This is a genomic window from Butyrivibrio sp. M55, assembly GCF_900116865.1.
Classification (GTDB): domain Bacteria; phylum Bacillota; class Clostridia; order Lachnospirales; family Lachnospiraceae; genus Butyrivibrio.
Window position 1 is genome coordinate 57672 of sequence record NZ_FPCD01000006.1, and the last position, 90444, is coordinate 148115.

71 protein-coding genes and 1 riboswitch (1 of these 72 cut by a window edge) are annotated in these 90444 nt (G+C 41.0%); of the genes, 63 read left to right on the forward strand and 8 right to left on the reverse strand.

From position 1 onward, the window contains the following. On the forward strand, positions 1-1982 hold the 3' portion of the coding sequence (locus BM398_RS08970; RefSeq protein WP_092337381.1) for a glycogen/starch/alpha-glucan phosphorylase. The gene continues 337 nt to the left of window position 1, outside the view; 1982 of the gene's 2319 nt are visible here — the last part of the coding sequence; the start codon falls outside the window, past its left edge; its stop codon occupies positions 1980-1982. An 83-nt stretch (positions 1983-2065) separates the two neighbouring features. On the opposite strand, the gene BM398_RS08975 is transcribed toward BM398_RS08970, so the two are convergent. Then, entirely contained in the window at positions 2066-2395 is a 330-nt protein-coding gene (locus BM398_RS08975; RefSeq protein WP_034462185.1) for a helix-turn-helix domain-containing protein, read from the reverse strand. 417 nt (positions 2396-2812) lie between these two features. On the opposite strand from BM398_RS08975, the gene BM398_RS08980 reads away from it, so the two are divergent. The 10 genes from BM398_RS08980 to BM398_RS09020 all read left to right on the forward strand — a co-directional run bounded on the left by BM398_RS08980 (position 2813) and on the right by BM398_RS09020 (position 14578). Continuing rightward, positions 2813-4447, forward strand: coding sequence for a DUF4832 domain-containing protein (locus BM398_RS08980; protein ID WP_175531894.1), 1635 nt, complete (start codon positions 2813-2815; stop codon positions 4445-4447). Between the two features lie 602 nt (positions 4448-5049). Then, positions 5050-6129, forward strand: a complete 1080-nt coding sequence (locus BM398_RS08985; RefSeq protein WP_092337383.1) for a glycosyltransferase family 4 protein — start codon at positions 5050-5052, stop codon at positions 6127-6129. A gap of 33 nt (positions 6130-6162) precedes the next feature. Beyond that, entirely contained in the window at positions 6163-6894 is a 732-nt protein-coding gene (locus tag BM398_RS08990; protein ID WP_092337384.1) for a glycosyltransferase family 2 protein, read from the forward strand. Between the two features lie 24 nt (positions 6895-6918). Beyond that, positions 6919-10023 carry a WavE lipopolysaccharide synthesis family protein gene (locus BM398_RS08995; RefSeq protein ID WP_092337385.1) on the forward strand — a complete coding sequence of 1035 codons (3105 nt, stop codon included), beginning with the start codon at positions 6919-6921 and terminating at the stop codon, positions 10021-10023. 133 nt (positions 10024-10156) lie between these two features. Next, positions 10157-10951, forward strand: coding sequence for a CPBP family intramembrane glutamic endopeptidase (locus BM398_RS09000; RefSeq protein WP_026667781.1), 795 nt, complete (start codon positions 10157-10159; stop codon positions 10949-10951). Then, the gene (locus BM398_RS09005) at positions 10917-11609 is read left to right on the forward strand and encodes a response regulator transcription factor (RefSeq protein ID WP_092337387.1); all 693 of its coding nucleotides are present in this window, start codon (positions 10917-10919) and stop codon (positions 11607-11609) included. Before BM398_RS09000 ends, BM398_RS09005 begins: the two co-directional genes overlap by 35 nt. Then, positions 11606-12658, forward strand: coding sequence for a HAMP domain-containing sensor histidine kinase (locus tag BM398_RS09010; RefSeq protein ID WP_092337388.1), 1053 nt, complete (start codon positions 11606-11608; stop codon positions 12656-12658). Before BM398_RS09005 ends, BM398_RS09010 begins: the two co-directional genes overlap by 4 nt. An 18-nt stretch (positions 12659-12676) precedes the next feature. Continuing rightward, a complete protein-coding gene (gene nagA / locus BM398_RS09015) occupies positions 12677-13870 on the forward strand; it encodes an N-acetylglucosamine-6-phosphate deacetylase (protein WP_092337389.1) in 1194 nt (397 codons plus the stop codon). Positions 13871-13985: 115 nt separating this feature from the next. Further along, positions 13986-14321, forward strand: a complete 336-nt coding sequence (locus BM398_RS17325; RefSeq protein ID WP_207648072.1) for a hypothetical protein — start codon at positions 13986-13988, stop codon at positions 14319-14321. Between the two features lie 50 nt (positions 14322-14371). Continuing rightward, entirely contained in the window at positions 14372-14578 is a 207-nt protein-coding gene (locus tag BM398_RS09020) for a hypothetical protein (RefSeq protein WP_092337390.1), read from the forward strand. Positions 14579-15033: 455 nt separating this feature from the next. Here the strand turns inward: BM398_RS09020 and BM398_RS09025 are convergent, their stop codons facing one another. Further along, positions 15034-15636 carry a TetR/AcrR family transcriptional regulator gene (locus BM398_RS09025; RefSeq protein WP_092337391.1) on the reverse strand — a complete coding sequence of 201 codons (603 nt, stop codon included), beginning with the start codon at positions 15634-15636 and terminating at the stop codon, positions 15034-15036. A 337-nt stretch (positions 15637-15973) separates the two neighbouring features. Here BM398_RS09025 and BM398_RS09030 point away from each other — a divergent pair, with 337 nt between their 5' ends. The 33 genes from BM398_RS09030 (at position 15974) to BM398_RS09180 (ending at position 64875) form a co-directional block, all read left to right on the forward strand. Beyond that, positions 15974-18082 carry an efflux RND transporter permease subunit gene (locus tag BM398_RS09030; protein WP_034469012.1) on the forward strand — a complete coding sequence of 703 codons (2109 nt, stop codon included), beginning with the start codon at positions 15974-15976 and terminating at the stop codon, positions 18080-18082. A 10-nt stretch (positions 18083-18092) separates the two neighbouring features. Then, a complete protein-coding gene (locus tag BM398_RS09035) occupies positions 18093-21062 on the forward strand; it encodes a hypothetical protein (RefSeq protein ID WP_092337392.1) in 2970 nt (989 codons plus the stop codon). Positions 21063-21739: 677 nt separating this feature from the next. Further along, on the forward strand, positions 21740-23170 hold the full coding sequence (locus BM398_RS09040; protein ID WP_092337393.1) for a hypothetical protein: 1431 nt from the start codon (positions 21740-21742) through the stop codon (positions 23168-23170). Positions 23171-23354: 184 nt separating this feature from the next. Continuing rightward, the gene (locus BM398_RS09045; RefSeq protein ID WP_092337394.1) at positions 23355-24125 is read left to right on the forward strand and encodes a hypothetical protein; all 771 of its coding nucleotides are present in this window, start codon (positions 23355-23357) and stop codon (positions 24123-24125) included. A 153-nt stretch (positions 24126-24278) separates the two neighbouring features. Continuing rightward, positions 24279-24506, forward strand: a complete 228-nt coding sequence (locus BM398_RS09050) for a hypothetical protein (protein WP_092337395.1) — start codon at positions 24279-24281, stop codon at positions 24504-24506. A gap of 75 nt (positions 24507-24581) precedes the next feature. Further along, positions 24582-26315, forward strand: a complete 1734-nt coding sequence (locus BM398_RS09055) for a hypothetical protein (protein WP_139233802.1) — start codon at positions 24582-24584, stop codon at positions 26313-26315. A 210-nt stretch (positions 26316-26525) separates the two neighbouring features. Then, complete coding sequence (locus tag BM398_RS09060; RefSeq protein ID WP_026654056.1) at positions 26526-27554, forward strand: glycoside hydrolase family 5 protein; 1029 nt, start codon at positions 26526-26528, stop codon at positions 27552-27554. A gap of 69 nt (positions 27555-27623) precedes the next feature. Beyond that, a complete protein-coding gene (locus tag BM398_RS09065; protein ID WP_092337397.1) occupies positions 27624-28706 on the forward strand; it encodes an ABC transporter substrate-binding protein in 1083 nt (360 codons plus the stop codon). A 3-nt stretch (positions 28707-28709) separates the two neighbouring features. Further along, the gene (locus BM398_RS09070; protein ID WP_092337398.1) at positions 28710-29735 is read left to right on the forward strand and encodes a FecCD family ABC transporter permease; all 1026 of its coding nucleotides are present in this window, start codon (positions 28710-28712) and stop codon (positions 29733-29735) included. 3 nt (positions 29736-29738) lie between these two features. Continuing rightward, on the forward strand, positions 29739-30509 hold the full coding sequence (locus BM398_RS09075; protein ID WP_026654059.1) for an ABC transporter ATP-binding protein: 771 nt from the start codon (positions 29739-29741) through the stop codon (positions 30507-30509). Positions 30510-30619: 110 nt separating this feature from the next. Next, a complete protein-coding gene (locus BM398_RS09080; protein ID WP_092337399.1) occupies positions 30620-31705 on the forward strand; it encodes a hypothetical protein in 1086 nt (361 codons plus the stop codon). Next, on the forward strand, positions 31702-33870 hold the full coding sequence (locus tag BM398_RS09085) for an ATP-dependent helicase (protein WP_092337400.1): 2169 nt from the start codon (positions 31702-31704) through the stop codon (positions 33868-33870). The genes BM398_RS09080 and BM398_RS09085 overlap by 4 nt, the downstream gene beginning before the upstream one ends. Continuing rightward, complete coding sequence (locus BM398_RS09090; protein ID WP_092337401.1) at positions 33848-34657, forward strand: hypothetical protein; 810 nt, start codon at positions 33848-33850, stop codon at positions 34655-34657. The genes BM398_RS09085 and BM398_RS09090 overlap by 23 nt, the downstream gene beginning before the upstream one ends. Continuing rightward, positions 34654-36372 (forward strand): hypothetical protein, encoded by a 1719-nt coding sequence (locus BM398_RS09095; RefSeq protein ID WP_092337402.1) that lies wholly within the window; start codon positions 34654-34656, stop codon positions 36370-36372. Before BM398_RS09090 ends, BM398_RS09095 begins: the two co-directional genes overlap by 4 nt. Positions 36373-36395: 23 nt before the next feature. Next, positions 36396-36557, forward strand: coding sequence for a hypothetical protein (locus tag BM398_RS17135; RefSeq protein ID WP_175531895.1), 162 nt, complete (start codon positions 36396-36398; stop codon positions 36555-36557). Next, positions 36554-38437, forward strand: coding sequence for a WD40 repeat domain-containing protein (locus BM398_RS09100; protein WP_092337403.1), 1884 nt, complete (start codon positions 36554-36556; stop codon positions 38435-38437). The genes BM398_RS17135 and BM398_RS09100 overlap by 4 nt, the downstream gene beginning before the upstream one ends. A gap of 28 nt (positions 38438-38465) precedes the next feature. Further along, positions 38466-40544 carry an ATP-dependent helicase gene (locus BM398_RS09105; protein ID WP_175531896.1) on the forward strand — a complete coding sequence of 693 codons (2079 nt, stop codon included), beginning with the start codon at positions 38466-38468 and terminating at the stop codon, positions 40542-40544. 144 nt (positions 40545-40688) lie between these two features. Beyond that, entirely contained in the window at positions 40689-42005 is a 1317-nt protein-coding gene (locus BM398_RS09110; RefSeq protein WP_175531897.1) for a hypothetical protein, read from the forward strand. Positions 42006-42091: 86 nt separating this feature from the next. Next, the gene (locus tag BM398_RS09115; protein ID WP_092337405.1) at positions 42092-43801 is read left to right on the forward strand and encodes a hypothetical protein; all 1710 of its coding nucleotides are present in this window, start codon (positions 42092-42094) and stop codon (positions 43799-43801) included. 51 nt (positions 43802-43852) lie between these two features. Beyond that, a complete protein-coding gene (locus BM398_RS09120) occupies positions 43853-44611 on the forward strand; it encodes a hypothetical protein (protein WP_092337406.1) in 759 nt (252 codons plus the stop codon). After that, positions 44608-46149: a hypothetical protein gene (locus BM398_RS09125; RefSeq protein ID WP_092337407.1), complete on the forward strand. Its 1542-nt coding sequence runs from the start codon at positions 44608-44610 to the stop codon at positions 46147-46149. The genes BM398_RS09120 and BM398_RS09125 overlap by 4 nt, the downstream gene beginning before the upstream one ends. Positions 46150-46175: 26 nt before the next feature. Beyond that, positions 46176-46337, forward strand: a complete 162-nt coding sequence (locus tag BM398_RS17140) for a hypothetical protein (protein ID WP_175531898.1) — start codon at positions 46176-46178, stop codon at positions 46335-46337. Positions 46338-46538: 201 nt separating this feature from the next. After that, entirely contained in the window at positions 46539-47618 is a 1080-nt protein-coding gene (locus BM398_RS09130) for an FtsW/RodA/SpoVE family cell cycle protein (protein WP_175531899.1), read from the forward strand. A gap of 50 nt (positions 47619-47668) precedes the next feature. Continuing rightward, positions 47669-47754: riboswitch (ZMP/ZTP riboswitch) on the forward strand. A gap of 40 nt (positions 47755-47794) precedes the next feature. Further along, positions 47795-48502, forward strand: a complete 708-nt coding sequence (locus BM398_RS09135; RefSeq protein ID WP_242949792.1) for an IMP cyclohydrolase — start codon at positions 47795-47797, stop codon at positions 48500-48502. Positions 48503-48549: 47 nt separating this feature from the next. After that, a complete protein-coding gene (locus BM398_RS09140) occupies positions 48550-49728 on the forward strand; it encodes a phosphoribosylaminoimidazolecarboxamide formyltransferase (protein WP_092337410.1) in 1179 nt (392 codons plus the stop codon). 262 nt (positions 49729-49990) lie between these two features. Then, the gene (locus BM398_RS09145) at positions 49991-51244 is read left to right on the forward strand and encodes an ATP-binding protein (RefSeq protein WP_092337411.1); all 1254 of its coding nucleotides are present in this window, start codon (positions 49991-49993) and stop codon (positions 51242-51244) included. Further along, complete coding sequence (gene pdxR / locus BM398_RS09150; RefSeq protein ID WP_242949793.1) at positions 51234-52664, forward strand: MocR-like pyridoxine biosynthesis transcription factor PdxR; 1431 nt, start codon at positions 51234-51236, stop codon at positions 52662-52664. Before BM398_RS09145 ends, pdxR begins: the two co-directional genes overlap by 11 nt. A gap of 63 nt (positions 52665-52727) precedes the next feature. Continuing rightward, on the forward strand, positions 52728-53291 hold the full coding sequence (locus BM398_RS09155; RefSeq protein WP_092337412.1) for a TIGR01440 family protein: 564 nt from the start codon (positions 52728-52730) through the stop codon (positions 53289-53291). A gap of 147 nt (positions 53292-53438) precedes the next feature. Further along, positions 53439-55595 (forward strand): bifunctional diguanylate cyclase/phosphodiesterase, encoded by a 2157-nt coding sequence (locus BM398_RS09160; RefSeq protein WP_092337413.1) that lies wholly within the window; start codon positions 53439-53441, stop codon positions 55593-55595. Positions 55596-55637: 42 nt separating this feature from the next. Continuing rightward, the gene (locus tag BM398_RS09165; protein WP_092337414.1) at positions 55638-59180 is read left to right on the forward strand and encodes a PD-(D/E)XK nuclease family protein; all 3543 of its coding nucleotides are present in this window, start codon (positions 55638-55640) and stop codon (positions 59178-59180) included. Beyond that, the gene (gene addA, locus BM398_RS09170; RefSeq protein WP_092337415.1) at positions 59170-62856 is read left to right on the forward strand and encodes a helicase-exonuclease AddAB subunit AddA; all 3687 of its coding nucleotides are present in this window, start codon (positions 59170-59172) and stop codon (positions 62854-62856) included. Before BM398_RS09165 ends, addA begins: the two co-directional genes overlap by 11 nt. 28 nt (positions 62857-62884) lie before the next feature. Continuing rightward, positions 62885-64270: a glycoside hydrolase family 53 protein gene (locus tag BM398_RS09175; protein WP_092337416.1), complete on the forward strand. Its 1386-nt coding sequence runs from the start codon at positions 62885-62887 to the stop codon at positions 64268-64270. A gap of 98 nt (positions 64271-64368) precedes the next feature. After that, positions 64369-64875, forward strand: a complete 507-nt coding sequence (locus BM398_RS09180; protein WP_092337417.1) for a YgjV family protein — start codon at positions 64369-64371, stop codon at positions 64873-64875. Between the two features lie 41 nt (positions 64876-64916). On the opposite strand, the gene BM398_RS09185 is transcribed toward BM398_RS09180, so the two are convergent. From BM398_RS09185 to BM398_RS09200, 4 genes are all read right to left on the reverse strand, one after another. After that, positions 64917-65561, reverse strand: coding sequence for a potassium channel family protein (locus tag BM398_RS09185; protein ID WP_242949794.1), 645 nt, complete (start codon positions 65559-65561; stop codon positions 64917-64919). A 14-nt stretch (positions 65562-65575) separates the two neighbouring features. Further along, positions 65576-66901, reverse strand: coding sequence for a TrkH family potassium uptake protein (locus tag BM398_RS09190; RefSeq protein WP_330390573.1), 1326 nt, complete (start codon positions 66899-66901; stop codon positions 65576-65578). A gap of 143 nt (positions 66902-67044) precedes the next feature. Further along, positions 67045-68055, reverse strand: a complete 1011-nt coding sequence (gene asnA, locus BM398_RS09195; RefSeq protein ID WP_092337419.1) for an aspartate--ammonia ligase — start codon at positions 68053-68055, stop codon at positions 67045-67047. A 133-nt stretch (positions 68056-68188) separates the two neighbouring features. Further along, the gene (locus BM398_RS09200; RefSeq protein WP_092337420.1) at positions 68189-68782 is read right to left on the reverse strand and encodes an LURP-one-related/scramblase family protein; all 594 of its coding nucleotides are present in this window, start codon (positions 68780-68782) and stop codon (positions 68189-68191) included. A gap of 191 nt (positions 68783-68973) precedes the next feature. On the opposite strand from BM398_RS09200, the gene BM398_RS09205 reads away from it, so the two are divergent. The 5 genes from BM398_RS09205 (at position 68974) to hflX (ending at position 72470) form a co-directional block, all read left to right on the forward strand. Continuing rightward, a complete protein-coding gene (locus BM398_RS09205; protein ID WP_092337421.1) occupies positions 68974-69393 on the forward strand; it encodes a GNAT family N-acetyltransferase in 420 nt (139 codons plus the stop codon). Positions 69394-69488: 95 nt separating this feature from the next. Continuing rightward, positions 69489-70028: a flavodoxin family protein gene (locus BM398_RS09210; protein ID WP_092337422.1), complete on the forward strand. Its 540-nt coding sequence runs from the start codon at positions 69489-69491 to the stop codon at positions 70026-70028. Between the two features lie 36 nt (positions 70029-70064). Then, positions 70065-70544 carry a GNAT family N-acetyltransferase gene (locus tag BM398_RS09215; RefSeq protein WP_092337423.1) on the forward strand — a complete coding sequence of 160 codons (480 nt, stop codon included), beginning with the start codon at positions 70065-70067 and terminating at the stop codon, positions 70542-70544. Positions 70545-70595: 51 nt separating this feature from the next. After that, positions 70596-71135, forward strand: a complete 540-nt coding sequence (locus tag BM398_RS09220) for a phosphoglycerate mutase family protein (RefSeq protein ID WP_242949796.1) — start codon at positions 70596-70598, stop codon at positions 71133-71135. A 3-nt stretch (positions 71136-71138) separates the two neighbouring features. Next, positions 71139-72470 carry a GTPase HflX gene (hflX, locus tag BM398_RS09225; protein ID WP_092337425.1) on the forward strand — a complete coding sequence of 444 codons (1332 nt, stop codon included), beginning with the start codon at positions 71139-71141 and terminating at the stop codon, positions 72468-72470. Between the two features lies 1 nt (position 72471). Here the strand turns inward: hflX and thiT are convergent, their stop codons facing one another. Beyond that, a complete protein-coding gene (thiT, locus tag BM398_RS09230; protein WP_092337426.1) occupies positions 72472-73173 on the reverse strand; it encodes an energy-coupled thiamine transporter ThiT in 702 nt (233 codons plus the stop codon). Between the two features lie 317 nt (positions 73174-73490). On the opposite strand from thiT, the gene BM398_RS09235 reads away from it, so the two are divergent. The 13 genes from BM398_RS09235 to BM398_RS09295 all read left to right on the forward strand — a co-directional run bounded on the left by BM398_RS09235 (position 73491) and on the right by BM398_RS09295 (position 89469). Next, positions 73491-73700, forward strand: coding sequence for an HPr family phosphocarrier protein (locus BM398_RS09235; protein WP_242827252.1), 210 nt, complete (start codon positions 73491-73493; stop codon positions 73698-73700). A 153-nt stretch (positions 73701-73853) separates the two neighbouring features. After that, positions 73854-76319 carry an ATP-dependent DNA helicase gene (locus BM398_RS09240; RefSeq protein ID WP_092337427.1) on the forward strand — a complete coding sequence of 822 codons (2466 nt, stop codon included), beginning with the start codon at positions 73854-73856 and terminating at the stop codon, positions 76317-76319. Positions 76320-76770: 451 nt separating this feature from the next. Next, positions 76771-78405, forward strand: coding sequence for a GGDEF domain-containing protein (locus tag BM398_RS09245; RefSeq protein WP_092337428.1), 1635 nt, complete (start codon positions 76771-76773; stop codon positions 78403-78405). A 31-nt stretch (positions 78406-78436) separates the two neighbouring features. Next, a complete protein-coding gene (locus tag BM398_RS09250) occupies positions 78437-80236 on the forward strand; it encodes a cache domain-containing sensor histidine kinase (RefSeq protein WP_092337429.1) in 1800 nt (599 codons plus the stop codon). A 49-nt stretch (positions 80237-80285) separates the two neighbouring features. Continuing rightward, positions 80286-81875: a response regulator transcription factor gene (locus BM398_RS09255; RefSeq protein ID WP_139233804.1), complete on the forward strand. Its 1590-nt coding sequence runs from the start codon at positions 80286-80288 to the stop codon at positions 81873-81875. A gap of 26 nt (positions 81876-81901) precedes the next feature. Further along, positions 81902-82510: an ECF transporter S component gene (locus tag BM398_RS09260; RefSeq protein ID WP_092337431.1), complete on the forward strand. Its 609-nt coding sequence runs from the start codon at positions 81902-81904 to the stop codon at positions 82508-82510. 144 nt (positions 82511-82654) lie between these two features. After that, a complete protein-coding gene (locus BM398_RS09265; protein ID WP_092337432.1) occupies positions 82655-83104 on the forward strand; it encodes a hypothetical protein in 450 nt (149 codons plus the stop codon). An 82-nt stretch (positions 83105-83186) separates the two neighbouring features. Beyond that, entirely contained in the window at positions 83187-84386 is a 1200-nt protein-coding gene (locus BM398_RS09270) for a sugar ABC transporter substrate-binding protein (protein ID WP_026654091.1), read from the forward strand. Between the two features lie 138 nt (positions 84387-84524). After that, positions 84525-85472, forward strand: coding sequence for an ABC transporter permease (locus tag BM398_RS09275; RefSeq protein WP_092337433.1), 948 nt, complete (start codon positions 84525-84527; stop codon positions 85470-85472). An 11-nt stretch (positions 85473-85483) separates the two neighbouring features. Then, positions 85484-86980 carry a sugar ABC transporter ATP-binding protein gene (locus tag BM398_RS09280; RefSeq protein WP_026668450.1) on the forward strand — a complete coding sequence of 499 codons (1497 nt, stop codon included), beginning with the start codon at positions 85484-85486 and terminating at the stop codon, positions 86978-86980. A 12-nt stretch (positions 86981-86992) separates the two neighbouring features. Next, positions 86993-87946, forward strand: a complete 954-nt coding sequence (locus BM398_RS09285; protein ID WP_242949795.1) for an ABC transporter permease — start codon at positions 86993-86995, stop codon at positions 87944-87946. 728 nt (positions 87947-88674) lie between these two features. Next, entirely contained in the window at positions 88675-89220 is a 546-nt protein-coding gene (locus BM398_RS09290) for a prolyl-tRNA synthetase associated domain-containing protein (protein WP_026654094.1), read from the forward strand. 66 nt (positions 89221-89286) lie between these two features. Next, complete coding sequence (locus tag BM398_RS09295; RefSeq protein ID WP_026654096.1) at positions 89287-89469, forward strand: hypothetical protein; 183 nt, start codon at positions 89287-89289, stop codon at positions 89467-89469. 41 nt (positions 89470-89510) lie between these two features. Here BM398_RS09295 and BM398_RS09300 read toward each other — a convergent pair whose 3' ends face one another. Then, complete coding sequence (locus BM398_RS09300) at positions 89511-89702, reverse strand: antitoxin (RefSeq protein ID WP_026654097.1); 192 nt, start codon at positions 89700-89702, stop codon at positions 89511-89513. A gap of 409 nt (positions 89703-90111) precedes the next feature. On the opposite strand from BM398_RS09300, the gene BM398_RS09305 reads away from it, so the two are divergent. Continuing rightward, positions 90112-90444 (forward strand): hypothetical protein (locus BM398_RS09305; protein ID WP_175531900.1); only part of this gene is annotated, 333 nt, incomplete at its 3' end.

Genomic DNA, 90444 nt, shown 5'->3' on the forward strand with positions numbered 1-90444 from the left:
TTGGAAACGGCGGTCTTGGTAGACTTGCCGCTTGTTTCCTTGATTCTATAGCAACTCTCGGACTTGCAGGTGAGGGAATCGGACTCAACTATCATTTTGGCCTTTTTAAGCAGGTGTTCAAGGATAATCTCCAGGTTGAAGAGAAGAACGACTGGATAGAGAAGAACAGCTGGCTTGAGAAGACTGATACGACTTTTGATATATTTTTTGGAAAAAAGAAAGTTGTATCACGCCTTTATAACATGAATATTGTCGGATACAGATCCGGTGTCAACAAGCTTCGTCTGTTTGACATCGAGTCTGTTGATGAAGGTCTTGTAAAAGAAGGCATTACTTTCGATAAAACAAAGACCAAGAATAATCTTACTCTTTTCTTATATCCGGATGATTCGGATGAGGCCGGAAACCTCCTTAGGATATATCAGGAGTACTTCCTCGTATCTAACGCTGCGCATCTGATTCTTAGAGAGCAGAAGGAGCGTCAGTACGATCTGCACGAGCTTCACAATCATGCTGTAATTCAGATCAATGATACGCATCCCACAATGATAATTCCTGAGCTTGTCAGGATACTTGTTGAGGAGAAGGCGTTTAATATCGATGAGGCGATAAGTGTTGTGAGCAAGACATGTGCTTATACAAATCACACTATTCTTGCAGAGGCGCTTGAAACATGGCCTCTTGAGTATCTTGAAAAAGTAGTTCCACAGCTTGTTCCGTATATCAAGGAACTCGATAAGAGAATCAGAGCTAAGTATAAGAGCTCTAAGGTTCAGATCATTGATAAAGAAAAGAAAGTTCACATGGCGTTTATCGACATCCATTACGGATTCTCGGTGAACGGTGTTGCGGCTATACATACAGAGATACTTAAAAACAGCGAACTTAAAGATTTCTATAAGATTTATCCCGATAAATTTAATAACAAGACAAACGGAATAACTTTCAGAAGATGGCTATTTTCATGTAACAGCCGGCTGACCGATCTTATTTCGGATGTTGTGGGAGACGGCTTTAAAAAGGATGCGACAAAACTTGAGAAGCTCCTTGAATATAAGGATGACCAGACGACTCTCGAAAAGCTTGATGAGATAAAGATGCTCAAGAAAAAAGAACTTGTTGCATATATCAAAGAGCACGAAAACATCGAGATCGATCCGGAATCGATTTTTGACATTCAGGTAAAGAGGCTGCATGAGTACAAGAGGCAGCAGATGAATGCTCTTTATATAATTCACAAGTATCTTGAGATAAAGGGCGGAAAAAAGCCTAAGAGACCAATCACATTTATATTCGGTGCAAAGGCAGCTCCTGCTTATGTTATTGCAAAAGATATTATTCATCTCATTCTTGTGCTTCAGGAAATAATAAATAACGACAAAGATGTAAATAAATACATGAAAGTCGTTATGGCTCAGAACTACAATGTGTCATATGCCGAGAAGCTTATTCCCGCCTGTGACGTTTCTGAGCAGATATCGCTTGCTTCAAAAGAAGCTTCGGGAACCGGCAATATGAAATTTATGCTAAACGGAGCCGTGACACTTGGAACGGATGACGGAGCAAATGTCGAGATTCACGAGCTTGTCGGAGATGATAACATATTTATATTTGGCGCGAGCGCTGACGAAGTCATCAAACATTACAAGAAAGCCGATTATGTATCAAAGGATTATTACAAGAAGAGTCCCGTGATAAAAGAGGCGGTTGATTTTATTGTCAGCAGGAAATGTTTGAAAGTGGGACATAAAGAGAATCTTGAGAGGCTCTATAATGAGCTCTTAAATAAAGACTGGTTCATGACTCTTCTCGACCTTGAAAGCTATATCAAGAAGAAGGACGAGATATTTGAGGCATATGAAGACAGAGACAGATGGAGACAGATGATGCTTGTAAATATTGCAAAAGCGGGATTCTTCTCATCTGACAGAACAATAGAAGAGTATAACAGAGACATCTGGAAATGTCGGTTTAACAAGTGATTACATTCAAAAAGGTCTGCGTATTGAAACGCAGACCTTTTTAATCCCCATAATCCTCCAAAAAGCGCTACTTTTGGAGTGACTTAATTAGCTACCATATATTCAATGACTGACGAGATGTGAGATAGTTTGTCGTCATCCAGATGACACAGGTTATCTACCGCACTGCTTAACTTTTTGGGAAAAGAAGTTTGGTAATTAAAATAATCATTTGGTGTGATACCAAGATAATCGCAGATCAAGAAGAAATTTTTCATTGAAGGAAGCGATCTGCCATTTTCTATACAATTGATGTAACCGGCGTTCTGTCCTATAGAAAGGCTCATGTCTCGAGCCGAAACTCCCTTTTGCATTCTTAATTTTGAAAGACGGATTCCAAAATTATTATTATATACTTCACATACTGATTTCATTGCAACCCCTCCTTTTATGGCGTTTTCTCTTAATTATATCGAAGTATAAACGTAACAAACATGTAACATTATATATACATCATAACAGATACGACAAAAAATTGCACCATATTTGAGTAAAAACAATATAAATTTTTTTTCCTTAAACGATATAGGTGTGAATAAAACGCGATAACTGTGCGGAAAGCAAACATTAATAATACACAAAAAAATATGAAAATATTTGTTAAAGTGATTGTTGCATTTAGGAGCGTAGTCTTATATAATTCATTGGTATGAAGCATTAAAACATATGTTATGTTGGGAAATCACACATAGTTGTTTAGATAAACATGGTTTATTAAGAAAGTTACACAGACATTAATTGTGGTTCTTTAGATGAATGACTGTGCGGAAAGAACAAAAAAGGGGATGATTATGATTAAGAGTAAGACTAGACTAATGAGTTTGATTCTGACATTCGGTATGGTAATCGGTACTATCGGTGCAGGATCGTTAGACGTTAAAGCTGAATCACTTGGATCAACAATCCGCCTCGAGGATACAGGGGCAGAACTTGCCGATAACATCGAAAGAGGCAGATGCCCTTATACATGGGTTAAGGTTGACAGTTCTTCATGTCCTGTACTTAATCCCAAGGGTGGAATGTACAGTATCATGTATGATCTCAGATACTTCTCAAGTGGAAACAGTTTCTCAAAGGATGGATATAACAGTTCAAACGGATGTGGCGGAAATAAGAATCTGACTGAACATCCGAATTTCCTTAAAGCATTTGAGAGCACACTTTCAAATGCAAGAAAGAACGGAACATCACTTGTACTTAGATTCTCTTATGCAAGTGACAAGACGGTAGGAAATGAGCCCGGTTTGACAAAAGACGGTGACTCAACGGTGTATCACAACACAGAGCTTATCCGTCAGCACATTAAGCAGCTCAGCGAAGTCATCAACAGAAACAAAGATGTAGTTCTTGCTGTTGAGTGCGGAATGTTCGGACCTTGGGGTGAGATGCATTCATCAATGTATGATATTGATAAATGTAACAACTATGATCCTCAGTTCTCAAATGCGATCATAGACAGATGGCTTAATAAGCTCGATCCCAGTATCAAGGTACTTGTAAGAGCACCCAAGCATCTTATGGGATATTACGGATATGCAAATGACGCAGCAGGATTTAATGCAGCGGTTGCAAACGGAAGCCTTAAGCTCAATCAAAGGCTTGGAATGTATAACGACGGATATCTCGGAACATCTACCGATTACGGAACATTCGGTGAAGAAAACGAATGGCCTTATATCACTCGTGATAAGGGCATAGATATGCTTGAAAAGCTCACAGAGGTTCCTTACGGCGGTGAGTGCGCATATGTTGACCGCGATACATTAAAGTCACATGGCTCACCTATCTATGACGGTTCCAAGTTTATGTCAGAGCTTTACAGAACACACCTTTCATACCTCCACAATATCAACAGTGAGGATGAGGTACTTATAAGTGAACTTAACCATGTTGATGTATCCAAGTCAGATCTTGTTAAGGGACTTGATGCATCAGATGTTGCACCATACATTGACCACTCATACAGAAAATTCATGCGTGATCACATGGGATACAGAATTCTTGTAAAAGAGTCAAAGCTTTCTTCTGAGGTAAGCAAGGACGGCACATTTACAATGAGCGGTTCAATGAAGAACCTTGGCTTTGGTAACTTCCTTACAAAGAAGTATACGGAAGTAATCATTAAGAACGGTGACAAGACATATGTGGCAAGCGTTGATTCATTTAACGCAAACGACCTTACATCTCTTGCTACCAAGAACTATAAGTGGACTTTCTCTGTTCCTTCAGACATCGCTTCCGGAAATTGGGATGTTTACATTAGGATCAGAAATAACAGAAATACACAAGAGGCTTCCGCAAAGACAGGTATTCGCTTTGCTAACCCTGACTGCTTCAATGACGGTATCCGTGCCAATAAGATCGGTACTATCAAGGTTTCAGGCGGAAATAGCAAGGGTGGTTCTGAATTCAAAGAGGTCCGTTAACAATTAGTTTTTCATAGAATTCCGGGGAAGCATGCGCTACCTCGGAATTTTTTTGGAAAAAATCTCAAAGAAATGTTCATAAACGTTAAAACAAATGTTGCAAATGTGAAGCAAATTGTATATAATTTAATTATAGAAAAAGCCAACAATCCAGTAAAACTGAATAATTGCATATATTTGCTCACAGGTGTACGAATTTTGTAAAAAGTTACACAAACATTAAGAATAACAGCTTATAAAAGAAAGAGTATCAGAGTGCTTCACAGAAGGAAAGAGAGAAAAAATTTTTGCACTTGTAATGTGGTATTTCAAATATAGAGTGAAAAAACTTGGGGGGAACGAGTTTTTTATACCTCGACGGACACGACTGGGCAAGCAGAAGTGTTTCGCACCGTAAGAAATTATTTGGACGATCCATTAACCTTATGGTTATTAAAACAATGAAGCCTGTGAAAGCAAAACATTTGAGAACTAACTAATTGTATAAGCTCAATACCACATGTACAGCTTACGGTGCGGATCTTGCCAAGTCATAATTTTACTTAACATTTTTCGTGATGAAAGATGATAAATATAAAACAATCTGAAAAGGTGATATATAGATGAAAGTTGGAATAGATGCACATATGCTCGGATGCGCGAGCGAGGATGAGAGCTTTTATAGGGGAATATTGGATGCTCTCAAGCCTGACAAGGGGGACGTGTATTATCTTTTTGTCGAAAAAGATGCCGATATATCAAGGTACATGAAGAAGTTTAAAGTTGTACCTTTTAGAAGTAATAACGCTTTTACAAGAAATTTTTTTGAATTAACAAGTTTTTGTTATAAATACGATCTGGATGTTCTTCACACTCTGCACTACGTGCCTTTTAACAGTCCGTGTCCTGTGGTGTGTACCATAAATGACATTTCTTTTGAACATGAAAAGAATAAGAACAATGTTAATAAGGTTGAGTATCTGAAGAACAAGCTTATGATCCCGTTTTGCGCAAAGCATGCGGATAAAGTGGTAACCGTCTCGAATATCAGCAGACGTGACATTGCGAATACATATGATGTTTCGCAGAAAAAGATTGAAGTTGTAGGCAATGCGGTTTCATCCGAGTTCAGGATTATGGACGACGATGAACTCGATGAGCTTGATGTAAGGGGAAAGTATGACATCGGATATTCACCGTTTTTGTTGTGTGTCGGTGATACCCAGTCAGAAAAAAACATCTTAAGACTCATAGACGCTTATATTATGTATAAAGACAGGTGGGATACGAATATCCGCCTTGTGATCGTCGGTAAGAATGATCTTTATGACGATCTTTACGAAGAATTTGAGGAGTATGAAGACGAGATTATTTTCGCAGGATGCAAAAACAGACTTGATCTTGCGGCTCTTATAAACGAGTCGGAAGGTTATATTTGTCCGGCATTTGTAGAAGGTGCGGGGGTATCGCCTATTGAGGCGCTTAATTGCGGAAGACCGATAGCTGTGGCTGATATGCCTCATGCGCATGAAGAACTCGGCAACAGAGCAATTTATTTTGACCCTTATGATGAAGAGGATATCTATGAGGGTATTTGCAGACTTGTCGATGATCCGATCGAAGCTGAGATTCCCGAAAGTTCATGGGAGGACAGCAGCAGACGCATGAAAAAGATATATCGTGACGCAGCAACGGAGATGTGAAACTAACGATTTTAACTTACAAAGGAAGAACCAATGCTTAATATAGTAATACCCATGGTCGGTGGCAGTAACAGATATGCGGAGTCTTTTTACGAAACTCCCAAGCCACTTGCCGATATATTCGGTCATCCGGTGATCGAATATGTGACTCAGAATATCAGACCTAAGTGTGAGCATAGATTTATTTATGTTTGCCAGGAAGATCACATCGAACGATTCGAGCTTGACAGGATTCTAAGAGAAATAACACCCGACTGCGAGATTATATCTACCGATGCAACTACCGAAGGAGATGCCTGCACGGTGCTCCTTGCGGAGGAATTTATAGATAATGATGATGAACTTATGATTGCAGGCTGTGCGCAGGTTATTGATACGAATATAGATGCGTATCTCGATGAAATGAGAGACTATGACGGTCTTATCATGACAACGCCGGCCAATCAACCCAAGTGGAGCTATGTCAAATATGATGAAAACGGACAGGTGACACTCGTCAGGGAAAAAGAGGATATGTCAAACGAAGCAATCGTTGGAATCTTTAATTTTAAGAAGGGTTCTGACTTTGTGAAATATGCATACAGGATGATAGTCAATGATGTGAGAGAGAACAATGAATTTGGCGTTGCTCCTGTATATAACGAAATGATAAATGACGGAAAGAGGATCAGTTTCTGCAACGTTGGGGCAGATATGCATGGATTCGGGGGGAATGAAGGCATGAGTGCCTGCATGCAGCTTGATCTGTGTACAGATTTCTTTTGAGTTAACCAATGATTGGTAGGGGACATGGGATTAGTTGATAATAAAGAGATTACAGTTATTGTACAGGGAGACGTAGATGGGGAAAAAACGCCGATATGCCTGCAGAGCATAAGGCGTGCGCTCCCGGGAGCATTTATTATATTATCTACATGGGAAGGAACCGATGTAGAAGGTCTTGAATATGATGAAGTTGTTTATAGCGAAGATCCGGGCGGATTTGATGAATTCAATGTGCCGTTTTCGCCTAAGAACAACATCAACAGACAGATTGTGTCGACTTATCACGGTCTTTTGAAAGCAAAGACTGTCTATGCGCTGAAGTTACGAACGGACTTCTATCTGTGCGACGATGGATTCAAAGATTATTTTAATATATACAACAGAGAATGTACCGAATACAAGATTTTTGAGCACAAGGTGATATGCTGCGAGCTCTATTCGAGAAATCCACGGTACATTTTTTCAGATATGAAAAGAGCTTACCATCCTTCGGATATTTTCTTTTTTGGATATACGAAAGATCTGGTGAGGCTTTTTGATGTTCCGTTATTTTCCAAAGAAGACGAAGAATACATGATGTGGAAGTATTATCCGAATAATTCCATATCAACATTCAGGTACGATGCGGAGTCGTATCTGTGGATGAATCTTGTAAATAAAGGCATAAGTTTCAAAGCACCCGATGACCTAGAGAAATACACTAGGGAAGATATAGACAGGTGCGAAGCGACTTTTGCGGCAAATCTGATAATCCTAAGTAACGACGATATCGGACTTAAGACGCTTTCTAACAGTATCTACAGGAAAGAGGTTGTGCCGCAGAACTGCTATACCCACGAGGACTGGGAGAAGCTCTATGCTTTCTATTGTTGCAACGATGCAAAGGAGTACATCAAGTACTTATTGCTTATTTTTGTAAAAAATCTTTCATTTCTGCCGGGATATTTTTTTAAGAATCTGCTCTTTAACGGAATTAAAAAAGTCATGCCGAAGGGCTTTAAATCTTTTTTGCACCCTGCATACAACAGGCTTAAGGGCTTTCTTAACAGGATTGGAAAAAGAAAATTCGATAAGATGTACGCTGTCGACTATTACAACGAGATCATAGACAGCAGGGATATAGGCGTTGTCGTTCAGGGAATGGTGAGAGATACGACCGGTGAGACGGTTAAGAGCATAAGAAAGCACCTTCCGCATGCACAGGTTATTCTGTCAATCTTCGAGGGCGAGAGCGCAAATGGCATTGATGCGGATATCGTAGTAATGAGTAAGGACCCCGGTACATGCGGCTTTATCAGGAAATATCCGCATGAGCAGAGGAACAACGTAAACAGGGAAATTGTTTCGAGCCGCGCGGGAATTGAGGCATGCACGAGAAAGTATTGCATTAAGATGCGAAGCGATATGATCCTTACGGGTTCTGATTTTCTTGATATATATAACAGGGTTTCGAGGTACGTCACCACGGAGTCGGTTGTCTCAAGAAGGATAATGGTCGAGGCGCTTTCGACTTCCAAGAGCGGAGTGCTTAACTTTGGCATTTCCGACTGGTGGTATATGGGACTTAGGAACGACCTGCTAAAGCTTTTTTCGGCAGATCTTTATAAGGATGTGGGGAAAAGAGATTACAAGAGCGAATACAGATGCAATCTGACGCCGGAGCAGTATATCGCGTATAACTTCTATGTGAACAGTTTTACACCGATTTTTTCTGATTTCGTCGGACTTATGAATGTGACGGATGATTCTTCGCAGCTTCGAAGGGAGTATGAGAAGTTTCTTGCTAATAATTTCGTTTGCGTCGAGTTTCCGATAAGCAAGGTTGTGCTTCCAAAAGCGCTCTACATCAACAATTCGGCGGCCTACAAATATAATGCAAGTTACGGCGACTGGCTTAAACTCTGCAGAAAATACAGGACGCTTGATAATGTTGTGGTAAAAAGAGAGCTTGCGTATCTTGGAATGAATTACAAATTGAAATATAAGGTAAATCCTGATTATTTCAATATCCTTAAGTGGAGCAGTGTTGTAAGAAATTATAAGAATACGGTGACGGAAGAGTTTGCGGATGTTTTGGACGATGTCAGGGCAGAAGAGCTGACATTTTTGGTTACGGGCGGAATCGAAGTTTCAGGTGAGCTTAACACAATCGCATGTCTGTATTCCATTAAGAGATTTTTCCCCGGAGCTTCGATCATTCTCGGAACCTGGGATGATGAGACGGTTCCTTCGCATATCAAGAAGCTGTGCGATAAGATCTGTTTTGTGGAAAAGAAAAAGTCTCCGAGAGTCAGCATTCATCTGGGCGATTCGGACGATGATGAAATAAACGATATAAATATGGTTCAGAGCCTCAACAGTACGGCGCTTAAGATGGTCAAGACAAAGTACTGTGTAAAGATGGAATCCTGCCATGTTTTCAAGAACTCGACGCTTCTTGATTTTTATAATTACTGGAAGAAGATCATGGATTCGTATAATCCTGAGTACAAGATCTTTGATGAGAGAGTTCTTTTTATAAACGAGCGAATGTATGACGGCAGGAATACGGACGGTAAGCTTGTCGGTGCAATCCCCGATTCATTCCAGATGGGAAGGACTTCTGACCTGATGAAGATATGGGATGGCCATGCGGAAACTGACAGCGTGCTTAAATACTACAGCACGTTCCCGAATACGAAGTATTCAAACTCTGAGAAGTACAACAGTCTTTATATCAGGGAGCAGTGTCATTACATCAATCTCATAAGAAATGCGAACAAGAAAGTTCCCGTTCCGAGGTGGTACGAGGATGACGGTTCTTTTGAAAATATTCTTGCGTACGAAGCGGTTCTTAGTTCAAACGCCATGATCGGAAGCAGTGATGATCTGGGAATTATGAAAAAAGGCGGCTTTACGGAGGATAAGCGCTTTATGGGCTTTGAAACGCTACTTGGCTTGTATATCGTAAACGTTGACCGCGACAACAAGGAGATCCACGAGTATCTTAAGAATTATTACAGTGCTTCCGCGGTCTGCAAAAAAGATAAGGAGGCGCATTCGACTCTTATGAAGGCGCTGCTTTACGGCGACAGGTACGGATATGATAAGAAGTACTGTGCGCTGATGAAGAAGATTGGGCAGGTGTGAGTGGCAAGGCTTGTCTCGGAATGAGTGCGCCTTGTAAAAATTGATCAAATTAAGGCTACGTTAAGATTCACTTCAATCTATGGAAATGTATTTTATTTATCATGGTTTTATCAAAACAAAGGAGATGAAACTAATGGTGAAAAGAGTGCTTTCGGTAGTTGGAGTGATTTTTTTGTATTTTTTGGTGTTTTTTATTGGAATACTGGGATTTCAGGTTTTTGCGGAAGGGAGGCTCCTGCTGACTGAGGAACAGCTTGATCACTACAGCGGCTCTTTTGGGACAGTTGTAACAGTTTTGTTTGTTGTTTGGTTTTCGCATGTAAAGGGAATATCCAAGGATTTGGAGTTAAGGAAAGACAGAAGCTTTATCAAGATGATCGTGGTAGCAGTTTTTTCTGTTTGTATTGGTATGATACTTTTTAACTCTTTTGTCGGTTTTTTACTTAACGGGATTTTTCCTGTAACAGAAGATGTAGCACTTGATGAAACAGCATTTGATCATATAGTTGCAATCCTGATAGCACCGGTGGCGGAGGAATATTTTTTTAGGAAGGGCTTATACGGTTATGTCAGAGAAAAAATAAATATCCCTATTGCAGTAATCTTAACGTCGTTGATATTTGCCGAACTTCATGGTTACCACCTTCAGGGATTTCTTTCAGTCTTTTTCAGCGGAATATTATATGCACTGATATATGAGCATAGTGGTAATATTATGTATAGTATATGTGCGCATATGATGCATAACGCATCTGCGAGTATCATGAATGCTTTTGAAAGGCATGGCGTGCAGCTAAGCTATAATCTGAACGGATATATTATATATACGTTGCCTGTGCTTCTTACGGCAGTTCTGCTGGTTACGATAATACTGATAAAAGGAAGAATGAAAATTGGAAAAAGAAAAATACAAAGTACTTGTAGTTGACGATGAGCCTCAGATAGCGGGACTTCTCAAGGTGTGTCTTGAGATGCATGGCATGGAAGTGAGCGAAGCATATGACGGAAACAGCGCCTATGAGATGTTTGACAGAAGGAGCTTTGATCTGATAATAACCGATGTGATGATGCCCGTTATGGATGGTTATGAGCTTGTTGAAAAGATAAGACTAAAGAGCCATGTACCTGTTCTTTTCCTTACTGCCAAGGGCGATGTTCTTGACAGGATAAAGGGGCTTAATATCGGAGCGGATGATTATATAGTTAAAACTTTTGACCCGATGGAAGTTGCGGCAAGAGTATTGTCCACACTTCGAAGATGCTACGGATATGATGGGCAGGGCAAGGCTGTGGAACTTGTATGCGGAAGCCTTAGATTGGATGTTGATCTTAAGAGGCTTTATAAAAATGGTGAAGTTATAGAACTGACAGCGCTGGAATATCGCATGGTTGAATGCTTCATGAGCAATATCGGACATGTGCTTACCAAAGACCGAATATACGAGGAGGCATGGGAAAGCGATAAATTCCCCGATGACAACAGCATCATGGTCGCGATAAGTAAGCTTAGAAGCAAGATATCGGATGACGGCGCGGAGTATATCCACACTATCAGAGGGCTGGGATATAGGATGGAAGAAAAATGAAAAAGGAATATAGCAGGAAACTTCAGGCATTTCTTAGATTTTTGATCGCGATTGTTATTCTGTTGATGCTTCTTTTTAACAGGATAAGAGATTTTATAAAGGGGGTTATTGCGGGATGGTCCGGCAAAGAAGGGCTTGGAGATGGACTTAAGACACAGGTTAATGTTGCAAGTGTGATTTTCATCCTGATTATATTTGGCGTGATTTCTCATATCGCAAAGAAATATATTTCAGATCCTGCACGAAGAATCGCAGACAGTATGAATAAGGTAAGCAGCGGTGATCTTGATGTCAGACTTGAAGCAAAGGATAGCTTTGAGTTCGGCGAGATAGAAGAAGCTTTCAACAACATGGTAGTGGGGTTAAAAGAAGCTCAGACGCTCAGGGAAAAAAATGATGAGCATAACAGACAGCTCTACGCAGGAATAGCTCATGATCTCAAGACTCCAATGACGATGGTAATGGGATATGCCAAATTACTTAAGAAAGAAGATATATCTGACGAGGAGCGAAAACGCTGCCTGACTGTAATAGAACAGCAGATAGAAGCTGCGAATGTGCAGCTTGAGGATATGCTGGAGTACTCCAAATTTGGAAGTGCAAGTTATAAGATTATTCCCGAAGAGGGCAATATTGCGGCGCTTCTTAGAGGAATTCTTGCGGATATGTTTTATAAATTCGAAGAGAAAAAACTTGTCCTTAATTTGGAGATACCTGACACCGTGATCTGTAAATATGATCACTCGCAGATGCGCCGAGTTTTTTCTAACCTTATAAACAATGCTGTCAGACATAATCCTGAGAATACAACCATAAAGGTCACTATGACAGAAACGGGCGGTGGAGTTGAGGTTGTTGTTGCCGATAACGGCCCGTTTTTGGATGAAGAACTCAAGGCGCATATTTTTGAGCCATATATAAAAGGCAAAAACGGCGGAAGCGGCTTGGGGCTTTCGGTGGCTAAAAAGATCATGGAGCTTCATGGCGGAATGCTGGAATATGTGGAAGATGCGGAGAGCGAATTTAAGAGGTTTGTTGTAAGCGTGTGAAGGATTGGAGTGGTACAGATGATTATTAAGAATGCATCGGTATTTACGGAAGACGGTAGATTTATTAAAAAAGATATATTTGTGGATGGAGAATACTTTTCTGACAGTTGCCAAAACGGCGGCTGTCAGAATGCCAAGATAATTGATGCGAGCTCCTGCTATGCGATTCCGGGACTTGTGGATATCCATCTGCACGGCTGTGATGGCGTTGACTTCTGCGATGGGACAATAGAGTCGATTGAGAAGATTCTTGCATATGAGGCAAAGAATGGCATAACTACGGTTGTGCCTGCGACAATGACGCTTGCGGAAGATGAGCTTATGAAAATAATGAAGGCTGCTGCTGAGTATAGGAGAGAACAGGGAAGAGATGACGGCAGTGGATACGATGGAGAGTATAGAAGAGAGGCTACGAAAGTGGGGCTCTCTTATTTTCATGGAATAAACATGGAAGGTCCATTTGTATCTGCAAAGAAGTGTGGCGCGCAGAATACGAAGTATCTCAGAAAGCCCGATATAGATATGTTTAACAGGCTCTATGAGGCATCGGAAGAGTGCATCAGATTCTGTGATATTGCACCCGAAGAAGATACTCCTTCAATGGATTTTATAAAAGAAGTTTCTAAGAAATGTACGGTTTCGCTTGCGCATACCGATTGTGACTACGATACCGCAAAACAAGCTTTTGAAAGTGGAGCCTGCCATCTTACACATCTGTTTAATGCAATGGCACCGCTAGGTCATAGGAACCCCGGCCCAATCGCGGCTGCTGCGGAAAGTGATAATGTGATCGCTGAGCTAATATGCGATGGCGTTCATGTTGCGGCACCAATGATAAGGACTGCGTTCAAACTTTTTGGACGAGAGCGGATTGTGCTTATTAGCGATTCAATGATGGCAACGGGGCTTGGTGACGGAGAGTACGAACTCGGAAGACAGCCTGTATCTGTAAGAGGAAATGAAGCACGTCTTAGCAATGGCACAATTGCAGGTTCTGTGACGAATCTCATGGGATGCCTTAAATATGCAGTTAAGCAGGCGGCAATTTCTCTCGAAAATGCCGTATATTCGGCAACCGTAACTCCCGCCAAGGCAGCAGGCTGCTATGATGTTACAGGCTCTATCACTCCTGGCAAGTACGCAGATCTGGTGCTTCTTGATAAGGAGACACTTGATGTGAAGATGGTGATTGCAAGAGGTGTTGAAGTTTAAAATATATTTCTGAAATCTGAGGTCAGCTAACTGTTTTGGGATTGGCTTTTTTAGTATAATAAAATACGAAATATAATATGTAGCTGTAAAACTTATAGCAATAGGGAAAATGCTTATGGATAGTATCATATTTGGATATTTTGTATTTCTAATATTTATGATAATCATAACAATAGTTTGTAGATATGGAATAAGAGAACGTCGCCGAAATCGAGTTAATCACATAAGTCTTGGTATGAGTGAAAGCAAGATGCTTAAGATTATGGGGAGAAGATACAATAAAAGCCTATTGAAAAACAATAGAGTGAAATATGAGTGGCGCTATTCCAATGGAGTCAGTACAGGAACTTCATATAGAGGTGTTAGTGTACGCAAATATAGTGGTGTAAGCAAGGTGTATATATATTGTAAAAATGGTCGTGTAGAAGAAGTAAGACCATACAATATCTAAACATTATGGAATAAGAATTGACTTTGAAATTGCGAGGGGGAGGAAATTTCATGGATTTTTTTGAGGGAGCTAGTGTGGAAAAGACAGCTATAGATTTAGCTAAAACAGATAATTTAATGAATAAGGCTACAGGTTTCTTAGGTATGTTTATGCCATATGCAGGTTTAGAAAAAACAGCAGTTGATTTGTATATTGAGGAAATAAAAAAATCTAATTTGTCACCAGAAGCAAAATTAACATGGAAGGTGATGACATAGTTATTTTTAAAAATAATTAAGTAGAAACTGTGGAGTTGTACAAGGTGCGCTTTATGATTGAATTTGGGGGCGTTGACGTTCGAATGTTTGTTCTGTATAATGAGGTCTTGGTGCTACCAGTTATTACGGTAGGCGGTTAGTCCTTCAATCGGAGGACTGTGACCTCCGTTAATCATAGAAATCTCATATGAGAAATCTTTGTTGGAGGAACTTGCGTATGCTCACCATCACTGACCTTATCGCAGTGCTTGCACTGTGTGCGACTTTCTATAGTCTTGGTTATATGCATGGAAAGCATGATTCCAAGACACAAAAATAACCGCCCTCTGCCTCGCAAACATAGAGCGGTTATTTCTTAACCATTTTATATTTCAGGGCTAACCGTCTATCGGTAGCACCTTTTTCAATTCATATATTACCATCACGGTTCATTATCGTCAAATAATCATTTCCTTTTATTCCACAATATAATTCCGTATTATCCCTCTTACAGTCTGCTCAAGGTGTGGCTTAAGCTCTTCCAGTGAAACGGGATCGTTGTACATTATCGCACTGTATCCGGTGGATCCGACAAGCTCCATGATTAAAAAGAGCATAACTTCGGGATCTCTGAACTTATGACCCGATTCCTCGAGCATGTTGTTGTAGATTGCGACGAAGTCCACGTCTGAACTGCTTACATTGGAAGTGAGAGCTTTTTTGAACACAGCCCAGCTAAGGTCCTTATATATGAAAGAAAGGAGGCCTTTGTTTGAGCCTAGTGCGTCTAAGACATAATTCATTATAAAGATTATCTTGTCGTCAAATTCTGAAATGTTTTCGCGGCTGAGCGCTTCATGAGCCTGCATGAACAGCTGGCTTGACTTGTGAGCGATAAGCCTGTTGCGGATGTCATATTTATCCTTAAAGTATAAGTAGAAAGTTCCTTTTGCAACCCCTGCTCTTTCTACAATGTCCGATATGGAAGTCTTGTTAAGTCCCTTTGAAGTAAAAAGCTCAAAGGAAGTGTTTAGTAATCTCTCCAGTTTTGCTTTTTTGTTTTGGTCTGCTTTTCCCATTTTTTCACCTTTCTCTTTTCAAATTAAATATAACATAAATTTAGGAAAGTTATTAAGACAAAAATAGTGGATTCATTGACATGGAAAAATGAATGTACTAGAATAGCTTTGTTAGCAATAACTAACAATGTGTAAAATCAGATAATCCCTCTTTTGATAATCAGGCATTTTAATCGGTTATTGAAAGGGGATTTTTGCGTTGAATGGGGGAAGACGAGAGGAGTAAGCAAAAGATAATAAAGTTTGGGAAATCTTCTCTTTTAAAATGTTGACTAATGGTCATAAAAGTGTTATACCATAAATGACCGATAGTCAATAATTTTAATGGAGTAATAGTATGAAAAAGATTTCTCGAATAATTGTCAAATTAAGATATCTGATACTCTTGGTTGCAATCGGGCTCCTTATCCCGGCTGCGATCGGATATATAAATACGAGAGTAAACTACGATATTTTGTCGTACCTTCCCAAGGACATCGAGACTATGAAGGGGCAGGATATCCTGCTAGATCAGTTCGGAACCGGCTCTTTTGTCCTGTATGTGACTGAAGGTATGGAGGAAAAAGATGTTGCGGCTCTGAAAGCAAAGATAGAGCAGGTGGATCATGTTGAGAACGTGCTCTGGTACGATTCTCTGATGGATCTGTCGATACCCATGTCGATGCTTCCGAGCGATGTATATGATGCGTTTAACAGCGGAGATGCGACGATGATGTTCATTGTATTTGATGACGGAACATCCGCCGACACAACATTGGAAGCAGTAGAAAATATCAGGAAAATTTCGAATGAGCAGTGCTTTATGAGCGGAATGAGCGCTATAGTGGCCGACCTTAAGAGCATTACAATTTCGGAGACACCTATATACGTTGTAATGGCGGTTGTACTTGCTGTGATAGTTCTCTCAATCACAATGGATTCCTATCTTATTCCTGTGTTTTTCCTTCTGAGCATAGGAATGGCGATAGTCTACAACATGGGAACCAATGTGTTTAACGGAGAGATTTCTTTTATCACTCAGGCGCTGAGCGCGGTACTTCAGCTCGGAGTCACCATGGATTATTCGATATTCCTGTGGCACAGCTATCAGGAAGAACTTGAAAAGAATGACAACAGAAACGACGCGATGGCAAATGCCATAGCCGCAACATTTAAGTCTGTTGTCGGAAGTTCAATTACATCGATCGCAGGCTTTTTGGCGCTCTGCTTTATGACGTTCACACTTGGAACGGATCTCGGAATAGTAATGGCCAAGGGTGTAATATTCGGCGTTGTCGGATGCGTTACCATTTTGCCGAGCATGATACTTATCTTTGATAAGGCGATTGAAAAGACAAAGCATAAGCCTCTTTTGCCCGAATTCGTAAGAATACCGAAGATGGTGGCAAAGCATTACCTTGTATTCTTCATCATCTTCCTGGCACTCATATTCCCTGCGGTTTACGGAAACAACCGCACTAAGGTTTACTACAACCTGACGGATACGCTTCCCGACAAGCTTGGAAGTATACAGGGGTCAAAAGAGATTGATGAGAAGTTCGACATGAACTCCGCGTATATGATCCTTGTTGATAAGAACCTCGACAGTGTTTCCATGAATAAGATGATAAAAGAGCTCAAGAATACCGACGGTATCATCTCAGTGCTCGGAATCGACGCTATCATGGGACCTGCATTTCCGAAAGAGTTTATTCCTGAGGAATATTTCGATGCGCTCGAAAGCGATGATTGGAAAGTAGTTCTTTTGACCACCGATTACAGAGTGGCTTCAAACGAGATAAACGCTCAGATTGATGAGGTTCAGCGCATAGTAAAAGGATATGACAAGAAGGCGATGGTTGTCGGAGAATCGCCTTGTACCAAGGATCTTATAGATATAACGGATCATGACTTTAAGGTTGTAAACGCGGTTTCTATCGGATTTGTGTTCCTGATAATCGCACTGGTACTTAAGTCTTTGTCACTTCCGTTTATATTGGTTGCGGTAATTGAATTTGCGATTTTTGTAAACATGGGAATTCCTTATTATACGGGAACGGTCATACCTTTCATATCATCAGTCGTCATAGGAACCATCCAGCTTGGAGCTACGGTTGACTATGCGATCCTGATGACTACGAGGTACCTGTCGGAAAGAAACGCGGGACATGATAAAAAAGAAGCGACTCTTATTACGCTGACTACCTGTATGAAATCGGTAATTGTCAGTGCACTCAGCTTCTTTGCGGCAACATTCGGAGTGGGACTTATCTCAAGTATCGATATGATCGGCTCTTTGTGCAATCTTATGTCGAGGGGCGCAATTATCAGCATGTTCACTGTTTTGCTGGTGCTTCCCGCGATGTACATGATATTCGACAAGATAATAATAAAGACTACACTTGGCGTGAATCCGGGTGCAAAGTCACAAGATAAAATTACAGATTGTGTTAATAAAATAGCGTGAGGACAGAATTATGATCAGAAAAAAACTAATCAAATCATTATCACTTGCCCTGGCAACGATGCTTGCAATCATGACGGTTGCCTGTGGTGCAAAAAAAGATAGCGTTTCAGATGCGGCGAATGCAGGAGTATCAACTACTGCCGAGGAAGACAAACTTTCTGACAGTCTTACAAAGAGCATCGGATCTTCTGACGATGCCGGAAAAGTTGAGACGGTATATGTGAGTGCAGATGCAAGCGGCGCCGCAAACGATATTATCGTAAGCGAGTGGCTCAAAAACGCAGGTGCTACGGCTGAACTTGCTGATAAGACTGAACTTAAGGACATTGTAAATGTCAAAGGCGATGAGACGTTCAAGGATAACGGCGACGGAACTTTGACATGGGAGGCAAAGGGTTCTGATATCTACTATCAGGGAGTTACGGACAAAAAGCTTCCCGTAAATATGAAGATTACATACAGCCTTGACGGAAAAGAAATTAAGCCCGAAGAACTTGCGGGAAAGAGCGGTAAGGTCACGATTCGTTTCGAGTATGAGAATACCGACAAGCAGACTGTAGATGTGGATGGAAAAGAGGTTGAGGTATTCACTCCTTTTGTAATGATGTCAGGAATGATCCTCGATGGCGACAAGTTCTCAAATGTTGATATCTCAAACGGAAAGGTCATTTCGGACGGCGGAAACTACATCGTTATGGGAGTTGCGGTTCCGGGATTAAAAGACAGCCTTGATATATCGGAAGATAAGTGGGATGAGCTTGATGATGAGGATCTTGAGAAAAAACTTAGTAACAGTTTCGAGATAACGGCTGATACAACAGACTTTGAACTTGGTATGACTATGACAATGGCAAGTTCTGACGTTCTTTCAGATTTTGGTATGTCAGATCTTTCTAATTCAGACAAGATCGATGACCTCAAGGATGACATGAATAAGTTAAACGACGGTTCGAATGATCTTGTTGACGGTTCCAAGGAACTTAAGAAAGGAACAGGCGAGCTCAGAGACGGAGTGTCGGATCTTTATGACGGAACAAAGGAGTTTAAGGACGGAACAAAAGAATTAAAAGACGGCACGGGGAAACTCAGCGACGGCACAAAGGATTTCTATGACGGAATCGTAAAATATACGGACGGTGCGCATGAGCTTAGAAACGGCGCGGCGGCTTTGGAAGATGGTGTTAAGGCGGCAAAAGACGGAACTTCTGCGCTTAGAAAGGGAATGGAAGATGCAGATCTTGTTAACAATGCCAAAGCTCTTGCACAGGGAACGGAAGCAATCAACGGCGGTGTAAAGCAGATGGCTCAGATGGCGGCATCGCTTTCAAGTCTTATGACTGCGTCAACACAGCTTACTGCGGTAAAAAATGCATATCTCGCAACACAGTCATATCTTCTTGGCAGCGGCGATCCCACTCAGGCTGCTATCGCCTGTAAGACACTGGGCGTTGATAAGAATACGCTTGATGCAATAATCGCGGTTGGAAAACCGGCTCTTTCAGAGGTTAACCCCGGGGTGGTTACAGCGGTGACATATGATGCGGCGATGGTGATGACTGCCGGAGGCGGCGAACTGGTGCAAAACGGCGGAGACGAAAATGGCGGCAGTACCGGCGGAAATTCAGGTGAAAGCAGCACAAGTGGAAATAACGGAGAAAACGCAGGCGGTGGTAACGCAAGCGAAGGCGGTGACGGAACCGGCGCGGGAGGAAATGCAGGAGGAAACGGCGAAAATCCGGGTGAAAACAGCGGAAGCGGAAATAACGGAGAGAATGCGGGCGGTAACGGAACCGGCGCAGGATCTGGAAATAACGGAGGAGCTTCAGGCAACGGTAACGCAAACGCAGGTGATAGCGGAATCGGTGCGGGATCCGGAAATAACGGAGGAACTGCAGGCAGCAGCAACGCAAGCGCAAACGCAGGTGATACCGGAACCGGTGCAGGATCGGAAAATAACGGAGGAGCTTCAGGCAGCGGCAACGCAAGTACAAACACAGGCGGTGACGGAAACGGCACAGGAGGAAAAACGGGAATCAATGTTGCCGGAAACAGTGTTAACGAAAGCGGAAGCAAGGCGCAATCTGGCAATATACAGATAGATGCGGCGAAACCTGCAAACAATGAGAGTACAACAACTTTCAGTGCGAGTGATTTGGGCACGGGAGCGATAGATCCAGCGCTTCTTGGAACTTCTCTTATGGTCAATATTAACGGAAAGCAGTATTATACGCAGGAAGAAGTTGACGCGCTTGTAAATGCGGCAATAGAGCAGACAAAATCAGCTACGAAAACTGAAGTTATGAACCAGGCAAATCAGCAGACAATTTTGATAGCGTCATATGCAGGCTATCTTGCTCAGACTAAGGCGGTTCTTACATTTATAAAGCAGGCACATCTTGATACTCTTACAAAACTTGATCCGTCGGTGCTTCAGAAATTATCTCAGCTTGATGCTCTTGTTGCGGGTGCGGATAAAGTTGCGAACGGAAATGCACAGCTGGCAGCAGGAATAGAAAAGCTCTATGGCGGAACGGTTAAACTTGATGATGGAATAGGACAGCTCAAGGACGGTTCTTCCAAGCTTCGTGAAGGAGCCGATACTTTAACGGACAATAATGCGACAATAGTTGACGGTGCATTCAAGCTTTACGACGGCGCTTGCAAGCTTGATGAAGGAGCAGGAAAGTTGGACGACGGAGCAGGAGAGCTCTACGACGGAGTAGGCAAATTGTACGACGGAACAGGCGAACTTGATGACGGTGTTCAGGAACTTGTTGACGGAGTTGTAAAGTTTGATAAAGAAGGAATCAAGAAGATTTACGAAGCGTTCGATGGTGACCTTTCTGATTTCTCAGACAGACTCTCAGCTATCGAGAAAGCCGGCGAGAACTACAGCACCTTCGGCGGCGCTTCCGATGATACCGACAGCAGCGTGAAGTTCATTATCAAGACAGACGGTATCAAATCTGAGAATGCGTGATGTATGCTTGATACATCGAGTATTCTTGTGCGAATATTTAGGCATTTATAACATGAAATTTATTGAGTATGACCCTGCGGAGCAAAAATGCTCTGTAGGGTCATGCTTTTTATGTTTGTTTAGGCAGTGTTTTGCTGAAAGGTATGACCCTATAAGCAGAAAATGCTCTGTAGGGTCATACAAATAAGAGCTCCAAGGTAGTGTGATTGATGTAAAGCATGACCCTATAAGCAGAAAATGAGCTGTAGGGTCATACAAACAAGTTTTCCAAGGGAATGTATTTGCTGAAAAACATGACCCTATAGGCAGAAAATGCTCTGTAGGGTCATACAAATAAGAGCTCCAAGGTAGTGTGATTGATGTAAAGCATGACCCTATAAGCAGAAAATGCTCTGTAGGGTCATACAAATAAGAGCTCCAAGGTAGTGTGATTGCTGTAAAGCATGACCCTACAGGCAGAAATGCTCCATAGAGTCAATGTCAGAGCAGCAAAGCCATGACTGCAATGATATTTGCCCTATAAAAACAGAACACAGAAAAAACATACTTTTATAATTTAAATGACATTTTTTTTGAGTAAAATATAGTATGGGATAGGATTGAGAGAATGGCGGCAGCCATGGAACTATCCGTATATCAATGGATAATGTGTACAGGCAGAATATTTGGAGGAGACTATGAAAAAAAGAAAAACAACAGCAATTTTGATTGCTTCAACATTGATGCTTTCGATTGTCGGATGTAACGGAGCACCTTCTGCTTCCGGAAGCAGCGAAATGGAAATGACAGAGGCTGAACTCAGAGAGGCTGCAAGAGAAGCAATGATAGCTACTGAAGATTCTTCAACAGCTTCATCAAACGTAGAGGCTGCGACAAGTGCATCATCAGAGGCGTCTGCGGCAGCAAGTTCTTCGGATGCTGCTTCGGTTGATACATCCGCAACAACTGCCGCATCAAATACAACTCCGGACGCAGCAACAGCTTCATCTGCAGGAGCAAATGCAACATCTACTGCTTCCGGAACAGATAAGCCGTTTAAGCTTGAGGAGCATAATTTTGTATATAACGGTGTGACTTCTGTTATGGAAGATACAAGCGCAATAATGAGCAAACTTGGAAAATATGACAAAAAAGAGACTCCATGTACGGGAATGGCTAGTTACAGGTATGGCTCCGGCGATGTCTATTTAATTACCGGTGTTTGCGGTAATCAGGAGATCCCTATAGATGTTGCGATTTATAGGCAGGGAATTCGTACTATCCGTAATGTTGGTGTAGGTTCTTCACTGTCTGATGTGATAAATGCATATTCGGATTGTACCAGAAATTCATTTAGCTTAGGTAAGGATTATGGTGAGATAATTTCATTGGGATCATCATGCTCAATTTATTTTTACTTTAGCAGCAAGACCGATCGTGTAGCTTATTATACATTTACTAATGAAGATTCTTTAAATAAGATGCATTCGGTTAAGGCTGATGTTAAAGAAAAAGCAAAAGAAATAGTTGAAGATAAGGGAAAGCAGGCATCGACATCCGCTTCAACTGACAGTGCGGCAAATGCTTCAAGCACTCCGGCACCTGCACCTGCTCCTGTAGCAAACAGTACGGCATCTTCCGCAACTGCGGCTCAGAATACGGATGGTCTCGCTGAGTATGAGATTATGATTAACGGCAAGAAGGTTTCTATACTGGATGATGCGGCTACAGTTCAGGCTAATCTCGGTAAGCTTGAAGAAAAAGATACAACAAAGTATGGTACTTCTGAAGAACCAAGATATTCTTATTTATCAGGTAATATAATTTTTTATACTTTCGTTGATAACGGAAATGAATTAACTTATGATCTTTGCGTTTATGAAAAAGGAGCAAAGACATCCCGCGGAGTAGGAGTTGGTGACTCAAAGGACGCAATTGTAGCTGCATATGGCAACCCTGTCGAGACTTATGAATACTATCAGGGATTTGGAATGAAATATAAGTTTGATAAGTTCACTTTATACTTTGATTTTGATTCAAATACCAATAAGGTTACCGATATAGTATATGGAAATAATGATACGATCACAAAGAGACATGCTAAGCATCCCGACTATATAGGTGACTAAACGATAAAATGCTTTTTAAGGGGCTGTGAAAAGAGATTAGATCTTTTTACAGCTCTTTTTCTATAGTTATATCTGATATGGACATATAAAAAACACAATTTATATGTGGAAATAATATAATAATAGTGTATTATATATATTAGTACACTTGGTTTATGTAAACTAAAAAGGGAGAAAATGAAAAATGAAAATTAAGAGAGCAATGATGATATTGGCAACTACAATGGCAATTACGGGATGTACGCCTATTTCTACAGAAAAAATTACTGAAGCATTGGGAACGCAGGAAGAGTCGGCATCGGATGATGCAAGTGTTGAAGCTGAGGCTGCGTCTACCGAAACTACTGAGAAAACAACAGAGGCAGAAGCGGAAGCAGCGGCTGTTGAAGCAGCAAAGGCAGTAGGCGAGCCTGTATCTGATGAGGAACTCAGCACATTTACAAAGATGTTTGTTGATGACTTACACGGATATTTTGGTTTTCTTTGGCCTGAATACAACAGCCCCGAAGAAATAAAATGGGATCAGGTCATAGCGTACCGTGTTGATGGACTGACCGAAGATGAAGGTAAACTTCCTGATGAAGAAAAGATGGAATTATATGGTACAACTGATATAGATGGCTTTATTGTAGAAACTGCCGTAAAGAGAACAGAGATTACCAAGTTTATCAAAGAACATACAGGACTTGATATTACTGTTGATGCGAAGGATGTTCCTTCTTGGGGATATAACGAGAAATATGATGTATTTCTTATAGGTGCTAATCCGTGGGGAGATGATTCACCATTGTTTGAAGGTAAATTTGTATCGGGAACTAAGGCAGGTGACACCTATACACTTAAATTCCATCCCGATACTGAAAATTTTGATGATAAACAGCCGGACAGAGTCATTACATTTGAAAAATCCGGCGACAACCTTGTGTTCAAGTCAAATAAGTTTGAAAAGAAATAAGAAAATGTTTATTTGATCAGCGTTTTCTGATATGAAATAAAATATTCAGCTCATCTTATTATTTATAAGGTGAGCTGTTTTTTGCGAAATGTTTTTCATTTTACATTGTAGACACATTTATTCTGTATAATCACTGATGCGGAGATTATGAATATGAGGATAAAAAATATACTTCCGTCATTGTTATGTCTTTTAACAGTGGCGGAATGTTTCGGTATAAATACAAAACAAATCAAGGCAGCAGAAACATATGGAACCGGTGCACAGGTGGCAGAAGACATGGTTTCCGGGGAAAAAGAGCACGCAGCCATATATGATAGGTTTCTTAAAAACGAAGAAAAAGTCCTAATAGATTGCAGCGGCTATAATGTACTCTTTTGATTCTCCTGATTTTGCTAAGTACAAGTATCAAAAGATTGATTATATACCTATTATTGAGAAAGAGAAGTAGACAAGATGAGATTAGGCAAAATAGTTCCGTTGGCGTTATGTCTTTTGACCATGACAGCGTGCTCCGGAGAAAAAGCACAACAGACCATGGATTCAGCGGAGACGGTCGCAAACGACACAGAGGCAGCAGAGGAAAAAGAACACGCAGACATATATAAAAGATTTCTTGGGAACGAAGAAAAAGTCCTTATAGATTGCAGCGGTGATGTAGGAAAAGTCTTTTCTTTAAAAAATGCGGAAGGCAAGGAGCTGACATTATCGGAAGTTGTTAGGGCTGTCCGCGATTCTTGCAATGCCGTTGACGATTTTTATGTGACGCTTGAATGGACTGAATATGCATATGTCGATTGCGGAAAAGACGGCAATGAGGAACTTGCGCTTGATGTGAATATGATGGGGACAACATGGTTTAAAGAGTGCTTGGTAATTAAGGAAATTGACGGACATTTAAAGACGGTATACGGAAATAATATTAAATGCAATCCTGATTATGACGGGCAATTTAATGTTAATGAGTATGGGTATATCGAAAGCTCTGATGATTTTTTGCACGAAGAAAGAAGGGATTACATTGACGCTTCAGGAAATAATCATTATATTTCTTCGGATTCAAAGGTTGGCACAGAGGAATACCCTTTTGTTTATAATGGTGAAACGTTGGATATCAGAGAAAAAAAGGATGAGCCTAAAACGGATGATTCGGATGATAAATATGGATATTTACCAAAGGGGAAAATTCATGCCGATGGATATGAGATTTATTGGGCCGATCTGAATGATACCCCGGATAATAAGGCTGATGACATATATTGTGGTACTATGACCGGACATTGTTTCACACATTATTATGTTAAGAGCCTGAAGTCGAGTAAACATGATGCTTCTGCAGATATTGGCAGTTCGAATGCGTTTGAGGAAGCGCGCCGTTTCAGAGAGTTTTTTGACCAAAAAGGACTTAAGTTGTGCACTGTTGACGAGTTTGATGGATTGATAGCGGCAAAAGAAAAGGAAGCGGGGCTAACGGAGGAAATTAAAAACGGGGAGTGCGTAAGTTGGACTAAACTTGATAATACAGAGTTTTTTGATGAAAAACCGCAGGAAACAACGGATGTCGATTATGGCGTATACGATGATTTTATTTGTAGACTAAAGACAGAGATTTCAGAGGAATCTGGGGATTCCCTTTATGACTATGTTGAGAAACATGAGCTTTCAGATGAATTGTATCATTACATAAACGATGATTATGGTATTACGGCGGGATATCTGCAAACCGATATTGACGGCGACGGAGTTGATGAGTTGATTCTGGGAACCACGAGCCCGGATACTACGGAAAGTGGTGAGCCTTGGTTCTATAATAATGACGGTCAGATTTATGATTTGTTCACTATTCGGGATGGAAAACTGCTGCATGTCATTGAAGGTTGGTGTAGAAATCGTTATTACATATGCGGTGACGGAGTAATAGCGAATATAGGTTCAGGCGGTGCAGCCACTGGAGACCTGATGTTCTACAGATACAACAAAGGAGAAATGGAACTCATAGAAGGTGTTTACTGGGACAACGGTACTAGAACTTACTATAAAGATGGACAGGAGGTTTACACAGTAAACTATTCGGAAGATGATTACAATTCTTTTGAAGATGATAGCATTGCTTCTAAATATGAAGAATCTTTGGATAGCTACAGGTATCATAAGCTTAAAGTTATACCTTTTGTGGAGAAAGAAAAGTAGAAGGTGAGGAGGGACAACATGGATAAGTGGAAGCAGTTGATATGTGTATGTCAAACAAGATTAAAGTAAACGACACAATCGCAGGACTGATGCTGGCAGAAAAGATAATTGGCGTTATGTAATGAGCGGTATTCCTTAGAACCACATAGCTATGGTATTATATACAAGAGTCAAAAATTGGGGTAACAAAAACATGGTGGAGGTTACAAAATGAAAAAATTCAAAGGCTATATGCATGGAATTAACCTTGGGGGATGGCTTTCACAGTGCAATCATACTAAGGAAAGATATGATAATTTCATTACGGAAGATGATTTTAAGGTAATAAAGTCATGGGGGCTCGATCACATAAGAATCCCTGTTGACTATGAACTTGTTGAGGATGAAGCCGGAAACTATATAGAGGACGGTTTCGCATATATACAGAGAGCAATCGAAACTTGCAAGAAGCTTGGACTTAATGTGGTTCTCGATCTTCATAAGACATTTGGTTACAGCTTTGATGATGGCGAGAATGAATCAGGCTTTTTTGACAATGTAAAATATCAGGACAGATTCTATAAGCTCTGGGAGCAGTTTGCACAGAGATTTGGCAAGAACGCAGATATGCTTGCTTTTGAGCTTCTTAACGAAGTTACCAAAAAAGAGTATTGCGAAAAATGGAACGATATTTCTTACGAGTGCATCAGAAGAATAAGAAAGATTGCACCGAAGGTAAAGATCCTTGTAGGCGGATATTACAACAACAGTATTGAGGCGCTCAAAGATCTTGCTGCTCCTTACGATGAAAACATTGTTTATAACTTCCATTGCTATGAGCCGCTTATTTTCACACATCAGGGCGCGCACTGGATTGAGAAAATGAATGACGATTTCAGAATGCCTTATGATTCTACGTACGGCACATATATCGAGAATAACGACAGAGAGCTTGATCACATAACAGGTGATATGTCATCATATGACAAGCAGGAGTTGATAAGTGCGAAGTACTTTGATGATTATCTTGCAGAGGCCGTTAAGATCGCGGAAGAAAGAAACGTTCAGCTCTACTGCGGAGAATACGGAGTTATTGATAAGGCAAGTCCTGAGGACGCACTTAAGTGGTACAAGGACATCTGCGGATGCTTCGATAAATACGGAATCGGACGTGCGGCTTGGAGCTACAAAGAAATGGACTTCGGACTTTCGGATGAACGCATGAAGGGCGTTGTGGATAAGCTTATCAAATTACTTTAATAATAATGATATTTAGGGGCGAAAAGTTATTTTTTGCCCCTTTAATAAAGCATAAAAAGGGGAGAAACTATGAAAAAGAGATTTTTGGAATTGGCACTGGTGCTCACGATGATGTGTACCGGAGTATTTGGATGCGCAAATAAAGGTGCGCAGGAAGCAGGCGCAGAATCAAGCGCCGAGTCCGGTGCGGCAGACAGTTTGGGAGAAAGCGCATCGGATATAACTTCGGAAGCTGCGTCGCAGGCCGGAACGACCGACAGAAGCGGCAATCCGATAACTGTTCCGGGAAGTGTCGATACTATAATATCTATGGCACCGTCTACAACACAGATTCTCATCGACCTTGGACTTGGCGACAAAATAATAGCATGTGATACGTATTCTTTTGCCAGCTATTCTGCAGATCTCAAGGCCGATATTCCTCAGTTTGACATGATGACACCGGATCAGGAAAAGATTGTTTCGCTGAACGCCGACATTGTTTTTACGACAGGAATGAGCGCAAGCCACGGCGATGATGTATTTGCTTCGGTAAAAGAAGCGGGAATCTGCGTGTGCGATATCCCAAGCAGTGCAAGCATAGCAGACATTGAAGAGGATATTCTTTTCATCGGAGACATTGTAAAAAAGAGTGATGAGGCCAAAGAGCTTGTATCTAAAATGCAAGATACCATCGCTGATATTACAGCTGCATCAATGAATATAAAGGATGACCAGAAGAAGACGGTTCTTTTCGAGCTCTTTACACCATCTGCGGAGTCACCCACGATCTACACTGCAGGTTCGGGCACATATATCACCGAGATGATCGAGCTTATCGGTGCTGAGAATGTTGCGGGAAAAGAAAAGGATGACTGGCCGGCGCTCACAGAAGAAGCGGCCATCGCGATGGACCCTCAGGTTATCCTCACTGCAGATATGTATACAGATGATGTTATAAACGTGCTTCTTGGAATGAGCGGCTGGGAGAATGTAACAGCCATCAAGAACAAGGCGGTTTATCAGATAGACAATGATACTGTAAACAGACCGAACCACCATGTGGTGAGCGCTATGATCGAGATGGCGAAGGTTGTTTATCCCGAAGTATATAAGGATCTGAAAGATCCTTTCGCAAATGACGATGCAGAAGAGGAAAAGCCCGCAGCATAAAATATGGATACAAAAAAGCAGATAAGAAAAATCTTTTTTATCATATTGATCACGGCTATATCGCTGGCGTTGTGTATATGCGCGGGAAGCGTTCTTCTTTCTGTGCGTGAGATGGCCGATATTCTTGCACATAAGATGTTTGGCAGGGCGCTTCCGGATACGGTGAATGTTTCAAATGTTTCCATCTTGTGGGAAATTAGGATGCCGAGGGTTTTCTGCGCATTTTTTGCGGGAGCGGCGCTGTCACTGAGCGGAGCCGTGATGCAGGCGGTGCTTCAGAATCCTTTGGCATCGTCTTATACAATGGGCGTTTCGGCGGGAGCTTCGCTTGGAGCGGCAGTTGTGATTATAACCGGAGCGGCGGGGAGTGTGCTTGGTTATTTCCTTCTTCCGGCAGCAGGCTTTGGTGCGGGACTTCTTACGGTGTTTCTCGTGATAGCTTTTGCGGCAAGGATTGACAGAAATATGCAAAACAACACTTTGATCCTGTTCGGTATGGTTTTTTCGCTCTTTGTAAATGCGATGCTCACGATACTTAGCACAATGTCGAGCGAGCACGTGCAGAGACTTATCATGTGGCAGATGGGCTCTTTTTCGGGGAAAAGATGGGTTCATGTTGCCGCACTTTGCATCTGTACTTTGATCGGAGGATTTCTCCTTATCTTTTTCCACAGAGAACTGGATATCATGACTTTTGGCGAAGAGCAGGCGATGAGCATAGGCGTCGATATTAAGAGGAAAAAGACAATGCTTCTTGCGATAGCATCTTTCCTTACGGGTGCGGCTGTATGCTTTTCGGGAATTATAGGTTTTGTCGACCTTACGATTCCTCAGATTGTGCGAAAGATATTTGGCGCAAAGCACAGCGTGGTGCTTCCGATGTCGATGCTTCTCGGCGGTGTATTTATGGCGCTTGCCGACATGGTTTCGAGGACGATAATGGCGCCGAGGGAAATTCCTGTCGGTGCGGTCACCGCGATAATCGGTGTTCCTGTATTTGTCTGGATCTATTTCAAGGGGAGGGAGTGAACTATGCTGATTCGTTGTGAAAATGTCGTATGCGGATACGGTAAAACACCTTCCGAAAATCCGGTGCTGAACGGGATAAATCTTGATATCGAAGAGGGCAAGAGCTATTGCATCCTCGGAGCAAACGGATGCGGCAAGACGACGCTTCTAAGGGCGCTTTCGGGAATGCTTCCGTATGAGGGTAGTATAAGTCTTGAAGGTAAGCAGGTTTCAATGCTTAAGCGAAAAGAGATTGCATCCAAGATGGCTATGCTGAGCCAGATCTCACAGATTTACTTTTCATATACGGTTGAAGAAGCAGTGATGCTTGGAAGGTACCTGTACGCTGACAATTTCCTCGGAATCCCCGGGAAAAGGGACAGAGAGATAGTTGCCGAGTGCATAGAAAAGAACGGCTTAAAAAATCTCAGAAAACGCCAGATAAGCAGTCTTTCGGGCGGACAGATGCAGAGAATGCTTCTTGCAAGGACAATGGCGCAGATGACGCCTATAATCATACTCGACGAGCCGACCAATCACCTTGATCTTAAGTACAGGGCAGAACTTGAAAATTTTTTGAAAGAGTGGAAGAAGGACAGCGGACACACGCTTATCGGTGTCTTCCATGACATAAATTCCGCGGTTGAGATTGGCGATGAATTTATCTTTATGAAGGATGGTAAGATAGCCATGAAAGGGGCAAAAGAGATGCTTCTTGACGGCGACGAACTTAAGAAAATCTATGGAATGGATGTAAAGGGTTATATGAAGAAACAGCTGTCATTTTGGATGTGAGAGTGTGTGAAAGATAACAAAATATAATATATGATAACAAAAGATAAAAAATATAGTATAATAATAACAAAAGATAAAAGATAATGTATAAAGATAAAAGTGGAGGAAAGATGGAAAAGCGAGTTGATCCGTTTACCAGAACACCGGGGATTGCAGGAGCGGCTTATATTGATACATGTATAGCGGATGAAATCATCAATAATTTTACAAGCGAGGAGTCCTCGAAATATGTTTATAAGATAACCGGTATAAGGGGATCCGGCAAATCAGTAGAATACGGGAATGTCATACGTGCGCTTAAAACTAATAAGAAGTGGCTTGTATATCCTCTTTCTGCTGCAGGAGATGCTGTTAAGACTTTTATATCCAAACTTAGTATGGAGAGCTTTATAGATTCCAAGAGTAGGGTAACTGAGGTCAGTTCTTCGGTTTCGGCGAGTGGAAATGTTTATGTGGCTTCGGGTAAAGGTGAGGTAAGTGTCGGGAAAAAGGTTTCCGATAATGAGCATTTTTATTCTGATGAAGCGATGCTTACTAAGATGGTAGCAGAAGCAAATAAGAAAAAATATAATGTTCTGGTTGGAGTAGATGATATTTCCAAGACGCCGGAAATGATCAGACTTTTATCGATGATAGGTTCGATGATACTTGAAGGAATGCATATTTATTTGCTGGTAACAGGTTTGGCTGAAAATATTGAGGAGTTTTCATCAGAAAAAAACCTTACTTTTTTCAAGAGAGCAGATGAACTTGAGATAAAGGGATTAAACAAATATGATATTACGGCCATGTATCAGAAACTGTTGAAAATAGATGCTGTGGAAGCAAAAAAAATCGAAGAGGAAACCAAAGGATATGCTTATGCATATCAGGTACTTGGGTCTCTTTATTTCGGTAAACAGAAGAATGAGACACTAAACGATATTATTCCCGAATTTGAAAGGATAATGTTTAGAGATTCATATGATCTTGTCTGGAAATCTTTGAGTAACGGTGAAAAAGAAGTTGTCAGATGCATATGTAAGACCAAAGACGGTAAAGCTGAAGATATTAAAAAACTTATGGCGAATGCAGCTTCGTATTCGGTTTATAGGAGCAGATTGATAAACAAACATCTTGTCAGCGACGAAATAAGAGGATATATGAAGCTCAGACTTCCGCATTTTGACAAGTTTGTAGAGATTTGGGGAGAATGACAGACAAGGAATTTATTGATAAATACGGACAAAAACTTAATAATGAGCAGATTGCAGCTGTAAGAGCGGTTGAGGGCTTCGTTCTGCTTCTTGCAGTTCCGGGAAGCGGCAAGACAACGGTCCTTATAAATCGTCTCGGATATATGCTCTATGTAAAAGGAATACGACCTGAAAATATACTCACTCTTACCTATACCGTTGCCGCAACAAAGGATATGGCAAGACGATTTGAATCTGTATTTGGAAGAGCTTCCTCTAATTCACTTGAATTTAGGACAATTAATGGAATCTGCTACGAAATAATAAGAGAATATGGAAGACGTATCGGCAAAAAGCCTTTTGATCTTATAACGGACGATAAGTTATCCGGAAAAATCCTTACTGACATATATACCGAAGTAATGGAAGAGTATCCCACAGAAAGCGATATAAAGAATGTTCGCACTCTTATAACATATTGTAAGAACATGCTTCTTACGGAAGATGAGATAAAAAAGCGCGGAGAAGACGAAGGACTAGACCTCTTTAAAATATACGATCGTTACAATGCAGAATTAAAAGCAAGAAGTTTGATGGATTATGACGATCAGATGATCTATGCCTATAGAATGCTCAAAAGCTCTTCGGAGATGCTTTCTTTTTTCAAGAACAGGTATAAATACGTATGCGTAGATGAAGCACAGGATACTTCAAAAAGTCAGCATATGATAATCTCACTTCTTGCCGGAGAAAACGGTAATCTTTTCATGGTGGGAGATGAAGACCAGAGTATTTACGGTTTTAGAGCCGCATACCCCGATGCACTTCTTAATTTTGAAAAAGACCATAGAGGTGCAAGAGTTCTTGTAATGAATAAAAACTACAGATCAAATGCCAAGATTGTTGAGACGGCAGATCTTTTTATACAAAAGAACTTTAACCGCCACAATAAGCATATGTGCGCAGAAAGAGAAGCTTCTTCAGAAATAAACTACGTAACATTAAAGAGCAGAGATTCGCAATATAAATATCTTTTTGAAATGGCCGGGGCAAGTGATTCAGGGCTTGCGATTCTCTACAGGGATAACGAAAGTATTATTCCGCTTATCGATCTTCTCGAGAGAGAAGATTTTTCTTATAGAATAAAAAGTACTGATATGTCTTTTTTCTCAAACAGAGTAGTGGTTGATATTGCCAATATACTGAAATTTGCGTTAAATCCGTCGGATCCTGCGCTTTTTATGAATATCTACTTCAAGTTCCAAACATATCTTCGCAAACCTGATGCAGAGAAAATGATCTATATAGCAGACAGAAAGCACATCGGTATTTTGGATGCCGCAGAGAGTATTGATCTAAACGGGAGAGTCCTAGGGAATGTAAGGGCTCTCAGAACACATTTTAGAAACATGGCTATGGAGCCTCCGGTCAAAGCGCTTAATCGTATTGATAAATATATGGGATATGGTGATTATCTGAAAGATAACAACATTGCCACAAATAAGCTCTTTATATTAAAGATGCTGGCAAAAAAAGAAAAGACCATTCCCGGTTTCCTTGAAAGGCTCGACCTGCTTCGCAAGATACTGACGGAAAAGAGAGAAGATTATAAGGCAAAACTTATTCTTTCGACCATCCACTCCAGCAAGGGGCTTGAATATGATAATGTTGTTCTGATGGACGTGATAAATGGCGTATTTCCCGGCAAGATGATCAAGAACTTTAAGAGCGCAACACCACAAGAGAAGCGCGATTACGAAGAGGAGCGCCGGATTTTTTATGTGGGCATCACCAGGGCAAAAGATAATCTGACAATACTTAAATACGATGATGCACCATCGATGTTCACAGGTGAGCTTTCACCCAAGAAAAAAAAGGATATGGCAAAAACGCATGCAAATGCGAAAAAGGTAGAAAACGTTTTGTTAAAACCGACTCCGCTTCTAAAAAAGAAATCTGTTCCCGTTACATCCGGCGTAAATGTTCCGGACAATCTTATTATCGGAGAACGAATAATTCAGACAAAATACGGAGAAGGCATTATAACAGATGTTTCTTGGGATGATGATGAAGTGCCGACCAAATTCACTGTAAAATTCGATAACGGAATTGAAAGGAAATTCATATATCCCTTTGCATTTACTACCGGGATGAGGATACATAATGAGAATACTAAAAAGAAATAGAATTATAGCAACTATTGGCATAGCATTGATGATTTTATTAATAACCGCAGGATGTGGTTCAAATAAGAATTCAGACAACGAGTCCGGCGTGACCGACGAAGCAGCAATAGTTTTAAGCAATGAAGAGAGTACCGCAAACACTGAAGATGCTGCTTCGGAAGAATCTTCGGTCACCCCAATTATATCAGAGAAGTATATTGCAGATTACAATTCGTATGATGAGCTTATTGAAGATATAAAGAACTTACTGGATGTAATGGAAGAATCTGATGAAGATACTTTTTTTGATCGGGCGGAGAAGTATGAATGGTTTACATCTTGCATGTGGTATCATTTACAGAATGATAGTTTTGGATATTTACAAGTGGATATTGATGGGGACGGAGTAGACGAATTACTTTTGGGAACTGATGTGTATATTGACAATATGTATACCATTAGAGACGGTAAAGTTGTTCCTGTATTTGAAAGCCTTTCAGAAAGAGAGTCCTATGTTTTATATGAAGACGGCGTTTTTGTAAAAGATATATATTATCCGGATGACTATTATAGTACTGAATATTTTAAATACACAGCGGGAAAGCAGGAGTTTATTGAAGGTATTTATAATAATGTTACCATCTTTGACAGGGAAAAGGGTGAGTATCAGGAGGACATCTACTATTCTGATAGTTCTTCGAAGGAACGTGAATTGACTAGAAAAGAGTATTTTGAGATGGGTGAAGAGCTTCAGCATAAATATAATTTACCAAAGTTTCAACTTCATCTATTTAAGGAAAAACAATGAGATTACGAATAATACTTCCGCTTTCTATACTTATACTTGCAACCGCATGTGAATCCCAAAATAAAAAACTGATCGAAATAGAATCTGAGCTTGTTCAAGATCAGGGAAGTGCTCAGATCAGTGTTTATAATGACGATTATATGGATCATGGCAAGAAAAAGAATTATACCTACATTGATATAATCAAAGACAATGAAGTCAAAGCAACCATAAATACATATCGCTATTTGGATAAAGTTACCGATATTGATTGTTTTGACTTTAATGATGATGAAATGAAAGATATTGCTCTAATTGGCTATTCAGGATCCGAACCCAAAATTCTTCTGTATGAATCTGATTCTGAATATCATTACGATGTATTTTCCAGATGGAGCAATGTGGGTGATATTATCAGTGGGGCTTTAGACGATGATTTTTCAATGAATGAATTAAAAGATATACTTGGAAATTATTGGTCATCAGATAGAGCTATGGAAATGTTGGAAACGGATGACTGGTCATGCGAAGCCGGTGATTATAAGGAAGCCTATGCTTCTATCGCAAGAATATTTGAATCGGGATTAAAAGGTGTAAAGTATGACCTTGTTGATATAGATGGTAATGAGCCGCTTGAACTTGTAATAAGTACAGGAGGAGTTGTTGCTGCATTTAACTATGACGGAGGCTACGCTCACAAATTTTTGGTTGGCACTCTAGGTTTGGTTGCAAGTAGAGAGTATGAATATTCTCCCGGAAAGAGCATTATCCGGCATTTAGGCGGCAATTCGCCGACTGCAGTTTATTACAAAGAGTATATTCCGATACTTGAAGGATTTGAACAGGGGGATAGCGTTGCCTTTTTAGAATGTCATATCAATGATTTTGATGATGATGGTGAAATTACTGGCGAAGAATGGGAAATGAGTTCTCCGGAATCTGAAATTGCATATAAAACATGGTATGAAAACTGGTCAGAGAACGAAATGAGCGTTGATGAACTAAAAAAATTAGTTGATGGTTACAGCGCCCTTGATTATGAAGATCTTTCCGGTTATCTCAGTTTTGATGAATTCATAAAAAAGCTTGAAAATGAAGAAATAGAAGAAAAGCAGGAAACAACTGAAATTGATTATAGCTTGTATGAGGAGTTTGTTGAAAGCTTAAAAACAAATATGAAAAAAGAATCGTTGGAATTGCTCTATGACATTGTAGATGAATGGGATCTGGGGCTTTCAGAGGGGCTGTCTTCTTATGCTAAAGATGATCCTAATGCAGAAAGTATGTGGTATTTGCAAAAGGATATTGATGGTGACGGAGTGGATGAGCTTCTTTTTGGAACGGGTGATCCGGATGATAAGCCTGATATATGGCGTGGTGATGATTATATATGCGATTTGTTTACTATTCGGAACAGAAGGCTTCTACATGTATTTGAGGGAAATTGCAAAAACAGGTACTATCTTTGCGAAGATGGAACTATAGAAAATGAGTTTGGTAGTGGTTCGTCAATGGACAAAGGATTTTATAGATACAGTAAAGGAGAATTGCAATTTTTAGAGTGTATTTCTTCGTACGCGGATTATTCTGATGATAATGTAGGAAGCCGTTGCTACTATGCCAATAAAGATGGTAATGCACGTAAATTGACTGAAAAAGAATATGATGTTATGGGTGAAGAGCTTGAGCGTAAATATAATAAACAAAAGTTGCAGCTTCATCCTTTCAAGGATTAACAATGAGATTACAGGAAAATAACATGAAAAAGAAAAACATAGCAGCTATTAGCATTACTTTGCTGATTATATTGATAACCGCAGGATGTGGTTCAAATAAAAATGTAGGCATCGGAACAGGTATGACCGACGAATCGGTTTCCGAAGAAAAATCAGATGTGAATAGAAAGAGTTTGAAAAATTGAAAAGAAAAATATTATCGATACTTTTACTTACCATTTTTACTTTATGTTTATCGTCTTGCCGTGGTAAAACGACAGAGGCAAAGGTTGAGACAGAGCAGGACAATCCAGCACAGGCGAAAAGCTCTGAAAATAAAACTAATAACAATTCCTCTGAAGATGTATTATTTTACCCTGTTTATTACGAAGATAAATCAGCTTCTATAGATACTATGTATCTAATTGATAAAAACGGCGAGAAAAAAATTAATTTATCTGAAAAAATACAAAGCATACTAGAACAGAATGGCATAGGATTCGACAATGAATCATTGTTTGACTATCATTTCATGAACGGAATACTGTTCTTTAGGTTTCATTCTGCTGGTTCTTCCATCGACGGTTATTACGCATTAGATATAGCCAATTGCAGAACAGCAAAAATCATATGCGATGAATACACTAATTACATCGATTATTACAACGGTAAACTTTATTTAGGCTTTGACCGCATGCTTGATAAAAATACCGAATATGCTTTTTCTATAGCGGATGATTTTTCTTTTGTATCGGAAGAAATCAATTTACAAAAGGTATTGGACTACACAACCGAATACGAAATAGCACGAGTTCCATATTGCGTATATTCCCAATACACCGGTTTTTCCATTTCTCGGGCAATTAATGAATTCGGATTTGTTATTGGTTCAAGATACAATAACAAAGAAAAAGAATATATCAAAATTTTTCCTGATGGGACCAGGGAAGAAATTAAAGAGTTGCACGACAAGAAAGGTGGAATAATCTATTACGACAAAGATAAGATTATTTTGGCAAGTAATGACATTAATGCTATAGAATATGCAAACGATATTTACACATATGATCTAAAGACCAAAAGCCTAGAGCATATATTGAATATTGAAGATAAATCCATAATACAATTTTCTGACAACAAACTTTACCTTCGTGGCAAAGGAAATGACGGTTCTCTTTACGTTTATGATTTTGAAAAAGGGACCGAAACTCTGATATATAAATACGAAGAAAAACCTGGAACTTATATATATTCCGACTACCAATATCAGATTATAAACAGTAATATATTCGCTTGTGACATTGAAAATGCTGAGCTTAAGTGGTATAGAATAGACGTATACGAAGATACATCAAAAGCAGTTGATATAGAGTGCCACATTGACTCTATCCCTGCATACAAAATCGGAACAGTAATACCCTATAATAGCGAAACAAACTGCCCATTCTGCGGCAATAAGGTGCAAGATAGTAGTTATGAACTTTTTCAATTAAACGACGGATATTCCGAACACACTTCGAAAATCAATGAAATGCTCAAAAAGAAAAAAGATCAATTTCTAAACGACCATTCAGAAATTGAATGTTACATTGAAGATGAAAGCGATTGCGAATACCACCAGGACTTTTGTGCAGACAGAGAAGAATACTTAGTGGAAGCAAATATTTATAATTCCAGTTTTCTTGTGATAGAGATGGAACATTGGTGGTATGGCGGAGGACCTCATGGATTTTCTCATGATAATATTTATGTATTTGATCTTTCAACGACAGAAGAAATAAGTTTAAAAAATTTCTATCCCGGTACCGAATCGGAATTTAAAGAGTGGTTTGCGGAAAAAGTGAAAGAAGATTATCGCAAATGCCCTGACCGTTACTCATATGAATCCGAAATTGAAGCTTATAACGAAGCATATGCTGATGCTACCTTTGAACCTGTTGATTCTTCATTTATTGGTTATCATGACGATTACATAACATTGGGATTTGGATGGGGAGGTTCGGCCTCAGCTGACACCCCTGCTTATACTATAGATATCCCTTATGAAGAATTGAACGGACATGCGGAACTTACCAGAGTTAAGTAAGAAAAAGTTGGAGCAAATTACAAAGGTAATGACAGACAAAGAATTTATTGATAAATACGGACAGAATCTTAATAATGAGCAGATTGCAGCTATAAGATCGGTTGAAGGCTTTGTTCTACTTCTTGCCGTTCCGGGAAGCGGTAAAACAACTGTCCTCGTAAATCGTCTTGGTTATATGCTCTATGTAAAGGGAATACGACCTGAGAATATACTTACACTTACTTATACTGTTGCCGCAACAAAGGATATGGCAAGGCGATTTGAAACTTTATTTGGCAAAGCTTTCGCAAATTTACTTGAATTTAGGACGATAAACGGAATCTGCTATGAAATCATAAGAGAATATGGAAGACGTATCGGTAAAAAGCCATTTGATCTTATCACGGACGAAAAGATATCCGGAAAAATCCTCGCAGATATATATACCAAGGTAATGGAAGAGTATCCGACAGAAAGCGATATAAAGAATGTTCGCACTTTGATAACATATTGTAAGAATATGATGCTGACAGAGGAAGAAATAAAAAAACGCGGAAAAGACGAAGGGTTAGACCTCCTGAAAATATATACTCTTTACAATGCGGAATTAAAAGCAAGAAGTTTGATGGATTATGACGATCAGATGATTTATGCCTATAGAATGCTCAAAAGTTCTATAGATTTACTTTCTTTTTTCAAGGACAGATACAAATACATATGTGTAGATGAAGCACAGGATACTTCAAAAAGCCAGCACATGATAATCTCACTTCTTGCCGGGGAAAACGGAAATCTTTTTATGGTGGGAGATGAAGACCAGAGTATTTATGGCTTTAGAGCAGCATATCCGGATGCACTTCTTAACTTTGAAAAGGATCATAGCAGTGCAAAAGTTCTTGTCATGGATAAAAACTACAGATCAAATGCAAAGATTGTTGAGACGGCAGATCTTTTTATACAAAAGAACTTTAACCGCCACAAAAAGCATATGTGTGCAGCAAGAGACGCCTTAGCTGAAATAAGTTACGTCACATTAAAAAACAGACACGCTCAATATAAGTATCTTTTTGAAATGTCCGGATCAAATGATTTTCAGATGGCAATTCTTTACAGAGATAATGAGAGTATTCTCCCGCTTGTGGATCTTCTTGAGAGAGGGGATTTTTCTTACAGAATAAAGAGTGCTGATATGTCTTTTTTTTCCAGCAGAGTAGTAGTTGATGTTACCAATATACTAAAATTTGCGCTTAATCCATCGGATTCTGCGCTTTTTATGAATGTCTATTTCAAGTTTCAGACATACCTGCGTAAACCGGATGCGGAAAAAATGTGCCATATAGCGGATGCAAAGCACAGCGGTATTTTAGATGCGGCAGAGGCTATTGATTTAAACAAGAGAGTCCTCGGAAATGTCAGGTCTCTTAGAACGCATTTTAGAAACATGGCTTCGGAGTCACCTTCTAAAGCGCTTAATCGTATAGATAAATATATGGGATACGGTGATTATCTAAAAGATAACAACATTTCTGCCAACAAGCTCTTTATATTGGAAATGCTGGCAAAAAATGAAAAGACAATTCCGGGTTTTCTTGACAGACTTGACCGGCTGCGCAATATCTTATCGGAAAAAAGAGAAGATTACAAAGCAAAGCTTATTCTTTCGACCATTCATTCCAGTAAGGGGCTTGAATATGATAATGTTGTTCTAATGGATGTGATAAATGGCGTATTTCCAAGCAAGATAATCAAGAACTTTAAGAGTGCAACACCGCAGGAGAAGCGCGATTACGAGGAAGAACGACGTATTTTCTACGTTGGGATCACCAGAGCAAAAGATAATCTGACCATCCTTAAATATGATGATGCACCATCATTGTTCACAGGCGAACTTTCGCCTAAAAAAAAGAAAACTGTTCCCGTAACATCCGGTGAGAACGTTCCGAACAATCTTATAATCGGAGAACGAATAACTCAGACAAAATACGGAGAAGGTATTATAAAAGATGTTTCTTGGGATGATGATGAAGTGCCGACCAAATTTACTGTGGAATTCGATAACGGAATTGAAAGAAAATTCGTTTATCCCTTTGCTTTTACTACCGGAATGAGAATTAAAGACCAGATATAAAAAAGATGTTTATGAGACTTTAGATGTCAAGTAAGTGGAAAGGAAGGTTATGAGTTTTTGAGCCTGAAAGACAAAATTGTAAGAAGAATATTGAGTGTATTGCTACCATTGACATTTGTTTTGGTAATGATACTGGGAATAAGCGTGGCAGTACATGTAAATACTAATGATTATCTGACATTTACCGGAACGCAGGATTTTACTATTAGTACTACTAAAGGATGGAATGGTACGCTGGAATATTCAACAGATGGCACTACTTGGACAGTGTGGAACAGAGATGATGATTCGGAAATATCATCTAAAAATAAAAAGCTTTATTTACGCGGAAGTGGTAATAACAAGATAACTTGTGATAGCGGGATAGATCCTGAAGGATGGCATATCACAACGAATGGGACAGTGGCTTGTAGCGGTGATATAAGGATGCTTTTGGATTACAATAATCCTGATGGAACTAAAATGGATGATCATTGCTTCAGTAAGATGTTTGAGAAGTGTGCCGTATTGACAACGGCGCCGGAGCTGCCGGCAACCACTCTTGCATACTATTGTTACTTGGATATGTTTAGTGGATGTAACGGATTGACAGAAGCTCCAAATTTGCCGGCAACCACTCTTGCAGGCGGCTGTTACGTTGGAATGTTTAGTGGATGTAGCGGATTGACAGAAGTCCTCAATTTGCCGGCAACCACTCTTGCCGGCTACTGTTACTCGGATATGTTTAGTGAATGTACCGGATTGACGAGGGCACCAGAACTGCCGGCAACCACTCTTGCAGACGGCTGTTACGCTTGTATGTTTGAAGGATGTACCGGATTGACGAGGACACCAGAACTGCCGGGAACTACTCTTGCATACAACTGTTACGTTGGAATGTTTAGTGGATGTAGCGGATTGACAGAAGTCCCCAATTTGCCGGCGACAACTCTTACAGACAGCTGTTACATGGAGATGTTTAAAGAATGTACCGGATTGACGAGGGCACCGGAACTGCCGGCAACCACTCTTGCCGGCAACTGTTACCTTGGTATGTTTAGTGAATGTAGCGGATTGACAGAAGCCCCCAATTTACCGGCAACCACTCTTGCAGACTGGTGTTACGATTGTATGTTTTATGGATGTAGCGGATTGACAGAAGCTCCAAATTTGCCGGCAATCACTCTTGCAGACGGCTGTTACGCTTTTATGTTTGCTGGATGTAGCGGATTGACAGAAGCCCCCAATTTACCGGCAACCACTCTTGCAGACTGTTGTTATTATAGTATGTTTTGTGACTGTAGAAGTATCAAGATTTCAGAAACAAAAAGTGATGAATACAATATCGAATATAGGATTCCATCATTTGGAGAAGGAGTGAGGACAGATGATATTCTGTATCATATGTTTGATGGTACAGGTGGTACTTTTAAGGGCACTCCTGATATTAACAAAACTTATTATCTTTCAGCTTCTAATTAAGTAGTTCCGGTTAAGCCGGAAAATTCTGGAAACTCAGGAAATGTTTGGTACAGATACTTTGACAAGATAACTTTTAAGGATAAACAATGAGATTACGCATAATAATACCGCTACTTTTACTTGTATTTGCCACGGGATGTGGGGCAGTAAAAAACAATGATAAGGTTGAACAGCCTCTTGAAAATTCAAAAATTGAGCATAAATTGTATGAGCAGACAGTCGAGACTGAACTTGTCAAAGATGATGGCTTGGTGCAGATTCGAGTTCATAATGAACTTGAAAAAGATTATAACGATCATTATACAGGACTTTATACTTATATTGATATCATCAAAGATAATAAGGTTATAGATACTATAGATACCGACATCTATATGAAGTGTGTCACGGATATGAGCTTTTTTGATTTTGATTGCGACGGCAGGAAAGATATTGTAATCACAGGTGATGCGCTCAAATTCCTATTATGTAAAGCTAATTCTGATTATAATTACTATGTATCTGAAGCTGGGAATATTATGGATAATATTGCAAAACAACGAGGCAATGATTTTTCAATGGGCAAGCTAAAATCTGTGTTACTGGGAGACAACTTATCATGTGATTATAGCGATTATAGAAAGGCCTATAGCCAGATGGCTAGATTGTTTAAACTTGAAGCTTATGAATCTGATAATGAAGATAATTCATTTTTAGCTCCGTCATATGCACTTGTTGATATAGATGGCAATAGTCCTATGGAATTAGTAGCTAAACTTGGTCGCACGGTTTGGCTCTACGATTATAAAAATGGATGTGTTAATGAATTGCTTTGTGCCGATCAGGAATATGAATATTCTCCCGGAAACGGAATTATAAGATGGAATATGTGGAGATGGGAAGGCGATGGCTATGATACCTATTATAAATTATTGCATTATGAACCAAATGAATGTGACCATATATATCATGATGAGTATGGCTATGAGTGTGACTATAAGTGTTCTACAATACCATGGGATAAAGAACAAGAGCAAAACTACACATATTACAACTATACCGATCAAAACATGAGCGATGATGAATTAAAAAAATTGGTTGATGGTTACAGTAATCTTGATTATGAAGCACTTGATGGATTTTTAGGTTATGATGAATTCATAAAAGTGCTTGAAGAAGACATCGGCATAGAAAATAGAAATTATACAACTGATATAAATTCAGATTTTGAAGTATCAGAGAAAAAGCAGGAAGCAGTTGAAGTTGATTATAATTTGTATGATGAGATGATAAATGGCATAAAGGCAAATAAAGAATCGATATGGTGTTTTGTTCCTGATACGAGTCTTGAGGTAGAAATGTATGATTCAGTTTTGGAAAGCTTAGGATATTTACAAGAGGATATTGATGGTGATGGAGTGGATGAGCTTCTTTTTGGGGGCGTTCAGAGCACTACTTCCGGGCGTGATCAAGATGCTTGGAGCGATTCTTCTATATATGATTTGTTTACTATTCGAAACGGAAAGGTTTTACATGTTTTGAGTGGAGGATACAGAAATATGTATCATCTTTGCGAAGGTGGAATTATAGTAAAGGAGGGATCAGGTAGTTGTCATGATGGACATTATATGGTTTACAGATATAGCAAAGGCGAATTAAAACTCATTGAAGGTAGTGAATGGGAGTCGGGGACACGCACTTGCTATAAAAATAAAAAAGTTTATGAAATAGCCGATCCTGATGCAAATTATGCAGAAGAATTTTATAAAAAATATCCGTTAAAACAAATCGATTATATACCATTCGTGGTCGAATAGACTAAATGTATAAAGGTCATAGGCTAATTTGAAAAAATTGAGAAAAAGAGTATGAAATTACAAGCATTACTTACAGCTGCATTACTTTTTATTATATTGGCAGCGTGTTCGGGTGAAAAGGCAGAACCTATCACGGACGAAGCAGAGAGAACTTCAAGCAATGAAGAGAGTACAGCAAACACATTAGAAAATGATGGAGTAGTATTCCATTCGTACGATGAATTTATTGAAAAGATAAACTACTTGCTTGATGTAATGGATACATCTGATTCTGAAACTTTTTTGGATGAAGCTACGCGGTACTTATGGGTTACATCTCCGGTATATAATGCCTTTACTAACCAAAACGATCAATTTGGATATTTACAAGTTGATATTGATGGAGATGGAGTAGACGAATTACTTTTGGGAACGACCGGTTCGGAAGATGATTCATATTATGTGGATATAATCAGCATGTTTACACTTAGAAAAGGCGTAGTATATACGGTATTCGAAAGAAACGAAAGGGATTGCTATAAAATATATGCAGAGGGCATTATTGAGCATAGTTTTGTTTATCCTAATTCATCATATGGCGCTGAATATTTCAAGTACAATGCCGGAAACCTGGAAGCTATTGAAAGTGCTTATTGTGAAGTCAGCTTCCGTGATGATGAGTGGGGAGAAGTCTACTATTATTCTGATAGCGCATCGCAGGAACGTGAATTGACTGAGAAAGAGTATGATGAGTTGAGCGATGTGCTTAAAAATAGATATTGTAAACAAGAAATGCAACTTCAACTTCATCTTTTTAAGGATAAACAATGAGAATAAACATAATATTACCACTGACTATACTTATATTGCTTACAGGTTGTGGAGCAACAGCCGAAAAAGCTCCTATAAATCCGGAATCTGAGGATAAATCATCCGAAGCTTATTCTGATTCTAAAACTAAGTTAATTGAAATAGAATCTGAGCTTGTTCCTGAGCAGGGGCTTGTACAAATCTGCGCTTATAATGATGATTTTATAGATCAAGGAATTGATACTCAATATACCTTCATCGATATCATAAAAGATAATGAAACAAAAGCGACTATAAATACGCATCACCATTTTAGTGAAATCACAGATATAGATTGCTTTGACTATAGTAATGATGAAGAAAAAGATATTGCAGTTATTGGTAAATCGGATTCTTATACTACTGTCTTTTTGTGTGAAACTGATTCCGACTATTATTACACCGATTTTTATCCGCAACAGTTTTGCGTAGATTTTATTCAAGAGTCGTTAGGTGATGATTTTTCTATGAGTAAATTAAAGTCTATATTGTCGGAGGAGGGTGTAGGAAGTTTAGCTAAAATTTTGATTAGTGACGCGGAAAAAGTTACATATAGTGATTACAAATCGGCATATATTAATTTTCTTAAAGTTCTTGATAAGTGCGGAGTTGATGAATATGGTTGTTCGGGAGGAGCATATTCAATATATGACATTGACAAAGATTCGACGCCTGAATTAATGGTACACTATGGAAACTGTGAAGCTGATTTTCATGTATGGGTATATACATATACTGATAACAAAGTAAAGTGTATTGATGTGATAGGCAGCGGTCACAGTGATTTTTTTGCATATCCAAGCGGCAACGGAATATTGCAATCTTGGGCGCATATGGGAGGAGAAGAATTTACCCTTTTTTCTTTAAATAATAATGAGCTAACAGCAAAAGTATTATATTCCGGAAGTACTGAGTATGAAGATCCGAAAACTGGAGAATATGATATAAAATTCACACCGGAAAGGGATGTAGTGCCTGATACATATTTTCTTACATCATTTGCGCCTGATAATGTATTTCCGATAGAAAAGTATGAAGTTATCTCAGCATACGTGCCATCCCAAGACAATTCGAATTATACCTTTCCGAATAATAATCCTGATTTTTACTCGGAAATTATTGAAAAAGACAGTATTCTGAATGCAGTATCCAGGTACAGAACTGATTCGATTTACAGAGATATTCATTTTGGTGACTTTTTGAGAGAAATAGGACATTCTCCATCGGAAATACAGGATATTACATATGCAGATCTTAATTTAGATAATGTGTATGAATGTATTTTTTATGTTCTGAAAAAGGATAGTGAAGATTCTATTCGTATAATTCTGAGTAAGCAGGGAGAAAAACTTTATGCATATTATGATTCATCTTACATGGCAAGCACCGGGTGGGGGGAAGCTGAAAAAACCGGTATTACAGAAGATGGATTCTTTATAGAAGAGCCAAATGAACATTTTTTCCAAAATAGAGTGATGTATGATAAGGAAAAATGGTTCTACTATTCCGCGCCTTATTGATCTATAGCCATGAATAAGAGGTCGAAATGAAGAAGAAAAACATAACAGCCATTGGCATGGCATTGATGATTTTATTAATTATCGCAGGATGTGGTTCAAATAAGAATTCAGACAACGAGTCCGGCGTGACCGACGAAGCAGCAATAGTTTTGGATATTTACAAGCGGATATCGATGGAGACGGAGTAGACGAATTGCTTTTGGGAACTGCCGGCTCGAAAGACAATTCAAATAATAACGCATGATATGAAAATTTTGTGAATCCTGCCTGTATCCGCTTTACAGCGGCATTATGATAATGTACAACTTTTTATATCAATAGGAAATTCATTTTCTATGATATAAAAAGCGCTCCGAATGGATGCGCAGCTCAGGGAGGAGTTTTTTTACATGCATCGTAAGATTGAGTGGGATGTTGTTATTACAGCAGCGCTTATAGGAGTTATAAGCATCATTGTACATTGGTTTATGGGAAAAGATAAATCAATAAAACTAACCGGGAACAGTACTTTCTATACAAGTGTTGGCATTGGAATAATTGTCATGATCGCGGTGTATATGATAGGCCATAATCTGATAGCAAAGCGGGCAAAAGAGATTGCGGTAGGCATAATACTGATTCTGGTATTTCTTAGGTTTCAACCTGAAAATATGTATCTCGGATTTGGCTCCGTGAAAGTTTTGACTGCGGCGGTTATGTGTCTCTATGTTCCGGTTTACGGAGCGGTTTTGCATAAATACAGGCACGGCGGGATTTTGGAGCTTTTAAAGGCAATACTTTGGATGATCGTTCCCATTTTGATCATACATAAAAGCACACGTGTGATGACGGAGATTGTGCTTTTGTCGGCTATGATCATGCAGCTTTTGTATTGTATCAAGAAAAGATGGTTTAAGATAAATTTTCTTTTATCTCTGGCAGCACTTGCGGTTATCGTGTTTGCTGCATCGTTATTTGTCGATAAGACCGGAGTGATCGGAAGATGGGGGCATAAAACAATGAGCAATGTCTTTTCTCTGGACGATTCAACGGTTCAATCGTTCTTCGATGTGAATCTTGTCGGCAGTTCGGGAAAAGAGAATTTGAAATTTTTGCCAAAGCCCGACCTGGATTATCTGCTTGCATATCAGGCAAATCGATATGGACTTTTACCGGCGATCGGCATTGCACTCCTGGTTATAGCTGTTATCGCATTTGGCTACAAGTCGGTCTTTAGGTGTAAAAACGATCTTAGTTTCCTGATGGGAACAGGGTGTCTTAACGTCCTTTTGGAAAATACAGTGATCAACATATTTGAAAATACCGGGACGATACCATACACTGATACGTTCTTGCCGTTCTTTTCATCACAAACGAGTTATATTGTGATGGCTTATATCTTTGTGGGAATAATACTCAGTGTTTGCAAAGGTAAAGGCACAAGAGACAGGTTCTTTAGATATGCTGTAAGGAACTTGATGCGCTACTGATTCTAAGTGATTCTTTTCCTTGATTTTTTTGTGGTAAAAGTGTACGCTATATGTGTTCATACAACTGGCGGATAAGTGGGTAACCACATGGGAGTATGGAAATATATTATGAATGTCGACCGCCTGGGCAACCGCTTTTGTGGATGCTCAGGCGGTTTTATATTGGAGGAAGAGGAATGGTAGATTTAAAACAGGAAATTTCACGCACTACATACCCGGGAAGAGGCATTGTTATCGGCCTTACTGCTGACGGCAAGAAGGCAGCTTGCGCTTACTTCATCATGGGAAGAAGTGAGAACAGCAGAAACAGAGTATTTGTTGAAGACGGAGAGGGAATCCGCACACAGGCATTCGATCCTTCCAAGATGGAAGATCCCAGCCTTATCATTTATGCACCTGTACGTGTTCTTGGCAATTCAACCATCGTTACAAACGGTGATCAGACAGATACAGTATATGATCTTATGAAAGAAGGAAAGACATTTGAGCAGGCTCTTCGCACAAGAGAATTTGAGCCCGATGCACCCAACTACACACCTCGTATTTCAGGTATCATGAATGTTGAAAACGGCAAATACGATTTTTCAATGTCTATCTTAAAGAGCAATAACGGAGATCCTTCATCATGCCAGAGATTTACATATTCATTTGAGAATCCCAAGGCAGGAGAGGGCTATTTTATCCACACATATATGAAGGATGCAAATCCGCTTCCAAGTTACGAGGGTGAGCCTACACTCGTAAATATCGAGGGAGATATCGATACTTTCACAAACAATGTATGGGAGGCCCTTAACGAGGATAATAAGGTATCTCTTTTCACAAGATTCATTGACATCGAGACAGGAAAGTACGAGACAAGGATCATCAACAAGAATAAGTGATCAGGCAGTAACCGATAATTGAGACAAGTGCGAACAGGAGAATCAATATGAACGAAATCGAACTTAAATACGGATGCAACCCCAATCAGAAGCCCTCAAGGGTTTATATGGAAAACGGAAGCGATCTTCCAATCGAAGTACTTAACGGAAGACCGGGATATATCAATCTTCTTGATGCTTTGAACGGATGGCAGCTTGTTTCTGAGCTTAAGAAAGCTACAGGACTTCCGGCAGCAACATCATTCAAGCACGTTTCACCCGCAGGTGCCGCTGTAGGAACACCTCTTTCAGATATTGAAAAGAAAATCTACTGGGTAGAGGATCTTGGCGAGCTTTCACCTCTTGCAAACGCTTACGCAAGAGCCCGCGGAGCTGACAGAATGTCATCATTCGGAGATTTCATCTCACTTTCTGATGTGTGCGACAAGGACACAGCAATGCTTGTAAAAAGAGAAGTTTCTGACGGAATCATTGCTCCCGGCTATACAGACGAGGCACTTGAGATCCTTAAGGCTAAAAAGGGCGGAAACTACGCTGTTATCAAGATTGACGAGAACTATGTTCCCGATGCGATCGAGAAGAAGCAGGTGTTCGGCGTAACTTTCGAGCAGGGACACAACTTCATCGAGATCGGCGAGGATATGCTCACAAACATCGTTACAGACAACAAGGAACTTCCTGAGTCTGCAAAGATTGACCTTATCATCGCACTCATCACACTTAAATATACACAGTCAAATTCAGTTTGCTACGTAAAGGGCGGACAGGCTATCGGTATTGGAGCAGGACAGCAGTCAAGAATCCACTGCACAAGACTTGCAGGTTCTAAGGCTGACAACTGGTTCCTTCGTCAGGCACCTCAGGTTCTTAACCTTCCTTTCCTTGATAACATCAAGAGACCTGACAGAGACAATGCTATCGACCTTTACATCGGTGCAGATTACATGGACGTTCTTGCAGATGGCAAGTGGCAGAACATCTTCAAGGAGAAGCCTGCAGTATTCACAGAGGCTGAAAAGAGAGCATGGCTTGACAAGAACACAGACGTAGCTCTTGGTTCAGACGCTTTCTTCCCCTTCGGAGACAACATCGAGAGAGCATTCAAGAGCGGTGTTAAGTATGTAGCACAGCCCGGCGGATCTGTTCGTGATGACAACGTTATCGAAGCAGCAAACAGCCATGACATGGTAATGGCATTCACAGGACTCAGACTTTTCCATCATTGATGGCAGGCACTTGATACGAATAAAATATAGTTGCAACAATAAAAGCCCGGACGCATTGGGAGATATTCAGAAATGCGTCCGGGTTTTTATTGTTGCAACATCTGGAACGATAACTACATATCGTTTCAAGTTATTTGCAACGATATGTAGTTATCGTTTCGAGTTATTTGCAACGATATGTGGTTATCGTTGCAAAAGTGTGCAACGATAATGTATAATTGTTTCATGAGATGCAACGATAATCTAGTGCAAAGGGGGAATTATGCGTCAGGAGAGTAAGTACATAGAATATAAGGAAACTGTTACAAAGACATTTTTAAAGGTTGTAAGTGCATTTGCAAACTATAATGATGGAAAAATTATTTTTGGGATTTGCGATGACGGATCAATCAAAGGATTGGAAAATCCTCATAAAGCGGCGATAGATATTGAAAATGCAATTAATGACAGTATTTCGCCGGTTCCTGAGTATGATATTACTGTGAATGAGCATAATAAAACGGTTATTTTAAATATTCTGAGAGGATCGGAAACACCATATTTTTATCATGGAAAGGCATACCGCAGGGCTGATACGGCAAGTGTTCCGGTTGACACTGTAGAGTTAAAGCGATTGGTTCTAAGAGGGACAAATCGTGATTATGAGGAACTTTCGGCAGAAAACCAGGATTTGTCTTTTTCAATATTGGAAAAAGAACTGAAGAATATGCTTAAGATTGATGTTTTTGACAGAAATATCTTAAAAACGCTTGGGCTTTACGTAGAGGGGAGTGGATATACGATTGCAGCTGAGCTTTTGGCAGATGAGAATCAATATAGGGGAATAGATATTATCAGGTTTGGCGAATCTGAAAATCAGATTATGGACAGAGAAACATTTGAACATGAATCTTTGATTGCTGAATATAATGCTGCAATTCAAGTGTATAAGAAATATTACCAATATGATGAGATAAAGGAAGCAAAAAGAAACACTGTTGAAATGGTGCCTGAAACAGCATTTCGAGAGGCACTTGCTAATGCAATTGTACATCGTATGTGGGATATTCAGGCTTCAGTACAAATAGCAATGTACAAGGATAAAATACAGATTACATCACCCGGAGGGCTTCCTGAAGATATTTCCGAGGATGAATATTTATATTCGCAAGTATCTGTTTTGCGTAATCCAAGACTGGCGGATGTTTTTTATAAGCTTAACTATATTGAGAAATTTGGAACCGGTATACGAAGAATAACCGATGCATATAAAAATGAACGTTGCAAGCCGGAGTTTTCATTTACAGAGCATACAATATGTGTAACTTTACCCGTGAAAATCCGAATTCAAACCGATGATATGTCAGAAATAGTGATGCAGGCGCTTGTAGGTTCAGATGGTATGACACGAAGAGAACTTGAGAAGTTGACGGGCATAAAGAAGGCGAGCCTTATCAGAATACTCAATTCATTACTTGATGAAAAATTGATAGAAAAAACAGGTACTGCAAGAAACACAAAATATTTTGCAAAGTAAAAATGATTCATATTATATTATAACTATGCTAACGTACGATTTTTCGAAGGGGGAAGGCCCTCTTTATCAAAAGCTGTACAACTTTATAAAAGATGATATTACCAAAGGAGTTCTTTTGCCCGGAGAGAAGCTTCCGTCGAGGAGGAGCCTTTCGGATAACCTTGGGATAAGTACGGTCACGGTGGATAATGCCTATGACCAGCTTGTGGAAGAGGGGTACATTGAGGCGCTTCCCAAGAAGGGATATTTTGTGGCTGAGACTTTGACGATTTCTTTTCCTCAGGAGAAAAGAACTGAGTATAGGGCGAAGCCAAAGAAAAATAAGGATAAGTACGACTTTGACTTTTCACTTAGCAGGCCCGCGGCGGAGTCGTTTCCTTTTTCGGTGTGGGCGAAGCTTACGCGTGAGAATGTTGCGGGCAGAAGCGACAAGCTCCTTGAGGTGTCTGAAAGTAATGGCATATATGAGCTTAGAGAGGCTATTGCGGGGCATCTTGCGTCGTTTCGAGGCCTTCAGGTATCGCCCGATCAGATTGTTGTCGGGGCGGGAACTGAGTATCTCTACGGCCTTATAATCAAGCTTCTTGGAAAAGATAAGACATACTGTGTTGAGGATCCGGGATATCGCAAAATAAGCCAGATTTACGAGGCTGAGGGCGTTGAGCATGCTTATGGTAAAATGGATGACGCGGGGCTTCTTGTCTCAGAACTTGTGAGGACTAAAGCCGACATTGCGCATATCAGCCCCACGCATCACTTTCCGACGGGAATTACAATGCCTATAGGAAGGCGAAACGAGATAATGGCGTGGGCGTGCGAGAAGGATGGCAGATACATCGTTGAGGATGACTACGACAGTGAATTCAGGCTTCGCGGCAACCCGATTCCGCCGATGCAGAGCATGGATACGGCTGAGAAGGTTATATATATCAACACTTTTTCAAAGTCGCTGACATCCACCATTCGAATTGGATACATGGTGCTTCCCGCGCATCTTGCGGAGAGATTCTATGATGAGCTTTCTTTTTATTCCTGCACTGTTCCGACATTTGATCAGTACAATTTATCGGACTTTATTAAAAAAGGATATTTTGAAAAGCACATAAACAGGATGCGGCATCAGTATACGAGGAAGCGCGAGAGCGTTCTTGAGATAATAAAAAGAGAGCTTGAAGGAGTGGATTACAAGCTTATCGAGAATGATTCGGGACTTCATTTTATCCTGCAGCTTTTTACGAAGCATACGGACAGAGAGCTTGAAGATATGCTGAAAAAGAGCAGGATCAAGATCTCGGCGGTTTCGGACTATTGCATGGAAACTCCGGATAAGCAGCTTCAGGGGCGCTTTATAATTGATTATTCCAATCTTGATATAGGTCTTTTGCCCGGTGCATTGCAGACTTTGAAATCATGCTTGTGAATTGTGGAATAAGAAAATAAAATGAATATGCATTATGCAATTTGAATTAAAGAGGATGAAAAAATGGATTTTAAAGAGATAACAGATCAGAGCAGACAGGCAGTTACGGAAATACTTGAAAAGGCGAATCTTGCGCCTGGAGCAATATTCGTAGTTGGCTGTTCATCAAGTGAAATACTCGGAGACCAGATTGGAACGGCTACAAATCTGGATTCTGCGAATGCGGTGTTTGACGGAATAGTTCCCGTCCTTGAAGAGAACGGTATTTTGATGGCTGCACAGTGCTGCGAGCACTTAAACAGGGCACTTGTGGTCGAAAGAGAGACCATGGAGAAATATGGATTTGAACAGGTCAATGCAATTCCTCAACCCAATCATGCCGGCGGAGCTTTTGCAACCGTATGTTATCAGAGATTCAAAAATCCTGTCCTTGTAGAATCGATAAACGGAAAGGCAGACGCAGGAATAGATATCGGCGGCACCATGATCGGAATGCATTTGCATTCAGTTGTTGTTCCAATGAGAATCTCACTCAGAAAGATCGGGGCCGCTCCAATAATATGTGCCCGCCACCGTCCCAAGTACGTCGGCGGCCAGAGAGCCATCTACGACGAGAAGCTCATGTAAGGGTTAACTCCAAACATCTTAAATTACTGTAAATATCAATTATCGTGTAATTCTTGTGATATAATATTTGTGATTATACGATAATTGATATTTTTATTTGCGTTAATAAGGTACAGGTCGACAATTTTCGGAGGCTATAGAGACGTTATGAAGCAAATGGAAGATGTTATAACTATCGAAGAAAAAAATCATATAGATGAGCTCACGGGACTGCACAATCTTACAGGTATCCTTGAGCATCTCCGGGGGCATGACAAATACTCTGCATCCGAAGATACAGTTATCATCTACATAAATGTTATGAATTTCAAGGTGTTCAATCAGAAATACGGCTTCGCGGGAGGCAACGATTTTCTGAGAGGAATGGCACATGAACTCAAAAACATTTTCCCTGATGAACTGGTTGCGCGAACAGGCGGAGATCAGTTTATCGTCCTTGGAAAATCCATTGATAAAGAAGAGCTTCTTGATAAATTGGATGATTTCAGAGAAGCCGTACATAATTACGAGAAGGGTCTTAAGATGAAGATTAAGGCCGGTATTTACCGCGCCAAGGGCACTGAGGAAGATCCCGTTATAATGGTCGACAGAGCCAAGATGGCGTGTGACGACATCATAAGAGTCTATGACAGGGACAACAACCTTTACACCGAGGAGCTGGACAAAAGAAATGAGCTTCGCCAGTACGTTATCGATAATTTTGAAAGTGCTTTTAAACAGAGATATTTCCAGGTTTATTATCAGAAAGAAATAAGAGCGGTCACGAGAAAAGTCTGCGGATATGAGGCGCTTGCAAGGTGGCTTGATCCGACTTACGGTATCATTTCTCCGGCTGTTTTTATTGAGGTGCTTGAGAGCGTTCATCTTATACACAGGCTTGATATATACATGATAGATCAGGTCTGTTCGGATCTGAGGGATGACATAGATTCGGGATATGCTGTTGAGCCGATTTCCGTAAACCTCTCAAGGCTTGATTTTGAGCTTTGTGACATTATGAGTGAGATTGATAAGTGCAGGGCAAAATATGACATTCCCAAAAAGCTTCTCCACATTGAGGTTACGGAGAGTGCTATCGCATCCGGAGCAGATTTTTTGGGCAAACATATAAAGAAATTCAGGGATGCCGGATATGAAGTCTGGATGGACGATTTCGGCGCAGGATACAGTTCTTTTAACAACCTGAAAGACTATGACTTCGATGTTATCAAGATTGATATGGGCTTTTTGCGCGAGTTTGAGACGAATCAGAAATCGAGGATAATTCTTGCATCCATAGTAAATATGGCAAAAGAGCTAGGAATACATACGCTCGCAGAGGGTGTTGAGACGGAAGAACAGTATGAATTTCTTTTGAACATAGGATGCGAAAAGATGCAGGGATATCTTTTTGGCAAGCCTAAGCCTGTCTCTGAATTTGTAAGGAGTGTTGATTGCAGCTTTGAGAACAATGAGGAGTTTGATTTCAGCTCGTATTACGATGATATCGGTACAGTCAATTTCCTGAACAGCACGCCGCTTGAAACAAAGAGTATGGAGATCATGATAAAACTTCCGATTGCCATAGCGGAGCTACATGGCGATCAAGTGAGTTTTGTATACGCAAATGAAGCCTATATTGATTTCTTGAAGACTATAGGTGCGGAGAATCTGGACAGGGCAAATGAGATCGGAAGGTCCAAGGAAAGGGATAATGCCAGCGGATTTGCAAATATCCTGAAGATGGCGGAATCATCTTATAACCAGAGAAGTGAGGCCGATCTTGTGGCTAATGGCTATGTGATAAATACCAAGGTAAGGTTCCTTTCAAGACACGGGGAAAAAGCAGCATTTGCGCTTGTTTCACGAAACGTCACCGCGCAGAAGGAGGCACATTCCGCGGATGATTACAGTGCCGTGCTCATGCATCTTTTGAATCTGTATAACCGCATAGATCTGTTTAATGAGGAGGGAACGTTTGAAAATCTCTTCCTTTGCGGAAATCAGAAGGCTCTTTCGGATATAGAGAGAAAGGCCGTTGTGGCGGTGCAGATGTATTCGGATACGCACATCATGGAAGCTGACAAGGAGCGGTTTAAAAAATTCTTTGATATCACTACCGTTCACGACCGGATTGAAAGTTCGGGCAAGCATTACCTCGTTGATTACTACAGGTCTGCGCTTCCCGGGGATGAGGACAGAATCCTGATGTACATCATTCTTCCTTTCCACTATAATGGTAAATGGAGATTCATTGCGGGATGCAGGTACATGGATGAACTTGATAAACTGAAAAGTGTTCTGAAACAGATTGAGAGCACTTGACCGTGAATCTTTAAAAAGGCAGATTGAGGTGGCAGAGCATAAATGCTTAGGTTTTGTTTTGGGGCATCCGGCGCGGGGAAGAGCACGGGGCTGATAGAAGAAATAATTAAAAGAAGTTTTAATAACACCGGTAATGATTTTTTACTTATCGTTCCGGATCAGTTTACGATGCAAACGCAGAAGGATGTGGTAAGAATGCATCCTTCGCATGCGATAATGAACATTGATGTATTGAGCTTTGGGCGTCTTTCACACAGAGTTTTGGAAGAGACGTCTAAAAGCTCTTTTTCTGTGCTCGATGATGTTGGAAAGAGCCTTGTATTACGCCGAGTGGCCGATATTCTGGGTGACCGACTCCCCGTAATAGGCGGAAATATGCATAAGCCCGGATATATCGATGAAGTTAAGTCCACAATTTCAGAGTTTATGCAGTACGGAATAGGAGACGAGGCACTTGCCATCCTTGAGGAAAAGAGCTCTTCCAAGGCTGCACTCAATTCCAAGATAAAAGATCTTAGACTCCTTTACGGAGAATTTCTTCGCTACATCCAAGGAAAATTCATAACCACAGAAGAAACGCTTGATATTTTATGTAAGGCGATTCCAAAGTCACCTCTTTTAAAAGACAGTGTCATTGTATTCGACGGATTCACAGGTTTTACGCCGATTCAGTACAGGGTTATAAAAGAGCTCCTTCGTGTATCAAAGGAAGTGTGCGTATCCCTTACGATTGGGCCAAATGAAAATCCGTACGCAGGCTCTTTTGAGGAACAGGAACTGTTCATGCTCACGAAAAAGACCGTGCGTGACCTTGAGAAGATAGAATATGAGCTTTGCAAGGAAGCGGGCGCAATCTCGCAGGGAAGCCTTGATTTTGAAGCGTGGAGAAATATCAGAAACGACGAGATGAGCAAAAAGGCTTCGGGCGGGGATATCTTCATAAGAGATGAGAAGGTAATGAGGCTTAAGGATAACCCACCGCTTGCGTTTCTTGAGCAGAATCTTTTCAGATATAATTCCTGCAAGTACAGCAAGAAGCAGGATTCCATACAGATATTTGAGACGCAGACGACCGAAGAGGAAGTTCGCAGAACCATGATGAAGATCCGCTCACTTGTTAGGGATGAGGGATATGCATACAGAGATATAGCGGTGGTGTGCGGAGGTTTGAGCTCGTACGGTAATCTGGTGAAAAGAGCTGCGAGAAAGTTTGACATCCCCGTTTATATAGACCAAAACACCGGACTGCTGTTGAATCCGTTTATCGAGTACATCACAAGTGCGATAAACATTGTTATATCGGGATACAGATACGAAGACGTATTTCATTATATGCGAAGCGGAATGACGGATTTCTCCAAGGAGGACACCGACATTCTTGAAAACTACGTAAGGGCACTTGGCATAAAGGGAAGAAAGCAGTGGGAAGACCGCTTTATGCGCAGGATGCCGACTAAGTTTAAGAGAAAAAAAAGCAAAGAAGACGATACATCGGAACTTGAGCTTATTGAGAAACTTGACGGAATGAGAGCTGCAATCAGTGCGGAGCTTAAGCCTCTTTTTGATGCAAAAGGAGGAACGGCTGCGGAGATTACGGAAGCTCTTTTCAAAATGATAGAGGAAAACGACTGCAGCACAAAGCTTGAGCGCTATAAAGAGAAGTTTGAAAAGTTCGGAGACAGGGAGAAGGCCAAAGAGTACGACCAGGTCTACAAGAAAGTTTCCGATATCCTGAAGCAGATTGCGGCGCTTATCGGGGATGATAAGCTGGAACTTAAGGAATATAAGGATATTCTGAATGTCGGATTCGGGGATATCGAGGTCGGAACAATCCCTCAGGATGTGGACAGAGTCATTGTCGGAGATATTGAGAGAACGAGACTTCGCGAGATCAAAGCTCTTTTCTTTATGGGAGTCAACGACGGACTAATTCCGGCAAATACCGGCGGCGGAGGAATTCTTTCCGATATGGACAGGCAGTTTTTGCTTGACCTTGATACGGGAGTTGAGCTTGCGCCGACGCCGAGACAGCAGATGTATATTCAGAGGCTCTATCTGTATATGAACCTCACAAAGCCTACGGACCGGCTTGTTTTGTCGTACTCTGAACTTGGAACCGATGGAAAGAGTGTGCGACCTGCATATCTTATCTCGAAGATAGAGTCATTGTATGAAGGAATTGAGGTTGAGCGCCCTGAGGATGCGCCTTTTGAGGAGCAGGTTTCCTGTGTCAACGACAGTCTCGATAATCTCGCGGAGATGATGAGGGAATACTCGCTCGGAATACTGGATGATAAGGAAAAGACTGAGCTTTCAACGCTATATGAGATTGTCGGAAAGAAATATGAAGAGAAATCTCTTTTGGACAAGCTGACAGAGGCTGCGTTTAAGCACTATGAAGACAGGCCTCTTGCCAAGAATATCGCGCTCGCTCTTTACGGAGCAAATCTTGAGAACAGTGTGAGCAGGCTTGAGAAGTTTGCTTCGTGTTGCTATTCACATTTCTTAAGATACGGAATGGGGCTGTCGGAGAGAAAAGAGTATGACTTTGCTTCGGCAGATCTCGGAAATGTTTTCCATGAAGTTCTCGAAAAATATACAAGCGAGATTATAAACAGGCATATATCGTGGAGAGACTTGCCTAAAGAAGAGTCTGACGAGATATTAAATCGTGCCTTAACAGAAAGTGTTGATGCGTACGGGGAGACTATCCTTTTAAGTAACGCGCGTAATGAATTCATGGTTGAGCGCATAAAAAGGATACTTATCAGAACGGTTGATACGCTCAAATACCAGATTTCAAAAGGAAATTTTGAGCCTGCGTATGTCGAGATGGATTTCAGGGAAGCGGGCAAAATCGAAGAGATAGATATAACTCTTTCGGAATATGAGAAACGCGGAATAGTTGAGAGCATGAAATTGCACGGAAGGATTGACCGCGTTGATCTGTATGAAGATTCGGATCATGTTTATGTCAAGGTTATCGATTTTAAATCGGGCGGAAAAAAACTGAGTCTTGCATCGTTATATTACGGCCTTCAGCTTCAGCTTGTTATGTATATGAATGTTGCGACCGCCGCAAGCAAGAAAATTTATAACGGAAAAGAAGCCGTTCCCGCCGCTGTTTTGTATTATCATGTGGACGACCCGATGATAAGCGGTTCGGGAGATTTACAACCGGACGTTATCAATAAAGAGATAATAAAGGCACTTCGTACGACCGGATTGGTCAACGGAAACAGAGATATCATCAATATGCTTGATAACAGCATAAACGGTACATCTGACGTTATACCGGTCGGCTTTAACAAGAGCGGAGACCTGACAGCGGCTTCAAGTGCTGTTTCAAACGAGGATTATTCCGCTATTTCCAAGTATGTAGATAAGAAGATTCGCGAATTCGGTAAGTCCATCTTAAACGGAGATATTAAGGTAAATCCTTATGAGATGGATGTAAAGGGATCTTGCAAGTACTGCGAGTATAAGGGAATATGCGGATTTGACGATAAGATTCCGGGATATTCCAGGAGAAAACTTGATCTTGACGATAAAGAAGCAATGGAGCTTATAAGGAATGAAAGTTGAGTTTACTGATGAACAGAAGGCGGTAATAAACGCCAGAAAATGTAATGTGCTGGTTTCAGCCGCCGCCGGATCCGGAAAGACGGCTGTTCTTGTCGAGCGCATCATACAGATGATAAATGAAGGTGTGGATATTGACCACCTTCTTGTCGTTACTTTTACAAAAGCGGCAGCTTCGCAGATGAAGGAGAAGATTACTCTTGCCATTCAGGACAAGCTTTTGGAGGATCCTGAGAATACACATTTGCAGAAGCAGGAGACGCTTATTCATAATGCCCAGATAACTACGATAGATTCTTTCTGCCAGTATATTATTAAAAATAACTTTAATTTTGTTGGGCTTGATCCGTCATACAGTGTCGGAGATGAAGGTGAGCTCAGGCTTCTTCAGGAAGATGTTATGAAGAACATGCTTGAGGAAGAGTATACTAAGGCAAAAGAAGGAAGCAACGAAGATTTCATCTATTGCATGGAATATTTCGGCACGGGAAGTAACGACAAGGCTGTTGAAGAGTATATCGAAAGGCTCTATCGCTTTTCCATGAGTATGCCGTGGCCTGAGGCTTATATCAAGGAGAGGGCGCTTGATTACGACATCGAGGGAAAGAATTTTGATGAGCTTGAATGGGTAAAAGAATGTGTTACTTCGGTAAAAAGAATGCTTCTTGAGGCACAGGATAAGTTGAGCGCGGCTCATGAGCTGACTCTTTTGCCCGACGGACCATATATGTACGGAGAGCTGCTTGAGAAAGAAGCGGAGATGATGGGGCGTGCTGCGGCTTACGAGTCGTATGATGAGCTGTATGACGCGGTTAGAGGGATTTCTTTTGACAGATTGCCTGCAAAGAAGGACGAGAGCGTATCGCCTGAGAAAAAAGAGCGCGCAAAGGAGCTTCGTGACAGCGTAAAGAAGGACATAAAGAAGATCACCGAGAACTACCTGGTGCTTACGTCCGATATGGTCGCCGAGCAGATGAAGCTTTGCGACAGGGCGGTGAAGGAGCTCTGCAGGTTGACACTTCGTTACATACAGCTTTTTGATGAAAAGAAAAGAGAAGAGCGCCTGATCGATTTTTCCGATATGGAGCATTTTGCGCTGAATATTCTTATTGATTATGAGACGGGTGAACCGACGCACGTGGCGCTTGAATATAGGGAATTCTTTAAAGAAGTTTTAATTGATGAGTATCAGGACAGTAACTCCGTGCAGGAGCTTATTTTGCAGGCGATATCAGGGGTTAAGGCCGGATCTTCCGAGAGGTTCATGGTTGGCGACGTAAAGCAGAGTATTTATAAGTTCAGACTTGCGCGTCCCGAGATTTTCATGGAGAAGCTTGCGACTTACAGTAAGGATGCGTCTGCAAGTGACAGGAGGATCGACCTTCACAAGAATTTCCGAAGCAGGGAAGAGGTTCTCGAGGGAACCAACTACATCTTCAGGAAGATAATGGGCAAGGATCTTGGAAGCGTTGAGTATGACAAGGACGCGGAGCTTGTGACGGGTGCGGGATATGACGAGCCCTCTTTTGACATGACTCCCGAGCTCATACTTATAGACGACCCCGAGGGTAAAAAAGAAAATGAGGCCCATGCGATAGGAAATAAGATACTTGAGCTTATGCGTGAGGATCCGGAGCTAAAGTTTAAAGATATTGTAATTTTGCTCAGGACAAACTCCGGATGGGACGATGTGTTTAAAAAAGCGCTGGAGGAGCAGGGGATTCCCTCTTATATAGAGTCAAAGAGCGGATATTTCGATGCGTGGGAAGTGTCTGTTATGCTGAATATCCTTTCGGTAATAGACAATCCTACGGTTGACATACCACTTGTTGCGGTAATGCATTCACCGATAGGTGGCTTTACTGACGAGGAACTTGCACTTGTTAAAATTACACTTAATAAAAACGAAGAGACTTTGGGAGCATCTTCTCTGTACGGGGGAATTTTAAAACTTGTACGCGGAGATGGCACAAACAAGGCACTTATTCAGAATCAGGCGTTATCTGATAAGCTTGAGAAATTCGTTTCGCTGATCGAAGATCTGAGGGATATTTCCACTTACACTCCCGTGCATGAGCTTTTGCAGTATATCATTGATGTTACGGGCTTTGAACTTATTGTAAGTGCGATGCCCGCGGGCAATCAGAGAAGGGCCAATATAGAGCTTCTTTTGTCCAAGGCTGAAAGCTTCGAAAAGACAAGCTTTAAGGGATTGTTCCACTTTGTCAGATACATTGAGCATATCAAGGTCGTACAGGTAGACTACGGCGAGGCGGGGATTATCGATGAGAACGCCGATGTTGTGCGCATCATGAGTATTCACAAGAGTAAGGGACTGGAGTTTCCTGTAGTGTTCGTTGCGGGAATGTCCAAGCAGTTCAACAAGACAGATACCAAGGGCAATCTCATTGCGGATATGGATCTCGGAATAGGTGTTAAATGCATCGATTCTAAGCTGCGTCTTCGTTCTGAGACCTTAAAGCGGGTGATAATCGCAGATAAGATGAATACGGACAGTCTGGGCGAAGAACTGCGTGTACTCTACGTTGCACTTACGCGAGCAAAAGAAAAACTGATCATGACCGCTTCGGTCAAAAAACTTCCGGATGTACTTGCCAAGGAGCTTAAACGTCAGCCTGAGCTTGCACACGGAGTTTCGCAGGGAAAAGAACTGATGCCTTTTTCGATAAGACTTTCGGCGTCATGTTATCTTGATCTTGTTCTTCCTTCGCTTGTCAGGCATCCTGCAATCAGAAGCTTAGCGGAAAAGTACGAATTGTCAGAGCTTATCACCGATAAGTTTATGGACAGCGAAGAAAGCGTGCCGAAATTTGCGATTTCGTCTGTGAGTGTAGATGAAATAAATGCCCGTAATGAGAAAGAGAGCGTTAAGGGGCTTATCCGTATGGACGGTATCGGAGCTTATTACGATAAGGAGCTTGCGAAGAAGCTTGAAGATAAGATGGATGCGAGGTACGGATTTGAGCATCTTAAGGGGCTATATACCAAAACTACGGTTACGGAGCTTAAGAAACATATTCTGGAAGAGACGGGAGAGCATTTTACTAAAGAGGAAGATTACGGCGCAGAATATGATGATGGAAGAGGTGCCGTAAATGAAAGCGGAGGCAGATCTGATGGGCTTGCGGGCGCAGAGCGAGGAACTGCGTACCACAGAGTTATGGAGCTTCTTGATTACAGTGTCGGAAGCGGCATGGATGCGCTTGGAGTGTGGCTCGACGGTCTGGTTCAAAATGACAGGATAACCAAGGCTTATGCTGACAGCGTTGAACTTAAGGATATATCAGCGTTTCTTGGAACAGGGCTCGGACAGCGAATGGCTACGGCTTTCAAGGCAGGTGTTCTCATGCGGGAGAAACCCTTTATGATGGGCGTTTCCGCAAGTGAACTTGATAAAAAGTTCCCGTCTGATGAGATTGTTCTTATCCAGGGTATCATCGATGCTTGGTTCATAGAGGATGATGAGATTGTACTTGTCGACTACAAGACAGATCATACCCGCGATTCGGCCGAGCTCGTTAAACGCTACAAGATTCAGCTTGATCTTTATAAAAGAGCGCTGGAAGCGTCAACAGGCAAGAAAGTTAAAAGTACATTTATTTATTCCTTCGCACTTGGAAAAGAAGTGGACCTAGGGGACGGGGTTAGTGGACCATAATACGATATACAGGAGCAAAGAGGTGGATATGAAGCAGAAGATTACAATATCATTTGTTATAGCTACATTTTTTGCAATTTGTGCGGTAACCGGATGTGCTGATGTGGGCACGGAGTCAAAAACAGACATAGATGCAGAAGCCGCGAGCGTAACTTCCTCTGTAAGTAGCGAGGGGCTTGGAGGCGCAACGGAGGTAGATAGCGAAGTGGCGTATGGTGAAGCTGCAAGCAATGATGCGGCGGAGCCGGAAGGTAAGGAGGCAGATATGGAGACGTGGAAAACTGCAATTGACGGACTTACTGATGACTTTATCTTTGGAATGGATGTATCTTCACTGCTTGTTGAGGAAAAGAGCGGAGTAAAATTCTACGACTTTGACGGAAATGAGCAGGATGCGCTTAAAACTTTTGCTGATTCCGGCATTAATTACATTCGCATTCGCGTGTGGAACGATCCTTACGATGAGAACGGGAACGGCTATGGCGGCGGTAACAATGATCTTCCTGCTGCAATAGAGCTGGGCAAAAGAGCTACCAAGTACGGAATGAGAGTTTTGATTGACTTTCACTACTCGGATTTCTGGGCCGATCCCCAGAAGCAGTATGCTCCCAAGGCATGGAACGGTATGAGTCTGAGCGAGAAGTCAGCGGCTCTTTATGATTATACAAAGGACAGCCTGACGAAGCTCCTTGATTCCGGAGTAGATGTTGGAATGGTGCAGATTGGTAATGAGATCAATAACGGCATGTCGGGCGAAACGAAGATTGAGAATGTCATTGAATTGTTAAAGTCAGGAAGCAAGGCTGTTCGTGAGATATCAAGCGAGCGTGGCAAAGATATAGGAATCGTAGTTCATTATACGGATATATCTCCGAAAGAAAGAGTTCTGTCACTTATAGAGAAACTCGTAAACGGCGGGCTTGACTTTGATATGATGGGACTTAGCTATTATCCGTTCTGGCACGGTGATATGGATAATATGAAAAATGTTATCAAGTATATCGGCGAGCACTTCGGTAAGAAAGCGTTCATCGCGGAGACTTCATATTGCTATACTTTAGAGGACGGCGACGGCTATGCAAACAGAGTTTCTAAGAGTGATCTTGTGGAAGGCTATCCCGCAACTGTCGATGGACAGGCATCATATATGCATGATCTTTATCAGAACGTAAACAGCGTCGGAGGTATCGGCGTGTTCTACTGGGAAGGAGCTTGGCTTCCCGTAGGCCCTGCAAACGCCGATAACTCACCAATCTGGGAGAAGTACGGAAGCGGCTGGGCAAGCAGCTACGCTTCAGGCTATGATAAAGATGCTGCAGAGTACTACGGCGGATGCTCATGGGATAATCAGGCATTCTTTGACTTTAGCGGACACCCGCTTGAATCAATGAAGGTGTTTAAATACATGAAATAGAGTATTTAAGCTCGTTTCCTATTATGTTTGCATTTATTTCGTATTAGTAGTTTAATATTGAGATGTATTTAGATTTATGAAACAGGAGAGAGTTTTATATGCAGCTGGCTGCGAACATAATAGACTTTTTTGCTGCAATGATACAGATTGGAACAGGAGCGGTAAAAAAGAAGTCCAAAATATTGATATTACAGATTGTTCAGATTCTTATGCAGGGAGTGGCGATGATGCTCCTTGGAGGCGTGACGGGAGCGGTAAATAACGTTTTGTCGTGCGTAAGAAACTATATCTGTTATAAGGAAAAACTGAATCTTCCGTGGAAGATATTTTTCATAGCCGCATCAGTTGTTATGACGGTTATTCTTAATACTCAGGGTATATTTGGAATGATTCCTGCGGCGGTATGCATAATATATATCCTGTTTATGGATGTAAAAGATCCGCTTAAGTTTAAGATGCTGGTGATGCTGACTTTCATTCCGTGGTTCTTTTACCATCTTATACTCGGATCGTACACAGGAGCTGCTTCCGATGCGGCAACCATAGTCGCTAATATCGTAACTATTATAAAAATGCATAAAGAAAAAGATATCCCGTGTCAATAATTCAGCACGGGATATCTTTTTTTATTTGATAGAAAGCTTGCTTACTTCCACTTCTCGATATCTTTTTTCTCCAGAATAGCCATGAGAAGATTATTCTCGGTGAGCTTGTGAGAAGGATTGATATATCTCCAGTTGCCGCCTTTTTCTTTGATGGCGGCAACGTTCATGTTGTGTTTTTTACGAAGATCGAGCTCGATAAGACTCTTTCCGAGCCATGCGTTTCTTGGTTGCAACTCGACCATGCAGAGGTTATCGTCAAGCTCGTAGTAATCGTGGATTGACTGTGAAGCGAGGATTCTTGCGGAGCGCACACCGCCTTCTTTCTCGGGATCGACTATCTTGTCTGCGCCGACTCTCTGAAGAATAGTGGCCATGCGGGAAGAAGAGGACTTTGCGATTACAAGCGGAACGCCCTTTTCTTTTGCGATAGATACCGCCATGATGCTTGCCGCGATATTTCCGCCCATTGCGGTTATCACTATGTCCATGTTCTGGAGCCCGAGCGCCATAACCTCGTCCTCGTTCTCAAGGTCTGCGCATACTGCGGAAGTTACCTTGGATGAGATGTCTCTTATACGTCTTTCGTCTTTGTCTGCAACGAGCACATCTTCACCGATAGCATACAGGCTCTTTGCCACGCTGCGTCCATATTTTCCAAGTCCTAAGACTGCTACTGATTTTTTCACTTCTATACCTCCGTTTATCCGACGTAGAATACTCCCTCGGAGTAGTTGATGTTGTTTTTATTTGATTCATTTCCGGAAAAGAACGCCACCATCGAGATGGGACCTGTTCTTCCAAGGAACATTGCAACTATGATTATGATCCGTCCAATCGGATTAAGTGCTGCCGTAAGATTTCTCGATAAACCGACGGTTCCGCATGCGCTTACAACCTCAAACAGCGCATCTTCCATCGGAACGGGATTAAATACCGAAAGAAGTACCGCGAGTGTGAGAGTTGCGAAAACGCTGACATAAACAACTGCGGCTGCTTTTCTCATCGAATCCACCGAAACGCGCTTGTTGAAGATGACGTTCTGATTCGCGTTTTTTACATAAGAGCGCACATTCATAAAGAGCAGGAAAATTGTGACCGTCTTGACACCGCCCGCAGTTCCGATCGGCGAACCGCCTATGAACATGAATAAATATGAGACAAGGCAGGACGCAACCGTCAGGTTTTCCTGTGGAATAGTGGTGAATCCGGCAGTTCTAAGTGTGATCGACTGGAACAGGCTGTTTACCAGTTTCTGCCCAAAGCCCATGTTTCCTATGGTTCCGGGATTGTTATACTCGGTCAAAAGAAAAATAAGCGTGCCGCTCGTTATAAGTATAAGCGTAAAGCTGAGAACGAGCTTACAATGTTCGGAGAATCTTTTTACCATAATGATGGGAGAGAATCTCTTTTTCACACCCTCTTTTATCGAATGAAGAACGTCAAACCAAACGACAAAGCCAAGACCTCCCATGATTATAAGAATCATGGTAGTTGCCATAACAATCGGATTTTCTCTGTAATTGGCAAGGCTGCCCTGTCCGATAACGTCCATTCCTGCGTTACAAAATGCCGATACAGAGTTGAAGATCGAGATCCACAGGCCTTTAATAAAGCCAAATTGCGGGATGAATACAAATGAATAGAAAATCACGCCGAGGCCTTCCGTTATGAAAGTTCCTTTTATCACCCTGGTAAGGAATCTGAGCAATTTTGTTCCCGAACTTAGATTAAAAGAGTCCTGAAGAAGCATTCTGTCACCGAGCGAAAACTTTTTGTGCGTTATAAGCATCAAAGTAGCGGCGATAGCTATCATTCCAAGGCCGCCAATCTGAACAAGTATCAAGATGATCAGCTGGCCAAAAAAACTCCAGTGCGCGTAAGTGTCAACAACCACAAGTCCCGTAACGCAGACCGACGTTGTTGCGGTAAACAGCGCGGTCAGAAAATCCGTGGGTTTTCCGCTTGCCGATGAAAACGGTAGCATAAGAAGCAGCGCTCCTACAAGGATTGTTATAAGAAAACTCACCGGAATTGTATGTGCCGGCGATAATTTTTTTGGTTTTGATATTTTATCTTTAGTTGATGAAAACAAGTCAATATTTCTCCCTGTCTTAATAACATGAAAAAGGCTGCGAAAATAGATTCGCAACCTTCAATGTTTTATTGTTATTATAGAAGCTGTATTCCGTTATTTTTTGCTTCTTCAGCCATCTCATCGGGCCAGATTGAACACTGAACCTCTCCGATATGGGCCTTTCTTAAGAAGAACATGCAGATTCTTGACTGACCGATTCCTCCGCCGATAGTGTAAGGAAGCTCCTTATTAAGGATTGCTTTCTGGAAAGGAAGCTCGGCTCTTTCTGTGCAACCTGCTTTCTCAAGCTGAGTCTTAAGTGAGTTCTCGTCTACACGGATACCCATACTTGATAATTCAAGAGCAATGTCAAGAACAGGGAAGTACACGATAATATCGGCATTGAGTGCCCAGTCGTCGTAGTCGGGAGCTCTGCCGTCGTGTTTCTCACCTGATGCAAGGAGGTCACCGATCTGCATGATGCATACAGCGCCCTTAGCTTTTGCAATGTAGTACTCACGCTCCTTGGGAGAGTACTCGGGGAACATGTCCTCAAGTTCCTGAGTTGTGATAAAGAAAATATCCTCAGGAAGGATTTCTTCAATGTAATCGTACTGGATAGACATGAATTTCTCAGTCTTTCTGAGTACTTTATATACGTCTTTTACGGTTTCCTTAAGGAAATCCATATTACGGTCTTCTTTATTTATAACCTTTTCCCAGTCCCACTGGTCAACGAAGATAGAATGGATATTATCCGGAACTTCGTCGCGGCGAACAGCGTTCATATCGGTATAAAGACCTTCACCGACATTGAAGCCGTACTTCTTGAGCGCATATCTCTTCCACTTGGCAAGAGAGTGCACGATCTCGGCAGGACGCTCATTTTCGTTGAGGATATCAAAAGAAACAGGACGCTCAACACCATTGAGGTTATCATTAAGTCCTGATTCGGGTGTTACAAAAAGAGGTGCCGTTACTCTCTGAAGATTGAGTCTGTTTGAGAGCATGCCCTGAAAGAAATCTTTGACAGTCTTGATACCTACCTGTGTATCGTGGAGATCAAGAGCAGATTTGTAGTTCTTGGGAATTTTAAGGTTTTCCATAATCTTTTCCACTTTCTTATATAGTTTCCTTTTTCACAGGAAAAGTATTCCCATGAAAAAATGTCTCACAGTTAATTAAATCGCTTTTTCCTTCATATTGCAAGAAAAAAATGATTATTTATGCACCTTTACATCAGTCGGATGAAGAAGAACCTGAAGATGCAGCTTCTCTGTCTTTTATCATGTGCTGAAGAGTTACAAGGATCGCGATGACCGTCTTTTCATGTTCTGTTTTGTATATATCTATGCAGTATTTGTCGTGAATTGAGAACATCTTCTGGGAAATGACAGCGATTATCTCACCGTTTTCATCATATAATTCGAAGTTTAAGCCCAGAATGTTGCCCTTAAGCTGCCAACCGAGTCCGACAATGTTGGTAACGTCCTTGATTATGTGCATGAGCTCATTTGAAATCTCGAAAGATGCGCCGTTTGCCATATAGACATAGTGTCTTTCATGAAGCGAAAAGAGCTTTCTCTCCACATGTGCGACAGGATTGCCGTAAGCATCGGTTATATCCGTTTTGTCATGAAGTGAAGGGAATTTGGTCGAAGCGTGATAAATGACGTTTTCATAGCCGTCTGTGATATCAATAAGCTTGTGCAGCGTGAAAATCTTTGAAGTAGTAAATAAAGAAACTGCGGGAGTGCCAAAACGCTCAATGTTGTTGACGTTCGCCTGTTGTCCCGCTTCTCTGAATCTATGTATCTTTGAAAAAACACCCATAATAATTGCCTCCGTCTTTTGATCAATATCATAAGTATAATATTAACATTGCATGTAGGTAAATTGAAAAAGTTTATTGAGTGTATGTTATTCATTACTTATAATAGTTAGAAATGTTGATTGAAAGCGTTGCGTTGACAATTAATTGATCAAAAGTCAGCAAGACACTGCACTAAGAAAAGAGGACAGCTATGGAAATCAGATTCTACGAAGAAAAACCGGACATTGAAACATACTATGAGCTCAGGGCCTCGGCCGGCTGGGAGAACTTCTGCAAGGAACAGTCAGAAAAAGCCTTGGCAAAAAGAGACTATTTTGTCCTTGCCAAAGATGGCGAGAAGGCAGTCGGTATGGGAAGCGTTGTAGGAGATGGCATGTATATGACCATAGTTGATGTGACCGTAAGACCTGAATATCAGGGACAGAATATCGGATCCGGCATAATAAATAAGCTTGTTTCACTTATTGAAATGTCCGCTCCCAAGGGCGCAAGGCTCAGTATTCAGCTGATCGCCGCCAAGGGAAAAGAGGGCTTCTATGAAAAGATGGGCTTCACTGCTCTTCCGTGCGAGAATTCCGGCCCGGCGCTGAGGAAGCTTATATATACGTGAAAAGCCGATAGAAGTATTTTATAAGGGCAAGATACTTTTATTTAGAATAAAGAATATGATATTCAATTTTAAAGACGTAGTGATGGGAGGCTTGAATGAAGGCACTTATAATAAATTGCAGTCCTGTGAAAACAGGGGCTACGGCGACGATTGTAGGGATAGTATCTGCGGAACTGGCCGATAGATATGAAGTAAAAGAGATATGTATAGATGATTACTCTTTTTCTTTTTGCAAAGGATGCAGAACCTGTCATACTACGGCAAAGTGCGTTATGGACGATGATGTGAATAAGATAATTCAAGAGTTTGACAGCGCAGATGTTATTGTTTCCGTTTCACCGTCCTATTGGGCTGACATTCCGGGAGAGTACAAGGCTTTCATCGACAGATGCACGCCTTGGTGCAATACCCACGAGCCGCATGGCAAAATCTCATCAGGTAAAAAGGGCTACAGCATCGCGCTCAGAACAGGCCCCGGAATGCACGAGTGCGAGAGAATCATCCAAAGCATCGAGCACTTCTACGGACATCTCGAGATTGAATCCTGCGGAAGTATAGGTTTGTGTTCTATAGAATATAAGGAAGACGTCGAGCCGAGGAAGCAGGATATAGTTGAGTTCTGCAAGGGAATTTGAGCGGAATAGTTTTTCTCATATAACGGAGTTAATGTTGTGATAAGACAAGCGAATGAACAAGATATATCAAGAATAGCGGAGATACTCGTATTTGTGAAAAGAATGAAGTATAGATCAATCTTTCACAATGATGAGTTTTCTTTTGGTGAACTGCAAGTACTGGATGTGGCTAAGCAGTACATGGAGTGCTGTGAAAGCAATGATTCTGACAGCCAACCGGCAAGAATATTAGATAATATTTGGGTTTACGACGACGGAATAGTTAAAGGCCTCATCCACGTTGAGGGCAGTGAGGTTGTCGAACTCTATGTGGATTATTTCTTTTGGGGACAAGGCGTAGGCTCTGATTTGCTAAAATTTGCGATTGATAAGTTTGATGTTTCAAAATTATGGGTACTTGAGAAGAATATAGATGCCATAGACTTCTACAAAGCTTACGGCTTTATAGAAAGCGGTGAGAAGCAGTTTGCGGAAGGCACTGAAGAATACGAGATTTTGCTCGTCAGGGAAGTGTGATAATATGGCAATTGTTGAAGATGAGTTACGAGGAAACAGGCTTTGAATATTGTGATAATCAGGCATGGAGCAGTTGATTATAATATAAGAAAATGGAGCAATTCGGAAGAAGTTAATCATGATTTTGAGGCGTACAATCATGCTCCTATAATTTCTGCAAAATATCATGTTCCGCAAAGGGATTACAAGGCATATTATGTGAGTTCTTTACCAAGAACACTGGAAACGGCAAAAGCTGTGTTTGGAGAGCGGGATTATATCGCTACAGATCTTATAGACGAAGTTCCTATATCCGCGAGTATAAGCACGAAATTAAAGATGCCTTTGGCGTTTTGGAGTATTTCAAGCCGTTTGCAATGGCTGTTTAACAGTAAAAGGCAGAAAGAAAGCCGAAAAGATACTATAATCAGAGCAGAGAAGTTTGTTGATGGTCTGATTTTGAAGGGCGAAGACTGCGCAGTGGTTACACACGGCTTTTTTATGATCACTCTTTTGAATGTGATGAAGAATAAGGGATTTGCGGTTGCCGGAAAAACTTCAGGTTTTTCAAATGGTGAATTTGTAGTAGCAAGTAATAACAAGGAACAATAAAACATGAAAAACGAATTATACGAAAACACTCAAAAAATAGATACCGTAAGAGCTATCCTTGTGGGGCTCAACACGGGCAGGAGCGATGATGAGTTTGAACGCTCGATGGATGAGCTAAAAGAGCTGACAAAGGCCATAGATATCGAGGTTGCATCGACGGTGACTCAGTCGCTCAATGCTCCGGATAAAGGCACATATATAGGAAGCGGCAAGGTGCAGGAGATTGCGGCAGCGCTTGATGTGCTGGATGTAAGCATTATTATCTTCAACGATTCGCTTTCGCCCATGCAGGTAAGGAATCTTGAGAAGATACTTGATACGGAAGTTATCGACAGGACGGGACTTATTCTGCAGATCTTTGCAAAGAGAGCGGGAACAAGGGAAGCAAGGCTCCAGGTTGAGTCGGCGCAGCTTCAGTACATGCTCCCAAGACTTGTAGGAATGGGTAAGACTCTTTCACGGCAGGGCGGCGGAAGCGGAAGACTTTCCAATAAAGGATCGGGTGAAAAGCAGCTTGAGCTTGACAGAAGACGTATAGAGCACAGAATAAGCGAACTCTCAAATGAGCTCAAAAATCTTGAAAAAGAAAGAACGACTCAGAGGAACAGAAGACTACGATCAAATATTGCACGTGTCGCGCTTGTCGGTTATACAAACGCAGGTAAATCAACGGTTATGAACAACCTGCTTCGTATGTACGCCGCGGAGAGCGCAGATGACAAATCTGTCCTTGAAAAAGATATGCTGTTTGCGACACTTGACACTACTGTCAGGAAGATAACTCCATCAGGAAGAAGACCATTTTTACTTTCCGATACGGTAGGATTTATTAGCGAACTTCCGCATGCACTTGTCAAAGCATTTCGGTCAACGCTTGAAGAAGCAAAGTACGCCGACGTTTTGTTGGAAGTAATTGACTTCTCGGATCCCGAGTACAGATTTCATATGGAAATAACGGAGAAAACTCTTGCTGAGATAGGTGCGGGAGATATTCCTATTATCTATGTGTTTAATAAGGCAGATCTTGTGCAGAAAGAGCAGGAGGAGAGCGGACGCCTCGTTATGGATGTTCCCAAGGCTTCCGGCGATAGGATTTATATCTGTGCAAAAGATGATGCTTCACTAGACGAACTTATCGCAGCAATAGAGAGAAAACTGAGCGAAGATGAACAGGAGTGTGAGCTTCTTTTACCCTATACCGAAGGTGGCATAGTGAATGCCCTTGAAAACAGAGGCATTGTAAAAGAGACAAAATATGAGCCCTCCGGAATTCGCATACGAGCGATGCTCCAAAGGGCTGACATTTCATTATACAGTGATTATATTGTAGATTGAATTACCCAAGCTGAACGGCTTTTCTGATATCTTTTTCGTTTGCTTCCATCTTGATACGCTTGAGAGTGCTCTTAACAACGGGAACGCACAGAACGATTACGGTAATGATGCATTCAGGCACGATGTATGTTGCGTTGTAAGTGATGCTGTAAACAAGCGGCGATGTTCCTTCGGGAGCATAGTAAGCAAAGAATATTACGCCCGATAATATTGCAAAGAAGTAACGACCTAGGACTCCGGCGATATAACCTTTTATCATGCCGTATTTCTTTTCATAGAAAAGTCCTCCAAGGCCAAGTGCGCCGAAAGCGAGGATATAGTCACAGAACAGCTGTGGAATACTTACTATATATGGATCTTCAATGAGCTGCAAAAGTCCGTAAGCAATACCTGAAGCTATGCTGACTCTGGGACCGTAGATGTATCCGATATAGGTGACAAAAAACATGCTGAAAAGTGTTATTGAGCCGCCCATCGGGAGTTTTGCAAATTTGAAGTGAGAAAGAACGAATGCAAGAGCAAGGCAAAGACCTGAAACCGTGATCTGTTTGATACTGAGTTTTCCCTTGCCGTCCTTATTTACGAAGAAACTCATTATTGCAAGTGCAGCTAGTATCATAAATACCAGACCTGCGTATCCCATTGGCGTTAAATTGTATACCACGCCCTCATCAGATGAGATTTCTTCAAGAAAAAGATTCATTGATTTTTTCCTCCTTAATGGCAAGCCACATTGAAAAAATGTAGTTTTATATTCGAGTTATGATTTTATATCAATTAAACTATCAGTATTGCGATTTGTCAATGTTTTCGGGCATTTGTCCAATATTTTATATTGGGAAAAGGAATCCGGGTAATAATAAAGACATAAATTTTCCGCAATTTTTTCACACTTTTTTAACAAATTTCCATTTACATTTCCTTTTGAAGCATGTATATTTTTATAGGTTAATTTTAAGTAGTGCAAGTGGTACAGAAAGGAAGTAACATTTGATGTTAGGATGTATTAAGAGAAACATTATGTTGAGCCCTAATCAGGTACAGGACTTCGTCAATGCCGCAACTAAGTGTGACTTCGATGTAGATATATATTATAACAGATATGTTGTGGATGCTAAGTCAATCCTCGGAGTATTTGGACTTGATCTTTCACAGACTCTTACAGTAGAGTATCGCGGATACAACAGCGATTTTGAGAATTTTTTACAGAAATTGGCAATCGCCAGCTAATTGAATGAAACGTTCATCATTTGATTAATTTTGAACGATTCAGTATACTTATCATGAGAGGTTGTGTAATACCTTTCAAATAAGAAAATAATTGTTCATTGTGGTAGTAAAGCTCTCCATGGTATAAAATATGCCATGGGGAGTTTTACTATTATGGAAAACTATTCGATAGAAATTTCAGTCCGTAGGCTTGTTGAGTTTGTACTGCGAAGCGGAAGCATAGACAACAGAATACATCAGGTTTCCGCCGATGCGATGCAGGAAGGCAGCAGAATACATCGCATGATACAAAAGAGCATGGGACCTGATTATCATGCCGAAGTGCCGCTCAAGTACACGTATAACACGGGCAGATACGACCTCGTTATAGAAGGCCGTGCCGACGGTATTTTAGATAAATTCTTTAATGAAACTTCATACGATGCTCAGGAATCTCTTTTTGAGGCCGGAAAAGAGCTCCCTCTTGTCGATGAGATCAAGGGAACGTACAGAGACCTTAATAAGATGAAAGAGCCGGTTGAAGTCCATCTTGCGCAGGCGAAGTGTTACGCCGCGATCTATCTGGGGCAAAAGAACTGTCCCGGAATCAAAGTCAGAATGAGTTATTGCAACATGGATACCGAAGAAATGAAGTATTTTGATTTCAAGTACTCATCTGAAGAAATAACAGCATGGTTTGAAAATCTTATAAAAAAATATTTGAAGTGGTCCGACTTTGAGTTTGAGTGGGATGAGATCAGGACGAAGTCTATAAAGGCTGTGCAGTTTCCTTTTTCGTACAGAGAGGGGCAAAAAGAGCTTGCTGCCGGCGTTTACAGGACTATTGTTCATGGGAAAAAGCTTTTTCTTGAGGCTCCTACCGGAACAGGCAAGACGATCACGACTGTTTTTCCCACTGTTAAGGCAATGGGAGAAGGGAAAACGTCCAAGATCTTCTATCTGACAGCCAAGACGATAACAAGGACCGTAGCGGAAGATGCTTACAATACACTGAGGGAGTCGCAGAATCTTAAGTTTAAGACCGTGACTATTACGGCGAGAGATAAGATCTGCTTCTTGGAAGAAGATAAAAGAGAATGCAATCCCGAGGCCTGCCCGTACGCAAACGGCCACTATGACAGGATAAACGATGCGATATACGACCTTTTGACGAACGAGGACTCTTTTGACAGGGAAAAGATAGTAAAGTATGCGGAGAAGCACAAAGTATGCCCATTTGAGATGTCGCTGGACATGAGTCTTTGGGCTGACGGCGTTATCTGCGATTATAACTATGTTTTCGACCCTTTCGTGTACCTACGAAGATTTTTTGCGGACGGAGTCAAATCTGATTACGTATTTTTGGTCGATGAGACGCACAATCTTCTGGATAGGGGAAGGGATATGTACAGTGCGGCTCTTCGCAAAGAGAGCTTTTTGGAATTAAAGAGCACGATAAAGGAGTTTCATCCCAGAATCGCCGGACATCTTGATAAGTGCAACAAGGAACTTCTGGAACTAAAAAGAAATTGCGACGGTTGTACTGTTATAGACAGCATAGAAAAGTTTGTAAATGCCTTAAACCGCTTGTCGGGAATATTGTCGGAGTATCTTGAGGAACACACGACAGGCCCTTGCAGAGACGAGCTCTTGTTGTTTTATTTTGATATTTCAAGATTTCTTACAATATATGACAAGGTAGACGATCATTATGTTATCTACAGCGAATTTGCGGAAGATGGAAGCTTTATACTCAGGCTTTCATGTGTCAATCCTTCCTTGAACCTTGCTGAATGCATGGGACGTGGACGCTCGTCGATTCTCTTTTCCGCGACACTTCTTCCCATCCAGTATTACAAGAAGCTGCTCGGAGGAACGGACGAGGATTTCGAGATCTATGCCAAATCCGTATTTGATCCAAACAGACTTGGAGTCTTTGTGGGAAGGGATGTGACCAGCAGGTATTCAAAGCGAAGCAGCGAGCAGTACTACAATATCGCTTCATATATCCACAATATTGTTGAGGCAAGAGGTGGAAATTACCTTATATTTTTCCCTTCACACAGCTTTTTGGACGAAGTTTACGACATTTATGAAAGAGAATTATGCAATAGCGAGGCAACGGAGCTTCTGGTTCAAAAGAGCTATATGACGGAGGAAGCCAGGGAGTCATTCCTTGACAGATTTTCAGAGGGAAACAATGTCAATCTTAATGAATATATACACATGGACATAGAGGTTGAGGAAGACAGGAATATTCTTGGATTTTGTGTTATGGGCGGAATATTCAGCGAAGGAATTGACCTTAAGAATGACAGCCTTATAGGAGTAATAGTTGTCGGAACGGGAATACCGCTTGTTTGCAATGAGCGCGAGATACTTCGTAATTACTTTGAGGAAAAGGGAGTTGACGGATTTGATTATGCATACAGATATCCCGGAATGAACAAAGTTCTTCAGGCTGCCGGAAGGGTTATAAGAACGGAAGAAGACAAGGGAGTAGTGGCTCTTCTTGATGACAGATTTACGCAAGCCGGATACAGAGCGCTTTTCCCGAGAGAGTGGATAAAAATGAAGGCTGTTTTGACCACTACGGTCAAAGAGGCAATATCACAGTTTTGGAGCGGGTTTGATGATTAAAAAGAGATGATTTTGACGTTATATTGGTGAAAAATGAAGCAGTGGGTTTACATAAAAAACTAAAATACAAATTTATGTAAACCTGACATTATACCGAATTGTTTCTATATACTACACAATTTAGTATAATGACCGAAAAATCATACAAAAGTCATATGTGAATGACGTTAATGTCATGTGGATAACTCTGTGGAAATGGGGGATTATTCACAAAGTGATTTACGGGAAACCCCGAAATAACAGGGGTTATGTGCTGTGGTAAAATTAAGCGGAATACAGTGTAAAAGTAATCTTATGACCGAGTAGGTCAAACAATATATGTAAACCACATTTTTTACCTGTCACTTGTGTCAGGTACGTTCATTCATCTTGCAAGACTGAAAAGTATGATATAAAATTAGAAATAATCAGAATAGCGTATTTTTGCTTTTTTTAAATAGGTTACAGGTACATGAATATTCAAAACTATGATAACGAAGTACAAACTTTAAATCGTGAAGTAATGACTGCCAGAGCAAGTATGGCAGATTGTTATGTTGACGCAAGTGACAAACTGCTTCAAAAAGCCAAAGAGATCGATGATGTTAATCTTTTGGGATATTCCTATTATTATCTCGCTGATGCGTATTATCGCGTGAGCGCAGAGTATCTTAAGTTTAATGCGAATCTTTTGAAGGCGATTGAGTATTTACAGATATGCGGAGATAAGGAGTATATCGTAAGATGCTACAACCTTCTTGGTATTGACGCCATTAACCACGGCAATATTGAGCTGGCGCTTGATTTCTTTATGACGGGAATAAGAGATTGCAGTGAACTTGAGAAGAGTTCTGCAGTCGGTTTTATTGAGTGTAATATTGGAGTAATTTATCAATCAATAGGCGAATATAAGACTGCGCTTTCTTACACTCAGTCCGGTTATAAACATGTCAGAAGAAATAAAGAAGACAGCTTGTATTATTTGAATATTCTTTTTTGCTATTGCTACGAAGCCGACGCTTATTTGGCCATGAATAAACCTGAATCTATTAAGAAGTGTTTGCTTGCCATAAACAGACTTGAATCTGATCCGAGAGTTCGAAGTGAGTATTTCCAGGACATTCTTGTTCAGGGTGTGAGAATGCGGGGAAATTATGCACTTGGAAATATGGAAGAATTTGAGAAATATTCAGATAATCTTTATAAGACGCTTTGTTCGGAAAGATTTTCCATTGATAATATTGATGATATTTATGCAGTGTGCCGCTTCTATATGAAGATAGGTCAGCTTGAAAAAGTTTCCGATATTGTGGATAACATCAAGGAATCGGTAGATGACATAAATATTGCATATCTGAAAAAGCAATACGCCAAGATCAAATGCGAATTGTATACTCAGATGAATAATGTAGAGAAGATGCATGAGGCACATGAAGAATTCTATATTCATTCAATGGCTCAGGAAAAAGAAGGTATCGTAAACTACAAGTTCTTTACCGAGATCAGGGCTAAGCTCAGTGAGATGGAGCGTGAGAATATAGCTCTTATGAAAAAAGCTGAGACGGATTCGCTTACGGGACTCGGAAACAGATACGGTCTCAATGAATATGCGGATAAAGCTTTTGATGCGGCATATGCAAATCAGAAGTCTCTCGCTGTTGAGATTCTCGATGTCGATAATTTCAAACAGTACAATGATACTTTCGGACATCAGGCCGGAGATACCTGCCTTAAGACAATAGCAGAGATAATAACTGAAAAATGCAGCAGTAACGACAGGATACACGCATTTAGATACGGCGGAGATGAGTTCGTTATTGTTTATGAAGATATGACTGATGAAGAAGTTATGTGGTATGCTTCAAATATCAGAATGGGTATAAAAGAACGTAATCTGGTGGCTCCTTCACATGAGTACGGTAAGCTGGTTACGATATCACAGGGAATATGCAACTCTATTCCCGTGTCAACAAACAAACTATGGGATTACATGTATGCCGCAGATAATGCTCTTTATGAGGTAAAAGAGCATAGAAAGGGCGAAATTGTTATGCTTCACAAGGCACTTATTTCTCAGGAATCGCTGGATGAAGCAAAGTACAGTTGATTTTATCCTTATTGGGGAATAAGGGCGGGTTATGAGAAAAATCAAATGGACAATGCGTCGTGCAATTCTCGGTATGGTCATAGGATGCACGCTTTTTGCCGTGATCGCGCAGACGGTCGCGTTTGAAGTGACATCCAGGCAGCAGATCAGAAGAGAAAGTCTTTTGAATAACGATGAGACGCTTCAGCGTATTGAGAGCGAGCTCAATTCGTATATTCACGGACTTATTGTAAAGATGCAGACCATCTATACGGAAACTGAACTAATTGCCGCTATGAGAAGGGATAGTTCGGCGCAGGGCGAGATATTGAATTATTATTGGAGCGCTTGGCGCCTTTCTGAAGCGCGCTTCGATTCTGCAGATCAGCTTTTTGCCATGTATATCTATAACAATGAGAATAAGCTGATCAGTTCATGGAGAAAACAGCCTATTGCGTATCCAAACGATCTTTACGATGGCGAGCAATATGTCAATGAATCTCATCTAAAAAGATATCTTGAGTCGGATGATTATGCGGTTATGATCTCGGGATATCATAACGAAGTCGCAGATAGTGATATTTTGCGGTTTTGTCTTAAACTCCATACATATGATGACAAAAGAACTCAGTACGGATATATAGTCTGTGATTTTAATGCACAGAATATATCTGACCTTATGAGCAAATATATTTCATCAAGAGATGTGTACGTGTGGCTCCAGCCAAGGGGAGATATTTCTATTGCTCAGGTTGGAAATATTACAAAGGAAGAGAGCAGGATCTTTTCCGATTTAACACAGACAATTGCAACCGCTTCAAATGAATTTCCGGAATTTGAAAATGAATATGGATCTTTCTATCTAAACAGCATCGCTATGAGAAAGTATAACCTTCATATAGTTATGCTGACGCCGCAGTCACTGCTTCTTGAAACTCAGAGTGCGCTGGTTCGAACTCTTTTGGTTATTGCGGGAATAATCATTTTGCTGATGCTTTTTCTTGGAACGCTTATTTCAGGATTTATCTACAGACCTGTGGAAGCGCTCAGCAGTACGATGATAAGGATCAAGAACGGAGAAAAAGAGCTTAGAGTTAAGACGGACGGATGGAGCGATGAACTCAAGGTAATGGGGGAAGAGTTCAACGAAATGCTCGACAGGATCCAGAAGATGGTCGAGGAGGAATATGAGGCCAAAGTGCTGATGGAACGAACGCAGTACAAAGTCCTGCAGGCACAGATAAATCCTCACTTTCTATATAATACGCTTGATACGATGAGTGGAATAGCCGCTTCGCAGGATTGCATGCTTGTAAGTGGCTTGTGCCAGTCTCTTTCAGCTATTTTCAGGTACAGTCTTGATATTTCCGACACTCAGGCGACATTGCAGCAGGAGATGGCGCATGTTCGAAATTATCTGTATGTTATGGATGTACGTAACGGCAACTCTGTAAAATACACTTATCACATCGATACGGATACGCTTCAGGACAGTATTCCGAGAATAACGCTTCAGCCTATAGTGGAGAATGCGCTTCAGCACGGGCTTCGTATGACAAGGAGAAAAGACAAAGAGCTTATCATCACGGCAAAGCACAATGACGGAAGATTGTTTGTTACAATAGAAGATAACGGCGCCGGAATGGACGCGGATGCGATGAATGAACAGCTTGAAAAGGCCGATATAGGGCGAATTGAGATGGGGCGCTCCATTGGCATTATGAATGTTAATGCTCGCATCAAAAATGTATATGGGAATAATTACGGGATTCACTATGAAAGTGATCAGGAAACGGGGACCAGGGCAATTATCATATTGCCGACGGTAAAGATGGTTACAGATATTGATTGACGTCGCAAGGAGACTGCGGCGCGGCAGATATATTGAGGAGGCAATTAGGGTGAAGGCAAAGTATAGGGTATTGGCGGCAGATGATGAACTTTGGAGCCGTGAAAATATAAGATGTATGTTACCGTGGGAGGACTATTCCATAGAATTCCTTGAGCCTGCATGTGACGGGGAAGAAGTGCTTGAGAGAATTCCGAAAGAGAAGCCGGATATTCTGATCACGGATATCAATATGCCGTTTTTGAGCGGACTTGAGCTTCTAGACAGGATAAAAGAGGAATATCCCGATATCATTACACTTGCTGTAAGTGGATATGATGATTTCCAGAAGGTAAAAGGCGTCTTTATGTCCGGAGGTATCGACTATCTGCTAAAGCCTGTGAGCAGGGAACAGCTTGTCGATTCTCTCAGTAAAGCTCTCAAGACACTTGAGGAAAGAGAAGCGGAGAAAGCGGTAAAAGAGGACAGCCGCCTTAGGGAGACATATGTTTCATCGTTCCTTGAGGATGATGAATTCTCATCTCTTTTAAATGGCAAACTATTCAGACCGGGAAAAGATTTCCATGTTCCGAGCACAAAGGTCTTTTCCGAGATGTCGACTATCCTTGTGAAGTTTCACGATGTTGAGATCTTGAAGCAGAGCTATGAAAAAGATGTGCTTCGCATGTCATACAGCTTGAAAGAAAAGCTTCGCAAGATTGTCGGAAATGAAAGGACCATCGTTTTTAACTACACCGATAAGGTAAATGAGTTTGTTATAGAGCTCAATGCGACGCCGACGAGGCTCCATTTTATCGCAGACCGTATTCTTGAGGCCTTTCCTGTTGAAGAGCAGGGACCTATTACCATAGTGCTACACGACAAGGCGACTTCGCTCGATGATATCGCCGCTGTCTATAGAGAGATGATCGCAAATCTTGTCACAAGGCCTTTTGGGCGTGAGCATAGCACGGTAGTGTGCACGGGCAGCAGGAAAGCATCGGCTTTTAACGACAGATATACGAGCCGTATCGAATCGCTTCTTATCGACAGCCTCGGAAAAGGAGATATCGGACGCGCAAAGACTGTCCTTATGGAGACGGCGGGGCTTGATAAGTGCGATGAACAGAAGTGGAGTCTTTTTGAAGTTACGCAGTTTACGACAGGAGCGCTCAATACTATAGCGGATTCTGACAAGAACAGTGATGAGCGAACCTACGAGGAAGTTCAGGATGCAATAAACTACGGACTTCGTTCACTTAATAAAGAGATAATAACTGACAATATGGAGCTTGCTCTTTCAATAGCACAGGGCGAGTCTGCGAATGAGAATAACTCCATAAGCAGTCAGGTTGAGAATATCAGGGATTACATAGAGACACATTATATGGAACACTTGTCTCTGTCGGGGCTTGCCGAGCAGTTCTTTGTCGAACCCAGCTATCTTTCGCGAAAGTTTTCGCAGAAATACAACGAGACCATTACGACCTATATCACAAGATGTCGTATGGACAGGGCCAAAAAGCTTATGGAAGATGAAAAGAACAAGCTCGAAGCAATCTCTTTTGAAGTCGGATATGATGACTATAATTACTTCAGTCGTGTATTCAGGAGACTTGAGGGAATAAGTCCCAGCGAATACAGAAAGAAAAATATGCAATAAACGAAAAAAAGCAGAGGTTGGGTAAAATGGGAAAAACAAAAGAAAATAAGTTTGGAACGAGGCAGATTGCTACAACGGCGGTTCTTCTTGCAATCTGTATCGTAAGTCAGGTATTTAAGAATCTTAGCATTTTTATTACCGGGCCGATTGTTAACACGTGTATAGTGCTTGCGGTACTTATGGTCAACTTACCGTGTGGGATTATTTTGAGCATCATCACTCCGATAACGGCGTACATGATCGCGATGAGTCCCGTTATGATGGCGGTTCCCGCAATAATCATTTTCATAATGCTGGGAAATATCGTGCTTGCCGTGGCGGTGGAATTTCTTTTCAAAAAGTCATTCATGGGTTCCGGAAACAATGTGTTTCGGATATCAAACATGGCAAGGGCAATCCTGTGTTCACTGGCAAAAGGCGTATTTATGGGCGCCACGATCTCTATGTGGCTGCTTCCTGCATTTATTCCGGAGCAGAGCCCTTTGAGAAATAAATTGCCTGTGTTTCAGAAGACGTTTTCTGTGTTTCAATTTTTGACAGCTTGCATCGGATTTGTCTATGTATTTATTGTTTATACAGTGCTAAAACGCGCAGTGGAGCGGGATTTATCACTTTTTCAAAAAAGTGATAGTTAGATTTTCTAAATTGTGCTAATCATATAAAAATTAAATTGATAGAATAGCTTTGTAAACAAGAAATATTATTTCATTTCTGTTTGCAAAGCTTTTCGTTTTTTACAGAGCGAAAAAAGAATAACTTCTTTCGGGAGGGGATAATCGGTGTTTAAATTTAGAAAAACTGTAGTACTTGCGACAGCAGGGATGAGCATACTTCTTGCACTTGCAGGTTGCGGTGCTGAGAAAAAAACACAGATAAATACAACCGACGGAATCACAAATATTCTTGATTATGTGACTGTAGACTTTAACGGCAAGAACGGTGAAGGCACCGCGTTTGTAAATGTCGACTACGACGGAATGGAAACAGAGATGGTCGGAGGAAAAGAGAAGATTGAGGAGCTCGATGAACTCGGAGATCTTACCGAACTCACAAAGTATATAAATGCTGTTTCATCCATTTCGGTAAGCATAGATAAGAATAAAGAACTCTCTAACGGAGATGAAGTAGTTGTTTCCGTTACATATGACGAAACGGCAGCTGAGTCGGCGGGTGTTGTTTTTGGAGATGAGACCAGTAAAAGCTTTGAAGTAAAAGGTCTCAAAAAGTAAATAAGGTTCCAGGTCGGATTCGTGGAGACGAACCGATTATTATATTCATTTCATATTTTTAATTTTCAAAGGAGGTAAATCTATGAAAAAGAAAATTAAAAGATTAGGTGCAATGCTCCTTGCGGGAACTATGGCTGCATCTATGTTGGTTGGTTGTGGTTCGGCAGCCGGTGGCGCAGCACCTGCAGATAGTTCAGGGGGAACAGCAGACGGCGCAGCAGCACCCGCTGCAGCAGGCGATATCAAGATCGGTGTATCAATCTGGAGTTCAACTGACGTTCTCGGAAGCCAGTGTAAGAAGATCGTTGATAAGGCTGCAAAGGCAAACGGCGTTGAAGTTCAGTATGTTGATCAGGGACACGTTTCAGAGCAGGTTACAGCTTCTGTTGAGCAGCTTTGTGCAGCAGGATGTAAGGGAATCATCATTTGTAATTCAGCTGATTCAGAGATGACATCCGCAATCAATACATGTACAGAAAACGGCGTATATATCGCACAGTTCTTCCGTATCATTTCAGAGGAGAACAGCCCTGAAGTATACAAGACAGCTTGCAATTCTAAATATTATGTTGGTGCAGTTCATGAAGATGAGGTAACAAACGGATATACACTTGTTAATCTCCTTCTTGAAAAGGGCGACAGAATGATCGGTCTTGAGGCTTGGACAGTTGGTGATGCTACATTCCAGCTTAGATGGAAGGGATATCAGAAGGCTGTTGAAGAGTGGAATACAGCTCATCCCGATGATAAGGCTACACTTACTGAGCCCGTATATGCTAACACATCTTCAGAAGAAGGTGCTAAGGCAGCTATGTCACTTTACAATTCAAATCCCGGAATGGACGCTCTTATCGTAGCAGGTGGCGGCGGAGATCCCCTTGTAGGTTCTATCGGTGCATATGCTAACGAAGGCCTCACAGGTAAGATCGACGTTGTATCAACAGACTTCCTTGATGACCTTGCAGATCAGCTTAAGTCAGGCGGCATGTTTGCAGAGTCAGGCGGACACTTCTGCGATCCTCTGTTCGCATTCTTCCTTGTACTTAACGCAGTTAAGGGCAACTATGTAAAGGATGAAGGAACATTTGGTTATGAGATTCTCTTCCCTTACCTTTATGTATCATCACCCGATGATTATGCAAACTATGAGAAGTACTTTGTAAATGACGATCCTTACACAGATGAAGAGATGGTAGAGATGGCCGGATACAGCTTCGAAGATCTCAGCAAGGCTGCTTCAAATCTTTCAATCGACGATGTTATTTCTCGTCACAGCAACTAATTTAATAAATAACTAAACGCTTATAAAAGATATATATTTTTAAGGAAAAAACATGGATATGCCGTATTTTCCGCAACCGGAGAATACGGCATATATAAAAAACAGTTTCTGGACCAAAAACTCTTGCGGGAGGATTATATGAGTAAGTTTCAAAAATTTAAACAGAGCCAGGCATTCGGGCTTTTGCTTTTGATCTTTATCGCGTTTGTATTCTGGGCATTCTTCAAGATGTTGGCACCTCAGACATTCGGCGATTTTAATAAATTACAAACCTATTTAAAAACAGCCCTTTATTATGCAGTTGGTGGTTGTGGACTTTATTTTATCTGCGTAATGGGACCTTTTGATATGAGTGTGGGCGCAAACATCGTGCTTTCATCGGTGCTTGCGGTAAATATGAGTAAACAGTTCGGTTATGCAGGTCTTTTGATCGCACCTATCGTAAGCGGAGTTCTCGTAGGACTTCTCAACGGAATTGTATATATCAAACTTAGAATTTCATCTCTTATCGTAACTGCAGGATTATCTCTTGTTTATGAGGCTCTTTCCATCTATGCGACAAACGGAAAAGAAGCAATCCTTGCAACTAACTACAGAGCATTCGGAGATTATCCATGGAACCTTGTTCTTGCACTTGCAGCGTTCTTCCTTTGTGGATTCATCCTTAAGTATACAAAGATAGGAACATACACCTATGCTATCGGTTCAAATGAAGTTGTTGCCAAGAACATGGGTGTTAACGTAGACAAATATAAGGTTGTGGCATTTACTCTTTGCGGTTTATTTGTTGGAATTGAATCAATCCTTACAATTTCATACGGAACATCAATGACAAGTGCTTCAAACCTTGCATCAATGAGCCGTAACTTCCCGCCTCTTATGGGAACGTTCTTCGGACTTGCATTCAAGAAATACGGACATCCGATAGTAGCTATCGTAATAGGAGAGTTCATCATTGAATTGTTGTTCGAGGGATTCGTTGCTCTCGGAGCTCCTACAACAGTACAGAATATCGTAACAGGTATCGTACTTCTTGCAATCGTAACTATGACCATTAAACCCGTTAAGGGTGCAGTTGTTAAATAAAGGGGGCAGACATGAGCGAAGTATTATTGCATGCCGAGAAAATCGACAAAAACTTTGGTGTCACACATGCCGTTGATCATGTCACTCTTGATTTCTTCAAGGGAGAAATCCATGCACTGATCGGCGAGAATGGTTCCGGCAAATCAACATTTACATCCTGTCTTACAGGAATTTACCATAAGGACAGCGGTACATTTACATTAAACGGAAAAGAAGTCAATGCCAAGAACCAGGTAGACGGAAACTACCAGGGAGTTGCGGTTATCGTACAGGAAATCGGAACATTGTCAGGTCTTTCCGTTGCTGAGAATATCTTTCTCGGAAAAGAAGACGAATTTACAAATTTTGGCGTAAAGAATACAAACGCCATGAACAAAAAAGCACAGGAACTTCTTGATTCCTATGGATTTAATTACATCAAGGCTACAGACCTCATAGACAATTACAACTTTGAGGACAGAAAGCTTATCGAGATCGTTAAGGCTACACACTTTAAGCCCCAGATCCTTGTTGTCGATGAGACTACAACGGCTCTCGGTGAAAAAGGAAGAATCGAGCTTTTCAAGGTTATGAAGCAGACACGTGATGACGGAAGATGCGTTATCTTTATCTCACATGATCTTGATGAAGTAATAGAGCAGTCAGACAACATCAGTGTTCTTCGAGACGGTGTATTTATCGGAACAGTTAAGAGTTCGGAAGTTGATACGGACGATCTTAAGAAGCTCATGGTAGGACGTGAGATGAGTAATAACTACTATCGTACGGACTATAACGAGAGAGTTTCCGATGAGGTTGTATTAAAAGGGGAACACCTCACAGTACCCGGAGAGATCGATGACTTTAGTATCGAACTTCATAAGGGCGAGATTATCGGTATCGGTGGTCTTTCCGAATGTGGTATGCATGAAGTCGGAAAAGCTCTTTTTGGAGCATCTTATGACAGAGAAGGTAGTGTAACTCTTGCAGACGGAACTAAGATAAATGACATTAAGACTGCTATCGATCACAGTATCGCATATGCGTCGAAGGACAGAGATAACGAGTCTCTTGTAATAAATGACACTATTCAGGACAATATTTGTCTTCCTTCACTTGAAAATATCAAGAAGAATCACATTCTTCACGCAAAGGATGAGAAAGCATTTGCAGAGAAGTTTGCTAAACAGATGAGTACCAAGATGGAGGGCGTGCATCAGTTTATGTCAGCTCTTTCCGGTGGTAACAAACAGAAGGTTGTTTTGGCAAGATGGATTGGTAAAGATTCAGACATAATCATCCTTGATTCACCTACACGTGGTATCGACGTAAAGGTTAAGGCAGATATTTATCAGATGATGGATACAATGAGAAAAAATGGTAAGTCTATCATCATGATCTCTGAAGAAATCTCAGAGCTGCTTGGTATGGCAGACCGTATCATTATCATGAAAGACGGTCGTCAGAATGGTGAGTTTAAACGTTCAGAAGATCTTAAAGATACAGATCTTATTGCGAATATGGTATAAGGGAGGCCGATTATGGAAAACGAGAAAAAAATCAAAACACCTTTCATGGAGCGGCCAATCATAAGAAACATAATGCCTTTTGCCGGATTTATATTCATTGTGTTGCTGTTTGCTGTACTTACTAAAGGTCAGCTCTATTCAATGGGAAGTCTTAAGCTTCTTTTGTCACAGTCATATGTACTTCTTATTTCATGCGTTGGCGTGTTTATGGTTATGACAATGGGCGGACTTGATTTCTCACAGGGTTCTATGTTGGGAATCTGCTCGGTTGTTGTGTGCTACTTGTCCAATTACAATATAGTGCTTGCAATTTTGTGTGGTGTGCTTACAGGTGGAATCATTGGATTTATAAACGGATTCTTCAATGTAAAGCGTAAGATCACATCATTCATCGTTACCATCTGTAACATGTACCTTATAAGAGGTATCGTTGCTTATGCAACAACAAAGACTCCCGTATACGGAGCATCAAACATTACTTCTTATAACACACTTGCGGTAAATCTTACATTTACGATAACAATCCTCCTTATTGCTTTTGCTGTATTCCAGTACACAGGACTTGGAAACAGACTTAAAGCTATCGGTGCAGGTGAGACTGCAGCAAGATTTGCAGGTGTAAGAGTTGAAAAGACCAAGATGCTCGTATACGCGGCAGCAGGTATGATCACAGGACTTGCAGCATTCATCAACAGTATCAAGGTTGGATCTGTTACTTCAACAGCAGGTAATCAGCTTGAGACACAGATCATGATCGCACTTGTTCTTGGCGGAATGCCCGTCAACGGCGGTGCTAAGGTTAAGTTCTACAACATCATCCTTGGCGCAATGACCTACAAGATCCTTATCGCAGGACTTGTAATGCTCGGTATCGAGCCCAAGACACAGCAGCTCATCATGGGAATTGTCTTCCTCGTAATGGTAGCAGTATTTGCCGACAGAGAGACAGGTATGATCGTTAAGTAAATTAGTTAAATATCCTTATTTGGAATATAAAGCATTCCAAATAGAATTTAATATAACAGCCGGGGCCCGCGGGGGGACTCGGTTGTTTTTTGTGTGAATGTGAGGGGGCTATTGCCTCCCAATACGTTCCGCAAGGATGTAGCTCTTTGTTCCGTAAATATGAGGGGGCTATTTGTCTCCCAATACGCTCCACAAGGATGTGCAGATGAAAAGCGCAGGACGGCCTATACGTACCGGTTGAGGCAGAATATAGGAAAATAATAAGGGATACATTTCCTACAAGAGGGGCGTTCAGAGGAGAAAAATTGGGGAGCACCGTACAGGAAAGATACGAGCAAACGGTACGGTGTGAGGTTTGCTATTTGCATCGCATATGGATAGTAGAATGAAGACGTACGGTGCGAGAGTTGTCTTTTGTACCGCACAGGAGGAGTAGAATGAAGGTGTACGGTGCAAGATCTGTCTTTTGCACCGCACATGGAGGGTGGAATGAAGACGTACGGTGTGAGGTTTGCTATTTGCACCGCATATGGATAGTAGAATGAAGACGTACGGTGCGAGATTTGTCTTTTGCACCGCACAGGGATAGTAGAATGGAGACGTACGGTGCGAGATTTGTCTTTTGTACCGCACATGGAGAGTGGAATGAAGATGTACGGTGCAAGGACTGGTTAAAAGAATTATGATATTATGTGGATATGAGTAAAAAACGGAAAGGAAGAGACAACATGGAATTGTTTAGCGGAAGACCTGAAAATACAGAAGGAAGACTTCAGAGAGAAGTTCGTACATATGACTTCTTGGATGAGCTCGGAATAGAGTATAAGAGGACAGATCATGAGCCTGCAAATACGATGGAAGCGTGCAATGAGATTGATAAAGTGCTTGAAGTTCTGATATGCAAAAATCTCTTTCTTTGCAATAGGCAGAAGACTCAGTATTATCTGCTCATGATGCCGGGAGATAAGAAGTTTAAGACAAAAGAACTCTCATCGCAGATCAACTCTGCAAGACTCTCTTTTGCAGACGCGGATGATATGCTTAAATTCCTTGATATAGAGCCGGGTGCAGTAAGCATAATGGGGCTTATGAATGATAAAGAACATGCCGTGCAGCTGCTAGTCGACGAAGATGTAAAGAAGGGCGAGTATATCGGATGTCATCCCTGTGTTTGCACATCGAGCTTGAAGATAAAGACGGATGATATATTCAATAAGTTCCTTCCCAAAGTCGGACATGAACCCGTGGTAGTGCATCTTGTCGGGGAAGACTGAGGTAAGGCTATACTGAGATTAGACATAGCATGAGAAATAGATTTTTAGAAAGCGATTGGACTAACTATGTGGACTATAAAACAGATATTTGACGGTGACTACGGTTGCGAGGAACTTCAGCCGGGACAGAAGCCTAAGGTCTCAGTAACGCTTGAGAACGAAGCGGGAGAAGTGAGATATCTCACGGTTGAAGATGAGTGGCTAACAGAAAATAATCTTAATGTCGGATCAAAATGGGACAAAGAGTAAGTGTTCTTTGTCTCGTTTTGGTCATAGTAAGGTTCTGATTGTTATTCTGACATGAAGTCATCTGAGAACATGTCTATCGCTTGTATAAAAGAGTCCCACTTATCATTTGGTGGAATGAGTAAAACTGTATCGCCTATTTTATTAACTATTACCTTATCAGAAGAAAAACGGCAATTTTCAGGCAATATTACAGTCTGGTTTTCTCCGGTTTTATGAACTTTTGCAGTTATCATGTGAATTACCTCCTTCTGCCAATAATACCAAAATATATATTACGTTAATGAAAGTGTATTGCCATTATTATTTTACTACGGCTTTTTCTATTTCATATCGATTGTTTAAGTGACAAATAGTTAAAAAAATATTGACTTTCATTAATGAAGCGTCAATATATCACTGATGCTATTCAGTATTATAACTTGTGTTTCCCATAACAATCGAGTTAAATATCGCTATTGAAATAAACCTGCTAGCGCCCTGACCCAAAATGCTAGTGGGGGTGTTTTTTATGTTGTTGCATGTAAGTTCTAATAATCGTATAATTTTTGTGTTAAGTATTACTTTGTGATATTTAACATGAGAGGGGCGCTACAGAAAAATGGGTTAGTTTTGAATTTTGATAATAACGTGTTGGAGGTTATAGTGAGCAGAATCGGGGATTGCAGAAGGAAGATTGAAAAAATCAGAGAAGATATCAGAGCAATGAGGGAGAAACAGACAGTTATCGACGGCTATATCAGACAGATTGAGACCCAGAAAGATACACTTGATGAAATAGATCTAAGCAGAGCAGGCGAGTGGATTGGCGTTAACGAGCAGAACGCAGTTAAGGCTAAGAACGTCTGCGTTTTTAGAATGGACGGAGCAAAGGGCGAGTGTACGCGGCTTAGAAGTGCCATAGATAAGATGATAAGAGAAGCCGAATCTCAGATTGCAGAGCTTGAAGCTGAGATAGAAAGAATTGAAGAAGAGGAA

What these genes read in the sequence shown, in the direction of transcription:
- BM398_RS09145 (WP_092337411.1), top strand. Translation starts at nt 49,991, where the DNA reads ATGCGTCAGGAGAGTAAGTACATAGAATATAAGGAAACTGTTACAAAG.
- BM398_RS09020 (WP_092337390.1), top strand. Translation starts at nt 14,372, where the DNA reads ATGGATTTTTTTGAGGGAGCTAGTGTGGAAAAGACAGCTATAGATTTA.
- BM398_RS08975 (WP_034462185.1), bottom strand. Translation starts at nt 2,395, where the DNA reads ATGAAATCAGTATGTGAAGTATATAATAATAATTTTGGAATCCGTCTT.
- BM398_RS09085 (WP_092337400.1), top strand. Translation starts at nt 31,702, where the DNA reads ATGACAGACAAGGAATTTATTGATAAATACGGACAAAAACTTAATAAT.
- BM398_RS09105 (WP_175531896.1), top strand. Translation starts at nt 38,466, where the DNA reads ATGACAGACAAAGAATTTATTGATAAATACGGACAGAATCTTAATAAT.
- BM398_RS09300 (WP_026654097.1), bottom strand. Translation starts at nt 89,702, where the DNA reads ATGATAACTGCAAAAGTTCATAAAACCGGAGAAAACCAGACTGTAATA.
- BM398_RS09000 (WP_026667781.1), top strand. Translation starts at nt 10,157, where the DNA reads ATGGTGAAAAGAGTGCTTTCGGTAGTTGGAGTGATTTTTTTGTATTTT.
- BM398_RS09075 (WP_026654059.1), top strand. Translation starts at nt 29,739, where the DNA reads ATGCTGATTCGTTGTGAAAATGTCGTATGCGGATACGGTAAAACACCT.
- BM398_RS09095 (WP_092337402.1), top strand. Translation starts at nt 34,654, where the DNA reads ATGAGATTACGAATAATACTTCCGCTTTCTATACTTATACTTGCAACC.
- BM398_RS09060 (WP_026654056.1), top strand. Translation starts at nt 26,526, where the DNA reads ATGAAAAAATTCAAAGGCTATATGCATGGAATTAACCTTGGGGGATGG.
- asnA (WP_092337419.1), bottom strand. Translation starts at nt 68,055, where the DNA reads ATGGAAAACCTTAAAATTCCCAAGAACTACAAATCTGCTCTTGATCTC.
- BM398_RS09130 (WP_175531899.1), top strand. Translation starts at nt 46,539, where the DNA reads ATGCATCGTAAGATTGAGTGGGATGTTGTTATTACAGCAGCGCTTATA.
- BM398_RS09260 (WP_092337431.1), top strand. Translation starts at nt 81,902, where the DNA reads ATGGGAAAAACAAAAGAAAATAAGTTTGGAACGAGGCAGATTGCTACA.
- BM398_RS09050 (WP_092337395.1), top strand. Translation starts at nt 24,279, where the DNA reads ATGAGGATAAAAAATATACTTCCGTCATTGTTATGTCTTTTAACAGTG.
- BM398_RS09175 (WP_092337416.1), top strand. Translation starts at nt 62,885, where the DNA reads ATGAAGCAGAAGATTACAATATCATTTGTTATAGCTACATTTTTTGCA.
- BM398_RS09160 (WP_092337413.1), top strand. Translation starts at nt 53,439, where the DNA reads ATGAAGCAAATGGAAGATGTTATAACTATCGAAGAAAAAAATCATATA.
- BM398_RS09235 (WP_242827252.1), top strand. Translation starts at nt 73,491, where the DNA reads ATGTTGAGCCCTAATCAGGTACAGGACTTCGTCAATGCCGCAACTAAG.
- BM398_RS09285 (WP_242949795.1), top strand. Translation starts at nt 86,993, where the DNA reads ATGGAAAACGAGAAAAAAATCAAAACACCTTTCATGGAGCGGCCAATC.
- BM398_RS09245 (WP_092337428.1), top strand. Translation starts at nt 76,771, where the DNA reads ATGAATATTCAAAACTATGATAACGAAGTACAAACTTTAAATCGTGAA.
- BM398_RS17135 (WP_175531895.1), top strand. Translation starts at nt 36,396, where the DNA reads ATGAAAAAGAAAAACATAGCAGCTATTAGCATTACTTTGCTGATTATA.
- BM398_RS08990 (WP_092337384.1), top strand. Translation starts at nt 6,163, where the DNA reads ATGCTTAATATAGTAATACCCATGGTCGGTGGCAGTAACAGATATGCG.
- BM398_RS09065 (WP_092337397.1), top strand. Translation starts at nt 27,624, where the DNA reads ATGAAAAAGAGATTTTTGGAATTGGCACTGGTGCTCACGATGATGTGT.
- thiT (WP_092337426.1), bottom strand. Translation starts at nt 73,173, where the DNA reads ATGAATCTTTTTCTTGAAGAAATCTCATCTGATGAGGGCGTGGTATAC.
- BM398_RS09040 (WP_092337393.1), top strand. Translation starts at nt 21,740, where the DNA reads ATGAAAAAAAGAAAAACAACAGCAATTTTGATTGCTTCAACATTGATG.
- BM398_RS09140 (WP_092337410.1), top strand. Translation starts at nt 48,550, where the DNA reads ATGAACGAAATCGAACTTAAATACGGATGCAACCCCAATCAGAAGCCC.
- BM398_RS09120 (WP_092337406.1), top strand. Translation starts at nt 43,853, where the DNA reads ATGAAATTACAAGCATTACTTACAGCTGCATTACTTTTTATTATATTG.
- BM398_RS09280 (WP_026668450.1), top strand. Translation starts at nt 85,484, where the DNA reads ATGAGCGAAGTATTATTGCATGCCGAGAAAATCGACAAAAACTTTGGT.
- BM398_RS09205 (WP_092337421.1), top strand. Translation starts at nt 68,974, where the DNA reads ATGGAAATCAGATTCTACGAAGAAAAACCGGACATTGAAACATACTAT.
- BM398_RS09295 (WP_026654096.1), top strand. Translation starts at nt 89,287, where the DNA reads ATGTGGACTATAAAACAGATATTTGACGGTGACTACGGTTGCGAGGAA.
- BM398_RS09045 (WP_092337394.1), top strand. Translation starts at nt 23,355, where the DNA reads ATGAAAATTAAGAGAGCAATGATGATATTGGCAACTACAATGGCAATT.
- BM398_RS09240 (WP_092337427.1), top strand. Translation starts at nt 73,854, where the DNA reads ATGGAAAACTATTCGATAGAAATTTCAGTCCGTAGGCTTGTTGAGTTT.
- BM398_RS09025 (WP_092337391.1), bottom strand. Translation starts at nt 15,636, where the DNA reads ATGGGAAAAGCAGACCAAAACAAAAAAGCAAAACTGGAGAGATTACTA.
- BM398_RS09090 (WP_092337401.1), top strand. Translation starts at nt 33,848, where the DNA reads ATGAGAATACTAAAAAGAAATAGAATTATAGCAACTATTGGCATAGCA.
- addA (WP_092337415.1), top strand. Translation starts at nt 59,170, where the DNA reads ATGAAAGTTGAGTTTACTGATGAACAGAAGGCGGTAATAAACGCCAGA.
- BM398_RS17325 (WP_207648072.1), top strand. Translation starts at nt 13,986, where the DNA reads ATGGATAGTATCATATTTGGATATTTTGTATTTCTAATATTTATGATA.
- BM398_RS17140 (WP_175531898.1), top strand. Translation starts at nt 46,176, where the DNA reads ATGAAGAAGAAAAACATAACAGCCATTGGCATGGCATTGATGATTTTA.
- BM398_RS09070 (WP_092337398.1), top strand. Translation starts at nt 28,710, where the DNA reads ATGGATACAAAAAAGCAGATAAGAAAAATCTTTTTTATCATATTGATC.
- BM398_RS09030 (WP_034469012.1), top strand. Translation starts at nt 15,974, where the DNA reads ATGAAAAAGATTTCTCGAATAATTGTCAAATTAAGATATCTGATACTC.
- hflX (WP_092337425.1), top strand. Translation starts at nt 71,139, where the DNA reads ATGAAAAACGAATTATACGAAAACACTCAAAAAATAGATACCGTAAGA.
- BM398_RS09290 (WP_026654094.1), top strand. Translation starts at nt 88,675, where the DNA reads ATGGAATTGTTTAGCGGAAGACCTGAAAATACAGAAGGAAGACTTCAG.
- BM398_RS09275 (WP_092337433.1), top strand. Translation starts at nt 84,525, where the DNA reads ATGAGTAAGTTTCAAAAATTTAAACAGAGCCAGGCATTCGGGCTTTTG.
- BM398_RS09135 (WP_242949792.1), top strand. Translation starts at nt 47,795, where the DNA reads ATGGTAGATTTAAAACAGGAAATTTCACGCACTACATACCCGGGAAGA.
- BM398_RS09155 (WP_092337412.1), top strand. Translation starts at nt 52,728, where the DNA reads ATGGATTTTAAAGAGATAACAGATCAGAGCAGACAGGCAGTTACGGAA.
- BM398_RS09055 (WP_139233802.1), top strand. Translation starts at nt 24,582, where the DNA reads ATGAGATTAGGCAAAATAGTTCCGTTGGCGTTATGTCTTTTGACCATG.
- BM398_RS08995 (WP_092337385.1), top strand. Translation starts at nt 6,919, where the DNA reads ATGGGATTAGTTGATAATAAAGAGATTACAGTTATTGTACAGGGAGAC.
- BM398_RS09115 (WP_092337405.1), top strand. Translation starts at nt 42,092, where the DNA reads ATGAGATTACGCATAATAATACCGCTACTTTTACTTGTATTTGCCACG.
- BM398_RS09165 (WP_092337414.1), top strand. Translation starts at nt 55,638, where the DNA reads ATGCTTAGGTTTTGTTTTGGGGCATCCGGCGCGGGGAAGAGCACGGGG.
- BM398_RS09250 (WP_092337429.1), top strand. Translation starts at nt 78,437, where the DNA reads ATGAGAAAAATCAAATGGACAATGCGTCGTGCAATTCTCGGTATGGTC.
- BM398_RS09200 (WP_092337420.1), bottom strand. Translation starts at nt 68,782, where the DNA reads ATGGGTGTTTTTTCAAAGATACATAGATTCAGAGAAGCGGGACAACAG.
- BM398_RS09080 (WP_092337399.1), top strand. Translation starts at nt 30,620, where the DNA reads ATGGAAAAGCGAGTTGATCCGTTTACCAGAACACCGGGGATTGCAGGA.
- BM398_RS08980 (WP_175531894.1), top strand. Translation starts at nt 2,813, where the DNA reads ATGATTAAGAGTAAGACTAGACTAATGAGTTTGATTCTGACATTCGGT.
- BM398_RS08985 (WP_092337383.1), top strand. Translation starts at nt 5,050, where the DNA reads ATGAAAGTTGGAATAGATGCACATATGCTCGGATGCGCGAGCGAGGAT.
- BM398_RS09035 (WP_092337392.1), top strand. Translation starts at nt 18,093, where the DNA reads ATGATCAGAAAAAAACTAATCAAATCATTATCACTTGCCCTGGCAACG.
- BM398_RS09125 (WP_092337407.1), top strand. Translation starts at nt 44,608, where the DNA reads ATGAGAATAAACATAATATTACCACTGACTATACTTATATTGCTTACA.
- BM398_RS09270 (WP_026654091.1), top strand. Translation starts at nt 83,187, where the DNA reads ATGAAAAAGAAAATTAAAAGATTAGGTGCAATGCTCCTTGCGGGAACT.
- BM398_RS09010 (WP_092337388.1), top strand. Translation starts at nt 11,606, where the DNA reads ATGAAAAAGGAATATAGCAGGAAACTTCAGGCATTTCTTAGATTTTTG.
- BM398_RS09210 (WP_092337422.1), top strand. Translation starts at nt 69,489, where the DNA reads ATGAAGGCACTTATAATAAATTGCAGTCCTGTGAAAACAGGGGCTACG.
- BM398_RS09180 (WP_092337417.1), top strand. Translation starts at nt 64,369, where the DNA reads ATGCAGCTGGCTGCGAACATAATAGACTTTTTTGCTGCAATGATACAG.
- nagA (WP_092337389.1), top strand. Translation starts at nt 12,677, where the DNA reads ATGATTATTAAGAATGCATCGGTATTTACGGAAGACGGTAGATTTATT.